This is a genomic window from Prosthecobacter fluviatilis (assembly GCF_055388355.1).
Genome location: NZ_AP043782.1, coordinates 978574 through 1093916, shown reverse-complemented (window position 1 = coordinate 1093916; position 115343 = coordinate 978574). Strand labels below are relative to the sequence as shown.

Annotated in this window: 90 protein-coding genes and 3 tRNA genes (2 of these 93 only partly in view); 50 read left to right on the top strand and 43 right to left on the bottom strand. The window is 60.1% G+C overall.

Going from position 1 to position 115343, the window contains the following annotated elements:
• Window positions 1-579 carry the 3' portion of a fumarylacetoacetate hydrolase family protein gene (locus ACZ5WW_RS04055; protein ID WP_377167563.1) on the top strand. It extends 249 nt beyond the left edge of the window, so only the last 579 of its 828 coding nucleotides appear in the window; the start codon falls outside the window, past its left edge; its stop codon occupies window positions 577-579.
• Between the two features lie 23 nt (window positions 580-602).
• On the opposite strand, the gene ACZ5WW_RS04050 is transcribed toward ACZ5WW_RS04055, so the two are convergent.
• A complete protein-coding gene (locus ACZ5WW_RS04050) occupies window positions 603-851 on the bottom strand; it encodes a hypothetical protein (protein ID WP_377167566.1) in 249 nt (82 codons plus the stop codon).
• A 201-nt stretch (window positions 852-1052) separates the two neighbouring features.
• Between ACZ5WW_RS04050 and ACZ5WW_RS04045 the strand changes: the two genes are divergently transcribed.
• Both ACZ5WW_RS04045 and ACZ5WW_RS04040 read left to right on the top strand, forming a co-directional pair.
• Complete coding sequence (locus ACZ5WW_RS04045) at window positions 1053-1841, top strand: hypothetical protein (RefSeq protein WP_377167569.1); 789 nt, start codon at window positions 1053-1055, stop codon at window positions 1839-1841.
• A gap of 318 nt (window positions 1842-2159) precedes the next feature.
• Window positions 2160-3743, top strand: a complete 1584-nt coding sequence (locus ACZ5WW_RS04040; protein WP_377167572.1) for an aldehyde dehydrogenase (NADP(+)) — start codon at window positions 2160-2162, stop codon at window positions 3741-3743.
• An 86-nt stretch (window positions 3744-3829) separates the two neighbouring features.
• On the opposite strand, the gene ACZ5WW_RS04035 is transcribed toward ACZ5WW_RS04040, so the two are convergent.
• The gene (locus ACZ5WW_RS04035) at window positions 3830-5269 is read right to left on the bottom strand and encodes an AAA family ATPase (protein ID WP_377167575.1); all 1440 of its coding nucleotides are present in this window, start codon (window positions 5267-5269) and stop codon (window positions 3830-3832) included.
• Between the two features lie 196 nt (window positions 5270-5465).
• On the opposite strand from ACZ5WW_RS04035, the gene ACZ5WW_RS04030 reads away from it, so the two are divergent.
• Window positions 5466-6107 (top strand): hypothetical protein, encoded by a 642-nt coding sequence (locus ACZ5WW_RS04030; RefSeq protein WP_377167578.1) that lies wholly within the window; start codon window positions 5466-5468, stop codon window positions 6105-6107.
• Window positions 6108-6203: 96 nt separating this feature from the next.
• Window positions 6204-8207 (top strand): DUF1553 domain-containing protein, encoded by a 2004-nt coding sequence (locus tag ACZ5WW_RS04025; protein WP_377167581.1) that lies wholly within the window; start codon window positions 6204-6206, stop codon window positions 8205-8207.
• A gap of 49 nt (window positions 8208-8256) precedes the next feature.
• Here ACZ5WW_RS04025 and ACZ5WW_RS04020 read toward each other — a convergent pair whose 3' ends face one another.
• Complete coding sequence (locus ACZ5WW_RS04020) at window positions 8257-9801, bottom strand: sialidase family protein (protein WP_377167584.1); 1545 nt, start codon at window positions 9799-9801, stop codon at window positions 8257-8259.
• Window positions 9802-10014: 213 nt separating this feature from the next.
• Here ACZ5WW_RS04020 and ACZ5WW_RS04015 point away from each other — a divergent pair, with 213 nt between their 5' ends.
• From ACZ5WW_RS04015 to ACZ5WW_RS03995, 5 genes are all read left to right on the top strand, one after another.
• Window positions 10015-11394 (top strand): hypothetical protein, encoded by a 1380-nt coding sequence (locus ACZ5WW_RS04015; protein ID WP_377167587.1) that lies wholly within the window; start codon window positions 10015-10017, stop codon window positions 11392-11394.
• Window positions 11395-11604: 210 nt separating this feature from the next.
• Window positions 11605-12324 carry a hypothetical protein gene (locus ACZ5WW_RS04010; RefSeq protein ID WP_377167590.1) on the top strand — a complete coding sequence of 240 codons (720 nt, stop codon included), beginning with the start codon at window positions 11605-11607 and terminating at the stop codon, window positions 12322-12324.
• 156 nt (window positions 12325-12480) lie between these two features.
• Window positions 12481-13152 carry a histidine phosphatase family protein gene (locus ACZ5WW_RS04005; RefSeq protein ID WP_377167593.1) on the top strand — a complete coding sequence of 224 codons (672 nt, stop codon included), beginning with the start codon at window positions 12481-12483 and terminating at the stop codon, window positions 13150-13152.
• Window positions 13153-13224: 72 nt separating this feature from the next.
• Window positions 13225-13917 (top strand): hypothetical protein, encoded by a 693-nt coding sequence (locus tag ACZ5WW_RS04000; protein WP_377167596.1) that lies wholly within the window; start codon window positions 13225-13227, stop codon window positions 13915-13917.
• A 57-nt stretch (window positions 13918-13974) separates the two neighbouring features.
• Window positions 13975-15330, top strand: coding sequence for a DUF1501 domain-containing protein (locus ACZ5WW_RS03995; RefSeq protein WP_377167599.1), 1356 nt, complete (start codon window positions 13975-13977; stop codon window positions 15328-15330).
• A gap of 33 nt (window positions 15331-15363) precedes the next feature.
• On the opposite strand, the gene ACZ5WW_RS03990 is transcribed toward ACZ5WW_RS03995, so the two are convergent.
• From ACZ5WW_RS03990 to ACZ5WW_RS03970, 5 genes are all read right to left on the bottom strand, one after another.
• Window positions 15364-16218 carry a hypothetical protein gene (locus tag ACZ5WW_RS03990; protein WP_377167602.1) on the bottom strand — a complete coding sequence of 285 codons (855 nt, stop codon included), beginning with the start codon at window positions 16216-16218 and terminating at the stop codon, window positions 15364-15366.
• 49 nt (window positions 16219-16267) lie between these two features.
• The gene (locus ACZ5WW_RS03985; RefSeq protein ID WP_377167605.1) at window positions 16268-16804 is read right to left on the bottom strand and encodes a dihydrofolate reductase; all 537 of its coding nucleotides are present in this window, start codon (window positions 16802-16804) and stop codon (window positions 16268-16270) included.
• Window positions 16805-16817: 13 nt separating this feature from the next.
• On the bottom strand, window positions 16818-17792 hold the full coding sequence (locus tag ACZ5WW_RS03980; protein ID WP_377167608.1) for an MBL fold metallo-hydrolase: 975 nt from the start codon (window positions 17790-17792) through the stop codon (window positions 16818-16820).
• A gap of 124 nt (window positions 17793-17916) precedes the next feature.
• Entirely contained in the window at window positions 17917-18774 is an 858-nt protein-coding gene (locus ACZ5WW_RS03975) for a 50S ribosomal protein L11 methyltransferase (RefSeq protein ID WP_377167611.1), read from the bottom strand.
• A 36-nt stretch (window positions 18775-18810) separates the two neighbouring features.
• Window positions 18811-18885 (bottom strand) — tRNA-Gly (locus ACZ5WW_RS03970).
• A 96-nt stretch (window positions 18886-18981) separates the two neighbouring features.
• Here ACZ5WW_RS03970 and ACZ5WW_RS03965 point away from each other — a divergent pair.
• The gene (locus ACZ5WW_RS03965) at window positions 18982-19830 is read left to right on the top strand and encodes an aminotransferase class IV (RefSeq protein ID WP_377167614.1); all 849 of its coding nucleotides are present in this window, start codon (window positions 18982-18984) and stop codon (window positions 19828-19830) included.
• A gap of 211 nt (window positions 19831-20041) precedes the next feature.
• Here ACZ5WW_RS03965 and ACZ5WW_RS03960 read toward each other — a convergent pair whose 3' ends face one another.
• Together ACZ5WW_RS03960 and ACZ5WW_RS03955 are read right to left on the bottom strand one after the other, a co-directional pair.
• A complete protein-coding gene (locus tag ACZ5WW_RS03960; RefSeq protein WP_377167617.1) occupies window positions 20042-20947 on the bottom strand; it encodes a hypothetical protein in 906 nt (301 codons plus the stop codon).
• A gap of 101 nt (window positions 20948-21048) precedes the next feature.
• The gene (locus ACZ5WW_RS03955; RefSeq protein WP_377167620.1) at window positions 21049-23364 is read right to left on the bottom strand and encodes a hypothetical protein; all 2316 of its coding nucleotides are present in this window, start codon (window positions 23362-23364) and stop codon (window positions 21049-21051) included.
• 148 nt (window positions 23365-23512) lie between these two features.
• Here ACZ5WW_RS03955 and ACZ5WW_RS03950 point away from each other — a divergent pair, with 148 nt between their 5' ends.
• The 9 genes from ACZ5WW_RS03950 to ACZ5WW_RS03910 all read left to right on the top strand — a co-directional run bounded on the left by ACZ5WW_RS03950 (window position 23513) and on the right by ACZ5WW_RS03910 (window position 32787).
• Window positions 23513-23779, top strand: coding sequence for a hypothetical protein (locus ACZ5WW_RS03950; RefSeq protein WP_377167623.1), 267 nt, complete (start codon window positions 23513-23515; stop codon window positions 23777-23779).
• 85 nt (window positions 23780-23864) lie between these two features.
• A complete protein-coding gene (gene secA / locus ACZ5WW_RS03945; protein WP_377167626.1) occupies window positions 23865-27080 on the top strand; it encodes a preprotein translocase subunit SecA in 3216 nt (1071 codons plus the stop codon).
• Window positions 27081-27116: 36 nt separating this feature from the next.
• Window positions 27117-28460, top strand: a complete 1344-nt coding sequence (locus tag ACZ5WW_RS03940) for a hypothetical protein (protein ID WP_377167629.1) — start codon at window positions 27117-27119, stop codon at window positions 28458-28460.
• Window positions 28457-29947 carry an NAD(P)/FAD-dependent oxidoreductase gene (locus ACZ5WW_RS03935; RefSeq protein WP_377167632.1) on the top strand — a complete coding sequence of 497 codons (1491 nt, stop codon included), beginning with the start codon at window positions 28457-28459 and terminating at the stop codon, window positions 29945-29947. Before ACZ5WW_RS03940 ends, ACZ5WW_RS03935 begins: the two co-directional genes overlap by 4 nt.
• Before the next feature lie 67 nt (window positions 29948-30014).
• Complete coding sequence (locus tag ACZ5WW_RS03930; RefSeq protein WP_377167635.1) at window positions 30015-30875, top strand: alpha/beta hydrolase; 861 nt, start codon at window positions 30015-30017, stop codon at window positions 30873-30875.
• A gap of 167 nt (window positions 30876-31042) precedes the next feature.
• Window positions 31043-31474 carry a 50S ribosomal protein L13 gene (gene rplM / locus ACZ5WW_RS03925; protein WP_377167638.1) on the top strand — a complete coding sequence of 144 codons (432 nt, stop codon included), beginning with the start codon at window positions 31043-31045 and terminating at the stop codon, window positions 31472-31474.
• A gap of 23 nt (window positions 31475-31497) precedes the next feature.
• Entirely contained in the window at window positions 31498-31890 is a 393-nt protein-coding gene (gene rpsI, locus ACZ5WW_RS03920) for a 30S ribosomal protein S9 (RefSeq protein WP_377167641.1), read from the top strand.
• 101 nt (window positions 31891-31991) lie between these two features.
• Window positions 31992-32255 carry a hypothetical protein gene (locus ACZ5WW_RS03915; protein ID WP_377167644.1) on the top strand — a complete coding sequence of 88 codons (264 nt, stop codon included), beginning with the start codon at window positions 31992-31994 and terminating at the stop codon, window positions 32253-32255.
• A 52-nt stretch (window positions 32256-32307) separates the two neighbouring features.
• Window positions 32308-32787, top strand: coding sequence for a hypothetical protein (locus ACZ5WW_RS03910; protein ID WP_377167647.1), 480 nt, complete (start codon window positions 32308-32310; stop codon window positions 32785-32787).
• A 52-nt stretch (window positions 32788-32839) separates the two neighbouring features.
• Here the strand turns inward: ACZ5WW_RS03910 and ACZ5WW_RS03905 are convergent, their stop codons facing one another.
• Together ACZ5WW_RS03905 and hprK are read right to left on the bottom strand one after the other, a co-directional pair.
• Window positions 32840-33112: an HPr family phosphocarrier protein gene (locus ACZ5WW_RS03905; RefSeq protein ID WP_377167650.1), complete on the bottom strand. Its 273-nt coding sequence runs from the start codon at window positions 33110-33112 to the stop codon at window positions 32840-32842.
• A gap of 22 nt (window positions 33113-33134) precedes the next feature.
• Complete coding sequence (gene hprK / locus ACZ5WW_RS03900) at window positions 33135-34103, bottom strand: HPr(Ser) kinase/phosphatase (RefSeq protein ID WP_377167653.1); 969 nt, start codon at window positions 34101-34103, stop codon at window positions 33135-33137.
• A 133-nt stretch (window positions 34104-34236) separates the two neighbouring features.
• Here hprK and ACZ5WW_RS03895 point away from each other — a divergent pair, with 133 nt between their 5' ends.
• The 8 genes from ACZ5WW_RS03895 to ACZ5WW_RS03860 all read left to right on the top strand — a co-directional run bounded on the left by ACZ5WW_RS03895 (window position 34237) and on the right by ACZ5WW_RS03860 (window position 42732).
• Entirely contained in the window at window positions 34237-35451 is a 1215-nt protein-coding gene (locus tag ACZ5WW_RS03895; protein WP_377167656.1) for a bifunctional 3,4-dihydroxy-2-butanone-4-phosphate synthase/GTP cyclohydrolase II, read from the top strand.
• Window positions 35452-35455: 4 nt separating this feature from the next.
• The gene (gene ribH, locus ACZ5WW_RS03890) at window positions 35456-35959 is read left to right on the top strand and encodes a 6,7-dimethyl-8-ribityllumazine synthase (protein WP_377167659.1); all 504 of its coding nucleotides are present in this window, start codon (window positions 35456-35458) and stop codon (window positions 35957-35959) included.
• A 4-nt stretch (window positions 35960-35963) separates the two neighbouring features.
• Entirely contained in the window at window positions 35964-36404 is a 441-nt protein-coding gene (gene nusB / locus ACZ5WW_RS03885; protein WP_377167662.1) for a transcription antitermination factor NusB, read from the top strand.
• A 9-nt stretch (window positions 36405-36413) separates the two neighbouring features.
• Window positions 36414-37259 (top strand): signal recognition particle-docking protein FtsY, encoded by an 846-nt coding sequence (gene ftsY / locus ACZ5WW_RS03880; protein ID WP_377167665.1) that lies wholly within the window; start codon window positions 36414-36416, stop codon window positions 37257-37259.
• Window positions 37260-37443: 184 nt separating this feature from the next.
• Window positions 37444-38886, top strand: a complete 1443-nt coding sequence (locus ACZ5WW_RS03875) for a MotA/TolQ/ExbB proton channel family protein (protein WP_377167668.1) — start codon at window positions 37444-37446, stop codon at window positions 38884-38886.
• A 29-nt stretch (window positions 38887-38915) separates the two neighbouring features.
• Window positions 38916-39845, top strand: coding sequence for a hypothetical protein (locus ACZ5WW_RS03870; protein ID WP_377167671.1), 930 nt, complete (start codon window positions 38916-38918; stop codon window positions 39843-39845).
• A gap of 6 nt (window positions 39846-39851) precedes the next feature.
• Window positions 39852-41393 (top strand): hypothetical protein, encoded by a 1542-nt coding sequence (locus tag ACZ5WW_RS03865; RefSeq protein ID WP_377167674.1) that lies wholly within the window; start codon window positions 39852-39854, stop codon window positions 41391-41393.
• Window positions 41394-41514: 121 nt separating this feature from the next.
• Window positions 41515-42732: an aminotransferase class I/II-fold pyridoxal phosphate-dependent enzyme gene (locus ACZ5WW_RS03860; RefSeq protein WP_377167677.1), complete on the top strand. Its 1218-nt coding sequence runs from the start codon at window positions 41515-41517 to the stop codon at window positions 42730-42732.
• A 16-nt stretch (window positions 42733-42748) separates the two neighbouring features.
• Here the strand turns inward: ACZ5WW_RS03860 and ACZ5WW_RS03855 are convergent, their stop codons facing one another.
• A complete protein-coding gene (locus ACZ5WW_RS03855; RefSeq protein ID WP_377167680.1) occupies window positions 42749-43615 on the bottom strand; it encodes an SDR family oxidoreductase in 867 nt (288 codons plus the stop codon).
• A 115-nt stretch (window positions 43616-43730) separates the two neighbouring features.
• Between ACZ5WW_RS03855 and ACZ5WW_RS03850 the strand changes: the two genes are divergently transcribed.
• From ACZ5WW_RS03850 to ACZ5WW_RS03825, 6 genes are all read left to right on the top strand, one after another.
• Window positions 43731-44156: a hypothetical protein gene (locus ACZ5WW_RS03850; RefSeq protein WP_377167683.1), complete on the top strand. Its 426-nt coding sequence runs from the start codon at window positions 43731-43733 to the stop codon at window positions 44154-44156.
• Between the two features lie 79 nt (window positions 44157-44235).
• Window positions 44236-45477, top strand: coding sequence for a NupC/NupG family nucleoside CNT transporter (locus tag ACZ5WW_RS03845; protein WP_377167686.1), 1242 nt, complete (start codon window positions 44236-44238; stop codon window positions 45475-45477).
• Window positions 45478-45490: 13 nt separating this feature from the next.
• The gene (locus ACZ5WW_RS03840) at window positions 45491-46162 is read left to right on the top strand and encodes an ATP-binding cassette domain-containing protein (protein ID WP_377167689.1); all 672 of its coding nucleotides are present in this window, start codon (window positions 45491-45493) and stop codon (window positions 46160-46162) included.
• Window positions 46159-47346, top strand: coding sequence for an FtsX-like permease family protein (locus ACZ5WW_RS03835; RefSeq protein WP_377167692.1), 1188 nt, complete (start codon window positions 46159-46161; stop codon window positions 47344-47346). The genes ACZ5WW_RS03840 and ACZ5WW_RS03835 overlap by 4 nt, the downstream gene beginning before the upstream one ends.
• Window positions 47347-47385: 39 nt before the next feature.
• Window positions 47386-48456, top strand: a complete 1071-nt coding sequence (locus ACZ5WW_RS03830; RefSeq protein ID WP_377167695.1) for a class I SAM-dependent methyltransferase — start codon at window positions 47386-47388, stop codon at window positions 48454-48456.
• A gap of 102 nt (window positions 48457-48558) precedes the next feature.
• A tRNA-Tyr gene (locus ACZ5WW_RS03825) sits at window positions 48559-48644 on the top strand.
• 683 nt (window positions 48645-49327) lie between these two features.
• On the opposite strand, the gene ACZ5WW_RS03820 is transcribed toward ACZ5WW_RS03825, so the two are convergent.
• Genes ACZ5WW_RS03820 through ACZ5WW_RS03805 form a run of 4 tightly spaced genes read right to left on the bottom strand, consistent with a single transcriptional unit; the run spans window position 49328 to window position 51771 of the window.
• Complete coding sequence (locus tag ACZ5WW_RS03820) at window positions 49328-49519, bottom strand: hypothetical protein (RefSeq protein ID WP_377167698.1); 192 nt, start codon at window positions 49517-49519, stop codon at window positions 49328-49330.
• Entirely contained in the window at window positions 49516-50391 is an 876-nt protein-coding gene (locus ACZ5WW_RS03815) for an ImmA/IrrE family metallo-endopeptidase (RefSeq protein ID WP_377167701.1), read from the bottom strand. Before ACZ5WW_RS03815 ends, ACZ5WW_RS03820 begins: the two co-directional genes overlap by 4 nt.
• Window positions 50388-50831, bottom strand: a complete 444-nt coding sequence (locus ACZ5WW_RS03810; protein ID WP_377167704.1) for a hypothetical protein — start codon at window positions 50829-50831, stop codon at window positions 50388-50390. The genes ACZ5WW_RS03815 and ACZ5WW_RS03810 overlap by 4 nt, the downstream gene beginning before the upstream one ends.
• Before the next feature lie 7 nt (window positions 50832-50838).
• On the bottom strand, window positions 50839-51771 hold the full coding sequence (locus ACZ5WW_RS03805) for a metallophosphoesterase (RefSeq protein WP_377167707.1): 933 nt from the start codon (window positions 51769-51771) through the stop codon (window positions 50839-50841).
• 76 nt (window positions 51772-51847) lie between these two features.
• On the opposite strand from ACZ5WW_RS03805, the gene ACZ5WW_RS03800 reads away from it, so the two are divergent.
• The 9 genes from ACZ5WW_RS03800 to dnaE all read left to right on the top strand — a co-directional run bounded on the left by ACZ5WW_RS03800 (window position 51848) and on the right by dnaE (window position 69647).
• Window positions 51848-52777, top strand: a complete 930-nt coding sequence (locus ACZ5WW_RS03800; RefSeq protein WP_377167710.1) for a LysR family transcriptional regulator — start codon at window positions 51848-51850, stop codon at window positions 52775-52777.
• A gap of 119 nt (window positions 52778-52896) precedes the next feature.
• Window positions 52897-53628 (top strand): metallophosphoesterase family protein, encoded by a 732-nt coding sequence (locus ACZ5WW_RS03795; RefSeq protein ID WP_377167713.1) that lies wholly within the window; start codon window positions 52897-52899, stop codon window positions 53626-53628.
• A 514-nt stretch (window positions 53629-54142) separates the two neighbouring features.
• Window positions 54143-57022, top strand: coding sequence for an SNF2-related protein (locus ACZ5WW_RS03790; RefSeq protein WP_377167716.1), 2880 nt, complete (start codon window positions 54143-54145; stop codon window positions 57020-57022).
• Window positions 57023-57075: 53 nt separating this feature from the next.
• Window positions 57076-58875: an AIPR family protein gene (locus ACZ5WW_RS03785; RefSeq protein ID WP_377167719.1), complete on the top strand. Its 1800-nt coding sequence runs from the start codon at window positions 57076-57078 to the stop codon at window positions 58873-58875.
• Complete coding sequence (locus tag ACZ5WW_RS03780; RefSeq protein ID WP_377167722.1) at window positions 58872-60599, top strand: site-specific DNA-methyltransferase; 1728 nt, start codon at window positions 58872-58874, stop codon at window positions 60597-60599. The genes ACZ5WW_RS03785 and ACZ5WW_RS03780 overlap by 4 nt, the downstream gene beginning before the upstream one ends.
• The gene (locus ACZ5WW_RS03775; RefSeq protein WP_377167725.1) at window positions 60596-61627 is read left to right on the top strand and encodes a virulence RhuM family protein; all 1032 of its coding nucleotides are present in this window, start codon (window positions 60596-60598) and stop codon (window positions 61625-61627) included. The genes ACZ5WW_RS03780 and ACZ5WW_RS03775 overlap by 4 nt, the downstream gene beginning before the upstream one ends.
• Window positions 61624-64314, top strand: a complete 2691-nt coding sequence (locus tag ACZ5WW_RS03770; RefSeq protein WP_377167728.1) for a DEAD/DEAH box helicase — start codon at window positions 61624-61626, stop codon at window positions 64312-64314. The genes ACZ5WW_RS03775 and ACZ5WW_RS03770 overlap by 4 nt, the downstream gene beginning before the upstream one ends.
• Window positions 64315-64937: 623 nt before the next feature.
• A complete protein-coding gene (locus ACZ5WW_RS03765) occupies window positions 64938-65390 on the top strand; it encodes a LexA family protein (protein ID WP_377167731.1) in 453 nt (150 codons plus the stop codon).
• A gap of 6 nt (window positions 65391-65396) precedes the next feature.
• Entirely contained in the window at window positions 65397-69647 is a 4251-nt protein-coding gene (gene dnaE / locus ACZ5WW_RS03760; RefSeq protein WP_377167734.1) for a DNA polymerase III subunit alpha, read from the top strand.
• Window positions 69648-70425: 778 nt separating this feature from the next.
• On the opposite strand, the gene ACZ5WW_RS03755 is transcribed toward dnaE, so the two are convergent.
• The 8 genes from ACZ5WW_RS03755 to ACZ5WW_RS03720 form a co-directional block, all read right to left on the bottom strand.
• Window positions 70426-71790, bottom strand: a complete 1365-nt coding sequence (locus tag ACZ5WW_RS03755) for a DUF3987 domain-containing protein (RefSeq protein ID WP_377167737.1) — start codon at window positions 71788-71790, stop codon at window positions 70426-70428.
• The gene (locus ACZ5WW_RS03750) at window positions 71787-72788 is read right to left on the bottom strand and encodes a CHC2 zinc finger domain-containing protein (protein WP_377167740.1); all 1002 of its coding nucleotides are present in this window, start codon (window positions 72786-72788) and stop codon (window positions 71787-71789) included. Before ACZ5WW_RS03750 ends, ACZ5WW_RS03755 begins: the two co-directional genes overlap by 4 nt.
• 94 nt (window positions 72789-72882) lie before the next feature.
• The gene (locus tag ACZ5WW_RS03745; RefSeq protein ID WP_377167743.1) at window positions 72883-73077 is read right to left on the bottom strand and encodes a helix-turn-helix domain-containing protein; all 195 of its coding nucleotides are present in this window, start codon (window positions 73075-73077) and stop codon (window positions 72883-72885) included.
• A 77-nt stretch (window positions 73078-73154) separates the two neighbouring features.
• Entirely contained in the window at window positions 73155-74240 is a 1086-nt protein-coding gene (locus ACZ5WW_RS03740) for a hypothetical protein (RefSeq protein ID WP_377167746.1), read from the bottom strand.
• A gap of 180 nt (window positions 74241-74420) precedes the next feature.
• On the bottom strand, window positions 74421-76535 hold the full coding sequence (locus ACZ5WW_RS03735; RefSeq protein ID WP_377167749.1) for a transglycosylase domain-containing protein: 2115 nt from the start codon (window positions 76533-76535) through the stop codon (window positions 74421-74423).
• 151 nt (window positions 76536-76686) lie between these two features.
• Window positions 76687-82521 carry an alpha-2-macroglobulin family protein gene (locus ACZ5WW_RS03730; RefSeq protein ID WP_377167752.1) on the bottom strand — a complete coding sequence of 1945 codons (5835 nt, stop codon included), beginning with the start codon at window positions 82519-82521 and terminating at the stop codon, window positions 76687-76689.
• Window positions 82522-82569: 48 nt separating this feature from the next.
• Complete coding sequence (locus tag ACZ5WW_RS03725; RefSeq protein WP_377167755.1) at window positions 82570-85527, bottom strand: nSTAND1 domain-containing NTPase; 2958 nt, start codon at window positions 85525-85527, stop codon at window positions 82570-82572.
• Window positions 85528-86083: 556 nt separating this feature from the next.
• Window positions 86084-87235 carry a tyrosine-type recombinase/integrase gene (locus ACZ5WW_RS03720; protein ID WP_377167758.1) on the bottom strand — a complete coding sequence of 384 codons (1152 nt, stop codon included), beginning with the start codon at window positions 87233-87235 and terminating at the stop codon, window positions 86084-86086.
• 238 nt (window positions 87236-87473) lie between these two features.
• Here ACZ5WW_RS03720 and ACZ5WW_RS03715 point away from each other — a divergent pair.
• Window positions 87474-87568: transfer RNA gene (locus tag ACZ5WW_RS03715), tRNA-OTHER, on the top strand.
• Window positions 87569-87936: 368 nt separating this feature from the next.
• Here the strand turns inward: ACZ5WW_RS03715 and ACZ5WW_RS03710 are convergent.
• From ACZ5WW_RS03710 to ACZ5WW_RS03680, 7 genes are all read right to left on the bottom strand, one after another.
• Window positions 87937-88545 carry a type II secretion system protein gene (locus ACZ5WW_RS03710; RefSeq protein ID WP_377167761.1) on the bottom strand — a complete coding sequence of 203 codons (609 nt, stop codon included), beginning with the start codon at window positions 88543-88545 and terminating at the stop codon, window positions 87937-87939.
• Window positions 88545-88922: a type II secretion system protein gene (locus ACZ5WW_RS03705; RefSeq protein WP_377167764.1), complete on the bottom strand. Its 378-nt coding sequence runs from the start codon at window positions 88920-88922 to the stop codon at window positions 88545-88547. Before ACZ5WW_RS03705 ends, ACZ5WW_RS03710 begins: the two co-directional genes overlap by 1 nt.
• Window positions 88919-89317, bottom strand: coding sequence for a type II secretion system protein (locus ACZ5WW_RS03700; protein WP_377167767.1), 399 nt, complete (start codon window positions 89315-89317; stop codon window positions 88919-88921). Before ACZ5WW_RS03700 ends, ACZ5WW_RS03705 begins: the two co-directional genes overlap by 4 nt.
• Before the next feature lie 4 nt (window positions 89318-89321).
• Complete coding sequence (gene gspG / locus ACZ5WW_RS03695; protein WP_377167770.1) at window positions 89322-89747, bottom strand: type II secretion system major pseudopilin GspG; 426 nt, start codon at window positions 89745-89747, stop codon at window positions 89322-89324.
• 80 nt (window positions 89748-89827) lie between these two features.
• Window positions 89828-91042, bottom strand: coding sequence for a type II secretion system F family protein (locus ACZ5WW_RS03690; RefSeq protein WP_377167772.1), 1215 nt, complete (start codon window positions 91040-91042; stop codon window positions 89828-89830).
• The gene (locus tag ACZ5WW_RS03685) at window positions 91039-92793 is read right to left on the bottom strand and encodes a GspE/PulE family protein (protein ID WP_377167775.1); all 1755 of its coding nucleotides are present in this window, start codon (window positions 92791-92793) and stop codon (window positions 91039-91041) included. Before ACZ5WW_RS03685 ends, ACZ5WW_RS03690 begins: the two co-directional genes overlap by 4 nt.
• Before the next feature lie 408 nt (window positions 92794-93201).
• Window positions 93202-94137, bottom strand: a complete 936-nt coding sequence (locus ACZ5WW_RS03680) for an IS110 family RNA-guided transposase (protein WP_377172271.1) — start codon at window positions 94135-94137, stop codon at window positions 93202-93204.
• A 445-nt stretch (window positions 94138-94582) separates the two neighbouring features.
• On the opposite strand from ACZ5WW_RS03680, the gene ACZ5WW_RS03675 reads away from it, so the two are divergent.
• The 3 genes from ACZ5WW_RS03675 to ACZ5WW_RS03665 all read left to right on the top strand — a co-directional run bounded on the left by ACZ5WW_RS03675 (window position 94583) and on the right by ACZ5WW_RS03665 (window position 99895).
• Entirely contained in the window at window positions 94583-95065 is a 483-nt protein-coding gene (locus ACZ5WW_RS03675; RefSeq protein ID WP_377170205.1) for a hypothetical protein, read from the top strand.
• 297 nt (window positions 95066-95362) lie between these two features.
• Window positions 95363-97945 carry a TIR domain-containing protein gene (locus tag ACZ5WW_RS03670; RefSeq protein ID WP_377170203.1) on the top strand — a complete coding sequence of 861 codons (2583 nt, stop codon included), beginning with the start codon at window positions 95363-95365 and terminating at the stop codon, window positions 97943-97945.
• Window positions 97946-98053: 108 nt separating this feature from the next.
• The gene (locus ACZ5WW_RS03665) at window positions 98054-99895 is read left to right on the top strand and encodes a DUF4209 domain-containing protein (protein WP_377170201.1); all 1842 of its coding nucleotides are present in this window, start codon (window positions 98054-98056) and stop codon (window positions 99893-99895) included.
• Between the two features lie 74 nt (window positions 99896-99969).
• Here the strand turns inward: ACZ5WW_RS03665 and bcp are convergent, their stop codons facing one another.
• The 4 genes from bcp to ACZ5WW_RS03645 all read right to left on the bottom strand — a co-directional run bounded on the left by bcp (window position 99970) and on the right by ACZ5WW_RS03645 (window position 104817).
• Window positions 99970-100446, bottom strand: a complete 477-nt coding sequence (gene bcp, locus ACZ5WW_RS03660) for a thioredoxin-dependent thiol peroxidase (protein ID WP_377170199.1) — start codon at window positions 100444-100446, stop codon at window positions 99970-99972.
• Between the two features lie 486 nt (window positions 100447-100932).
• Window positions 100933-101514: a DUF4112 domain-containing protein gene (locus ACZ5WW_RS03655; protein ID WP_377170197.1), complete on the bottom strand. Its 582-nt coding sequence runs from the start codon at window positions 101512-101514 to the stop codon at window positions 100933-100935.
• Window positions 101515-102085: 571 nt separating this feature from the next.
• Complete coding sequence (gene rho, locus ACZ5WW_RS03650; protein WP_377170195.1) at window positions 102086-103999, bottom strand: transcription termination factor Rho; 1914 nt, start codon at window positions 103997-103999, stop codon at window positions 102086-102088.
• Between the two features lie 23 nt (window positions 104000-104022).
• Window positions 104023-104817 (bottom strand): YebC/PmpR family DNA-binding transcriptional regulator, encoded by a 795-nt coding sequence (locus tag ACZ5WW_RS03645; protein WP_377170193.1) that lies wholly within the window; start codon window positions 104815-104817, stop codon window positions 104023-104025.
• A 495-nt stretch (window positions 104818-105312) separates the two neighbouring features.
• Here ACZ5WW_RS03645 and thrS point away from each other — a divergent pair, with 495 nt between their 5' ends.
• Together thrS and ACZ5WW_RS03635 are read left to right on the top strand one after the other, a co-directional pair.
• On the top strand, window positions 105313-107274 hold the full coding sequence (gene thrS, locus ACZ5WW_RS03640) for a threonine--tRNA ligase (protein ID WP_377170191.1): 1962 nt from the start codon (window positions 105313-105315) through the stop codon (window positions 107272-107274).
• An 18-nt stretch (window positions 107275-107292) separates the two neighbouring features.
• Complete coding sequence (locus ACZ5WW_RS03635; protein WP_377170189.1) at window positions 107293-107775, top strand: hypothetical protein; 483 nt, start codon at window positions 107293-107295, stop codon at window positions 107773-107775.
• Between the two features lie 65 nt (window positions 107776-107840).
• Here the strand turns inward: ACZ5WW_RS03635 and ACZ5WW_RS03630 are convergent, their stop codons facing one another.
• The 3 genes from ACZ5WW_RS03630 to ACZ5WW_RS03620 all read right to left on the bottom strand — a co-directional run bounded on the left by ACZ5WW_RS03630 (window position 107841) and on the right by ACZ5WW_RS03620 (window position 109456).
• Window positions 107841-108251 carry a PIN domain-containing protein gene (locus tag ACZ5WW_RS03630; protein WP_464694213.1) on the bottom strand — a complete coding sequence of 137 codons (411 nt, stop codon included), beginning with the start codon at window positions 108249-108251 and terminating at the stop codon, window positions 107841-107843.
• A gap of 3 nt (window positions 108252-108254) precedes the next feature.
• Window positions 108255-108509, bottom strand: coding sequence for a hypothetical protein (locus ACZ5WW_RS03625; protein ID WP_377170184.1), 255 nt, complete (start codon window positions 108507-108509; stop codon window positions 108255-108257).
• Window positions 108510-108604: 95 nt separating this feature from the next.
• On the bottom strand, window positions 108605-109456 hold the full coding sequence (locus tag ACZ5WW_RS03620) for an MYG1 family protein (protein ID WP_377170181.1): 852 nt from the start codon (window positions 109454-109456) through the stop codon (window positions 108605-108607).
• Window positions 109457-109656: 200 nt separating this feature from the next.
• Here ACZ5WW_RS03620 and ACZ5WW_RS03615 point away from each other — a divergent pair, with 200 nt between their 5' ends.
• Window positions 109657-111456, top strand: coding sequence for a PP2C family protein-serine/threonine phosphatase (locus ACZ5WW_RS03615; RefSeq protein WP_464694212.1), 1800 nt, complete (start codon window positions 109657-109659; stop codon window positions 111454-111456).
• Between the two features lie 63 nt (window positions 111457-111519).
• Here the strand turns inward: ACZ5WW_RS03615 and ACZ5WW_RS03610 are convergent, their stop codons facing one another.
• The 4 genes from ACZ5WW_RS03610 to ACZ5WW_RS03595 all read right to left on the bottom strand — a co-directional run.
• A complete protein-coding gene (locus ACZ5WW_RS03610) occupies window positions 111520-112584 on the bottom strand; it encodes a hypothetical protein (RefSeq protein WP_377170177.1) in 1065 nt (354 codons plus the stop codon).
• Window positions 112585-112915: 331 nt separating this feature from the next.
• A complete protein-coding gene (locus ACZ5WW_RS03605; protein WP_377170175.1) occupies window positions 112916-114124 on the bottom strand; it encodes a saccharopine dehydrogenase family protein in 1209 nt (402 codons plus the stop codon).
• Window positions 114125-114266: 142 nt separating this feature from the next.
• Entirely contained in the window at window positions 114267-115202 is a 936-nt protein-coding gene (locus tag ACZ5WW_RS03600) for an SPFH domain-containing protein (RefSeq protein WP_377170173.1), read from the bottom strand.
• Window positions 115203-115238: 36 nt separating this feature from the next.
• On the bottom strand, window positions 115239-115343 hold the end of the coding sequence (locus ACZ5WW_RS03595; protein ID WP_377170171.1) for an SPFH domain-containing protein. The gene runs 885 nt beyond the window's last position; the window shows 105 of its 990 coding nt (coding positions 886-990); its start codon lies off the right edge, out of view; it ends in the stop codon at window positions 115239-115241.

Genomic DNA, 115343 nt, shown 5'->3' with positions numbered 1-115343 from the left:
AGCAAAGATGCCGGCGGAGGCAGCTTCTATGACCGCGTGTATGCGGCAGAGCGCCCGGAAATTTTCTTCAAGGCCACGCCGCAGCGGGTGGCTCATCCCGGTCAGGCGATGCACCTTCGCAGTGACTCCAAGTGGATGGTGCCCGAACCCGAGCTCACCCTCTGCATCAATAGCCGTGGCGAGATCATCGGCTACACCGTGGGCAATGACCTCTCCTGCCGTGACATCGAAGGGGAAAATCCGCTCTATCTTCCGCAGGCCAAATGCTTCAAGCTCTGCGCCGCGCTCGGTCCAGCCATCCTCATTCAAAACGAAGCTCCTGCACCCACCACGCGCATCCATCTGCAGATCGACCGCGCCGGAGCCGCCGCCTTTGAGGGGGAGACCACCGTCTCTCAGCTCAAGCGTACTCCCGCCGAGCTCGCGGGCTTCCTCTTTCGTGACAACACCTTTCCCACCGGCACCTTTCTCATGACCGGTACCGGCATTGTCCCTGGCGATGAATTTACCCTGCAAAGCGGCGATGTCATCAGCATCACCATCGACGGCATCGGCACGCTGGTGAACCCGATGGCGTAAAAGCCTGCGATGCCAAGCGCTGGTCACCTGTGGAATTTATCTCGCTCGATCTTCCTGCTCTGCATCTCCAGTCTACCCATTTCCATGGCTGTTGTCTCCCGATCATTAGGGGTTAAGGCATCCAGGTAGCCTCGTGGATTGATGGTGCGCAGATCAGACATGCTCATGGGCTTGGACAGGTAAGTCCCGCTGGAGGAGCAGTGGGTCAATGCGTTTGCGGCAGTGATCAGCAGGAGCATCCTGTGCATGTTTTTGCGGGGCAGGGGCTTCATGGCGGCGGGTGGCGTGTCCCCGGCTGAAACGAGATCAGCCTGACCTTCTTTCTCCTTCCGGCTGCCAAGCTCTCAGGTCCTTGGAATCACAGGCGTTTCTGCGGGGGGAACTGGTGAAGATGGGCTTCTTGGAAGGGGGAGAACTGCGGCTTGAATAAAAAATCTAGGTCTGCGTCTGAGGTTCTGGTGCATCTTCCGACCTTGAAACACGCCGCCCTCGTCCCTGCGTTTGTCCTTGTCCTTCTTTCGGTCGCGCTCGTCAGTTGCCGCTCAGACCCCACTCTTTCAGTCACCAGCAGTCTGCCGAGGCATGGGCTACGTGGAAAGACGCTGGCCATCGGCGGGCTCACGGCTCCGGGCACAAACATCTACCCTGGGCAGGAGGAGGAAAGCATCATCCTCGTGAATGCAGAGCACGAGCTGCGGAAGCACCTGAAGCACTCGCGTGTGCTCAGCATGGCGGCGGTGCAGCAGGCGGTGGGCCATGCGCCCGCCAAGTTCAGCTCAGGAGTCCCCATCATTCTCGGTAGCAAACTCAGCCCTGCCTTTATGCGCAAGGCTCGGGGTCGCGGAATCGACTGCCTTTTGTGGATCGATCTCCGCCTCAACTCGGTCGATGCCGACACCCGTCAAAACACCTTCACCCGTACCTTCAGGAACAGCTGCAGCTGTGGCAAGGTGAATGGCAAATCCTGCGGGGGCGGCTCCTGTGCCAGCGGCTGTAGCAGGTCCTGTGGCAGCTACTCCACCGAGTCGGAAAATGTGGTGAGCAAGATCGCGCGGCGCACGGTGGGTGCCAGCTACTCGCTCTTGGACACCGCCACCGGTCACGTGGTCTGGCAGGCGGAGTCCATGCTGACAAGGGGCAACGTGCGCAGCAACAGATCCACCACAGGCGTGCCGGTGCCACCCACCACGCCGCTGCCGCCCACGGAATCCGCGATCATGCTGCGCATGACCCATGCCGCGCTTGACAGGCTGCCGCAGTGATTTCAACGCCTGCCTGCGGTTGCTGGCCGCACCGGCAAAGGAGCGTAGACCTCCGATTCCGCAGCATTCCTCAATCACTCGCAGCTCCGCTCTTTCCCAAAAAGGAACTTGGTGAGGTTCGTGCGGCGTGCGCGTATCCAGAGCGGGCTGTCCGCAACCCGTGCTGTGGAAATGAGTTTGGCAATCCGCTGCACCTCTCCAAACCCTTCTCTCACTCGAACGACCTGCTGCGGACTCGGAGGTCCGCGCTCCAAGGCGGGTTCTGTTCACGCACGAATGCTGGACTAGCTCGCATTTCTCTTTAGAAACTCCCCAACCATGACACTCACCGGACATCACTTCATCGCAGGCCGCGAGGCGGCTCCCCACGGCCATCTGTTCCACGCTTTCAATCCTACCACCAGCGCCCAGCTTGAGCCCGCCTACGGTGATGCCACCCATGCCGAGGCTGATGAAGCCATGCAGGCGGCGGATGCCGCGTTTGACGCTCTGCGCTTAGCCACACCTGAAACGCGTGCGACGCTGCTCGACACCATCGCCGAAGAAATCACCGCTCTGGGGGATGCGCTTTTGGAGCGTGCGCATGCCGAGTGTGCCCTGCCGATGGCTCGTCTCACCGGAGAGCGCGGTCGTGCGATCGGACAGCTCAAACTCTTTGCCGCCCTGATCCGTGAGGGCTCCTGGGCAAATGCCTGTGTGGATCATGCCATTCCCGACCGCCAGCCGCTGCCAAAGCCGGACGTGCGCCGCGTCATGCTGCCCATCGGGCCCGTGGTCGTCTTCGGGGCGAGCAATTTCCCCTTCGCCATCGGCGTCATCGGCACGGACACGGTCTGCGCACTGGCCGCTGGCTGCCCCGTTGTCGTCAAAGGGCATCCTGCACACCCGGGCACCTGCGAAATGCTCGCCCGTGCGGTTCTGAATGCCCTGCACAAGGTGGGTCTGCCCGCTGGCTGCTTCTCCCTGCTGCATGGAAAGGGCAATGACATCGGCACCACGCTGACGAAGCACCCTCTCACCCAAGCGGTAGCCTTTACCGGCTCCCTGCGCGGTGGCCGTGCTCTGATGGACGTGGCCGCCGCTCGTGCACATCCCATCCCTGTTTACGCCGAAATGGGTTCTGTGAACCCGGTCTTCGTGCTCCCCGGAGCGCTCAAGGAGCGTGCTTCGAAAATCGCCGAGGCCTATGTGGGATCGGTGACGATGGGCGTGGGCCAGTTCTGCACCAATCCCGCCGTCGTTCTCGGCCTGAAGAGCGAGGAGCTGAACCAGTTCATCAGCAACGCCGCAGCCCTCGCGGGCAAAGTGGCCCCCCAGACCATGCTGCATCGTGGTATCTGCGAGGCCTATGATGCCGGCACCGCCGTGTGGCAGACCGTGAAGGGGCTGCAGCTCGTGGGCGAGTCGGAGACTCCTTCCAGCGAAACCGCCTCCCAGGCCGCCTGTCGCATCTTCACCACCACCATCGACGTGCTGGAGTCCAATGCCGAGCTGCGCCGCGAGGTGTTTGGCCCGTGCTCCATCATCACCCAGTGCGCCACGCTCGAAGACCTCCTGCGCTATGCAAACAGCCTCGAAGGCCAGCTCACCGCCACCATCCAGGGGACGGAGCAGGACCTGCGCGACTTCGCCCCGCTTATCCGCGTGCTGGAGCGCAAAGTGGGCCGCATCATCTTCAACGGTTTCCCCACCGGCATCGAAGTCTGCCCCTCCATGCACCACGGCGGCCCGTACCCTGCCGCCAGCCATAGCTTCTTCACCAGCATCGGCACCGGCAGCATCTACCGCTTCGTCCGTCCGGTCTGCTACCAGGGTTTCCCGGAAGAGGCGCTGCCAGAGCTGCTTAAAGACGCCAATCCCCGTGGTGCCATGCGCATCGTGGACGGCGTGATGGCTAGGTAGGGATGGCGGTCTCAGTGGGTCCTATACGTCGTATAGGACCCATTCGTCTTATTTGTCCTGGTCACGTCAGCCTTGGGCGGCTTCTCTTACCGCTCCTTCTTCGTATTCGAGGAAGGTGCGTTGAGGAACTTGCGCATGTCGTTGAAGATGCTGTTGGGGCCCTCCTGGGCCTGCGCGTGGGTGCGAACACCTTCAAACCACTCCTGGGTGCTGGGGGTGTGAGCCTTGGCTACGGCGAGCAGGAGTTCCAGCGTGATCGGCACGGGCTGCCCGGTGTGAATGGCGGCGGAAAGAGCCAGCTCTGCGGCGCGGTCAAAGACCCATTTCAGGTCGGCTCCGGAGAAACCGTTGGTGGCCTCGATCAGTTCGGTGTTGTCGAATTCGGCAATGGGCTTGTCTTTGGCCAGCAGTTCAATGATCTGCGCACGCGCAGGCGCGTCTGGCGGGGCCACGAAGATGGCCTGGTCAAAACGTCCGGGACGGCGGAAGGCGGGATCAAGCGCCCAGGGCTGGTTTGTGGCACCAATGACGAGGATGCGCTGGTTTTCGCTGCGGATGCCGTCCATCTCATGCAGAAACTGGTTCACCAGATTGCGCATCTGGCTTTCACGGATCTGCCGACGGTCCATCGCCAGGGAGTCGATGTCGTCAAACACCAGCACGCACGGGGCGTTGGCCCGTGCGGTTTCAAAGATCTGGTGCAGATTCCGCTCGGTGCTTCCGAAGTAGGGGTCAAAGATCTCGTGCAAGCCCACGGAAAGGTAGTTGCAGGGCACTTCGCCAGCGACGGCGCGGAGGATCAGCGTCTTGCCGCAGCCTGGGGGGCCGTAGATCAGGATGCCACCGCCGGTCTTACGGCCATAGGCTTTGTAGAGATCAGGGAACTGCAGGGGGTAGGTGATCTTGAGGCGTATCTCCTCTTTCAGCTCCTCCATGCCGCCCACATCGGCAAAAGTCACATTGCCGCGCTCGGGATCTCCCGGGGCGTAAAACGTCTCGGGCCTCCAGTCAAACGGAGGGTCATCAAAGGGATCATCGAAAAAATCGTCCTGGTCACCAGCGCCGGACATGGGGGCTTCCTGAGTGGGCGGCTCTGGAGCGGGGGCTGGGGCGGTTTTGCGGGCATCGCGCGCTGTTCGGCCCAGCTCGCGCTCCAGTGCTGGGTCGCTCATGGTGCCGTCGATCTGTGCCGCACGGTCAAAATGCTCAATGGCTTTGGGGCGGTCGCCTTCGCTCAGATACACGCGGCTCAGCAGCAGGTGGGCCTGCGCGTTGGTAGGTTCCAGAAAAATAACCCGCTCGGCACGGACAGCAGCCCCGGAGGTGTCTCCCTCCATGAACAGAACCTTGGCGATGCCCAGCATGGCATCGGTCTGGTCTGGATCCAGCTCCAAGGCGCGGGAAAAGACCTCCCGGGCCTCATCCAGGTGCAGTTCCTCGAGACAGGCACGACCATAGAGCAGCAGCAGCGAAAGGTTGTTCGGTGACTGGGTCAGAGCGTCGCGGAGTGCGGAGGAGGTTGGCATGGGTTTGATAGATAGACCGCCGCAGGCGCAGTCACGCTGAGATTTAAGTCCGCATGAAGCATGCCGCCAATGATTTCTTGAGACAAGCCAGACCCTTCCGAGCTGTCTTCAAGAGGCAGGATGGCAGCTCCATCAGGCATGTTTGAAAGTTGGCTGTAACAGTCTGCGTTGTTTGGGGTTGTTGCCTTGGATGACTATGAAAAGCTGTTTGATGGTTTTGATGTCTCTGGGAGTCACCGTCTCGGGTGTGGCAGAGGATATCAAGGGGGATCCCTTGCAGTCGCCTTCCATCGTTTTGTGTCTAAGACCATTACGGCTGGCGGAGCAGCCCGGATTGCCGGAAGCGGTGGAAACGGTGAGGAGGCTCACAACGGTCGCCCAAAAGCAAGAAGGTCTGCCAAAGCGTGCCGTAGAAGCGCTGGTGCTCATTTTTACCGATCTTTTCTCGCGGGAGCATGAGCTTGCTGCCGCAGAGAAGGCCCTGGCTCTGGCTGAGCGGCAGGCGACGGCCAAGGAGTTGCTGGCCACGCGTACCGAGACCGTCGGCAGCCCGCTCTCCGGGCCGAATCCACGGCTGGCGGCGATGTATCGCAAAGAAGCGGCAGCCACCCGGAGTGCTGCGACCCGGCGGCACGAGGTGGCGCTCAAAGTGCTCAAGGAGAAAATCGTCGCCTACAACGTTTCCGTGGGCTACTTCCAGTCCCAAGGCAGCACCGATGTTGTGATCGCGCTCGCGAGCTCGCTCTTTGCCGTTGTGGACCGCCACCTCCCGGGGTTTGATTTCAAACCCACGGTGTCACGCGAATGGCTTGTCAGGCAGAAGAGCCTGCAGGCTTGAGGTGGCACGGGTGGGGCGTCGTGCGCGCGAAGCCGTGGCTCTCCAGGCAGCTCTCTTTTTTGGAAAGGCCCGAGCCTTGAGCCGTGTACTCTGCCAGTGCGCATCTCCTCCTCAAGACTTGTCTGCCTGGCCGTGCTGCTTCTTGCCGCTGCGGGGAAGGGTATTGCCAAAAAAGATGATGGGCCCAAGCCGGTGCCGTGGTCCTTTGCGCCGCTGAAGCGCACCCCGCTGCCGCAGGTGCAGGACAAGGGCTGGCCGCGCACTCGCATTGACTACTACATCCTCTCCAAGATGGAGGCCGCCGGGCTGAAGCCTGCGCCACGTGCCGACGGGCGCGTACTGCAGCGCAGGCTGTCCTTTGATCTCACGGGGCTGCCGCCAGCGGAGCAGCTTTCCAGCGACGGCTCTAGTGCTTCTGCCCCTGAGCTTTCGGCGGAGCAGGGGATTGCTGGCTGGAGCCGCCGGGTGGATGAAACCCTGCGCAGCCCCCACTACGGCGAGCGCTGGGCACGCCACTGGCTGGACCTCGCCCGCTACGCTGACGAGACGCCGAACTGGCTGGACTCCACGAAGTACTCCTACCTTTACCGCGACTGGGTGGTGCAGGCGCTCAATGAGGACATGCCCTATGACCGCTTTGTGCTGCGTCAGCTTGCGACTGATTTCCTCCCGGACAGCAAGCCGCAGGATCGTGTGGCTTTGGGCTTCATCGGCCTGAGCCCCACGTATTTCAAAGAGCTGCAGCTGCCTCCCGAAATCATCAAGACCACCGTCGCGGATGAATGGGAGGAGCACGTGGACGCCATTGGCCGCACCTTCCTCGGCCTCACGCTGGCCTGCGCCCGCTGCCATGATCACAAGTCTGACCCCATCACTGCGCAGGATTACTACGCGCTGGCGGGCGTCTTTGCCTCGGTGAAGCTCTCCGAGCTGCCGACCATGAAAGACGAATTGTGGAAGCCTGTGGCCAAGGCACGCAGCGAGGTGGCCGCGCTGGAAAAGCAGATTGCCGATCTCAAGAAAAAGAAGCCCGCAGACCTGGCAAAGCAGATGCAGGAGTGCGAGGCCAAAATCACCGCCATCAAGAGCACGACACCCCACTTCAATATGCCCATGGCCAATGCCGTGGAGGAGGCCGCGCTCTACGTCGTGAACAAGGAAAAAGAGCACGGCACCAAGCTGGATTACAAGATGGGCATGGCGCGGGATCTTGAGCTGATGAAGCGCGGGAATCCGAACGACCTTGGCGAGACCGTGCCGCGCCGCTTTCTCTCCGCCTTCCCGTCCAAGACCGGCCTTCCGCGCAAATTTACCACCGGCAGCGGCCGCCTGGAGCTGGCACAGGCCATCACGGAAGATGCCGCCCCGCTGACCGCACGGGTCATCGTGAATCGTGTGTGGAAGCACCATTTTGGGCGCGGTCTGGTCGATACTCCCAGCGAGTTCGGCAATCTTGGTGAAGCCCCCACACACCCTGAACTGCTGGACGATCTCGCAGGCCGCTTCATGGAGCACGGCTGGTCGCTCAAGTGGCTGCATCGTGAGATTCTAAATTCCGCCACCTGGCAGCAGAGCAGTGTGGCTGCCGTCTCTGAGCAGCGCGATCCCGAGAACAGGCTTTACACCCGCATGCTGCGCCGCAGGCTTGACTGGGAATCCTGGCGCGATGCCATCCTCAGCGCTTCAGGTCAGCTCGATCTCACCCTCGGGGGGCCTGCTTCAGCCGTCAGCGCCACGACCAACCTGCGCCGCTCGCTCTACGGAGCCGCAGACCGTCAGGACATGGACCCCATGCTTCGCATCCATGATGTGCCAGATCCTGGCGCGCACAGCCCGTGGCGCACCGAGACCATTACCCCGCTGCAGGGATTGTTTGCTCTGAACTCCCCCTTCATGCAGCAGCAGTCCGCCGTGCTGGGGAAGTGGGCTATGGCACACCGCCTGGAGGATGTCTATGCGCGTCTGTTTGGCCGCAAGCCAAGCGCACACGAGGCCAGTGTGGCGCAGGCATTTGTCAGCGGAAGAGAGAAGGACTCCGCCGTGTGGACGCAGTACGCTCAGGCGCTGCTGGCTGGGAATGAGATGCTGTTTGTGGATTGAGCTCGAGCCCGCTGATCAGCGGTGAGGCTGGTCAGTTTGTGCGCGCCCACTACTTCTTCTCCGCGCCCTCCGGCGCTTTCACAACCGATACCAGCACCGAGGTATTCGGAGCCTTGCCGGAATAGAACGAGAGGTAATGCGTGTTCCCGATTACCGTGGCGTTCACATTGCCCGCATCATATGCGATCTGGCTGCCTGTGGCGATGGCTTCGGATGCGGGCCAGAGCAGCGGATGCTTAAACACTTTGCCCGGCTCCACCACGCGGCGGCGCAGGATGCCCGCGCGTCCCCGCTGGTAGTAGTAGAGGCTCAGCAGTCCGCTCTTCTCATCGAGAATGAGGCTCGGGGTGGAGGCTGCAACATCGCTGATGTTGGTCTGCTTGCGCGTCCACGTTTTGCCGTAGTCGGTGGAGGTTATCTGAAACTGCGAGCGCACGGTGCCCGGCCCGCCCATCTCTGTGCGTGCTATGCAGAGGATCTTGCCGTCTCCGAGGTACACGGCGGCGGGTTCGGTGGGCCACTGATCTTTGGGCAGGCCGGTCTCCACCGGGGTTTGCGTCCAGGTCTTGCCATCGTCCTGGCTGGTTACCATGCCCCAGGCGTTGTCAGAATCTTGGCCATAGTTTCCGGCAAACCACAGCGACATCAGGCCCACGGTGGGGACGGAAAACACGTCCGTGATCTGCACGGGCCGTACGTCGAGCTTGGGCGTGGAGATGAGGGTGAACTTTACCCCGTCCGTGCTGCGGTAGAGATCTTGGTGCCACTCCTTGCCCACACGGCGCACCCACAGCAGCATCGCGCCGGTGGAGTCCAGGCCCTTGCCCACAGGCACATCGCCGTAGCCGGGGGAGTCGGCCACCAGCGTCTCAGCGGTCCACGTTTTGCCGCCATCGCTGGAGGTGCGTGCATAGGTGGCGCGGGCGTCTTCGCCAATGGTGTGGCCTGAGCCCCGTGTGTAAACGCACACCAGCTTGTCGCCCAGTGCCTGGAGCATCGGCCAGGAGTTGTAACCGGGGGCGTCCTGTACCACCAGCGGCTTGGCTGGCGCTTTCAAGGGCGTCACCTTCACCATCGCCAGTCCGGTGGGACGGGTGAAAGTATCTGCGGGGTCGCCGGGCTCGCGCTGAATGCGCACGGTCAGGGGCGCAGCGGGCAACACCTCGTAGTAGGTCTCAAGCACGATGTTACGGGAGTGCAGCGGCTCAGCGGGCAGCGCAGTGCGCACGGGGTCACCTTGCAGATGCCTCGCCGTGAAGGGTGCCCCCTCGATCATCTGGGAAAGGTGGACGCGGTAGACATCTTCAAATGCCGGGCTCGTCTCCGCATCGGTGGAGGTTACGGTGATTTCCACCCGCACACCACCGCAGTCGCGCGGCAGGCCGCTCACCACGCCGCACACGGACTGCCCCTCCGTGCCGCCGGACATGGACCACACCGGGATGTGTGTGGAGCCGCTGGACATGAGCACAAGTGATGGCTTGCCCGTGGCGATGGAAAGCTGGCTGGCGCTCAGACAAATCGGGGCGTCTTCCGCGATGGCGGAGCTGAGCTGGGCTGAAAGGAGCGCGATGGAGAGAAGAGCACGATGCATGCGGAAGGTGTCGGCAGGAGCGGGCCGTGGTCAAGAGAGGCTGAGTGGGTAATGGCTTGGGGAGCGGCACGCATCGCTTTGCCTGCTTCAGCCGGCTCAGAACGCCGCCTCCGTAAACTTCCGGCAGCCTGAAGCTTGAAACGCGGCTTCATCCTTTACACCCGCCCATCTGAGACCATGATGACAGCCCGTTTTTTTCCCCGACCACCTGTAATGACCACGAAGCTCGATCCCAAATTCCTTTCCCTCCTTGCAGACACGGCGCAGAAACTCCAAGCGCTTGAAATCCAGCCCCGTGTGCTCGATGAAGCCGCGCCGGAGCTCACCGCCACAGCGGCGGAGCTGAGTCAAAAATTGATCGACTACACCACGCAGCTCACCGCCGCTATGGAGGCAAAGGTGGCTGCCGACATCGCAGAGCGCGAGGCTGCCAAGGCGCAGGCGCTGGCCGAGAAGGAGGCCGCGCGCCTGGCCGCGCTCGCCGAGAAGGAAGCCGCCCGCATCGCCAAGGAGCAGGCCGCTGCCGCTGCCAAAGCGCAGGCTCAGCTGGAACTGGAGGCCATGCGCGCCGCCGCCGCTGCCATCAAGGCCAAGGAACTGGCAGAAAAGGAGGAAGCCAAAGCCCGTGCCCTGGCTGAAAAAGAGGCCGCTCGTCTGGCCAAGGAACGTGAAGCCGCCGAGAAGATCGCCGCCAAGGAGCGCGCCCAGGCAGAACGCCTGGCCGCCCTGCTCGCTGCTGCCGAAGCCAAGGCACAGGCGCTGGCTGAGAAAGAGGCTGCCAAAGAGGCCGAGCGCCTCGCCAAAGAGCAGGCCGCTCTCGAGAAAGCCGAAGCCAAAGCCCGCGAGCAGGCCGAGAAGGAAGCCGCCAAAGAAGCCGCCCGCCTTGCCAAGGAGCAGGCCGAAGCCGAGAAGGCCGCCGCGAAGGAAGCTGCACGCATTGCCAAAGAACAGGCAGAGGCAGAGAAAGCCGCCGCCAAGGAGGCTGCACGCCTGGCCAAGGAACAGGAAGCCGCCGAGAAAGCCGCGGCCAAGGAGAAGGCCGAGGCCGAGAAACTGGCCGCCATGCTCGCCGCCGCTGAGGCCAAGGCCGCGCTGCTTGCCCAGAAGGAGGCCGAAAAAGCCGCTGCTGCTGCTGCCAAGGAAGCTGCCCGCCTCGCCAAAGAGCAGGCAGATGCTGAAAAAGCCGCCGCCAAGGCCCAGGCTCTCGCGGAAAAGGAAGCCGCCAAAGAGGCCGCACGCCTCGCCAAGGAGCAGGCCGAAGCCGAGAAAGCCGCCATCAAAGCCCAGGCCGAAGCCGAGCGTGAAGCTCTCCGTGTTGCTGCTGCCGAACTGAAAGCCAAGCAGCAGGCTGAAAAAGATGCCATCCGGATTGAGAAAGAAAAACGCGCCGCCGAAGCCGCCGCCGCCAAAGCCGCCCAGGACGCCGAACGTGCCAAGCTCACCCAGGCCGAGGAAGAAGCCAAAGCCAGACGTGCTGAAGCCCGAGCCAAAGCCATCGCTGAGTACGAAGCCAAGCAGAAAGCCCGCCAGGCCGCTGCACTCGCCGCCATGCAGGCAGACAAAGCCGCACTCAAGGCGGAGACGAAGAAGTAGGGGGCTCTGAGGAGTCGGCCATTCCACAAGGACAGCCTTGTGGATTCGGCCTATCCTGTGTGAGACTCTGTGTGCGGGGTGCGGTGGTGGGACTGCAGCGGCTTTTGAATGCCACGCTTTTCATTCCTGAAAGTGTGTTGTAGGCCCGCTTCCAATTCCCGTTTCAGACTGTCATTGCCAAGAACCGGGGGATCCGGTTCACTCGCGTAGATGTTTAGTTATCGGTTTTGTTTTTATGCGATTCACACAGCTCCTTGGGCGCTGATCGGGGGCTGGCTGTTGAACCTGCTGTTTTTGCGGGAGCAGCCTTCTGGCGGTCATGCCCCTCATCTGGTGTGGGTGTGGCTCGGGCTGATGATGATCTATGGGCTGTTGGGGCTGGTGCTGGGAGTAAAGATGATCCGCCGGCGCTTGCTGCTGTATTGTCCGTTTTGCGCCCGCCCGGGACCGGCTTATCTGGACCGCTCTGAAGGGCTGACGATGAACTGTCCCTCTTGCGGCGAAATTCGGGGCGGGGGATTGCTGGGGTGGAAGATCGTCCGTGACAGGGGGGAGCACTGCGGGCCGAAGCCTGCCGTACCTGTTCGGAAGGTGCAGTTTCGCTCGCCATGGTTCTGGGTGTTGTTTGGCATCTCCGTTCTGTCGGCTCTGTGTGGGGTGGCGATCCATGAGTTCAGCTTTCTCACCGTGTTTGGTCCGTTGTGGTGTTTTCTGGTGGCGAGCCATCTGGTGCAGACGCTGAGCACCGGCTGTTTGGATGACAATGCAGGCCCCACCTTCCGCAGCCGTCAGCCGCTAAAGTTCTGGGTCCGAACCACCGTTTGGTTTTTGGCGTACGTGTTTGCCGCTTTTATGCCGGTGGGCCATGCACTGCAGGAAAAAGGGAAGATGGAGGGGCGGGCGGCGGTGAGGCATGAAGGAGTGCGGTAAGCAGTTGCAGTCTCTCCAGCGGCACCTGCCATCCGCCCTGCGAGGGCTGCAGCGGCGTTCGTTCCTGCTTTTCGCAAACGCACTCCCAACAAACATGCACGCGTGATTTTTTTTGCATGCCTTCACCCGCGTTTGCCATCGCTCATCACAGCGCCTATGGCAGACGCCCCCATGAAGAAAAAGATCTGGTTCATCCGTCACGCCGAAAGTCTCAGCAATGCAGGGTTTCCCACGGACACGCCGCATGAGATCGGCCTGAGTGAAAAGGGGCTGGCACAGGCGGAGGCTCTGGGGGCGCAGTGGCACACGGTGCCTGAGCTGATCGTGGTTTCCCGCTATGCACGCACGGGCTTCACCGTGGAGCCGCTGCGCAGACGCATGCCGCAGGTACCGGTGCTCATGCTGCCGCTGCATGAGCTGACCTTTCTGGCCCCCGCCCGCTATGTGGGCACCACCGAGACGCTGCGCCGCGAGCCTGCACGCCAGTACTGGGAGCGCTGCGATCCCGACTACTGCGATGGCGAGGGGGCGGAGAGCTTTCGCGAATTCTACGTCCGCATTGACGAATCCCTGGCCGCACTGCGGCAGCGTACGGAGCAGGGCATCCTCGTGGTCTGCCACGGCTACGTCATCAAGGCGATCCTGTGGAGGCAGATGAATCCCGAAGCGGCGGTGACCGCCGACTACATGCGTGCTTTCTACGACTTCCACCTCCGCTGTGTGGTGCCGAATGTGATGGTGTACCCCTTTGAATGCGAAACTGGCCAGCCGCTCTCCATGCTGACGCCGTTTGAGATTCAGATCCAGGGGCATTCATCGTGGAAATGACGGCCCGGCGGGTTCCACGAACGGTCCGAAAGTGGAATTGCCAGCAAGGCTGAAAACGGATTCTCTGGCCGGATGACTGACCGTTTCTGCTTTGATCTGCTCCAGGAGATGTCCTTGGGAGCAGTCCCCTGCCTGGCACTGGCGTCTGGCGCTGCAGCATCGGAGGAGACGGTGGTCAAGGGGCTGCAAATCATTGCCGTGGCCGGAGTCTTGCTCATGGGCATTCAGATTCAGCGGCGCTGGCAGGCTCTTTGCTGCCCCTTTTGCAAACGCCCGGGCGTCGGACAAAGGCACCGCACACGGGGCGTGGCGGTCCAATGTCCCGGCTGTGGTGAGGTCATCCACCGTGGTTTGTCTGAAGGGGTGTCCCAGCTTGGGCCAGAGCATGGCGGAGTGCTGACGGCTCAGCGGCAAAGTGTGCCGGTGAGGCGGATTGAACTTCGCTCACCTTGGGTCTGGCTGCTTTTTGCGCTTTCGGTTGTGTCTGCGGTTTGCGGTGCGGTCATGCATTCCTTTGGCCTCGTGACGGTGCTGGTGCCGTTGTGGAGCCTTCTGGTGGCGAGCCGTCTGGTGCAGACGCTGCAAACCGGCTGCATGAACGGGTATTGGCGGCTCACGCTGAGGGAGCGGCAGCCGGTGAAGTTCTGGCTGCTCATCGGCGTCTGGTTTCTGGCTTACGGCTTTGCTTTGTATCTGCCCATCGGTTTTGGCCTGCATGCTCGCATGCAGGCCAGCCCCCCTGCACGTGCGGGGGCAAAGCTCTGAGTCGGTTCAGGATGCGATCCCACGCAAGCGTCGGGGTTTTGGCTGCGTACACTCCGCATGTCCGCTCTCTCTGCTCTTTCACGTCGTGCACTGCTCTCCCGCATGGGGGGTGGCCTGGGCACGCTGGGGCTGGCCTCCACCCTGCATGCGGCACCACGCACGAACTTTGTGCCGAAGGCCAAGCGTGTGATCCAGCTCTTCATGAACGGCGGCCCCTTCGGCCCGGACTTCTTTGATCCCAAGCCGGGCCTCACCAAATACTCCGGGCAGAAGCCTCAGGGGGCAGACCTCCGCACCGAGCGCCCCACCGGCGGGCTGCTGGCCTCTCCCTACCAGTACTCCAAACACGGACAGAGCGGACTGGAGATCAGCAAGCTGCTGCCCAATCTGGCCCGGCATGCCGATGACCTCTGCGTCCTGCGCTCCTGCCATACGGACAACCCGAATCACGGCCCGGCACTGCTGCTGATGAACAATGGCACTATGACCGAGCGCGTGCCCAGCATGGGCTCATGGCTCAGCTACGGTCTGGGCAATGAGAATGCCAATCTGCCTTCCTTCGTCGTCCTTTGCCCTGGCAAGCCCGTGCGCTTCTCAGTCCTCTGGACCAGCGCATTTCTACCCGCGCAGCATCAGGGCGTGTATATCAACCACTCCAATCTCGATCCGAAGCAGATGATCCCGTGGCTGACGAATGAGAAGCTGGCGCGGGCGGATCAGCGACGGCAGCTTGATCTTATGCAGGCGCTGAATGCCGAGCATCTGGCCGCACGCGGCGGCGCGGATGTGGCGCTCAATGGCCGCATCCAGGCCATGGAGACCGCCTACCGCATGCAGTCCGCCGCCACCGATGCCTTTGATGTGAATCTGGAGCCCGAACGTGTGCGCGAGATGTATGGCAAGAGCCATTTCTCCAACGGCTGCCTCATGGCCCGCCGTCTGGTGGAGCGCGGGGTGCGCTACGTGCAGCTCTACTACGGCAACGGCCAGCCCTGGGACACGCACTCCAAGCACGATGAACAGACCCGAAAGCTCGCGGCGGATATTGACCGCCCCATCGCGGCGCTGATCGGCGATCTCAAGCAGCGTGGCATGCTGGAGGACACCCTCATCATCTGGGGCGGTGAATTTGGCCGTACGCCCGTGAGCGAAAACGGCAACGGCCGCGACCACAATCCGCATGGCTTCTGCATGTTCTTTGCTGGCGGCGGTGTTCGCGGCGGCACGGCCTATGGGCAGAGCGATGACTTTGGCTTCAAGGCAGCCGTGGACAAGATGCATGTGCACGACGTGCATGCCACCATCCTGCATCTCCTGGGCATGGATCATGAAAAGCTGACCTACCGCTACGCCGGCCGTGACTATCGCCTCACCGACGTGCATGGGCGTGTGCCGCAGGCCATTGTGGGCTGAGTGTTCTGGCAGCCGTTTGCTTGGACCTTCAGCTTACGCGCGGCTTTTGTCCGTCCGAAAACGATTGCTGGAGGTGGGTTTGCTGGGGACGGCTCGGCGGATTTCGACCACCGGTTTCTTGGTTGCCGATGGAGGAGGAGGGGACTTGGGCTTCTCGGTGTCTTTTTCAGGCTGCGCCGGTGCTGGGGGGGCATTCTGGGCGGGACCATACAGTTCGCGAGTTTTCTGGTGCAGCATCTCAGCCTCGGCTGCACGCTGCATGGAGTCGCGAATGCTGGATGGCACGGAACTCTCTGTGAGGGGGGGGAGGAGCGGATTGGGGCCAGCCGCCCAAGTCCCGAGTGTCGGCATCAGCGAAGCAATTTCGGTCTGGTTATTCACCTTGTGCAGACCGATGACACGCAGCGATGTACCAAAAAGATAGAAGATGGTGCTTTCATCCAGCCCTTCGACCATGCTGCCACCACGCTGCAGGATCGGGCTGCCGCGCAGGATGACTTCATCTCCCGTGATGAAGGCTTCCTGGCAGAGAGCCTTGGCCGGTTCGTTGAAATCCATTTCGAGAAAGACTTTGCCCCGCGCCCGCACTTTCACTGGCTTGCCGTCAGGGGAATACTTGAACACCTGAATCGAATCTGCGGCGATCTTGATGTAGGGCGGCATTTCCAACTGCTGAGTGGAGATGCTCTTGGCCTCCACGAAACTCATGCTCAGAAGAAAGCTCAGGTCTGTGGGGGACTTTACGAGGGAGATGTCCTTGGATTCAGGCTGGGCCTTGCCAGGAGTGGCCGCAGTGTTCAGGCTAGTGGTGCACCCAGCACAGAGCAGGATTGCAGCCGCCAGAAATGCGGCTGCAGAGCCCGGGCTGAACTGGTTAGGAAGGGACATCTTCTCTTCTTAGATACACCGAAAGCTGGTTTTGCTCATCTTGAAATTACTATAATGCATTTTCTTGGTGCTGCCTGGGCTGGCAAGAGCGCTCGTAAGTGGCAAGGCTCAGTGCTTGGGCATGGCTGGCATCGGCCGGAAAATCCCGCCGGTATGTCTGCCGCCATTCGTCCGCCTTGATGGCTGGAAAGGCGACGCCAGCTCCAAGATGATCGTGCACATGCGTCAGGATGAGCCTGTCTGCAAAGGGCAGGGCTGCAGCGTAGGCCTCCCCTCCGCCACAGACAAAAAGCTCTTTGGCCCCGCCTGCGGTGGCGGCATGAATGGCCTCGGTCACGCTTGCCACAGACTGGCCCTCACGTGGCAAATACCCTGGGCTGTGCGTGAGCACGAGCGGGTGATGGTCGGTGAACCAGCCATGCATTTCCTCATATGTGCGGCGGCCGATGAGCAGCCAGTGGCCAGCGGTGGTGCGCCTAAAGTGCTCCTTGTCCCGGGGCAACTGCCACGGCACACCTCTTCCCAACGAGATGAAGCCATCGCTGGAGACGGCGGCGATAAGGGTCAGCACAGGGCGCTCACTCACGAGGCGGCAGAGCTTAGTAAATCGCAGATTCACCTTCGCGCAGCAGTCGCACGCGATGCTCCAGACCGCGCTCCAGTGCGGCTTTGGTCAGGCGCTGGGCGGGCTCATGCATGGGCTCGCCACCCAAGGGGAAGGTGTCATGATGCATGGGTATCATCGAGTGTGCACCCATCATCTGAAAGGCGTCCAGCGCCTCTTCGGGGTTCATGTGCACCTGGCGCCCGCTTGGCGCGTCATAGGCGCCGATGGGCATGAGCGCGAGGTCAATGCTGGCACGTTTGCCGATCTCCTGGAAACCGTCGAACATGGCGCTGTCGCCGCAGTGAAAGAGGCAGCGTTCGGGAGATTTGACGAGAAATCCGCCAAACTGTCGGTGTGTGTCATGAATCATTCGCGCTCCCCAGTGCTTTGCTGGCGTCAGGGTGATGCGTAGATCCTGAAAAGTGGCGCTCTGCCAGGTCTTCAATTCGACGATGTGTCCAAAACCGCAGTTTTTCACGACTTTGCCGACTCCCTCTGGCACGATGATGGGTTGTGCGGCGGCGAGCTTGCGCAGACTTGGCAGGTGCAGATGGTCGTAATGCGCGTGGGAGACCAGCACCAGATCAATGTGGGGCAGGTCATGCGCCCAGACACTGGGGTGGCGTACTCGCTTGACGGGGCCGTGCCAGAGCGCCCAGTTGGGGTCTATGGCGATATTTACACCGCCGATCTGGCAAAAAAAGCCGGCATGACCAAGCCACGTCACAGCGATCTCATTCTGTGCGGCCACTGGCAGCCGGCCAAAATCCTCTCCGGGCTTGCGCGGAGAGAGCAGGGTGGGAATGAGCACCTCATTCAGAAACTGCAGGTTGCGTTTGCGCCAGCCTTCCGTTGGCAGGAGGCCAATGCGATTGCCTTCAGTTTGGGCCGTTCTCAGCAGCCCGCGCTTTTTCCGCGGACTGGTGAATCCAGCCCCGCCAGATGTGGACGCGGGATCGAAAAGCATGATTGGCTGCTTGAATCTGCTGACAATAAATCCCCCGGCCTACCAAATTCAAGAATAAAGTGGACGATGTTGTGGTGGCAGGCTGGACATCGTTTTCTGGAAACTATGCAGGTTCTCTGCTATTTCAGCGCTTTTTAACAGTACCCATGGCGGTCACCCACTTGCCTTTGGTCACCACTTTCTCCACCACAAAGCCGGCGCGTTTTCCAGCCGCGAGGCAGGCTTTCGCCTGGGACTTGAGAATGCCTGAGAGCATCAGGACGCCGCCAGGTGCGACGGATCGCACCAGTTGCGGAAATGCCGCCTCCAGGACGTCGAAGAAAATGTTTGCGGCCACAATGTCCCAGGTCTGCTTGGGCTCCCACTTGAGGACATCGACCCGGGTAAAGCGCGTCTTGGGTGTGTCATTGCGCGCAGCGTTTTCTTGGGAGATCTTCACGGCGGCTTGGTCGTAGTCGCAGCCCCAGACACGGGTGGCGCCGAGTTTTTCAGCAGCAATGGCAAGGATGCCGCTGCCACAGCCCAAGTCTGCCATGCTCCATTTCTGGCCCTTGGCTTGGCGTGTCGCTGCGGCATCTACCAGCAGACGCAGCACGGTCGCTGTGGTGGCATGATGGCCAGTGCCAAAGGCCATGTCCGCAGGCACGGCGATGATCTCGCGGCCTGGGAACTTGGCGCGGGCCTTTTTGATTTCATCATCCGTTTTGACTGCGCAGATCACAAACCGGTCACGCACTTTCACGGGGGGTGGCGTTTGCGAAGAGTGCGCCGCCCAGTTTTGCGTCTTCAGATGTTTTACTGTGCCGCCGTATTCCTTCTGGATGGCCTTCGCCGGGCCCTGAGTCTCACAATAAAATTCCAGACGAACCATTTTGCGGCCTGGAAAGCTGCTGATGACGAGGGTGCCACCAGGATGGTTGGCAAAACGTTCTTCCCAAATGTCAGCCGAACGTGAAGCTGTAAGTTTTGACCAGACGAACATGAACGATCTTTTGTGAGGCACCTCTCTTTTGAGAGGTGGAGCGGGTGACGCGATTCGAACGCGCGACATCTTCCTTGGCAAGGAAGTGCTCTACCACTGAGCTACACCCGCTTTTGCGTTGGGATGTTTATATTGGCGCATGATCTGAATCGTGCAAGCGCAAAGTGTGTTTCTTGAGAATGATTTTTTTCAGACCATGCTGCGCATATGAAAGTACCCGCATTCATCTGGATCAACGGACGCATTGTCAGCACCGCCGAGGCGAGCATCTCTCCCTTCGATCATGGCTTTCTGGTAGGAGATGGTGTCTTTGAGACGCTTGTGGCACGAGGTGGCAGGCCCTTCACGCCCACGCGGCACTGGCGGCGGCTGGTGAATTCTTGCACGGCCATGGGCATCGCACCGCCTGCCCAGGAACTGTACGAGAAGGCCATGCTGGAGACGATGCAGGCCAATGGCCTCAGTGATGCACGCATCCGTGTCACGCTGACCAGCGGCGACGGTCCGCTGGGCTCCGACCGTGGAGATGCGCCCGCCACCATGACTGTGGCTGCGACGGTCCTGAAACCCTGGCCACCCACCGAAACAGTCATGACGGTGCCCTGGACGCGCAATGAGCGCAGCGCGCTGGCAGGCATCAAGTCCACCTCGTATGCCGACAATGTGCGCGCGCTGGCTCTGGCGCATGCGCAGGGGGCAGGGGAGGCTGTCTTTGGTAACACGCGCGATGAGCTCTGCGAAGGCACGGGCACGAACATCTTTGTGGTCGTGGCGGGGCGTGTACTGACGCCGCCGCTCAGCTCTGGCTGTCTCGCTGGTGTGACTCGCGCGCTGGTGTTGGAGGCCTGCGCAGCAGCGGATATCCCGGTGGAGGAAATCGCGCAGCCCATCAGCGTACTGCAAAGCTGTGATGAAGCCTTTCTCACCTCCAGCACGCGTGATGTGCATCCGCTGGCGAAGATCGATCAGCGCCCCATGCCTGGTGTGGATGGCGCGGTGACCCAGCGCGTGGCGCAGGCGTTCCGTGATTTCGTGACCGGGCGTGATGATCCGTGAGGATTAATTGGGAGTGCGGTCGCGGAGGGGGAAACGACCGCAGCTATCGCTTTTGAGCGTCTCGTGGCTCACATGGGCTGAGACTGGGAAGCGAGCCCATTCGCTCCCGCCTTCGAAGTGTTTTCGGATTTAGGTTCATTAACCGGCACGGCGAAAGCCGTAGCACCGTTGATTCTTCACTGCGCGACCCCGCTCCCAATGGCTCTGCATGCTATGACTTCGTCTCATACACCGCGCCGAGCTTGAGCAGGAGAGCTTCGAGCTGGGTGTAGTAGTCGTCTTCTTTCATCTTGGCGCGCTCGTCTTTGAGCGCTTTCAGTTCGCGCTCCAGCGCATCGCGGGTGGTGCGCTGGGTGTCGGTGAGCTGCTGCTCCTCCGCGCTGAGGACGAGAACGAGCTGCGCGGCGCGGTCGCCGTCGAGGGCGGTGGCTGTTGCGGGCGGGGTATCGGCGGCGAGGACCTCGCTGCGCGTGCCGATGCCGTCGCCGTTGTCTTCGAGCAGGGCGTGCTCGGTGGCGAGACGGCCTTCGTTCTCATAGAAGAGCGCGACGGTCTTGCTGGCGTGGCGGAAGGCTTCGAGAAGCGAGACCTGCTTGTCCTGATCCAGGTCCGCCTCTGGCAGTCCGCCGATGGCTTCGGCAAAGGATTCGCCAAAGCGGGCGTAGAAGACCTCGTCCGGGCTTTTGGTGGAAGTGATGATAATGCGGTCTTTGCCTGAGAGCGCCTTTAGAAAACCGCCGCTGGAGGAGGCGGTGTGAATGACGGCGACCTCCTGCTTCAGCGGCTTGAGCCATCCGGCGAGCTGCTTCACATCGAGGTCCGGGCCTTCGGCGTTGAACTTGGCATCGCGTCCGTCAAAGGTGCCGTGGCCGATGAGAACGAGCCAGAGCGAGCGCGAGGGCTCGGCGGTGGTGAGGGTTTGTGCGAGGTTTTCGGTGGTTTTTTCTCCGCGGATGACCTTGGCGGAGACGCCAGCCTTGGTACAGGCGGTGGTCCAGGCGGTGGCCTGGGTTTGGAATTTTTTGCCGTATTCCTCCGCGCCGGAGGCACCGACGACGATGACGACCTCCAGCGCACGCGGGGCGGCGTGGAGCAGGGGGGCGAGAAGAAGGATCAAAGTAATTATGAGTTTTAGCTCGTCCTGGAAGCGAAGCTGGGGAAGGCGTGATCTTGTTATCATAACGCGCCAGAGCGGGCTGAAGCCCGCGAGTACTTTGTTCATGCCATGCCTCCTTTTCTACGCAGGCCCCACTCGGCAACGATGAGGAGCAACAGAGCGTGGAAGATCCAGGGAGTATGCCACAGCGGGGTGGAGAGGGTGACCTCGACAGGAACGCGGATGTTTTTGAGGAGGTCCGGTAACTTGGAGACCTCTTCCAGCGCGAGCATCTGTCCGCCGGTTTCTGAGGCGATGCGCTGCATGAAGGCTTTGTCGGGGGCGAGGCGGCTGAATTCCTCGGCCTGGGGGCCGTAGGTCCAGCCGGTGGTCTTGGTGCCGAGCTGGGTGTGCTTTTCCATGTCCTCGACGGTGGCTGTGGCGCGGTAGTTGCCGGAACTGCCGGAGAAGAACTCGGTCTCATAGAGGCCGGGTTCCTTGAGGCTGGGCTCGGCGAAGAGCTGGGATTTTTTGCCGTCGGGCTGGGTGACCTCGATCTTGACCATGGCGTCTCCATGGGGCTTGAAGGCTCGGTCGCGCACGCGGACGGAAAGCCTGACGTGCTCCCTGTCTGCGGGCTCGGTTTCCGCAGCGAGGGTGATGCTGTCCTCCACATCCACGACGAGCCAGCGAATGAGCTGGCGCCAGGCACGCTCCATGTCCTTGCGGGCGTCTGGGTCGTACATGCCCCAGCGCCAGAGGTCACCGACGAGGACGCTGCCGACGCGGCCCTCGCCAAAACGCTGGGAGACGATGGCGGGCACGGTGGTCTGGGAGGCGTCTGAAACGGTGGCGAGGATGTTTGCGCCAGGCTTGATGGCAAAGGTCTGGTTGATGGAATAGAAGGAGGGCATGGCGCTGAGGCGCTTTTCGTCCTCCTCGCGGTCGGTGCGCAGTCGCATCCAGGACTCGAGCCAGCCTTCACGCGTGAGATTGAGGCGGGCGTCGAGCATGGGGCCGGTGGTGTTGGTGCGGTCCAGGTAAACGGGGAGCATGCTGCCGATGGGGGTGTGATCGTAGCCGCCGGCCTGGTAGCACTCCTGGCCGCCGAGCATGAGGAGAGCGCCGCCGCGCTCGCTGACAAAACGCTGGATGAGGTGCATCTGCTCCTGGGTGAAGAAGGCGGCCTCGAGGTCGTCAATGATGATGGCGCGATAGTCGCTGAAGAAGTCCTCCGCCGCCTTGGGGAAGCCGTCGCTCAGCTCCTTCGCATCCCGCGTCCCCAGGCGGATCAGCACCGGCTGGTCGTAGCGCTGCGCCTCCTCCCCCTCCTTGGCACCGAAGCCGCGAAAGAGCGGGTTCGCGCTCTCGCCTGCATGCCCGCGCCATTCAAACTTCGGCTCCCGTTTCGCGATCCGCACCAGGCTCGGCATCTGGATGTCATCATCCCCCGCGATCGCCCGGCGCAGAAATTTGTACTCCCAGTTCGGCCGCCCCGTCACATACAGCACCCGGTAGGGGCCTGCACCGCGATCCGCCTCCAGCAGCCGCGTGTTGTTCGCCAGCGTCGCCTCGCTCACGCCCTCGGCCTTCAGCTCCAGCTTGTGAAACGACACCCCCGGCTTCGCCACCGGCAGCCGCAGGCGCACCGTCTGCGGCGACTCCCCGCTGAAAGCCACCTTCTCCGTCACCACCGCCTTGCCCTGCTCATCCAGCGCGGAGAGCGTCGCCTGCTTGCCCGTCAGACCATGGGCGGAAACACGCGAGGTGATCGTGATCGGCGCATCTTCAAAAGGGCTCGTCGCCACCGTCGCATCCAGGATTGCCAGATCAGGCGTCGGCGCATTTTTACCCGCCAGCACGGTGAAGACCGGCGCGCCCGTCGCCTCCGCCTTCCACGCGCTCGCATCCGTCGCATTGCCATCACTGACCACCACCACCGCCGCCAGGTTGGAGCCCCCGCTGCGCAGCGTCATGATCGAGCGGCACAGGTCCGTGCGGCTGCCGTCAAACTTCAGCGTGCGAAAATGAGGCACGCTCTGCGTCTGCGCGCCCGCCGTCATGAGCCGCAGGCGGAAGTCCTCGCCCAGCTCCTTGATCCATGCCGCGTCCTGCCCGCCATCATTCAGCGCCGCGCCCACCTTCGCCGCGCGCGTGGGCTCGCCCGGCTTTTCGGCCGTGTCCAGAGAGGCGCTGCTGTCCACCAGCACGATCACCTCGTTCTCACCCTTCTTCGGCTGCTGCTTTGTCCACAGGGGATCGAGCAGGCAGAGCGCCAGCAGCGCCAGGGCAGAGAGCTTGCAGGCCATTGCAGCAAGCTTGCGCCAGCCGTGCAGCGGGGAGCGGCGGTATCCCTGCCAAAGCAGCCCGAGGACGACGGCGACCACCACGGCGGCGAGCCAGGTGATGTCCGTGTTTTGCCAGAGAATGCGGGGCATGAGGTGCCAGTTAAACGTGAAGCGCGGCGAAAAGCTACATCTCTCAACTGCTGGTAATTATTTTCGTTGCCAGAAAATTTGAATCGGGAAGCGCTTGTCGGATCACGCATTCTCGATTTGGTCAGCGCCGTTCTCACTGCACATCGCCATGCCCCTCCAAGACCCTTATGCGTTTCAGCTCGCTGGTTTCAGCGAAGGAGATGTCGATGAAATCCTCGCCGACCTTGACTACCTGCATCGCAATTCCCGCTGGACGCACCGGCGCGACCAGATCGAGCGCATGATCGTGGAATCACCGGTGATTTTGCTGGATTTCCTTCGCAGCGTGAGGCCGGAAGTGGTGAAAAGCGCCATGATTCCGCGCCGGGTGAAGGAGCTGGTCTTTCGCTCGACCCCGGCGAGACAGGCTGTTTGAGTCCTTGCGCACTGGCTGACATCCGCCACATTCGGCCTCCCTCCGACCCGGCCGTCACTCGCCGGGCGGCGTATTCCTATTTCCCATGTTCAACTGGATCATCAAAAAAATCATCGGCACCAAGAACCAGCGCACCGTGCGCAAGCTTCAACCTGTGGTGGTCGAGATCAACCGCATCGAAGCCCTCCTGCAAAACGAGCCGGAGGAGGCCCTGCGGGAGCGCACCCAGAAGTGGCAGTCCCAGTTCCGCGCTTTTCACACGCCACCCTTCCTCGGTGGTGTCGGCCTCCGCATCGCCGATGAGGCCGCCGTGGACGCCTGCCTGGAGTCCGTGGAGAACTACTTCGCCGCTCTTAAGCCCCATTTCCCCGCGCTGGAAAACGACTACCTCGCCTCCGCCGCCTGGAAAAACGCCCCCTTGGACGACAAAAAGGCGCGCATCGACCGCTCCCGCGAGGCCTGGAACGCCATCCAGCCCGACTTTGCCGCCATCGAGGCGAAGATGCTCAACGACATCCTCCCCGAAGCCTACGCCGTGGTTAAAAACGCCGCGCGCCGCATGTGCGGGCGCGAGATCATGGTGTGCGACCAGCCGCTCGGCTGGAACATGGTGCACTTTGACGTGCAGCTCATCGGCGGTGTCGCCCTGCATCGCGGCATGATCGCCGAAATGGCCACCGGGGAAGGGAAGACCCTCGTCGGCACCCTGCCCACCTACCTCAACGCACTCACCGGCCGCGGCGTCCACGTCATCACCGTGAACGACTACCTCGCACGTCGTGACAGCGAGTGGATGGGCAGCCTCTACAAATACCTCGGCCTCACCGTCGGCTGCATCCAGAACGACCAGCCCAGCCACATCCGTGCGGAGCAGTACCGCGCCGACATCACCTATGGCACGAACAGCGAGTTCGGTTTTGACTACCTGCGTGACAACGGCATGGCCTCCAGCAAGGAGCAGCAGGTGCAGCGCGGCCACTACTTCGCCATTGTGGACGAAGTGGACTCCGTCCTCATCGACGAAGCCCGCACCCCCCTCATCATCAGCGGCCCCGTCATGGCCGCCGAGAGCAACCACCAGTACGAGCGCTACAAGCCCCTCGTCGAGCAGCTCGTCCGCCGCCAGAACGCCCTCTGCAACCGCCTCATCACCGAGGCCAAGGAAGCCGCCGCCGCAGGTCACCTTGAGCAGGCCGGCCTCAAGCTCTTCCAAGTCCATATGGGACAGCCCAAAAACCGCGCCCTCATGCGCGCCATGGAGGAGCCGGAGCTCCGCCGCGCCATGGAAAAGGCCGAGCTCTCCCTCTACGCCGACACCCAGAAGGTCGAGTTCTTCAAGCTCAAGGAGGAGCTCTACTACTTCATCGAGGAAAAATCCCACGACGCCGACCTCACGGAAATGGGCCGCAACTTCCTCAACCCCGACGAGCCCGACGCCTTCGTCCTTCCGGACATCGCCACCGTTTACTCCGAGATCGACGGCGACATGACGCTCTCCGAAGACGCCCGCACCCGCAAAAAGAGCGAGATGCAGGACCGCCTCTCCCACCAGGGCCAGCGCATCCACCAGATCAGCCAGCTCCTTCGCGCCTTCTGCCTCTATGAAAAGGACGTCGAGTACGTCGTCGAGGAAAACAAGGTCGTCATTGTCGATGCCCAGACGGGCCGCAAGATGGCCGGACGCCGCTGGAGCGACGGTCTGCACCAGGCCGTGGAAGCCAAGGAAGGCGTGCAGATCGACGCCGAGACCCAGACGCTCGCCACCATCACCATTCAGAACTACTTCCGCCTCTATCAAAAGCTCGGCGGCATGACCGGCACCGCTGAAACCGACGCCGCGGAGTTCCACGACATCTACAACCTCGACGTCCTCACCATCCCGACCAACCGTCCGGTGAAGCGCAAGGACCACAACGACAGCATCTACAAGACCCGTCGCGAGAAGTTCACCGCTGTGATCGAGCTCATCCGCGAGCTGCACGCCAAAGGCCAGCCCGTCCTCGTCGGCACCGCCAGCGTGGAGGCCTCGGAAATGGTCTCCCGCATGCTCAAGCTGCAGAAGATCACCCACAACGTCCTCAATGCCAAGTATCACCGCCAGGAGGCCGAGATCGTCGCCCGCGCCGGTCATCGCGGCGCCGTGACCATCTCCACCAACATGGCCGGTCGTGGCACCGACATCAAGCTGGGCGAAGGCGTCGCCGAACTCGGCGGCCTCTACGTCCTGGCCACCGAGCGCCATGAAAGCCGCCGCGTGGACCGCCAGCTCCGCGGACGTTCCGCCCGTCAGGGAGACCCCGGCGAGAGCAAGTTCTTCCTCAGTTTTGAAGACGACCTCATGCGCAACTTCGGCGCCGCCGAACGCATGACCAAGATGATGGAACGCTTTGGCATGAAGGAGGGCGAGGAGCTCCAGCACCCCTGGCTCAACCGCTCCGTCGAAACCGCCCAGAAGCGCGTCGAGCAGCGCAACTACGTCTGGCGCAAGCGCGTCCTCGAATACGATGACGTCATGAACCAGCAGCGCGAAGTCGTCTATGAATGGCGCAACGACGTGCTCAACAGCAACGACACCCGCATCCTCATCAACGAGGCCGTGGAAAAGGGCGTCACCGAACGCCTCGGCGCCTTTGTCTCCAAGGACATCAAGGACGACGAGGCCGACTACGAAGGCCTCCTCGCCTGGGTGAACATGACCTTCCCCATCGGCCTGCGCACCCTCGACGACGAATTCCGCGCGCTCGACTTCGACGCCAAGGCCGCCTACCTGAAGGACAAGATCATGGGGGCCTACGACGTCAAGGTCAGCAACGCCAACCCCACCGCGCTGCAGGAGATCGAGAAGATGATCCTCCTCAACGCCATCGACCGTCTCTGGCAGGAGCACCTCTACGCGCTCGATGCCCTCAAGGAAGGCGTCGGCCTGCGCACCTACGGCCAGAAAGACCCGCTCATCGAGTTCAAGCAGGAGGCCTTCACCATCTTCGCCGAGCTGATGAACAACATCAACGGCGAGGTCCTCGGCAATCTCTTCCGCAGCACCCAGCAGCTCGCCGCCTTTGAGCACTTCCTTGCTCAAATGGCCCTGCAGCAGGGTGGTGAAGCTCCAGCTCCGCAGCGGCGTGAGGAAGAAGAGGAAAAGGAAGAAGCCGCGCCCAACATCGGCCGCGACGGCCCGCGCCTCATCCTCCCCAGCAGCGTTCCCGCCAGACCCAAGCCCGTAGCCAACATCGGCCGCAACGACCCCTGCCCATGCGGCAGCGGCAAGAAATACAAGCAGTGCTGCGGGCGGATCGCGTGATAAGCCGCTAAATTCATCAGCAGACCAGATAGCTGCATGCGTTATCTCCTGACGTTCTTCTATCTGCTGCTGGTCTGCCGCTTGTTCCTGCTGGATTTCGTTCTTGAGCCCACCAATGACGAAGGGATCTGGCAGTGGAATGCGCGCTGTGAGCAGTGGCATCTCCCGGCTCATGGCATTCTCCACAATGCCCTGAGCCCTGTAAATCATTGGATCAACCGCGCGCTATTTGCCATCGTCCCTCCCTCTGTGGTGGCCAAGCGCGTTCTGTGCTCGCTGCTGGTGGCGGTGGCAGCGGGGCTGTCTTGCCTGCGGCTTGTGCGTCGGGGGAATGAATCCGGGGCCGTCTTGCTGTTGGCCTGGCTCTGGCTGGACCCTTATCTGTTCCGCATGGGCAGCTGGGCTATCCTGGAGCCATTGCTGATGTTCGGGGTGGTGGTGTGGTATCAAAACAGCGATCGGGTGGCGGGCGGCATGAAAGGCAGCCTCCTGCTAGGACTGCTTTCTGGGCTGCTGGTGGGGGTGAAGCTCACTGTTATATGGCTTGTCCTGGGCACATGTGCCTGTCTGGCCACGGCGCGCCGGTTCAGGGAGCTTGCTGTGTTTATGTCTGCGGTAGGGGCTGTGGCGGCGGTCTGCTACGCCTCGGTGTACTTTCAGGCGGATCACGCCCGATTTGCTGAAATATGGCGTCAGCACACGACTGCGCGCACCGATGTGGTGTCAAACGTCTGCGGTCTGTTTCAGGGGCTGCCGGATTTGAGAGCGGCCTTCTACACCCTCACGGCACTGCTGGGGTGCGGCTGGTGCGTTTGGCAGCTGGTCTGTGTCCGGAAAAGTCTGGGTGCCGCCCCATGGGCTGTGATGGCTGGTCTGGCGGCACTAGCGACCCAATCATGCCGTCCAGAGCGTTATCTTTTCCCCATGGCATTTCTTGCCCTGCTGGCTGCGCTGGACGCCGGACTTTTTCGTGAGTGCCGGGGTTGGCTGGGGGCAGGCTGCCTGCTGCTGGCACTGGGGACCAACGTGTTGTGGTATCGGAATTTTGTCTTGGCTCCGGCGAATGCCGGCGGGTGGTACATCCATGAACGGCTGGAGGCTGCGGTTGCCAGAGGGGGGCTCATTGCCGCTCCGCCTCATCTGGCCCTGGATCTCAGGTGTCCAGTGCAGCCGGTGTCTGTCGGGCTGCTGTCCCTGCCTCCGAATGAAGATTACATGCCTGACTTCCTCGCTCTTCAAACAGCGGCCGCCGAGCCATCTGGGGGGGATTTGCGCATGAAGGATGAAATGCTCCGCAGGCAGGCGACTGTGGTCACCAAGGGCTTTTATTCCCTTTACCAAACGCTCCAAACTCCACCTGCGCCTTCCGCCCGCCCATGAGAGAGCAAGATCCTGCCGTAGTCATCATAGGAGCGGGCCCCGCAGGACTCACTGCGGCCTACATGCTGGGAAAGGAGGGCGTGCCCGTCGTCGTACTGGAGTCTGATCCCGAACACGTGGGCGGGATTTCGCGCACGGTGAGCTACAAAGGCTGCCTTTTTGACATTGGAGGCCATCGCTTCTTCTCCAAATCCGCCGAAGTGGAAAGTCTCTGGGATGAACTGCTGCCGGAGGGCATGCTGGAGCGCCCCCGCTCGTCCAGGATCTACTACCGCGGAAAGTTCTTTTCCTACCCGCTCGTGGCCATGGATGCGCTGATGAAGCTGGGCCTGTGGGAGTCCTTGCGCTGCGGACTGTCATACCTGAAAGCGCGCCTGATGCCTATCCGCAAGCCGCTGAGTTTTCAGGACTGGGTGAGCAACCGGTTTGGGGCCCGTCTTTTTGAGGTCTTCTTCAAGACCTACACGGAGAAAGTCTGGGGAATGAGTTGCAGGGAGATTTCCGCAGACTGGGCTGCCCAGCGTATCAAGGGGCTGTCCCTTTCCTCAGCCATCTGGAATGCGCTCTTTCCGCGCCGTGCCCAGACCGGCCCGGAGACCATCAAGACCCTCATCAATACCTTCCGCTATCCCCGGCGTGGCCCTGGCATGATGTGGGAGGCCTGTGCCGACAGAGTCAGGTCGCAGGGCGGGCGCATCCTCATGGGCAGCCGTTTCATCGGGGCAGCCTACGATTCAGCCATGCGGCGCTGGACGTTGTCCTACCGGGACAAGGCAGGGGTGGTTCACCACATTCAGGCCCAGCATGTCGTTTCCACGGCACCCATCGCAGAGCTCATACCCAGTCTCAGCCCAGCGCTTCCTCAAGAGGCCCAAGCGGCTGCGAAAGCCCTGCGCTATCGGGATTTTCTCACGGTGGTGCTCATGTACCGCCATGCGGATTCATTTCCCGACAACTGGCTCTATATCCATGATCCCGGGGTCAAGGTTGGCCGCATTCAAAACTTCAAATCGTGGTCTCCTGAGATGGTCGCGGACGCATCCATATCCAGCTACGGGCTGGAGTATTTCTGCTTTGAGGGAGACGGGCTCTGGACCAGTCCTGCTGAAAAGCTTGTCGAACTTGCCAAGATGGAGATGGAAAAGCTGGGGCTGGCCCAGTCTTCAGAGTGGGTTGATGGCTGTGTGGTCCGCCAGGCCAAGGCCTATCCTGTGTATGATGCCGCCTACGCCTCCCATGTGGATGAAATCCGCAGGGCGGTGAAAGAGCACCTGCCCGGACTGCACCTCATCGGGCGCAACGGGATGCACAAATACAACAACCAGGACCACTCCATGATGACGGCCATGCTCTGCGCACGAAACATCATCAAGGGGGAGGAGCTCTACGACCTCTGGCAGGTGAACCAGGACGCCGAATACCACGAAGGGGAATCCCCTGACCGTGGCGGGCGGCTGGTGCCGGAAAGATTGTCGGCTGCTTCTTGAGGAATCGTCCCGGTTTCTGCGTTTTATTCCGTCTGAAATCCAACCTGCACTGACCTTCCCTTCCGCCATGCTCACTCGCTTTTTCAATGTGCTTCTCTGCGCGATCACTGCCTCCGCCTACGCCGCCGATGACTACCAGCTCGGCCCTCTCTCGCAGGAGAAACCGGAGGTGCCGAAAGGGAAGGTGATCCCAATGCCGGTACATGAGTCGAAGATCTATGCGGGTACGAAGCGTGACTGGTGGATCTATGTGCCGGCGCAGTACAAAGCTGAGCAGCCGGCAAACCTGATGGTGTTTCAGGACGGGCATGACTACGTGGGCGTGAAGGGTGCCTGGCGCGTGCCGGTGGTGTTTGACAATCTCATCGCCAGCGGGGACATGCCTCCAACCATCGCCATCTTCATCAATCCCGGCCACAGTGGTGAAACGAAACCGCAAAGCGCTTGGAAGAACAACAACCGCGGCAAGGAGTACAACACACTGGGGGACACCTATGCGCGCTTCCTGCTCGAGGAAATCATCCCGCAGGTGCAGAAGGATTACAAGCTCACGGACAATCCCGAGGGCTGGGCCATTGCAGGCGCCAGCAGCGGGGCCATCTGCGCCTTCACGGTGGCTTGGGAGCGGCCGGACAAATTCCGCAAGGTCTTCTCCACCATCGGCAGCTACGTGGACCTGGCGGGCGGGCACGTGTATCCCTCCATTATCCGGCTGACAGAGCGCAAGCCGCTGCGGGTGTACCTTCAGGACGGGAGCAGCGATCTGGACAATCCTTTTGGCAACTGGCCGCTGGCCAACAAACAGATGGCCGCCGCGTTGGCCTATCAGAAGTATGACTGCACCTTCACGTTTGGTGATGGGGCGCATAACAGCAAACAGGGTGCCAGCATCTTCCCGGAGGCGATGAAGTGGCTGTGGCGGAAGTGAAAAGCATGGGGGCATGGCCTGTCCGGAGTGGGCAAGCTGCCCAAAATGCGTCGCAAACTCATTTTTCATTGTGAATAACTTTGTTTAGGCCTTGACACCCCGGCCAATCCTCCTACCATCGCGGCCCCCCTTCTTCCCAGATTGGAAGTTTTTCGTACACATCATTCATGAAGACGTTTTCAGCAAAAGCCCAGGAGCATAACCCCACATGGTGGGTCATCGACGCCAAGAACCAAATTCTTGGAGACGTCGCAGTCGCCGCCGCCAACCTCCTGCGCGGCAAGACCAAGCCTACTTTCACCCCGCACGTTGACACCGGTGATTTCGTGGTCGTGCTGAACGCCTCCGAAGTCCGCCTCAGCGGCAAGAAAGAGACTCAGAAGATTTACACCTCGAAGGCTGGCTACGTCGGCAATCAGAAGGTCGAAAACGTCGAGCGCGTGCGTGCACGCCGTCCGCAGCTGCTTGTGGAACGCGCAGTCAAGGGCATGGTCCCCCACAACCGTCTTGGCCGTTCCGTCCTCGGCAAGCTCAAGATCTATGCTGGTGCAGAGCATCCGCATGAGGCGCAGAATCCGAAGCCCTTCTCCGTCGCCTAATTTCTCTCACTTTCACCCATCGCATGAGCAAGCCTCTCAAAACCACTACCGGCCGTCGCAAGACTGCCATCGCTCGCGTCTTCATCACCGAAGGTGCTGGCAGCATCACCGTCAACGGCCGCGACTTCGAAGAATACTTCCCGACTGTCGCCCTGCAGAACCAGATTCTCTTCCCTCTGGCTCTCACAAACTCCCGTCAGACCTATGATTTCAAGGTGAACGCAAGCGGCGGTGGTTCCACAGGTCAGGTGGGTGCCGTTCGTCTCGGCATTGCCCGCGCCCTCATCGGTGTGAATCCTGAACTCCGCGGTGTCCTCAAGCAGAACGGTCTGCTGACCCGTGACTCCCGCGCCAAGGAACGTAAGAAGCCCGGCCGCCCAGGCGCCCGCAAACGCTTCCAGTTCTCCAAGCGTTAATTGGTACTCCTGTTACAGCTCGATGTGTGCAAAACCCCGCCCCGTGCGGGGTTTTGTTTTTTCTGTCGCTGGCGGCGGAAACTCGCGCCACAGTCTGCCTCATGTCCTCAGGTCATCTTCTTGTTCTCGGTGCCAGCGTCATCTGGATCTTGTTCTGCATGCGGTTCTGGTACGCCATAGATCAGGAGCACACCTGGCAGCGTCGGTTTATCGCCATCGGGGCCGGTGTCGGAGGTGGGATGATTTACCTGATCGGCATGATGATGCTGCAGATGCTCAAAGAGCCTGACTCTCATCCTGCTGAGGGGGGTAGCAGCGAGATCCGCGTTTCACCTGGAAGACAGTTGGACGAGACGAAACAGTGACCACTGCTGGCTTTCCTGAAATCTGGACAGGCCGGCCGGATTCCCTCTTTGTATGCCATTCAGCTTTCACGGTTTTGGCACGGCTTATTATGGCGAATGCGATTTTCGTCCTGACGGCTCCTATGTGACGACCGAATGGATTTCCGCGTTTCTTCTGCCCGTACTGCCTTTCCGGAGTGTTCGCCTGGTGCGCATGCCAGGTAAAGACTTGAATCTGGTTGTCGTTTCCTCTGAAGGGTTCCTGGTCATAGAGCGCACGACGCTCCACTGGCGGCAGGTCATGAGGACATACGGCTTCATGGCTTGTTACGCAGCCTATCTTGTGGGCTTGAGTACAGCGGTTGACTCACTGGGACTGTCATGGGGGCAGATATCCCCGACATGGGCCATCGTCATTTTCTTGTTCGTGCTGACGCTGCCGCTCTTTTTGCTGCTGTTCCTGCGGCACAAGGCGCGGCGGAGGGCCATTTTTTCCCCGGAAGCCCAAATTGAGACGCTCAAAAAGCTCAGGGCTCATATCTCTCCTAAGTGAGCACGGACTCAGGGGAGAGGATTGAGATCATGCCTTGTCACTGAGGCATTCGTCACTCAGCATCACCAAAACCGGACGTTACCAGTTCTTCCAGGTCGGCCACGGCGGCTTCGGCGTCACTGCCGTCAGCGATGATCTTGATGGTTTCCCCACGGCCTGCTGCCAGCATCATGAGCCCCATGATGCTTTTGCCGTTCACAGGTTCGTCATCTTTCTCCACCCAGACGTCACACTGATACTTGCTGGCACGTTTGACGAACTGCGCCGCCGGACGTGCATGCATGCCCATTTTGTTGCGGATCGTGAGTTCTTTTTGAATGCTCATGGTGTGTAGAAAGCAGCTGGGGCTAACCTAATTGATCATCTGTCATCTTTTTCAACAACCTTTGGTCAAACTCGACGGCACTGTTGTAGCCAAAGGTGCGCAATTTGAAATTGATGGCAGCCAGTTCGATGAGGCCCGCCACATCACGCCCGGGCTCCACCGGCAGCGCCACACGGCCGATTTTCATGCCCATGATCTCCCGCGTGTCGCTGTTCACCCCGACTCGCTCGAGGTCTTCAGTTTTGGTGCCTCGCACCAGTTCCACGATCAAGTCCAGACGCTTGCTCAGGCGCACGGCGCTGACACCAAAGAGGGCTGCCACGTTGAGGATGCCCAGGCCGCGGATTTCGATCATCCCGCGGGTGATGTCTGGCGCAGAGCCGATCACCTCACGCTCCTCGATCAGGCGGAGCCTCACCGCATCATCCGCTACGAGGCTGGCGCCACGCTGCAGCAGTCCGATGACGCTTTCGCTTTTGCCACAGCCGCTTTCTCCCTGGATCAGCACACCGAGACCCTGGACGTCCACGAGGCAGCCATGGACCAGAAGGGTGGGGGCAAAAGCCCACTCCAGCTTGATCGTTGCCGCATTGAGGAACTTCATGGTCATCATGCTCGTCTGGAAAACCGAGATCCCGGCCTCGTTGGCGATCTGCACCAGTTCGTCATCAATGCGGTGTCCGCGCGCGATGACCACACAAGGGATGTCCCATGAGCACAGCTGGCTGAAGCGGGCGGCACGCAGCTTGGGGTCCAGCCCTTCGAGGAAGGAGCACTCCGAATTGCCGATAACCTGCACCCGTTTGTAGGCAAAGTAGGTGAAAAATCCAGAAAGCGCCAGTCCGGGGCGGTTCACAGACGGTTCGGAAATCTTGCGCTTGTAGCCTGCGTCGCTGCCCACCAGCTTCAGTTTGAGCGATTTTTCATTCAAAGTGAAAAACTCCCCCACAGTCACCGAGGAAGGGCGTTTGACTTTGGTTGGGGGCGGCATGGTCAGACATTACGCGAAGCCCCTTGCTGACAGCAACGAAAAACCAACTCGCACTGGAAAACAGTCATCAACCGGCTAAATCATTCGCCCCTGACGCCGCAGCCTGCGGCACTGGCTCTTTCCCACCTCTCTCATGCCCCGCAAAAAGGAATCCGCTTTCGACTCCGTGGAGTCTGTCCTCGCAGACATTCGCGCTGGACGCATGGTCATAGTCACAGACGACGAAGATCGTGAAAACGAGGGGGATCTGATCTGCGCGGCGGAGAAGATCACCCCTGAAATGGTCAACTTCATGGTCAGGCAGGGGGGCGGCATGCTGTGTGTGCCCGTCTCTCTTGAAATCGCCGAACGGCTGAACCTGCCCAGCATGGTGCCTGAGAACCGCGAGGCCTTCCGCACGGACTTCACCGTGACGGTGGATGCCGCCCAGGGCATCACCACAGGCATCAGCGCCGCAGACCGCTGCCGCACCATACGCCTTCTCGCGGATGCCGGCAGCAAGCCTGAAGACCTGGTGCAGCCCGGCCACATCAATCCCCTGGTGGCCAAGCCGGGTGGCGTGCTGCGCCGTGCCGGCCATACTGAGGCCGCTGTGGATCTGGCCCGCCTTGCCGGACTGCGCGAAGCTGGCGTGCTCATCGAGATCATGAATTCAGATGGCACGATGGCCCGGCTGCCCCATCTGAAGAAATTTGCGAAAAAGCATGGCCTGAAGATGTGCAGCATCGCAGACCTCATCGCCCACCGCCGGCTGAGCGAAAAGCTGGTGGAAAAGATCGAGGTCGTGGACATGCCGACGGACTTCGGGGTCTTCAAGCTACACCTCTACAAAAGCAGCCTTGATGGCGTGCACCACGTGGCGCTTGTCATGGGGGACATCACGCCGGATGAACCGGTGCTCGTGCGGGTGCACAGCGAGTGCCTCACGGGCGATGTGTTTGCCTCACGCCGCTGCGACTGCGGCAGCCAGCTCCACGCCGCCATGAAGCAGATCTCCACCAAAGGGAAGGGGATCATCATCTACATGCGCGGCCATGAAGGGCGCGGCATCGGTCTCCACGGCAAGATCATGGCCTACAAGCTCCAGGAGCAGGGCTTTGACACGGTGGAGGCCAATTTGAAGCTCGGCTTCCCCATGGACCTTCGGGACTACGGCATTGGTGCCCAGATCATCTCCGACCTAGGCGTGCGCAAGATCCTGCTCATGACCAACAACCCGCGCAAAGTCGTGGGGCTCGAAGGTCACAAGCTCGAAATCGTCGAGCAAGTCCCCGTCAAATCCACCCCCAAGCCCGAGAACGCCCGCTACCTCGAGACAAAGAAAAAGAAGATGGGCCACAAACTTTAGCCACATGTCCAACTACGCCTCCAGCCGTCCGCGTCCTACCCAGGACCCGATCAACATCGCGATCGTCGCCTCACTCTACAACAACCAGTATGTCCAGGGCCTGCTCGATGCCGCCCGTGAGGAGATCGAGGTCATCGCTCCAAACGCCTCCGTGGATGTCTATCGCGTGCCAGGTGCCTTTGAGATTCCTGTTTGCGTGGAGCATGTGCTGCGCGGCAGCTCTCCGGATGCTGTGATCACGCTGGGGGTCATCATCCGTGGCAGCACCGAGCATGCAGACCTGGTAGGGGCCTCCGTTACGGACGCCCTGCAGCAGATGGCCGTGCGGCACTGCATCCCTGTCATTCACGAAGTGCTGCTCGTCAGCAGCGAGGAGCAGGCTGAGGAGCGCTGCCTTGGCGCCACCATCAATCGTGGTACGGAGGCCGCACAGACCTGCGTCAAAATGATCAACCTGTTTGGCAAGATGAAGGCCTCCTTTGCCGGCGAACCCCTTGACCACGCCTGATACCATGGGAAGACGTCGCGAAGGCCGAGAGGCCGCCATTCAGTTTCTTTTTGCCCGTGATCTCCAGGGGGAGTCCAAGCCCGGTGAGCCAGAGGATTTCTGGTCGCTGCACAGCGCGAAGACCTCCACCCGTGCCTTTGCAGAAAGTCTTATTCAGGGAGTGCTGAAAAACCAGGCGCAGATCGACGCTGGCATCACCAAGCTGCTGGAAAACTTCAGCTTTGAGCGGCTTGCCGCGGTGGACCGCAATGTGCTGCGCGTGGCCTCCTACGAGCTGCTCTACTGTCCGGAGGTGCCAACCCCCGTGATTTTAAACGAGGCCATCGACATCGCCAAAGCTCTCAGCGCCGGAGAGTCCGGCTCCTTCGTCAACGGAGTGCTCGACAAGCTGGCAAAGTCTCTGCGCAAACCGGAGGCCTCATCTCCCGCCCCCCAAGCTTCCTAGTTTTTTCCGATGGCCGGCTTTTTCAAATCCCTCATCCAGCGTTTCACCAAGCCCGACATCGACTGGGATGAGCTGGAGGCATCCCTTATCTCCGGAGACCTGGGCCCGCGCCTGGCGCTGCAGATCGTTGCAGACCTCAAGTCCCGCCAGCGCACGCTGCACGGGGCCGACATCGTGCAGGTGGCGCGTGAGCATGTGCGCAAGATCCTGCCCGAGTCGGTTCCTGCGCTGGAGCCCATCCCCGGCAGGCCCAAGGTGCTGCTGATCGTGGGTGTGAACGGCACAGGCAAGACCACCAGCACCGCAAAGCTGGCGCACCTGCTGCACCGTCGCGGGCACAAGGTGGTGCTGGCGGCGGCAGACACCTTTCGTGCGGCTGCCGTGGAGCAGCTCACCGTCTGGTCTGAGCGCCTGCAGATTCCGCTCGTGAAAGGTCCGCCCAATGGAGACCCGGCCTCGGTGTGTTTTGACGGCTATGAAAAGGCGCTCAAGACCGGTGCTGACTTCCTCATCTGCGACACGGCCGGACGCCTGCACACCAAGCACAACCTCATGGAGGAACTGAAGAAAATTCATCGCATCCTCGGTCGCAAGGACGAGGAGTCGCCGCATGAGGTTCTGCTGGTGTGTGATGCGACCACCGGCTCCAATGCGCTGCAGCAGGCGCGTGAATTCAATAAGGCGATTCCTCTGACCGGTGTCATTGTCACCAAGCTCGATGGTAGCGGCAAAGGCGGTGTGCTTGTGGCGATCCAGCAGGAGCTGTCCGTGCCCACACGGTTCATCGGCCTCGGGGAGAGCGTGGACGACTTCCAGGTGTTTGACTCGAAGCGCTTCGTTGACGAGCTGCTCTGAGCATTCGCAGGGTGGTCAAATTTAGTACCTTTGGCTGGTACTTTGGTATCTTTGTGGCTCTTGTGAGTTTCATCCCAAGAATTATGTTGTCGGGAGAGTATGATCTTAGCTAAGTAGCCGAGATCTTTTTCACACACACACCTGGAGGAAACCACCTGTGACGTTCAAATGCCCCACATGCGACATGCAACTCAAAGCCGAGCCCGAAATGGCCGGAAAAATCGTCCGCTGTCCTGGCTGCAATACCAAGCTGAGCATTCCTGCCCTTGCCCCTTCTTCGCTTCCATCACCTTCGGGCCTGCCGTCACCTTCTGGGCTGCCCTCGCCCAGTGGCGTCACCCCTCCGGTCTCCTCTTCCTCCGCTCCTGCTGAAAACGACGCCTTTGGCGCCGAATACGAACACGGCTCCTCCGCGCCAGACCAGGTGCCCGCCACAGGCACTGCCGAACGCGGCGAGCGCGGTGGTTGGGAGGAGATTGACCCCACCAACCCCAACAGCTTCCTGAGTTTCGGGATCGGTTTCGTGCTCTTCCTCACATGGGTGGGCATTCTGTATCCGTTCAAAGCTCCGGAAAGCGTCCCGCACGCGGAGTACACCACGATGCAATTCGTGGCCTCGCTGTTCTTCAAGCACATGCTCGTGAGCTTCATGAACACGCTGTTCTTCACGTGGTCCATGTCGATCCTGTATCTGAAGATGCAGAAGCTCAACCACCAGCGCAAGGCGTTGCTGCTCGACGTGCTGCCCTGGGAGCTGGGGGCCGAAATCAACCGCGACAACGTGGGCCAGTTCATCGACCACGTTTACAAGCTGCCTCATCGTCTGCGTGACAGCATGATGGTCAACCGCATCCGCAAGGCCTTGGAGCTCTTCGAAGTGAAGCAAAATGTGGGAGACGTGACGAACATGCTCTCCAGCCAGTCCGATATCGACAGCATGCGCATCGGCGGCAGTTACTCTCTGCTGAAGGCGTTCCTCTGGGCCATCCCGATTCTCGGGTTCATCGGCACCGTTATCGGTCTGTCACACGCCATTGGCGGCATGAACTTCGGCAACATGACCGACCTCAAGCAGGTGACTGCCACGCTGGGAGCCGTGACCGGCGGTCTGGGCACCGCGTTCGACGCCACCCTGCTCGGCCTCGTGCTGGCCATGACCCTCAACTTCCCGCTCAACGGCATGATGAAGGCGGAGGATGACTGCCTCAATGACATCGACGCCTTCTGCAATGAAGTGCTTCTGCCACGCCTCAATGACGGCGGTAGCATCGCCGGTGGAGACACTGCTGGCGTGATGGACACGCTCGTCAAAGCCGTGGCCAATGCCCAGAAAGATTTCCTCGTGGATCTCAATGCCCTCTCCAAGCAGATCAAGGAGCAGGCCGACAACCTCGACAAACGCGCCGCCGCGCATCAGCAGCGGGTGGACGCCGAATTTGCCATGACGCTTAACCGCATGCGGGAGGACATGACCAACGCCGTGAAGGACAGCGTCAAGACCACCACCGACTACACGCGTGCGCTGGCCAGCGGCATCCAGTCATTGAACACCCTGCTCACCGAACTCGGCGGCAAGCAGATCATGATTCATCAGGTGAAGAAAAAAGGCTGGTTCAGCAGCAAATAGCCGCATCAACCTCCGCCCACCTATAGATCATGGCAAAGCGCCGACATGCCGCCAAAGACGAGATCCTCCTGGTCCCGTTCTTGGACATTCTGTGCTCACTCATCGGGGTGCTGATTCTCATCATCGTGGTGCTCTGCGTCTCGCAGACCCAGCAGACCGAGGGGCGCACACCGGAGGAGGTGCAGATGGCGCAGGACGCCAAGCGCTTGCGCCAGGAGATCGTGGAGCGCAAAGCCCTGGACGTGGTCCTCAAGGAAAAGCTGGCCTCGCTGGAGGAGTTGAAAAAGCAGACCGAAGAAAAAGAGCAGCGCTTCATCAAGCTGCGAAAGCTCATCAACACCTCCAAGGATCTCCAGCAGGAGAACCTCAAAATCAGCCAGAAGATGCAGAAGGAGCTGGATGACCTCATGCTCGAAATCGAAGGCATGAAGCAGCAGCAGGCCGAGAGCAAAAAAGAGATCGCCACCCTCATGGCCGAGCTCAAGAAGCGCGAAGTGCCGCCGGACAAGAAAGTCCCCCCGGTCATCGTGCAGCCCTCCGGCAGCGGCATGGATCCGGACACGAAAGTCTATTTCGTAGAGGCCGCAGGTGGCGCCTTGAAGATTCTCGGTGCCTGGGGGGAGGACTATCGCCTCAGCGCCACAGCCTCGGTCGTCGTCGCAGACGTCGCCTACAATCACTTCCTCACGGAGATCGCCAAGAACCCCAAGTCGTTGCTGCTCTTTCTCATCCGTGATGACGGGCAGGGCGCCTTCAACAACGGGGCTGGCCGTGCCGAAAACGACTACAAAGTCCGCATCGGCAAGCTTCCCATTCCTGGCAAAGGCATGCTCGATCTCGCCTTGTTCTCCAAATTTCGCGGCACCATCCCGCCGCCCCCCGCCGCCACACCCGCGCCGCCTGCCCCCCCGGCGCCGGCACCTCCCGCTGGAACTCCCCCACCCAAGAAAGCCGCCTGACGCGCCATGGCAAAACGCAAACCCCACGAAGAGCAGGAACTGCCGTTCGTCGCCTTGATGGACACGATGACCAACGTCGTCGGTGTGCTCATCATCGTCCTCGTCATGGTCGGCCTCAGCGTGGCCAGTGCGGTGAAAAAGGTGCTTTCGGACCTGCCGCCCGTCACCAAGGAAGAGCTCCAGAAAATTCAGGAAGATGTGAAGAAGCTTCCGGAAAAAATCGACCCGCAGAAAGTCGAGGAGCAGAAAAAACAGGCGGAGGCCGAACTCAAGCGCGTCCAAGAAGAACTCAAGACCGTCGATACTGCAGACGTGCAGTCGAAGATGAAGTTCATGGACCTCGAAGCCTTTCAGAAGCAGCTTGATGAGCGCAAAAAGGAGCGCGAGCTGAACAAGGCGGCCACGGATAAAATGCTCACCGAAGTGGAGCGCCTCAAGGCGCTGCTCGATCAGACCCCCGTCTTCACCCCGCCACCTCCCTCCTACGTACGTCTGCCCAATCCGCGCCCTTATCCCGAGAAACCCAATGAGACGCGCATTCTCGTCGCCAAGCAGGGCGTCCTCTCCTTCAACCAGGCCAAATTCCTCGGCCCCATCCTCGAAGGCATGGACAAGGTGAAGTCACAGCTTGAATTCCAAAAGGTGGAGTACGCGCCATTTGCCAAGCTGCTTGAAGGCATCCTAGGCAGCCCCGCCAATGCCCAGAAAGCATGGCCTGAAATCGCCCCGTTGGTGGACCGGGTTCAGCTCGAATACGTCGCCCTGGCCTACAAGGCTTTGGTGACCGGCGGCATCCCTGCCACCAAATCATTTCTCACAGACGTTGCGGACATCGCCGTGGCCACCCGCCAGACCATGCCCGTGGTGGCGGAGGCGATCGTCGCAGCAGGCAAAGGAGACGTGGCACCATGGGTCAAGCTCGATCCCGCCCGGCCTCCCGCTCCGCCGGTGATCAAGGCCAGCGTCGGCGGTGGCAAAATCAGCTTTGCCTGGGGCTCCTTTACCAAAGACGTCAAAGCCACCCCAAAAGACGTCGCCGGTTTCTTCCACGACCTCGCCAAGGTCAAAGGCATCGAAAACGCCAGCAAAGCTCGCACCATTTACGATGCCGCCCGCCTCCAAGCTATGCTTCAGCGTGCCGCCTCCAACCCGCTAATCGCTGGCTCGTATGGTTTTGAGCCCAAGATTCTGCCCACCCTGCCGTATGTGCAGCTCGCCCTCACTCCCAAGAGCGGCGGTGGCGAAACCATCGCATCCCTCAAGCAGCCCAACTCCGCCTTCATCCGCCTCATGCGCGACATCAAGGCAGACCCCAATGGCGTGGTCATCTTTCAGGTTATGCCAGACGCCTTTGAAGCCTACCTCGAAGCGCGCAAAGTCGCCGATGAAGTGGGCGTGCCTGCCACCTGGGAATTCCTCGCCAAACTCGACCTCGCCGTCAACATTTCCGGCTACGAGGTCCAGCGCCTCGCACCTGCTCCGCCCCCTCCGGGCAAAGGCGCTCCTGGCGCTGTGACCATCGCTCCGCCAAAACGCTCGCTGGACTGAATTGAAAATAGGCATTTTGCCCATAGATCTTTCGATCTCTTCTGGGGGTGGCTTATCATAATCTAAGGAGTTCTTGGACAGTGGGTTTTCTGGTGCCACTGTCGGTACTCATTAGCGCCCGATGTCCTCACTTTCTCCGACCAGCCCTCTCCCATTGTTCGAAAAGGTCCGCAAATTCCACGCCGCTGGCGATCTGCAGGGGGCACGTGCAGCCGGCATCTATCCTTACTTTCGGGAGATTTCCTCGGCTCAGGACACGGAGGTCATCATCAATGGCCAGCAGGTGCTCATGCTCGGCTCCAACAGCTACCTCGGCCTCACCAATGATCCGCGCATCAAGGAGGCCATCTGCCAGGCGGTGCAGAAATACGGGGCAGGCTGTGCCGGATCACGCTTCCTGAATGGCACGCTCGACATCCATGTGCAGCTGGAAGAGGAGCTGGCGCAGCTGATGAAAAAACCTGCGGTGCTGCTCTACAGCACAGGCTTCCAGGTCAATCTGGGCGTCATCAGCACCATCGTGGGGCGTGAAGACTGCATCCTGGCAGACCGCGCCAATCATGCCAGCCTCGGCGCTGGCTGCCAGATGTCGCCAGGAAAGACCTTTCTCTTCTCGCACAATGACATGACATCCCTGGCGCGTCGGCTGGCTCATCTTCCTCTTGAGGCTCCGAAGATCATCGTGGTGGACGGGGTCTTCAGCATGGAGGGGGACATCATCAAGCTGCCAGAACTCGTGGCTCTGGCAAAGCAGTACAATGCCGCCGTCATGGTGGACGACGCCCACAGCATCGGCGTGCTCGGGGAGCACGGCTCAGGCACCGCCTCCCATTTCGGCCTCGTCGATGACGTGCATCTCATCATGGGCACATTCAGCAAATCGCTCGCCAGTCTGGGCGGCTTCATTGCTGGAGATGCGGACACCATCGACTACCTCCGGCACCATTCACGCCCGCTCGTTTTCAGTGCCAGCATGAGCCCGGCCAATGTGGCCGCCGCACTTGCCGCGCTGCGCATCATGATCGCCGAGCCCGAGCGCATGGTTCAGCTCTGGGCAAATACCGGGCGCATGAAGCAGGGGCTGCTCTCAATGGGCTTTGTTCTCGGTGCCACCGAGACTCCCATCCTGCCAGTCTACGTCCGCGACACGCTCAAGACCTTCTTCTTCTGCAAGCGGCTTCAGGACGAAGGCGTCTTCGTCAATCCGGTGATCCCGCCCGGCGTGCCTCCCGGCGAGGAGCTGCTGCGCGTCAGCCTCATGGCCACCCACACCTTTGCACAGATCGACCGTGCGCTGGAGAAGTTTGAAAAGATCGGCAAAGAGCTGGGCATCATCTGATGCCACCGGACAGTTTTTAAATGCCCATGAATTTCCGGATCAGCCAGTCCCGCAGCCTGTCCGGAATGATGCGCACCAGCACGGAGCCCAGCACAGAGTCCAGCCCCACTGGGTAGCGGGTGCGCGGCCTGCGCGCCTCGAGCGCATGCGTCACCGCCCTGGCCACTCGCTCCGGCGGGATGGCCATGGACGGCACTTTCTCCACCATTTTGCGCAGCGCGCCGATGGGGGCTGCGTAGAGCTTTTCACATTCGGGAGGCATGCCATCAAACAGGCGTTCCGCGGCTTCGCGTGACTTGCTCCAGATCGGTGTCTTGATCGCCCCCGGCTCGATCAGCGCCACCTCGATTCCCCACGGGCGCAGCTCGATGCGCAGTGAATCGGCGATGGCCTCCAGCGCATGCTTGGTCGCGCCATAGCCCGCCAGGAAGGGCTCGCACATGAAGCCCGAATTTGACCCCGTAAGAACGATGCGGCCACGGCTCGCTCGGATCATCGGCAGCACCGCCTGTGTGACGGCGATCAGGCCCAGAACATTGACCTCAAACTGCTTTTCGAAAGCCTCCAGAGGCATGAACTCCAGCGGCCCCGCCAGCGCGATGCCTGCATTGTTGACGACTCCCTGAAGCCCCTCTGCACCACACTGCGCCGCGACCTCCTGCACCACGCTTTTGATCTGTTCTCGGTTCGTCACATCCAGGATGACGGGCACGATCTGGCCCTCGGCACCTTCCTGAAGAGCCCCACCGTCCTGCTCACGGCGCACGCCGGCAAACACCCGCCAGCCGCGTGCCGCCAGCATCCGTGTGCAGGCGGCGCCGATGCCCGTCGAAGCTCCGGTGATGAGGACATTGCGTGGCACGGTGGGGCTGGTGGGCGGCATGGCGTTCGGAAAGCTGGGAGCGGCCTGAGTATTCGATGAGGTGATCTTTTGTCGAGCACGTGTTCCGCCTTTGTTGGAGCATTGCCTCCTGCCGGAAACCCGCTACTCATCCTGCATGCGATCACTTTTCATCATCTGCCACACGCTCACGCTTCTGCTCCTTCTTCCGGCATGCAGCTTCAAGTATGGCCTGCCCACTCCGGGATACGGCTATCCGGGCGGGCTTTCAGTTCTGGCGCCCCGGCTCGGCAACAGCGGCAACTACACCTACTATCCGCGTTACGAAGCCTACTACCACCATGACTCCAAGCAGTTCTACTACCCCAGCGGTAAAAACTGGGTGGTGCAGCCCACCGTGCTGAACAACTCCGCCGAAGAAATCCGTGCCACGCCCGGGGTGCCGTTTCAGCTGGCGGAGCATCCGTCCAAATACCATGGTCAGATCAAGCAGGCCTTTCCCACCGACTGGACTCCCGGCAAAGGCCGTGTGGACGAGCCCTATGAGTTTGGCCGCAGCGGTTGGGATATTGACCAGCGGTAACTTTTGCAGGAGTGGCTCCGGCATGAAACCGGAGGCCCTCTGCCCAGCTTGGCTCTTCTAAATCGAAACTATAAACCGAATGTCCCGCCTCATCTGCCTTCTCGGTCTTTTGGTGTTTGTGGCACTGGCCTGGGTGCTCTCCACAGACAGGCGGCGCTTTCCCTGGCGGGTCGTCATCACCGGTTTGGCGCTGCAGATCGTACTGGGGGTGCTGATCCTGCGCACGCAGGCAGGGCATGGCGCGTTCTCGCTGCTTGAGAAAATGTTCCGCCGCCTGCTCGCGTTTGGAGACGAGGGCGTGGCTCTGGTGTTTGGCCCGCTGGGCACGCCGGAAAAGCTCAGCGCTGCCTTTGGGCCCGGTGGCGGTTTCATCCTGGCGCTCACGGTGACTGGCAGCATCATCCTCATCTCCGCGCTCTCCTCGCTGCTCTATCATCATGGCATTCTCCAGCGCGTGGTCCGTGCCGCCGCTTGGGTGATGCGCCGCCTCATGCGCACCAGCGGCAGCGAAACGCTGGCCGCTGCCGCAAACATCTTCATGGGACAGACGGAAGCGCCGCTGATCATCAAGCCCTACCTTGCGCGCATGACCCGCAGCGAACTGCTCTGCGTGATGGTCGGCGGCATGGCCACCATTGCAGGCGGCGTGCTTGCCGCCTATGTGTCCTTTGGCATCTCCGCCGGGCACCTGCTCACCGCCTCCGTCATCAGCGCGCCCGCAGCACTGATGATGTCGAAAATCCTGATCCCCGAAACCGAGGAGAGCGAGACCGCGCACGGCGCGCAGCAGCTCATTGAACGCGAAACCACCAACAGCATCGACGCGCTCTGCCATGGCGCGAGCGATGGCATGAAGCTGGCCCTCAATGTCATGGCCATGCTCATCGCCTTTGTCGCCGTGGTGGCGCTGTGCAACTACATGCTCTCGCTCGGCCTGCGTGTCTTTGGGCAAAACGTGCCGCAGCCCTTGCAGTTGGTGCTCGGCTGGCTTAATGCCCCCTGCGCCTGGCTGATGGGCGTTCCTTGGGCGGAGTGCGGCCAGGTAGGCGCGCTGCTGGGGGAGCGCGTCGTGCTCAATGAATTCCTCGCCTACCTGCACCTCAGCCAGCAGGGCGGGACGCTTTCGCCACGCAGTGCGGAGATCGCCACCTACGCACTCTGCGGTTTTGCGAATTTTGGCAGCGTCGCCATCCAGATCGGCGGCATCGGCGCGCTGGTGCCGCAGCGTCGTGCAGAACTCGCGCAGCTCGGCATCAAATCCATGATCGGCGGCCTGCTGGCCTGCTATTGCACCGCTTGTGTCGCGGGATTGCTGCTTTAAAGAGTAGGTCTGCATGTCCGCAACCACCGGCCTCCAAGTCTCCGACCTGCGCTTCGCCTATTCCGGCGGGGGCTTTCGTGTCCATGTGCCTCAGCTCGGGCTGGAAGGTGGTAAAACCCTGGCGCTGGCCGGACCCAGCGGGGCAGGGAAGTCCACGCTGCTGCGCCTGCTGACCGGACTGCTCACACCCACGGCAGGCACCGTCAGCCTGGGGACTGCCGATCTGCACGCCATGAGCCCCGAGGCCCGCCGTGCCTTCCGTCTGCGGCAGATCGGTCTCGTGTTTCAGGACTTCGCGCTGCTGGACTACCTCACCGTTGCTGAAAACATCCTGCTGCCGCATCAGTTCCGCAGAGCAGCAGGAGAGGAGGAACGTGCCAGGATGCTCGGCCTCACCCAGCGCCTGCACATCGACCGCTACCTGGACAAGCGCGTCTCGCAGCTCTCGCAGGGGGAGCGTCAGCGTGTGGCCGTGGCACGTGCGCTGGTCCATGAGCCGCAGTTTGTTTTCGCGGACGAGCCCACTGCATCGCTCGATCCCGTGCGCGGACGCATTGTTGTGGACATGCTGCTGGAGGATGCGCGCAGCCGCGGCGCCTGCCTCGTCATGGTCACGCATGATCCCAACCTTCTGCCTCTCTTTGATCAAACCCTGCGCATGGAGGAACTCGCCGCCACCGCATGAGCGCCGCTCTCCACCTCGCCGTACGCTACGTGCTGCGGCATCGCATTCAGAGTGCGCTGCTCGCTGGCGCGCTGGGCCTCGTCTTTGCTCTGCCGCTCTGCCTGCGCGTCCTCATCGAGCATGCGCAGCAGGAGCTTCGCGCCCGCGCCGCCGCCACGCCGCAGATCGTAGGCACGCGAGGCAGCGCGCTCGACCTCATGATGACCGCGCTCTACTTCAAGCGTGAAAATCTCCTGCCGCTGCCCTTTGGCGTGCTCACCCAGCTGCAGCACCACCACTCCGCCAGCGCGGCCACCACCGCCGCTGCCATCCCGCTGCATGTGCGCTATCAGGCGCAGGGCGCGCCCATTGTAGGCACTGAGCTGGAGTACTTCCCCTTTCGCGGACTGCACCTCGCCGCAGGCAGGCAGCTCAGCCGCCTGGGAGATTGTGTCGTCGGAGCCACGCTGGCAAAGCAGCGCGGCCTCCAGCCCGGTGGGCACATCTTTTCCTCGCCCGAGCAGGCCTTTGACATGGCAGGCGTGTATCCGCTGAAGATGCGCGTCACCGGCATTTTGGCCCCGAACGGCACGCCCGATGACGAGGCGCTCTTCGTCGACCTCAAAACCGCCTGGCTTATCGAGGGACGTTCCCACGGCCATGACGACCTGAAAAAAGACCAGTCCGTCATTCTGAAAAAAGAGGAGGACGGCAACATCGTCGGCAACGCCGCCGTGCGCATGTACAATGAAGTCACAGATGCAAACATCGCATCCTTCCACTTTCATGGCGATGTCTCCGCCTACCCCATCAGCGCGATCATTCTTCTGCCCAAAGATGCCAAGGCCGAGGCGCTGCTGGCAGGGCAGTACGCCCGCTCCAAGGAGCAGCAGCTCATCCGCCCGCGCGACGAAATGCAGGCGCTGCTCACCCAGCTCGTACGCCTGGAGGGCTTTGCCGCCAGCGCGTTGCTTCTCACCGCCACCGCCGCTCTGCTCGTCACTGCGCTCGTTTTTGCGCTCTCCTTCCGCCTGCGCCAGCGCGAATTTGCCACGCTGGAAGACGTCGGCGTCTCGCGCCGCTCGCTTCTAAGTGTCAAAGTCCTCGAAGTCCTCATCATCGGCCTCGCAGCAGTCCTTATCGGCCTCGTGCTGCTATCCTTCTCCTCCTACGCCGCACCCCATCTGCTCCGCTGGGCGCTTTGATGGCCCCGCACCTTTTCACTTTCACTTCTACACCGACGCATGTCCTACGCTATCGACGCCCTCATGTACGCCCTGGATGTCAATTCAGACATCAGCACCGAGGGGCGTGTGCTCTTTCTCCGCGCCCAGGAGCATCCCGCCCTGCAGCACTTTGAAGGCCGTCTCGTCTGCCAGCAGACCTGGAAGCCTCGCGCCAGCCTCCTCCAGGCCGCGGGGTACCGTGCCGAGCGCGAGATCAATGGCCTCTTCAATCTCGTCCTCGTCCTGCCAGATCCGCAGCGCGAGCTCATGCTCGCAGATCTCGCCCGCGCGCACGACCACCTCGCCCCTGGCGGTGTCCTCATGGCCGCCGTGCACAACGACGCTGGCAGCAAACGCTGCGAGCAGCACCTCCGGGAAGTCGCCCCCGGTCCCGTGGAGACCCTCTCCAAGCACCACTGCCGCGTCTTCTGGACCACCAAGGAGGACAGCAAGCCATGGAAGTCCGACCTCCTCGAGCGCTGGCGTCAGGGCGCCGTCATGCGCCGCATCTTGGACGGCCGTTTCTGGTCACGCCCAGGGCTCTTTAACTGGGACCGCATCGACGAGGGCTCGGCCCTCCTGGCACAGCATCTCCCTGACACCATCGCCGGAAACGTTGCCGACTTCGGCTGCGGCTGGGGCTTTCTCAGCGACCACCTCCTGCGCCACTGCCATGACATCGACAGCCTCGACATCTACGACGCCGACGGCGACTGCTTTGAATGCGCCCGCCGCAATCTCGGGCTCGTGCCCACCAAGGTCAAAGCCCAGCCGCACTGGCAGGACATCACCGCCGGCTTTGATCGCACGAAGTTTGACGCCGTCATCATGAACCCCCCGTTTCATGAAGGCAAAGAGGCCGATCCCCTCATCGGTCTCAAGTTCATCGCCGCCGCCGCGCAGGCCCTTCGTCCCCAGGGGCAGCTATGGCTCGTCGCCAACCGCCAGCTCCCGTACGAGAACCTGCTGGCAGAGACCTTTGCAGAGACGGAAAAGATCGTGGAAACCGGCGGCTTCAAAGTGCTGCATGCACGAAATCCCATCATCATCAGGCCCACCCACCAGCGCCGTGGCAAGCGCAGGCGTTGAGAGGTTGTCACCGCCCTTCCTACTTTCCATCTTTTAAAGGAACAAAGCGTTTGCAAAGCCCTGCACCTATACCATAATCGCGGCCCACTTCGAAAGGAGAATGGGTAGGTACCCGAGCGGTCAAAGGGGGCAGACTGTAAATCTGCTGGCTTACGCCTACGCTGGTTCGAATCCAGCCCTGCCCACCACCTTCATTCTGAGTGAGTTAAACCTCCCGAAAGGAGGTGATATTAGATAGGACAAAATTTCCGCTGTGCACTTGCTGTGCATTTTTTCGGTTCAAATTCGTTCCTCTCAATACCTGAGACGTCTCTGGGATCCTCAGCTTGCGGAATAGGCGCCCTAGCTTGAAAAAGCCTCGCCTATCGAGTTGATCAAATCATTCAATGTCGAGGCACCCTGCATATCGGCCAGCCTGCAGGCCTCGGCATACGAGTTTGGAAGGTAGTTGATGCAACGGATATCCTTTCTCCAACTGCCAATCACCGGTTTTGCAGCAGGATTATTGATCAGGCGGGGAGGGGGACTTTTGTCACATGGATGAGCTCGGACAGGGTGCTCAATGACCTCGTCAGTGATTTCACAGCAGCAATCACGGGCGAAGGCCCTGGCCGAAAAAGGAACGTACGGGGATCCGGTGATAAAAGGGTCGAGTCCTGACTCCAAGTAGGCATAGTTAAGATCCGCCGCAGTCATTCCGGGTACATGCAGAGCCAGAAGGGAGTTTCGCGTGATTCGCTGGCATTCTGCGACCGCCTCCTCAAGATTGGCCCTGCCGCAGGCATAGCGTCGGCCTCTAGAAGCTGACAAGGACGGGGCGTTGAGGTCAATATAGATCCGGTAAGGCCACGAAGGCGGCTTTGGTTTAGAATCAATCGGCATTGTCGGTTTTCATTTGGCAAATGAACCACGAAAGCGCGACACAGCCCATTTCATCTTGGATTTCTGCCCTGACGGCTGGATCGGTCTCGGCGTGCATGGCAGTTCTCAAAAGATCCATGACGACTAGCGTTTTTCGCGTGTCTTCATCGACCCAGTTCGGTGTATCTGCGGAAAAGCTCATGGTTTGGAGGGGGATTTTGACCGCTGTTTTCTTGCCCTGAGCCGCGCAGGCAGTTGTCCTTTAGCCATTTCTTCGATGGCTCCCGCACCTACCAGAATGGCATCTAGGCTGAACACTGGCAGCTTTGTCCCCTCTTGAAGGTAACCTGACAAGTAACAAGCGGAGGCGGGCATGACGCGAAAGCGCTGGCAGACAAGCCAGGCGACAGCCTCGGCTTCGAGTTCCATCGTTTGTAGGTCAAGATTTGCCGAGCGTTCGGGCCACCACCCATCCTGGCGCCGACCCAGATGCCCGCAGAACAAATGCCCAAGCTCGTGCGCGATTGTTGCGAACTGCTGGGTGCGGGAATGGGTGGCATTGATCCTGATTTCATACCCTGCTTGGGTGGGGCTGATAGCTCCTGCGAGATCGGGGTGAAGCAGGTGGTATTCGATGGCAATGCCTGCCCTGGTGCAAAGCCTGCACAGCCGGGCATATGCCAACTCAGACACTTCTCCTTGAACGTCAAAGCTGCTTTCCATGGCCGCAATGATTTCGAGGGGCAAGTCGCCGCCCTCGGTATCCGTGACATCAAAAACGAACATCACTGGGCGCATGGGGGCAAGAATGACCAAAGGTCGTGCTCCAGGCTTGAGTGTGCGCTTGAGTTTGTGCCATTTCTCGGGAGGAGCTACAAAGCGGGCGTTGGAATTTTGGATGTGCAGCAGCAGGCAGTTGAATGGCGAGTAGGCAGGGAGCTGGCTGGCAAAATCCAGCAACGCCCTCAGCCCCTTTGCCGTGTTATAATTCAGGGCGCTGCGGATGAGCTGGTCGATGGCGGCAACTTTGGAATCCTCATCGGGTGCGCCAAATGGAAGTTCCGTCTGGGTCATGGTTCACTTAGAAGTAGTGCATCAGCGGCCTCTGATGTGCGGTTGAAGGGCTCAAGAATATGGGGGGCCGATTCGACGACCAGCAGCCAACTGCCGAAAAACTGCGTGTCTGCCTCAGAGGCGGTCTGCAATGACTGAACCACCTCATTCATCTCCAGCATGGTTTCCCAGAGCCATTGTGTGATTCTCGCGACCCGCATTTTGATCTCCGCCGTTGGGGTGGAAGATTCTGACGCTTGAGACAGCTCAAATAATTCTGAGATGACATCGTGTTTGGTGGCAGTGAGGCGGTCACACAGCGTGCCCAATTGTTCTCTCATGCCCTCTGGCAGCGTGAGACTGGGCATCTCGGCCTGAATATAAGTGGCGTTGCCCAACATTTGCATGGCGCAACTTTGTGCAGCGTCGACGAAGATCTGAAGCTTGCCGTTTGTTGGCATGGTTGGCTTAGTTCAGATCCGAGATGGCAAATTTCTCCGCGTTGAGCGTCTTTTCCCCGTCCCAGCGATAAGCTACAAGAGGTCCATCGAGGCCGCCGCTGAAGTCCAGGCAGGCAATGTTGGGGGCCTGTGGGGCCTTGGGAGCGTTGGCGGGCAGCCAGTAGTGACCGAAGAACACGGGTGGCTCCTCTGGCTCGTAGTTGGGCAGGCGGTTTAGTACCCATGGATCCACTTTCATGGAGTCCGACATGCTGCCGGGTGGCATGACGAGGTCGCTCACTGTGAGCCCTTTTCGGATGTCCCACCACCGAGCACGGATGGTGTTGCGGAAGGTGCCATCTTTGTCGTGGAAGAGGTTTCCGTCTGTGGCGGGGATTTCCGGGCCTTTGAGCACGTTTTCGATAGCCCGGTGCTCAGGAGTCAGCGAGGTGGCGCTGGTGCGTAAAAAGGCTGGATCTGCAACGCTGTGGCCCATCAGTCGTTTGATCCGACGGGTATCCCAGCAGGCGTGGACGCAGCGCAGTGCGCCAAGGTCGAGAAACATGGGCAGGCGTTTCATCCATTCCAGCCAGTCCGCCCATTCGGTTTCGCGTCCCTCGAAGGCTCGCAGGGTGGCAGTCACCTGACGGTTCTTTTCCTCGCAGTGCTCGCGTAGCCATCCGCCTTTGCCGTCCGGGGTATGGTAGCAGACGGCATTGTATTCGTGGTTGCCCATGATGGCCAGGGCATCGCCGACTTCGACCATGCCCCGAACAGTCAACAGGACCTCTCTCACCTTCGGACCGCGGTCAATGTAGTCCCCCAGGAAGATGACTTTGCGCCCCTCGGGGTGGCGGAAACCGCTGCCGTAGGGCAGGTAGCCCAGCTTTCCCAGCAGGTTGGTGAGTTTGTCGTGTTGTCCGTGGATGTCTCCGATCAGGTCGTAGGGCTGTGTTTTCATTGCATCCCCACCATGACCTGAAAAATGCACATCGACTATGAGGTAAAATAGTGTACATATAACTTTAAAGTAAGTTATGAGTGACGCTCTTCCATCCCTGAATGGTCTCTCCCTGGACCGGCTCCGCAACTTTCTGGCCTTTGCCGAAAAAGGCTCCATCGCCAAGGCGGCTCCAGACAATCTTGCCCGGCAGGCGCTCATCAGCAGGCAGATCGGGGAGCTGGAGCAATACTTCTCCGCCGAACTTACGGTGAGGCGCGGGAAGTCACTGGCGCTTTCGGAGGCCGGGGAAAGTCTGGCGAATCTCGTCAGGTCGCAATTTAAAGATCTGGAGGATTTTCAAAAGAAACTGTGCGGTCGGCGCAGGACGTTCAGCATCGGAGCCGGCGCGAGCGTGCTGGAGTGGCTGGTGGTGCCCTGCGTTTCCAAGATTCGAAGCGTGCTTAAGGACTCCGCCCTGCGACTATCCTCACAACGCAGCCGAGAACTCGTGGAGAGTATCCGAGACGGGCAGCTCGATTTCGCCATCGTTCGCGATGACGCCATCTCCGAGGAGTTGAGGCTCAAGTCGAGTCTGCCACTGCGCAAGCGCGTGGCGTTTTCTCTTTGCGCCTCCCGCAAACTGCTAGGTGGAAAATCCATCGCAGCCCTCAGTGACCCTGCCATGTGGCGATCACTGCCATTCGCGGCGAATGGCGGTGGCGGCCAGTTGGACGCAACCTTTCGAGGTGCCATGACCGCCGCCGTGGGAGAGTTTCACCCCGTGGTCGAATGTGATTCGATGCTGCAGGTGCGAGAACTCATCGTGCAAGGCGTCTGCGCGGGGCTGCTGCCCTCCTTTGGAACTCATGGGCTGGATGGTCACGATGTCGTGATGCGCGAATTTGAGCCCATGAAGGACTTCGGGCGTTCCCTTGTCCTGCACTGGAACGACCGCCAGATGCGGCGGCGCGGAGTGGAGGAATTCACGATCAAGGAAATCGCCAAGGAGCTGGTGAGGTCCTGAACCAATGGATAGTCACTTCAGCCCGGTCCCGCTCCAGAGCTGCTTGATCCCGATGAGTGGATGGCCAAATGAGTTGAATTCCATGGGTTTCTGGAGCTCAATGTTGAGCTTTGATCCTCATGCATGAGCCCGTCGCCATCATCAGTGACATTCACGGAAACCTTCCGGCGCTGAAGGCCGTGATTGAGGACATTGAAAAGCAAGGCATCCGTGAGCGCGTGTGTCTGGGCGACATCGTCGGTTACGGGGCACAACCAGCCGAGTGCTTGGAACTGCTAATTGCGAGTGACTTCCAGGTCATTCTTAGAGGCAACCATGAAGTCTATGTGGCAGCGGACGAGGAGCTGCCAAATGTGAGCGCCGAGACAGCGGAGGTCATTCGGTGGACACGGGGCAGGTTCACGCTGGAACAACGGGCCTGGCTGGGGGCACTGCCTATGACCTGGCAGGGCAGGGACTGCGAAGCGGTTCATGCTTCGCTGCATCAGCCCGAGCAATGGAGCTATGTCCTGGAGCCTGCTGCAGCTGCTCGACATTTTGCCCATCAGTCCAAGCCGCTCTGTTTTATTGGCCATTCCCACCAGCCAAAAATGTTTGTGGAGGGCGAGGATAGGGCCTTGCACATCACCAGCTTGGAATCCGTGCGAGCTAACCGCAAACAAGTGGTCAATGTGGGCGCGGTGGGCCAGCCGCGCGACAAGGATGAGCGGGCCTGCTATGTGGTGTATCGCCGCGCCGAGCAGGACGTGTGGTGGCGAAGAATTCCGTACGACATCGCGGCGGCACAGAAGGCCATTTTGGATGCAGGGTTACCGGGGAAGTATGCCCATCGTCTGGCTGTGGGAAAATAGTTTTAAGTAGCAGAGGGAGCATGCGCTGGCCGACATCATTTCTGCTGAGTTCTCCATATTGATCCAGGTGGGAGCTTGCGTCGGTCTGCTGTCATGATACGGCACTCAGGGGCTGGGAGTGCACGGTATCGTGCAGTGCGAATTCGCCCCCATGGATAACTTTGGGCGCTCGGTCGTCCTGCACAGGAACTCCCGCCAGATGCGTCGGCGAGGGGTGGGGGCATCCACGATCAAGCAGGTGGCCAAGGCTCTTGGTGGAACTTGACCAAGTTGAGAGTTGCCGTCTTGCCAAGCAAGGTGCCTTCAGGGGTCAAGTTCCTCCAGGCAGCGCTAAGGTTAAGCTGGCCTGAGAGTCGAGAACCGGCTGGGCTGGTATACCCAGCGGCACTCACGGGAGAATACCGTGTCCATGTTAGGCGTTTATGCATTATTTGTTGCTTTATTTCCTGTTATTTGTGTTCGTGCAAATCCTTGCCATCAGATTCGTCCCGGGCTTTGATGAGGGAAATCCTGAATGCCCATCACCGACTACCAGGCCAAATACCTCGCCCATGAGTTGAGCCGGCGCTGTCCCTCGGACAGCGTGGAGAAGCTGGCGGCTACCGTGGCAGGGGCCCAGGTGGACTTAAATCCGCATCAGGTCGACGCGGCCCTCTTTGCCTTCCAGTCGCCCTTGTCAAAGGGTGCCATCCTTGCAGACGAGGTCGGTCTCGGGAAAACCATCGAAGCCGGGCTGGTCATTTCCCAAAAATGGGCGGAGCGCAAGCGGCGTATCCTCGTCATCACCCCGGCCAATCTGCGCAAACAATGGCATCAGGAAATGGCCGAAAAGTTCTTTCTCCCTTGCCAGATTCTAGAGGCCAAATCCTACAACGCCGCCATTCGGAAGGGTCACTTCCGCCCCTTCGAGACTCAGGAGCATGCCATTGTCATCTGCTCCTATCAGTTCGCTGCCGCCAAGGCGGCAGACGTCCATCACACGGACTGGGATCTCGTTGTCATCGATGAAGCGCACCGCTTGCGCAACGTCTACAAGCCGAACAACAAGATCGCAAACATGCTCAAAATGGCCCTGCATCAGCGGCACAAGCTGCTGCTCACGGCCACGCCTTTGCAAAACTCCCTTCAGGAGCTCTTTGGCCTCGTCAGCGTCATCGATGACCACACCTTTGGCGACTTGCGCAGTTTCCGGGAGCAGTTCGTCAATCTCAATGCACAGACCTATGACGCCCTGAAGGCACGCCTCAGGCCCATCTGCCACCGCACCCTCCGCAGGCAGGTCACCGCCTACGTGCCTTACACCAAGCGTCACGCCATCATCCAGCCCTTCGATCCCGGCGAGAGCGAAGATGAGCTTTACAATCTCGTCTCTGACTACCTCCAGCGGCCCAATCTGCAGGCCCTGCCCCCGAGTCAGAGAAAGCTCATGACCCTCGTGCTGCGGAAGCTGCTCGCCTCTTCCTCCTTCGCCATCGCCGGAGCACTCACCTCCATGGCCAACCGGATGAAGGCCAGGCTGCAGGCCGATGATGCACTTAGCGTGGACCTGCTGGGCCATCCACTGGTGGAAGATCTCAATGCAGATTACGAGGCTCTCGACGAAACAGCCGAGGAATTGGACGAAGAAGACGAGCTGGAGCCTCTGACCATTGAGGACCGCAAGGCCATGCAGGCAGAAATCGCGGACCTGGAGGAGTTCACCCGCCTCGCCGTCTCCATTGATCACAATGCCAAGGGCCGGTCCCTCCTCGTTGCTCTCCAGATCGCGTTTGAGACAGCCGCAGAGCTCGGCGCTGCCGAAAAGGCCATCATCTTCACGGAGTCCCGCAAGACCCAGAGCTACCTCCTCCGCCTCCTGGCAGACAGTCCCTATGCAGACGGCATCGTCCTCTTCAATGGCACGAATACAGACGACAGCTCCAAGGCCATCTACGCAAAGTGGGCGGAGCGGCACAAGGGCACCGACAAAATCACCGGCTCTCGCACCGCAGACATGCGCAGCGCCCTCGTGGACTACTTCCGCGAGGAAGGCCGCATCATGATCGCCACCGAGGCCGGAGCGGAGGGTATCAATCTCCAGTTCTGCTCTCTCGTCGTCAATTACGACCTGCCCTGGAACCCCCAGCGCATCGAGCAGCGCATCGGCCGCTGCCACCGCTACGGGCAGAAGCATGACGTCGTGGTGGTCAATTTCCTCAACCAGAGGAACGAGGCTGACCTCCGCGTTTACCAGCTCCTGCATGAGAAGTTCACCCTCTTCACCGGCGTCTTTGGCTCCAGTGACGAGGTGCTCGGCTCCATCGAGTCTGGCGTGGACTTTGAAATGCGCATCGCCGCCATTTACCAGAGCTGCCGCAGGCCGGAGCAGATCAAGGCAGCCTTCGACCAGCTCCAGCTCGAGCTGAATTTCGAGATCAATGAGGCCCTCCGCATCACCCGGCAAAAGCTGCTGGAAAATTTCGACGAAGAGGTCCAGGCCAAGCTCAAGCTCCGGGACGACAACTCCCGCACCCTCCTCAAGCACTTTGAGAAGCAGCTCATGGCCCTCACCCGGCATGAGCTGCGGGACCACGCCACCTTTCACAGCGAGTCCGCCTTTGAGCTTCACAGGGTTCCCGCTTCCCTGGGAAGCGAGATTCCCACCGGTCTTTACGTCTTCCCGCGCAGCACCAGCGCGGCGCATGTTTACCGTCTCGGCCATCCGCTCGCGGAGCAGCTCCTGACCAGCGCAAAGCAGCGTGATCTGCCTCCTGCCGAGGTGGAGTTTCATTATGCCGAGCACGGCAGCAAGATCAGCATCCTGGAGCCCCTGCGGGGTCAGTCCGGTGTCTTGACGGTTTCTCTTTTCACGGTGGAGTCCATGGATCAGGCGGAGGATCACCTCATCTACGCCGCCACCACAGACGCCGGTGTGCTGCTGGATCAGGAGCGGGCCCGCCGCCTGCTGGATCTGCCCGCCGTAGTGCGTGCGCAGGCGCCCGGCCTGGCTGTGCCGGAGTCGCTGGCGCAAATCACCTCCCAGCGCCAGGCGGAGCTGCAGCAGATCATCGCCCGGCGCAACGGCCACTACTACGAGGCCGAGGCCCAGAAGCTCGACGGCTGGGCAGATGACCTCAAGCTCGGCCTGGAGCGCGAGATCAAGGAGATGGACCGCCTCATCAAGGAAGCCCGCCGCGCCGCCGCCACCGCCCTGACCTTGGAGGACAAGCTCGCCAGCCAGAGGCAGATCAAAGCCGTCGAGGCTCAGCGCAATGAAAAACGCCGCTCCCTCTTTGAAGCCCAGGATGCCATCGACCAGCAGCGCGAGGACTTGATCGGGAAGATCGAGGGGAAGCTGTCCCAGCAAACAGCTCTCGAATCGCTCTTCATCGTCCATTGGACGTTATGTGCTTGAATCCGTGGTGCACTACGCCAAACAAAATAAATTAATACGCTTCAGATAACATCATGCCTGCCCTTTCCACCGAGCATCTCACGTTGCTGAACTCCAATCTGGAATCTGATTACGTTGCGCATCTGCCAGCGCTATTGCCTAATACTAAACCGCCCGCAGAGCAGGCAACCAAAAATAGGTCACGTGCATTTAGTGCCTTTACGCTACGTCACCAGCTTGGCATTTCCGAGAAGGAAGCCTCAGAGGCCGTGATCGATGACTTCGAAGACGTGGGAATCGATGCTATTTATTTTCATGGGCCATCTCAAACTTTATATCTCGTTCAGACAAAATTAAAGCAAGGAGCTGAGTTTAGGCAGGACGAGGCGTTGGCGTTTTGTCAGGGCGTGAGGAAGTGCCTTGTTCAAGATTTCACCGGCTTTAACTCCCACTTTACTCGCCGTCAGGTCGAGATCGAGAATGCACTTGATGACTGCGTAACGATACAACTTATAGTGGCTCATATTGGAGCTGGCATGAGCCAGCACGCCACTACCGCTTTGACTGAACTGATCAATGATGGCACCCACGGCGACGAACGGCTTGCCTCGTCCGTGCTTGAATTCGATGCTTCGCGCATAGTTCCGGCGTTACAGGAAAGCCGTGCGAATCGTCGTGTTGATGTGGATAAACTGACCATCCACAAATGGGCCACAATGACAGACCCTCGAACAACTTATTTTGGATACATTCGCGTTTCTGACTTGGTAGAACTTTATACCAAGGAGAAGAGTGCTCTCTTTGACAAAAACATCCGCCTGTTCCTAGGGCCAAAGACCGAAGTCAGTCAGTCAATTCAGACAACATTGCGCGATAGACCTGATCACTTCTTCTATCTCAATAATGGTGTCACTGTTCTTTGTGAACGCATCGAAGCGAAAAGCACGAAGAATAGCGGTGGGGGCAAACGTCTGAAAATTGCAGGTTTTTCTGTGATTAACGGAGCTCAAACCATCTCGTCCGCCGCACAGTTCGTTGCAGATAATCCAGCTGCCGACATCTCTTCCGCGCGCGTTACCATCACCCTGATTCAAGCGGATGCAGATGGATCTTTCGGCAAAAGCGTTACCCGGGCTCGGAATCACCAGAATAAAGTAGAGTCAGCCGATTTCCTTGCGCTCGACGATGAACAGGAGCGTCTTCGACGTGAACTGGCTGTGCTCGGTGTTCAATATTCCTACAAAGCCGAGCAAAATGATGGAGTAGTGAGTGATAAAAAAATCAAAGCTTCAGAAGCAATTCATGCTTTAGCTCTTTTCAATAAGGATCCCCGCTATATTCTCTGGCTGAAAAATGAGCCTTCAAGTTTATTGGACATCTTCGCCGAACGTTACAAGAATCTGGTAAACGGTGTAACAACACCGTTCCAAGTGGTGAACGCTGTGCGGTTTGCGCGATATGCGTACAATCGGATGGACATAGAGTCTCAAGGGACTGGTCAAGAAAAACTTACCTACAAACATGGCGCATCAGCATTAGCGTGGATTTTGGCTAAACGGATTGTTCGCGATCAATCGAGCACTCTGTTGTTTCAAACCGAAAAAATTAAGACATCTCTCAGTGTCCCCTTCGATGAATTGCGTCAGGCGCTCTGGGATGAAACTAAAGCCCAGCTTGCCGGAAGAACTCCTCTCGTCATGTATCGCAGTCAAGAGCGCGCGCTGCCCATTGTCGAGAAGGTCATGCTGAAACATTACGGATTGTCCACAGATCCAGTCATCGCTATCAAGCGAGCCAGGCCCAATAAAAATTACCCAGAAGAACTTTTTGATTACATGATTTCGAAAGCTCCGCAGATTGGAGGTTTGGCATGATCAAAAAACAAAAACTCGAACTCACCTGGATCGGCAAGGAGCATCGGCCGAAGCTGGAGCCGCGCATCCTGCTGGAGGAGCCGGACAAGTCCTGCCATGCTGCGCACCGGGTCACGGACCGGGACCTCTTCGACAACCGCCTCATCCACGGAGACAATCTCCTCGCCCTCAAGGCGTTGGAGCAGGACTTCGCAGGGAAGGTGAAATGCATCTACATCGATCCTCCTTTCAATACCCAACAAGCGTTCGAGCACTACGACGATTCAACTGAGCACTCAGATTGGCTTCGACTTATCCGTGATCGTGCAGTCATTCTTCATCGGCTACTTGCAACAGAAGGAACCTTATTTGTCCACATTGATGACAATGAGCTTGGTTATCTTACAGTGCTTTTGGATGAAATTTTCGGACGTGGGAACCGAGTTGCTATCGTCACTTTCAAACAAGGGTCTGCAACGGGACACAAGTCAATCAACCCTGGTTGCGTAAGCACAACCAACTTTATTCTCATCTATGCTAAGAAGAAGGCGAGTTGGACGCCGAACAGAGTGTTCACCGCCCGCGAGCGAGATGACCGGTACGGTCAATTTATCGAGAACATCGAAGCCCCATTCGAGCAGTGGACTTTCACCACTTTGATGAAGGCTTTTGCGGGGCATATGGGACTGAGTGACAAAGATGCTCGTGCTCTTGCGAAATCCGAACCTGAAAAAATTGATGACTTTGTGGTCAAGCATGCGCACCGGGTGATCCGTACAGCGCGCCCCAGCTACGACGGTGTAAGTGCTGAGGCACGAAGGCTCATTGATGAGTCAAAACGTTCAAAGGAACGGATCTTAAAGCTCCAGCGCGATGGTTATTCAGACATCTACCTCAAAGGTGGTGAGCGCTTGTTATTCTACTCAGATAAGCTCAAGAGTATTGATGGAAAATTTGTGGCGGGCGAGCCGCTTACAACGCTTTGGGATGATGTTTTGTCCAATAACTTGCACGCGGAAGGAGCAGTTGAGTTCCCCAAAAGCAAGAAGCCAGAAGCACTTATCAAACGAGTGCTCGATCTCGCCACCAACCCCGGCGACCTCGTGCTCGACTCCTTCCTCGGCTCCGGCACGACGGCGGCGGTGGCGCACAAAATGGGGCGGCGGTGGATCGGGATTGAGCTGGGAGAGCATTGCGAAACGCACTGCCTGCCGCGCTTGAAAAAGGTGGTGGATGGGGCGGACCCCGGAGGCATCACGGAGGCCGTGGGCTGGAAGGGTGGCGGTGGCTTCCGCTACTACCGCCTGGCGCCTTCCCTGCTGCTGCGGGACAAGTGGGACCAACTCGTCATCAACCCGGAATACAATGCGCCCATGCTGGCGGAGGCGGTGTGCAAGCTGGAAGGGTTCACCTATGCGCCCAGCGACACGGTCTACTGGCAGCAGGGACACAGCACGGAGCAGGACTTCATCTACACCACGACCGCGAACCTGAGCCATGCCCAGCTCCAGCAGCTCAGCGATGAGGTGGGGCCGGAGCGCAGCCTGCTGGTGGTCTGCAGCGCCTTCCGCGGCCGGAAGGAGGGCTACAGCAACCTGACGGTGAAGAAGATCCCCAAGGCCGTGCTGACGCGCTGCGAGTGGGGGAAGGACGACTACAGCCTGAAGGTGGAGAACCTCCCCCAGGCCCCGGCCAAGCCCGGCCAGATGAGCCTCTTTGATGATGATGGAGGTGCGGGGAAATGAGCGAGGAAGGCGTGCCCCGCTCAGAATTCATCCTGTACCAGACGGAGGATGGCCGCACCCGCCTGGAGGTGCGGTTTGAGGATGAGACCCTCTGGCTTTCCCAGGCGCTGATGGCGGACCTCTTTCAGACGACGCCGCAGAACATCACCCTGCATCTGAAGGCCCTGTTTGAGGAGGGGGAGATCGACGAAGCCTCAACTTGTAAGGATTACTTACAAGTTCGCCAGGAAGGGGCGCGCACGGTCAGAAGGCAGGTGCGCCACTACAATCTGGAGGCGGTGCTGGCCGTGGGCTACCGCGTGCGCTCCCCCCGGGGCACGCAGTTCCGCCAGTGGGCCACGGCGCGGCTCAGCGAATACCTGGTGAAGGGATTCACCATGGACGATGAGCGGCTGAAGAACCCGCCGGGCCCGGGAGTGCCGGACTATTTTGACGAGCTGCTGGAGCGCATCCGCGACATCCGGGCCAGCGAGCGCCGGATGTACCTGCGGGTGAAGGAGATCTTTGCCCTGGCTGCGGACTACCAGCCGAATGAGGGGGACACGGTGAAGTTTTTCCAGGTCATCCAGAACAAGCTGCACTTTGCCGCCACGGGAAAGACAGCGCCGGAGCTCATCACCGCCCGGGCGGACCACACGCAGCCGAACATGGGCCTGACCACCTGGAAGGGGGACGTGGTGCGCAAGGCGGATGTGACCGTGGCCAAGAACTACCTGAACGAGGCGGAGATCGACGAGCTGAACCGCATCGTGGTCATGTTTCTGGACTATGCGGAAGACCAGGCGAGGAGGCGCAGGCAGGTCTTCATGAAAGACTGGCAGGAGAAGCTGGACAGCTTTCTGGCCTTTAACGAACGCCCCGTGCTGCCGGGCGCGGGCACGCGCTCCCGCCAGCAGGCAGACGCCCACGCGGAGAAAGAGTATGCCCGCTTTGAGGACAGGCGGCGGGCACTGGCAGAGAACGAAGGAGAGAAAGCCGTCCGCGAGCTGGAACAAACCGCCAGAAAACTTCCGAAGAAAAAGAAATGAACCGAAACGTCAATGCCATCTCCGGCCGCCTGAGCCTGCGCAAGCCGCAGCGTGATTCGCTGGAACTGCTGCACCGCCTCACGGAAATTCTTTCCTGGGAAAAGGGCGGCTCCAAGAAGTCGCCCGACCTTGCAGCAGCCCTTTCAGCCATCCGCAGCGAGTTCCCCACGGTGACGGACTTTGAGCGTGAGTTTGCCTCCCTCTGCTTTGCGCTGGCCACCGGCGTGGGCAAGACGCGCCTCATGGGGGCCTTCATCGCCTACCTGCATCTGGAGCACGGCATCAACAACTTCTTCGTCATGGCCCCGAACCTGACGATCTACAACAAGCTGATCACGGACTTCACGCCGAACACGCGGAAGTATGTTTTCAAGGGCATCTCGGAGTTTGCCACGGATGCGCCGGAGATCATTACGGGGGATGATTATGAATCCAAGGCCGGTACGCTCTTTGACCAGCTCCTGCGCTGCAAGATCAACATTTTCAACATCAGCAAGATCAACAGCGAGGTGCGCGGCGGCAAATCCCCCCGCATCAAGCGCCTCAGCGAATACATCGGCGAGAGCTACTTTGAATATCTGGCAAACCTGCCGGACCTTGTCCTGATCATGGACGAAAGCCATCGTTACCGTGCCAGCGCGGGGGTGAGAGCCATCAATGAGCTGAAGCCCATCCTGGGTCTGGAACTGACCGCCACGCCCTTTGTTGAAGGCCCCAAGGGTGCTGTGCCCTTCAAGAACGTCATTCTCGACTACCCCCTGGGCCGGGCGATGAACGATGGCTTTGTCAAAGAGCCCGCCGTGGTGACACGCAAGGACTTCAGCCCCCAGGGGATGTCAGCTGAGGCCATTGAAAAGCTCAAGCTGGAAGACGGTGTGCGGATGCACGAGCAGACCAAGGTCCTGCTGGAAACCTACGCCCGCGAAGCATCCGTGGGCATCGTGAAGCCATTCGTGCTGGTGATCGCTCGGGACACGACGCACGCAAAGAGCCTCGTGGACCTCATCAAGTCCCAGGAATTCTTTGAAGGACGCTACAAAGACAAGGTGATCCAGGTGGACAGCAGCAAAACGGGAGCGGAGGAGGACCAGATGATCCAGGACCTCCTGGCCGTGGAGAACACGGAGTCGCCCACGGAGATCGTGATCCACGTGAACATGCTCAAGGAGGGCTGGGACGTGACGAACCTCTACACCATCGTGCCGCTGCGCGCCGCCAATGCCCGCATCCTCATTGAGCAGTCCATCGGTCGCGGCCTGCGCCTGCCCTACGGCAAACGCACCGGCGTGGCAGCCGTGGACAGGCTGAGCATCATCGCCCATGACAAATTCCAGGAGATCGTCGATGAGGCCAGCAAGCCCGGGTCGGTCATTAAGATGCAGCAGGTGATTCTCTCTGCGGAAGAAGCCGAGGAAAAGACGGCGACGGTGGTCTCTGAATCCAATCTGAAAGCGAAGCTCGGCTTCCAGCCCGAGAACCAGACGCGCAGCACGGAAAATGCAGGCAAGGACACCAAGCCCGCCTTTGACACGCCTGAAAAGCAGCGCGTGGCCCAGATGGCCTATGCAGTGATCAAGCGGCTGGAGGCCAGGCCTGATCAGGCACCGACCATGGAGGCGCTGAAAGCTCCCGAGGTGCAGAGCTTCATCGTGCAGGAGGTGGTGGCTCAGTACCAGCCGCAGCAGCTTGAAATGGAAGGCGTCGCGCCGAAGATCGACGTGGCGGCCATTGTCAGCGAGACCACCAGTCTCGTGGTTAAGGAGATGATCCCCATCCCACGCATTCTCGTAGTGCCGAAGGGCGAGGTGAAGAGCTGGTTTGAACCCTTCACTCTTGAGCTGACCAGCATGAAATTCCCTTTGCCCTCCAAGGACCTGTGGGTGCACAACCTGCACACAAACCAGGGCGAGGCCGTGACCGTGGGCAACGAGGGTGCCCGGGAAAAACGCATGGAGGACTATGTGGTGTCCGGACTGGTGGACTTCGACGATGTCTCCTACGATACGAACGCCGATTTGCTCTACGACCTCGCCACCCAGACCGTGAAGCACTTCCTGAGCTATCTCCCCGAGGAAGAAGTCTGGCAGGTGCTGCACTCCCACCAGAAGGACATCGCCAATGCCATCCACGCCCAGATGCACCAGCATTTCCGGGAGGAAGTGGTGGGCTACGAGGTGGTGATCAGCAGAGGGTTCACCGAACTCAAGGACAGCGCCTACACCGCGAAGCATGGCGAGGCACCCCTCGACTACCGGCAGTCACCCGCAGACAAGAGCAACATGGCGAAGTACCTGTTCGGCGGCTTCAAGAAGTGCCTGTATCCCACACAGAAGTTCCATTCCGATGCCGAGCGCCGCCTTGCCGGAATCCTGGAGCGCGATGCCATCAAATGGTTCAAGCCTGCCAAAGGGCAGTTTCAGATGTTTTACCGGGAAGGCGCCAACCAGCCCGAATATGTCCCCGATTTCGTGGCCGAAACTGAAACGACTATCTACATGCTCGAACCGAAGGCTAAAAACGAAATGGGAGACCCCGTTGTCCAAGCCAAGAAGGAAGTTGCTGAAACATGGTGTGCCAACGCCAGCAAACACGCTCTGGAGCATGGCGGCAAACCTTGGAAGTACGCGCTGATCGCTCACGACGTCATTGCGGACAACATGACTCTAGAGGGCCTGGCAATGGGATAAGTGGAGACAAGTGTCTTCTGCAGGCGTCGAGCGATGTGGGGAGATGGCCCGTGGCTTCCCGCCGGTCCCGCGCGTGATTGATCCCCTGCCAATTCTGAATTCTCTTTATGCCCTCCCGCGGATGAACAGTTCCGCAGCCCGTCTCTCGTCCTTGCCTGTCTCTTCCCCGGCTCCGTCTGTGGTGCCGTAGTCGGCGCAGATGTCGGCTCAGATCGGCCACGGCGAGGGGAACCTCGGCCCTCTCATTAGGAGGTAGCCTCGGAGACTTTGCCCAACTGCTGGCTTGGGCAGGGGAACATGGTAGGCACTCCGCATTCAAATATTTGCAAGTAGTCCGAAAGATCGCGGAATAGACACGCGCGAAAACCTGGCCGGCGGTCGAAATTGACGCCAGAAATGCGTTCTGAAGTGCTGCAACGCCTACTTGAGGGGGAGGGCACTTAGCAGATCCTCCGGACCTACTAAGTGCCCAGGCAGACTTTTCACCGGCGGATGGGATAGTGACGAGACCTTCTGTAGGGAAGGGGGCAAAGTTGAGGAGCCCCCGCATTTGCCGAATGCGGGAGGGGCCGGTGAATTTAACTCGAAGTTGAAAATGTTCAAAAGAACAGTATTTGGCAGGCATGCCCCTGCCACGTCAAACACACGCCCTCGATCTTCTTTGGCTTTCCGATTCCCGCTCGTGGATTCGGCATCAGGTGCCCTTTCTCGGCAGCATCATCGCCGGCAGGCCTGAGCTGGCTGAAGGCCGTGTGGACGGCTGCATCGACATCGACCCCGCCACCCTGCGCCTGCCCAAAAACGCCCGCACCTTCGCCTTGAAAGTGCGAGGCGACTCCATGCGCAATGCCGCCATTCTGGAGGGCGACATCGTCATCATGGAGTTCCGCGAAGCCCGGCATGGAGACATCGTGGCCGCGCTGATCGACGGAGAAACCACCCTCAAGCGCTTCATCGTGCAGGGTGGTGTGCCCTATCTGCGCGCCTCCAATCCCAAATACCCCGACCTCATCCCGGCGCGTGAGCTCGTCATCCAGGGGGTGCTCATCGCCCTGCTGCGCCTTTCTGAAAGGTGACGTGCCATGATCCTGCACTTCGATGCGGATGCATTCTTTGCCTCAGTGGAGCAGGCGGCGGATACCAAGCTGCGCGGGCGTCCCGTCGCCGTCGGTGGTGAGCGACGCGGCATCATCGCCTCCGCCAGCTACGAGGCACGGCGGCTCGGCATCTACACCCCCATGCCCACCGCCCGGGCGCGCAAGCTCTGCCCCAGCCTGATCGTCCTGCCCGGCGATTTTGACAAATATGAGCGCTTCTCGCGCCTCATGTTCTCGTATGCCTATGACTTTTCCCCGCTGGTCGAGCAGGCCTCCATTGATGAGTGCTACCTCGATCTCTACGGGGCCAAGCGCACCCGCCCTGGCGATGCCGCCGCCACCATTCAAAAGGCCATCGCCCAGAGCCTGAAACTCTCCGTTTCCGTCGGCGTGGGTGCCAACAAGCTCGTCTCCCAGATCGCCAGCAAGCTGCGCAAGCCCCATTGCTTCATCGAGGTCGAACCGGGGCATGAACAGGGGTTCCTCTGGCCGCTGGAAAACAAATGGCTGCCTTCCGTCGGCCCTCAGCTTGCTGCCACGCTCAACACCGCCGGACTCCGCCACGTCGAGCACATTGCCCGCACACCCGTCGAGGAGCTGGCTTTGCTGATCGGCAAGGGGGCCCCCGTGCTGCATGACTACGCCATGGGGTACGACACCCGCCCCGTGGTCTGTGACGCCCCCGAGGCCAAAAGCTACGGCGAACAGGAAACTTTCAGCCAGGACACCACGGACACCGCCTTCATCATCGCACGTCTGCGCGCCATGGCAGACACCCTCATGCGCCGCGTGCGGCAGGACGGCAAAAGCATCCGCACCCTCACCTTACGACTGCGCTACAACGACATGGATGAGGTCATACGCTCCACCAGCCTCGATGAACCGACCGATCTGGAGCCCGATGTCTATCCGCTGCTCACCGGCCTGCTCAAGCGCGCCTGGGAGCGCCGCGTGAGCGTGCGGCTCGTCGGCCTGCGCTTCAGCAAGGTGTATGAGACGGGTTTTTCCGCGATGCTCCCACTGGAGCAGTCGGACATCACCCGCGAGCGTCTGGGCAGGCTCGCCACTGTCGTGGATGCCCTGCGGCATGAAAACCGCAGCATCATGCGCGGACATGATCTCTGGCTCTCCCAGCACCGACACTCCCCCCGACAGACTTTGCCAAAGGCCCGGCTGGTCACTGATCCCACCGCCAGCGTGACCAATCGAGTCTTGCGCGAGCGCCCCGGCGCCGGCCCGCAGATCATCACGTGTCATGCGCCTCGTCTCGCCCTGCCCGCATTGAATGTGAAGAGCTGCTACAGCTTCCTCGATTCCACTCTCACCATCCCGGCCATCGTCGATGCGGCAGTCGCCCATGAGATGCCCGCTGTCGCGCTCACTGACCCCAATCTCCACGCCGCCGTGCCGTTTTTTCAGGCCGCCGCCGCCGCGGGGCTCAAGCCCATCATCGGCGCGGAGCTGAGTTGTGAGACGGAGCCGCTGCTCGCCTACGTGCGGAACACCCACGGATACCAAAATCTATGCCAACTGCTTTCAGTGGGTGACGGCAATGGCGTTACAAAACAACAGCTTTACTCTTGTTCTGAAGGCCTGGTCCTAGTACCCGCCACGGGTTTTAATGTAACGACTAAACCGATACGTTACCGCAAGCCCGAGGACCGCGTCTTCTTCGACATCCTGCAGAGCATGAAGACCCTCACCCTTCTGCATGAGACTCATCCTCAAAAGCGCCGGGGCGACTTCGCCTTTGATCCGCCGGCGGGGAGGGGCGAGCAGTCATACGCCGCCGCCGTGCAGGCTGCGCAGGACATTGTCGAGCAGTGCGAGTTCGCCTTTGATCTTAAAACCTTACGGTTTCCTCGTTACATTCCTGCGGATGGCAGCACGCCCTCCGCCATGCTGCACCAGCTCGCTCATGCCGGTCTGCGCCGCCGCTACGGCAGCCGGTCAAAACAACACCTGGCCCAGCTGCGTGAGGAGCTGTCCATCATCGCGGAGGTCGGCTACGAGGAGTACTTTCTCACCGTCTGGCACCTGCTGCAGGAGTGTGCAGGGCAGGGGATAGGCTGGATCACCCGTGGCAGTGCGGCGGACTCTCTCGTCTGCTACGCCCTGGGCATCAGCAATGTCTGCCCCATCCGCTTTGAGCTTTACTTCAAGCGCTTCCTCAACCGCGACCGCATGGCCCTGCAAAAGCTGCCGGACATCGACATCGACTTTGCCCATGACCGCAAAGACGACGTGGTCAGGCTGCTGCTCGACCGCTACGGTCCCGAGCACGCCGCCATCGTGGGCGGGTTCAGCACCTTCCAGGCCCGCTCCGCCTTTGGCGATGTCGCCAAGGTGCTGGGCGTCGCTGAAAACGAAATTCGCCGCCTTACCGAGCACATGCCATGGACTGACGCCCGACACGCGGCCGATGCGCTGGCCGTCTCGCGTGAGAGCGACCACTCCGCGTGGCAGGAGGAGCCGCTGCGCACCGCCCTGCTCATGGCGGGCATGCTCGATGGCCTTCCCCGCTACGCCAAGATGCACCCCTGCGGCGTCGTACTCTCGCGTGACCCCATCCGCACTCAGACGCCCACCTTCACGAGTAGCAAAGGCTGGCCCACCACCCACTTCGACATGGATGCCGTCGAGGCCGTCGGCCTCATCAAGCTCGACATCCTCGCCCAGGGCGGCCTCGCTGTGCTGCGGGACACCCAGATCACTCTTGGCGCCCAAGACCTCAAGCTGGACCTCCCCGCGCTGGAAGTCGGCGCTGCAGGCGGCACCGAGCACCCACCCCGGACAGGCGCAGTGCAGCCGTGGAGCGATCCAGGTGTCTGGCAGATGATCGCCACCGGCAACGCGCGCGGCGTCCATCACATCGAAAGTCCCGCCATGACCAGCCTCGCCTGCATGGCCGATGTGCGGGACATCGACCGCCTGGTCGCTATCGTCTCTGTGATCCGCCCCGGCGCGGCCAATGGCCTCAAAAAGGCGCAATTCGCCCGCCGTGCGCAGGGCCTCGAAAAAGTGGACTATACCCACGAAAGTCTCGCCCCCGTGCTACGCTCGACCTTCGGCGTCGTGGCTTATGAGGAGCACATTCTGCAAATCTGCGAGGCCTTCGCCGGACTCGCACCCGGCCGGGCCGACATCCTGCGGCGTGCGTTGGTCAAACAGGACGCCGCCAAGATCGCCGAGATCAAGACCGAGTTCATCGCCGCCGCCCGCGCTCTGTCGCGGGATGAACCTACCATCACCAAGGTCTGGGAGCTCGTCGCCGGGTTTCAGGGCTACGCCTTCTGCCGCGCTCACAGCACCGCCTACGCCGTCGAGGCCTATCAGGGTGCCTACGCGAAGCACTACCACCCCGCCGAGTTCATGGCCGCCGTGCTCACCAACGGCAAGGGCTTCTACTCCCCACTGGTCTATACCCTGGAATGCCGCCGCTTGGGAATCGGCTTTCTGCATCCCTGCGTCAACGTCCTGAGTGATGCCTTCACCGTCGAGGCCAGCAGCGCTGCACACGGCACTCCTGCGCCCTCCTTGGGCAAAGCCATCCGCATTCCCCTGCGCTGCATCAAAGACCTCAGCACCGCCACCCTCGAACGCTGGCGTATCGAGCTTGCCCGAGCCCCTTTTACAAGCGTGCGTGACTTCTGCCGGCGCGTCCACCCCGAAGGCCCCGATGCACTCAACCTCATCCGCACCGGAGCCTTTGACCGTCTCGGCGACACGCGCACGGCCCACTTCTGGCATTGCCTCCACACCAGCCGCGACCACAGCGCCGGCGCCGACTGGCTCCTGCGCGATGCCCCCGCTGACGAACTGCGCGCCACATTCCGCGCTGAGCCCACGCTCCTGCAGCGGCTCCAAGATGAATCCGCCCTCCTCGGCTACACCGTCACCGCCCACCCGCTCGACTGCTACCCCGAGGTGGACTGGCGCACCTACTGCCCCATTGCCGCACTGCACCGTTACCCCGGCCAGCGTGTCACCATCTGCGGCCTCATTGTTGTCACCCGCTCCCACCTCCAGCAAAACGGCCAGCCCATGAAGTTCATCTCACTCTGCGACCGCACCGGCATCGTCGAATGCGAAATCTTCGCCGCCGCCTACCGCGCCTACGGCCTCAACACCGTGCGCTATCCCGTCGTGCAGGTGACTGGGGACGTGAAGCCTTTTGAGAATGGCCAGGGGTTCACACTGGACGTGCGGCGAGTGGTCCAGGCGCGGGTGCGGTGAATTTGAGTTAATGGAAACTCATCACAGCGGAAGAGTCATGTATTCGAGCGGCATATGGAATGCCTGGCTAAGGTGCTCAAGATGCGCTCAGTTGAAAGCTTTGTAGCGGGGCAAACCGGTGGTTCTTCTTGGCCCAGTCCAGCAGGAAGGCAACGTCTGCGGGACGACCCCCGACTGACGGCCGAGGTTCCCCGGGCTGTGGGAAATTTGCGCGTACATCTGCTCCGGGGTGAAGGCTGGAACGGGCTGCGGAAGCGACTGGGAAGAGGCTGGCGAGGATGTGGGATGGGCTGCGGAGGGCTTCATCTGGGGCCAGCGTATCACTGGCACGCAGGAATGCAAAAGAGTGAGGCTCCATGTCCGTGGCGGCGGGGATCGGGAGAAGCTGCACCTGGCCCTGGCGGTTCGTGAGGAAGCTACTGAGGAGGTCCTGCAACGCCTGTTTGAGGGTAAGGACAGCGGAAATGCCGCCCAAGCCTTCTACGTGCCAGCTAGACGTGTCGTCGGCGGTTGGACAGTGACGAGACCTTTCGCAGGGATGTGATCAAGACCGAGTGGCTGGCGCGTGAGGTCAGGAGGGCTGCGAGACATCGCCGAAAAACCGCCCAAATCTCCTCAAAATACTGAATTTTCCTCGCGTACGCACGCGCGTGCGTGTGTGTGTGCGAGGCAGTGCCGTGAGTTATTGTTCGTGATTGTAATACAGTGTTCGTCCGTGGGTTCTTCGACATGCTACCCCAAGGCCTGTCTTTTCATCGCGGGGAGGGACAAGAATCCATCAAGATTTGCGGCGGATCAGTTTCCCACCCCCGGCACCTCCAGTTTCCACCACGATCTTTGGTGCAAGCTCGGAGAGTGCGGCTTCGATTTCTGGTTTGCTGGCGTTCCTGCCGAAAAGCTCGTGGATCTTGGTCATCGTGAGCGGGCCACTGCCTAGTGCTTCCCAGATTTTTGCCGCTTTTGCATTGGCGAAAGTTTCTGCAAAAATGTGCGCGGCACTGGCGTCGCAGTAACGCCAGAAGGAGAGGGCTGCTTCGAGATGAGGTCTGCAAATGAAGCGGGATTCATCAAGCAATGCCAGAATGAGGGCGATGCGCATGACTTGCGCTTCAGAGCGGGAAAGAATCTCCCCCAGGCGGCCTGGGTGGGGCTCACTGAGGTCTTTGTAAATTTCATGCCACAGAGTGCGTGCCTCTTCATCGCGCTGGATTTCACCACGTGTGGCGGCGGCATTCACGGCGGCGCTAAGTTGCGTGACCAATTCGGATGTGTCGGGTTTGCTGCCACCTTCCGGCAGGAGTTTGGAGCGGTCTGCGTGTATCCAGAGGCAGCGATTGGCAAGACCATTGCTCATTTCCACAGCGGCAAGAAGACGGTGTAGTTCCTGAATGGTGATGTGGCCGATCATGCTGATGTGTGCGCCTTCAACCTCGATTGCATCCTTGCGGCGCAGCACGGCAATTTTCTGGCCATCCCATGCCTGCCTGAGCAGTACAGAAACGGTGTTCCCCTCGCGCTTCATCACCTGCAGCACCTGGGCAAATTCCCCCTCCTGCAGGAGCAGGCGTTTGTCAGTGTCGTCTTCAAAAACCTGGGTGATGCCCTCGCCAGAGACGATGCCTGATTTCACCCGCATGGAGTACCAGATGGTATCGACTTCATCCAAAATGGATTTCACCTGTGCCCAGGATGTGCCCTTCCGGGCCTTTGCAGTGCGTCCGCAGATGATGGTAAACAGGTTCGTGTGGTGGCGAGAGCCATCTGCGAGAAAATAGGGCGAGGGCCCGATGAGATTGCCGAGGCCGGCGAGCAACTGCGCATAAAGTGCAGCCGGGTCAGCCTCTGTGCATGGCAGAATGCGCCGCACGATTTCGCCGGCTGTGCCGTAAAGTGCCGAGTCTGGCAGCACGGGTGGTTTGCTCCCTCCATACGAAAAGCACGAATTGCACGAAAAATCGGCCCGAACCGGGGTGGAGTTTTCGTGCTTTTCGTGCTTTTCGTTTTCAGGAATCAGGTGGGAAGCTTGGGGCAGGGGGGGCTCCGGCGGAGCCCAATCTTCAACCGGGGCGTTGTGCAGGTGGTTCTTGCCATGAAGAACAAGGACGTCCTTCGGATCTTTTGCGATGTTGGGTTTCGATCTCATGCAGTTGGGGTTTGATAGTCGGGTTTATGCTGGCAAATCCGCTTGGCCGTGCCGTGAAGGAGCGTGGCGGTTTCTTCGAAAAAGCGCTGGCCGGCGGGGTCGTTGTCGGGCCAGAAATGGACGTTCAGATCCGTGAACAGCGACACCCAGTCGGGATCGAAGCCATTGGCACCTGAAGTGGCCATGACACAGGTGCCCGCATGAAAGGGTTCGTTGAACCCGGCCTCGATGAGCGCTGCGGCAGTGCTTTCCGACTCTACCAGGTGCACATCGGTGATCGTGGACGCCGCGCGGCACAGCCAGTGACTGCGCCAGGGGCGGCGAAGTGCGCCAACCCGCCAGAATCGAGGCCCTACAGGGCCAAAAGGGGCTCGTATTTTGTATCCTCCATCGCCGATATAGACCAGCCTCGATTTGCTGAGCTTGCACTGGGTGCCATCTGCCTTGGTCAGGGGCAGGCCAGCTGGAACGATTCCCAAGGCGTCCAGGCAGGGCATGGTGAGCCTGCGGAGAGTCTCGGGAGAAAGCTGAAGCTCACGGGCAAAGGCCTCGCGCATCTGGTGGTCTTCGTATAGCCGGATGCGCCAGGGGGCAGTCAGGCGCTCCAACTCGTGGGCGCTGATGGCCTGGGAGGTCTTCGCCGGCTTTGGGGCCGGTTTTTTATGCACTGGTGAGGCTGGTGCTGTGGCGGGATTAAGGCCGGTGAGCACTGCGATTTCCGCACAGATGACTTTGAACTCGGCTTTCACACTTCTGCCTGAGCGTGCCGCGTGAAGGTCAATGACCGTGCCGCCGAATCCGCAGGGGTGGCAGAACCACTGCCAGGTTTCCCTCTTGAGTATGGCGGTGAAGGAAGGCTTGGTGTCTTGGTGTAGAGGGCAGAGTGCCGCAAGGCGGGTGCCGCCTGGGTGGAAGATCGGCGGGTGACCGATGGCGAATAGGTAGTCGGGCAGACGCTGTTTGAGCGTGTCCGCATCGAGGCGGGACGAGTTGTGCATGCGGGCGCAATTGTTCGTTGCGCCGGGGGGCTGATTCGCTTACTCTCCGCGTATCCACACGCGAGGCCGGGCGGGCGAAAGCTCCCCGGCTTTGTTATGCCTGGGCTTCGCGTTCGAAGCGCTCCACCTCGGGAAGGGCGAAGCGGACGCCGCGGCCGAGCATGGATGCTTTGATTTTACCCGCTTTGCGCCAGCGGCGGAGGGTCATCGGCGTGATCTTCCAGCGCGCAGCCAGATCAGCGGGGGTAAGGAAGTGGGCAGGGGTATTGGTGTCCTTTGCAGTGCTCATAGGACTCCTAAAGTTCCATCCTTTTCGTCGCCGTCACCTCAGCGAAATTAGCACCGGCCTAAGTGCTAATATTTTTCTCAGGAGACTTTCTCGCGGGCGCGTTTTTTTGCACGCGAAAGAGATGCTTGGAACGTCGCCATTTTCATAATGCGTCCATTCCCCCGTTGCAGTTCATCGTCCTTAACGATGAGTTTGTGCCCTTTAAACTCGGGGTCATCTTTTCCATCCAGCCACGAGAAGATTTGCGAGGCGGTAAGGCCTTTAAGACATGAATCTTGTAGATCGATAATCCATCTCAGAAACAACGAAGTTTTTTGCCCTGAATTGGCTTGTTGGGCTGCGAATTTGGTGAAACCCGAGCTCGAAATGATTGCCTCTGCCTGCGCAAGCCACCTCCCAATGAGAAACCCCTGGCGTAAGGCGACTTCCAAATCGAGCTCAAGATTGGGCCTGTATTTGAGGAGGGCGATGTTCGAAATCATCGCGAAAATGCGGTTTTTGGAGTCAATTAAAAGCCGTACTGGTAATGTGCCTTCGACCGAATGCGGGTATTTCGACATCTCTTCGAATTCACCTTCAAAGCCCTCAATAAATTTTACCCCGGTGGCGTACACCCTGGCGGCCTCAAAAAGGAGTTTTCTACCGAATAGCACACATCGATCTGCCAATGGTGTCTCGTCTTTGGTTCGCCAAACGAGAGGTGCTTTGTCAGGATCAAAGATCGTATTTTCCAGGGGAATTATCTGAAAACGTCGTCCAGGGGGTGTCTCTTGAGAAAATGTGAGAACCGCACCAACCTCACTAGGCCTCCAACAATGCCAAGCCTCGCCATTGGATACAGCGAGACATCTGACGTACTCAGGGATGAGCTGATTCGCTTTTATCGGCGATTCAGTTTCGAGTTCAGCATTGTCGAGCAAACCCGATTCTTTGACCCACCTCAGGAACATGGCATCACGTTTTGACCGGAGATTCACCTTGTCCGATTTGGACTTAAGCACAGATATATGAACACGCCCCCCTTCCATCCATGCGACTGCTCGTTTGCACGGGACCTGCAGTTGGCGGCATCTGCGTTGCTCGGTGTCGAGATCATATGCAACAGGTAGCTCCGATTCATCAGGAGCATTGCTCGCAAGGTCTGGCTTAATTTTGGGTTTCATAAATATTGTCAATTTAACTAGGTTATTTATTGAGATACTGTAATGTTTAGACCTAACATGAACCTCGCCTGATACTTCAATTGTCGGGTTGGATAAATTGAATGAGGGGGTGATGATGTTCTCCGGAAAACTCGTTGAGCAAGGATCCGAACATTTTGCTGTTATAGTGGCGATGTGTGCTCAGTTCCTTGAAGCAGAAACCGCCGGGGATCTCACTTCAAATACCTGCGATTGGGTCAAGGCACCCGCACGGGCGCGAACCTCATGTTTGCCTGGCGACAGCGGCCACATGAAGCCTGAATCTGAACCAATCACGGGCCGCCCGTCCACTTCCCACTCAAGCGTTACTCCCGGTGGGCTGACGGCCTGGAGCGGAAGGCACTGGCGGGCGGCGGGAATATGTGGGTCCAGTTCAAAAGAGGCACCCGCATGAGGACTGATGATGCGGATGCTTTCGCTGGCCTGCGCCACAGCCCCAAGAGTGTTGCTGGCGGAGCCGCACCAGACAGCAAACTGGCGGGAGGGCAGTACCAAAGCTGGCCCGTCAGTAGTGTCCTGCCACATGGTGTCTGCGCTCACCGTAGGCTCGGAGCCGGGCAGAAACCACTCGGGTGCCGTTTCCATGGTCTGCTTGCCGGGGCACAGTCCGGTGGTCTGGCATACCGGGGCCTGATGCAGCAGGGGGCCTTCATGCGGGGAGGCGATGCCGTGGTCACCGCGCTTGAGCAGTTCGTCCACGATGGCCCTCCAGAGAGGGGCCGAACCCGTGATGGAGGCCACCTCATCCATGCGCGCACCACGGATGTTTCCCACCCACACGGCAACGCTGTGTTCACGTGTGGCACCCACGGTCCAGGCGTCCCGGAAGCCGGAGCTGGTGCCGGTTTTGACAGGGATGCGCAGCCCTTCAAAAGACAGCGGTGAGTTCAGTCCAAAGGTGCGCTTGCGCGCTTGGTTATCACACAGAATATCTGCCAAGATGGTGGCGGCCGGCGGTGGACTTAGGCGGTGTCGTTTGACCGGCTGTGATTCCAGCCACCGTGGCGTCACCGCCATGCCTTCATTGGAAAAGGCAGCGAAGCAGGCCGCCAGTTCCAGAGGCCGCACCTCTACATTGCCGAGGATGAAGCCCGCGCCATAGGCGTCAAAGCCGCGGCGAAACTTCAGACCATACGACTGCAGCTCTGCGAAGACCTCGCGAGGTCCGAGGCGGGCGAGGGTGACGACGGCGGGAACGTTGAGTGAGCACGCCAGCGCTTCGCGCATGCGGACAGGACCCAAGAAGCGCAGGTCATAGTTCCGCGGATCATAGTCCGGGAAGGTGTCGCGGATGGCGTCCTGCGTGTCTGGCAGCAGGGTGGCGGCGGTGAGGCTGCGGGTGTCTACGGCCCTCAGATAAAGGAAGGGTTTGAGCGTGGAGCCTGCGCTGCGAAAGGTCGTTGCGGCATTGATCTGGCCCGCTGGGCCTGCTGGGTCCGCCGAGCCCACCATGGCGCGGATTGCGCCCGTGCGGGAATCCAGCACCACGGCCGCCGCATGGGTGGCACCTAGCGAACGAATGGTGCGAACTTGCGACTGTAGAAACAGGGTGACACTGCGCTGGAGTTCCAGATCCAGCGTGGTGGTGGTGGTGCCGGGGGGCGGCGGGTGGCGCTGGCGCAGGGAGGTGGTGAAATGGAATGCCTCAGCCGCCGGCGCGTGACGCGGCAGCACCGTCGGCGGAAGCACCGAAGCCAGCACCGCAGGAGGAAACACCTTTTGTCCAATGAGCTGATTCAACACCTGCTGAAAACGCAGGCGCGCGGCCTCCGGCCTCGACCAGGGATTGTAACGGGTGGGCGCATGCGGCAAGGCTGCGAGGAGGAGCGCCTCGGGGAAGGTGAGCTTGGCCGGCTTGCGGCCGAAATAGGCTTCAGCCGCAGCCTGTGCTCCCAATCTGCGGTTGCCAAAGTCCACCCGGTTGAGGTAGGCTGTGAGGATCTGCTCTTTCGTCCAGCGGCGCTCGAGTTTCAAGGCAGCCAGGTTTTCATATAGCTTGGCCCACAGGCTGCGCTTCCTGCCGGGCGTGGAGACTTTGATCAGCTGCTGCGTCAGGGTGGAGCCTCCGCGTGCAATGCGGCCTGAGCGAATGTTGGCCCACACTGAGGCGACCAGCGCCTGCCAGTCCACGCCATGGTGCTGGTAAAAGCGGTGATCCTCCAGCGCTACGATGATCACCGGCAAATGCGGGCCCAGCGCGTCCGCGCCACAGGGGTGCTGCACTCGGGCGCTTGTGGACGCCAGTTCCGCAATCACCCGCCCTTAGTGGTCCAGCAGTATGGGCGTGCCTGCCTGTGGCTTCATCAGGTCCTCGGGTAGAGAGACGCACTCACTCGTGGCATACAGGCCAAGCCAGGCCGCCGCCGCAGTGAGAATCAGGCCTGCCAGCCGGCGCATCCAACGCTTTCTACTCCGTTGCATAAGCCATGCTGTCCAGGCCCTCCGTGCGCAGGCTGCCGTCATAGAGGGAGCGAATGAGCGGGGCTGGCCAGTGAAATTCACCGGCGGCGTTTACGCGGGCCAGAACGCAATAGCGGTCTGCTGTGGCGCTGATGCTGTCAAAAACGAGCACCAGTCGATCATCCCGCCGCTCCACGCTGCTGATCTTCATCGCCCGGCGTTTGATGATGTCCGGCACGCGCAGGGTGTCCGCCAGAGTTGCCAAATCCGTGCCCAGAGGTTCCAGGCAGGCGGGTAGTTGATCATCCAGCTGCACAAAACGGCGGGTCTGCCCGGACTTGAACTCATAGGTAATGAGGACACGATCTCCGATGCGAAAAGGCGCGTCCTTGCTGCCCGTGCGGCTGGCCTTGGTCAGATTGATGCGGCTGCTGGCCATGACCAGACCTTGCTCTCCGCTCTTACCGGCTTCGTCTGCAGACCGGGACGATTGTGCCGTGAGGGCAGCCGACTCAGTGCCGCGCACTCGCAGCAGCCAGCTCCCGCTGGTGGTGCCCAGGCCCGGGCTCGTAAAATCCCGCCGCAGGGCATCCGCAGGCCGGTTGAACCAAGCAATAGTGGTGCCGTTTTCAGACACGGCATCAGGTCTGGGGCGGACTTCTGTGGCCGCAAGTTTGGCATGGGGGACAGACTTAATGATCGTGTCCAAGGCCATCAACCACCAGATGGCTTCCTGTGGAGCTATCGTGCCTGCGCTGGTCAGGGCGGCTTCGATCCTGGCCACCTCTTCGAGGCGCTGCTCGGGGCTCCAGGTGGCGCCCCGGGCAGTCGCGCGCGCCAGCAGGCAGACGCCCGCAGTGCGCATCGGCGTGGAATGGTCTGTGTCCCCAGATTCCATCGTGTCCGCTGACGGCGAGGCGGGTTCTTCCAGTTCATCCAGCAGCTCGGAGAGCTCCTCGTCACCCGTTCCAAGCCTCGAGAATGCAAGGACTAAAAATGCACGTCCTTCCAGGCCGATATCCTTTCGGTCGCGATAGAGGTTTGTGCAAATTCGAGCGAGGCTTTGATGATTGATCCAGTTGGGAGTCTTGGCCGACTTGGCAAAGCGTGCAAGCACGCTGCAGGCAAACGCTTTGCCCGCGGCGGTCAACGACGCATTTTTTTTGATCCCATCTTCCTCATCATCCTCATCAATGCTAGTCAGGGCGGTGTCCTCCACCCATGTGGTAATTCCTTCGAAAAGAGTTTGCGGCACCTCATGACCATCCTCAGCAGCGCTCAGCAGTGCCAGTGCGGAGAGCAGTGTTGCAAAGTGATCCGTCTTGCTGCCATCAGGGATGGCAGCAAGGCCGGGAGCCTTCCAGTCCGCCATGCGGAAGGCATCTATGGACTCTTTCACAACCCGTGCAGCATCGGCGTTGTCGGAACCCGGGGAAGGAGGGAGAAATTCTGCGAGACGGGCGGCCGTCAGCACCCGCAACAGGCGGGCTGCGTGCTCCAAGGTCAGGTGTGGCATTTCCTCAAAGCGCACCAGTTTGTCCAGCGTGGGCAACCAAGGGGAGGAGGAGACCAGGAGATCGCAACGCGCCTGTGTTGTCTGCGGCAGGCTGCTGTCAAGCTGGAGGGATTCCAGCGGCCCGGCGACCAGATGCTGGCGGTCCAGCACCGAAGGCCGCACTGGCAGCGTGATGGCGGCGGCATCCTCATGAGATTCCAAACCGAAACTGGCTTTGGCGCTGAAACCGATTTCCAGCGACGCCACACCGGGTTTCACGCGGGCGCGGTAGCTTTGCACGGTGCTGGCGGCGGTGGGGGAAAGAATAGAAGTCGCCTTCAACGGATCGAGTACTTCCATGCCTGTATCGGGAAGAAAGTTCACGCGGACGCCCTGTGCCTCCGGCGCGAAGTCCTGCCGAAGGGCCACGCGGCAGTGCAGCATATCCCCCTCTCTGACAAAGCGGGGCAGCCGCGGCTCCACCTGCAGGTGCTTGTGCTGGCGTAGCATGGTTTTGCCCACACCGGTAGCGGAGTCCTTGGTGGTGGCCACGGCAATGATGCGGAAGGAGGTCAGGTCTTCCGTAGCTTTGAATGAAAAGAAAGCCTGCCCTTTCGCATCCGTGCGCAGGGAGGGCTGCCATGTGGCCACCGGCTGACCCTTCTTGCGCACAACGGTGTTATGACCGCCTGTAACACCATCCCCAAGAATGTACCCCTTCTGCGATTCGGAGAGGTTCTCAAATGCAGAGGGTTCCCAGTCGCCGCCCAGTGCGGGGTAGGTCAGCACCTCGTGAGTGTTTGCCGAGAACCATTTGGAATGAAAGTCCGGGAGTGTCCAGCGGCCCATCTGCAATGTGGCCTCATCCACGGCATAGAGCAGAACTTCGGCGTCTTTCACCGGCTGCCCATCAGCCATGACACGTACATGACCGGTGACCTGCGCGCCTGGGGCCGTGGACCCGCCGGGGAGATCCAGCACCGGCTCCACCTGGAGTTCCAGCTCAGGTTTGGTAAGCCGGAAGGAAGTGAAACCAAAGCGCTCGGCAGGAAGAGTTTGGCCTTGGAATGGCCTGAGCAGGTGCACCGTCAGCCAGGCATTCGGAAACCACTCCGGTTTCATTTTAAGTTTGAAAGTCTCAAGGTTGGAGCGAAGCCGGATGGTCTCCGAGTGGAGTACTTTGTCCGTCTCAACACTGATAGTGGCGGTGCCGGCGTAAGGCGAGTTGATGGTAAACTTACCGGTTTCACCCGCACGGTAGAAGGGCTTGTCTGCCCGAACACCTAGGTCGTAAGGCCCATGAATTGGGGTTTCTGCATCCTCCCCGGTGGAAAACGTTGAAGCGTCACTCACCTGCGGGATGAGGGGATTACGGGGATCGTCAACGCAAGTAACATAATAACCCGAAGTTGGCACGGGCACATCTAGATCTATCGGCGTTTCGAGCTCCTTTTCCCACACTTTGTTGTAGAAGGGGCTGTTCTTGTAGCGAACCAGCCCGGAGGAAAGAGTTTCCTTCAAAGGCTTGTAATCCACCCGGTAGAGCCTGGCCCTGACGCGTTTTCCTGGGAGATGCTGATCGGCGTAATCAAAGCTGGCGATGTCGATGTGGATTCCTTTGGGTGCCTCTGAGGTATGTATGCCGAGGACGTGAGGCGATAATTGCACTCTGGAGGTGGCGCTGCCGTCATGTGCCTGGCCGTCCGTGGACACTACTTCCACGGACCAAGACACCCGGCAGCGGCCGTGAACACGTTCGGGCTTTACGGGCAGGGGTGATGAGATGAGAACCTGCCCTGTTTCGTTCGTTTCAGACTCTCCGCTGACGATGGCAAGAGGGGTGTCGTAATCTGTTCCAGCTCCTCCGTTGTCCAAATAACCCTCCCATCCGGAAAGAAAGTAAGCCTCACCAGGGCTGCGGCTCAACCCTCTGAGTTCCTTGTTGGGAGAGTCTTGGTCGAAAAAAAGATAACCGTTGTAATATCCATTCACATAAGTCGAGGCCTCCTCATCGAACATCCACCACTGGTTCATCCAGACAGCACGCCAGCGGACTTTGGCATGGGCGTTGGGAGCTCCATGGAACAAGGTGGACTGTACCTTGATCTGCGCCTGGCTTCCCGTATTTTCTTGAGGAGTTACGATCACGGAGAAAGCTGGTGGGCGCTCCTCACGCACGGAGATGGAGGTACTGTAGAACCCCCCGTCATCCTTTGGCGCGTCGGCCTCTGTCAGCCGCAGAGTGTAGCCACCCCAGGCTCCTGCTGGAATTTTCCACGAGCCATTAAAGGTGCCCATTTCATCGCTGCTGATTTTGCCTGTTTCTACGATGCCAGCATCATTAATAATCCTCCAGGCATACTCGGCGGGTTCTGGAATCTGCGGCATGACACCACCCTCCACGATGCGCAGGTAGCCCTTGAAATAAACGGTCTCACCCGGGCGGTAAACGGCACGATCTTTTACGACGGTGCAGACAGTGCCCGAGAACTCGTCTGCATCGGTGTCAAAGTGTGACCCAAAAGCTTCTGTCTCCCCGCCAGACCATAGGAGGTACTCGGTCAGTGTTTTGGCATCCAACGGATCGGCTAGAGCGTCCTGGGCGGTGAGTACTACGAAACTGTCATCTGCATCAGCGGCTCCGTCGGCATCGGTGCGCACCAATGTCCAGTCAGACTTAGGCGTGGAGCTCTGGTCGGGTTTGCCATTTTTGTCCTCTGGCAGTACGGTGGCCTCAGGCTCGCTTCTGGGGGTGATGAGCGCCAGGCCTGGAACGGGTTTCCCGGTGATGACATCCAACGCGTGGAAATGATGCGTTTCCGCCTCTTTGTGAACGAGTGTCCAGTCACCAACGGAAATGATGCAGCTGTTCCCCACTCGGCGGCCGCCGAAATCTTGCCCGGTGACTTCCAGCAGAAAGGTTCCTGCCTTCTGCCCCTGCGGCAGTTGCCATGTCACCTGGCGGTCCTTTTCAGCATCCACCTCATTCTCTGTGGAGGGGAAAGTGCCCTGCTGCAACGCCACAAGTCCGAAGTCTGCATGGCCGATTAGCAAATCCGCGTTTTCACCAAATGCCGCAGACCGCACCTTTTCAAACACTGCGAGCGGGATGGGCGCCACGCGCCAGGTGAGCTCTTTGGTATTTACCTGCCGGAGGTCGTAGCGTAGTGTGTCCGCCCGGGGTATGAAGCGCAAGTGGTCCGGCATAATGACGGCCGGGCGCTTACGCACAAATGTGACCGTTGATTTCCAAGCTTCAGTCAGTGGCTGACCGTTCACGGAACACACCGCCTTGCTCACGCTGATCTCATAGCTCTTGCCTTGCTCAAATGAGCCGTACGCCCTCAGACCATAGGTCCACGGTTCGATACGTAGCTTTCCTACGGACGGCGTGACGCTGAAGTTTTCTGGCACGGCTGTGCTGTGATCGAAGTTAAGATTGAACTCCAAATGGATGAAGCCTCCCTCTCCGGGATAATTGTAAGCTTTGGCTTCGGTAACGGCGAAGCTTTCACTCATGCCCAAGGCGATGGCACGCAAGAGCGGCTGTCGTGTCTCTTTTTTCTGTGCGTCCGGCAGGTGCTCGATGGCGAGCAGCCACTTTCTGCCGGGTGGCAGTGCAGTTTTGGGGGTAATGACCCAGCTTGAGCGGTTAGGAGTGATGGGCTGAAAGCTCTCATACACGACATGGACTGGGATGTTCTCTCCCGTCTCAGCATCGCGGAATGAAGTGCGTGCCTGTAAATCCAGTCCGGCGATGTCACGCGTGAACTCAATGCGATAAAAGGGCAGCGCGGGGATGTTGTCTTCACTTTCATCCTCCGAGTTCTGTTTTGAGGCCCGCTTTTCTTCATTGCGGTCGGTGTTCTCGGCGTCCAGCTCCCAAACTGTGTCAACCCATTCCTCTTCACCATCTGCGTTGTCGGCGCTCGAAAGCCGAAGCAAGCGGGTGACATCAAACTTGGCATGGGAAAAGACCACGCCAAAGTGTTCGGCTTTGACCGGCTTGCCCTCGAGATCGCGCAGATCGGCCCGCAAACTCACATGCCGCTGTGTTTTGAGCGAGCGCTGGTCAGATGACTCATAGTCCTCGATAGTGAATTCCCCCGTGCTCTCACTGGTCCAGGCGAATCTTCCTTCAAGCGGTGGATCAAAGACAAGGGGGGGGAGAGCGGCTTCTTTGTTCAGCATGAGTTCGTCCACCATAGGGCTGGGAAAACTGATGCGTAGCACCGTCTCTTCGGTTAGTTCGCCCCCGGGAGGGGTGAGGGTGATTTCCGGCTGGGCCGAAGCGGTACAAGCCAGGCTGGCCAGTCCCAGAAGCATGGATAAGAGCAGGTGTTTCATGCAGGTTTGTGTTTGAGTGTTGCTGGTTCGGATGTCGGTCGGCTGGAATCAGGGCGTCAGCAGTTTTTGGTCTGCCTCACGCCCTTGGCGGGCGCGCGCAGAGGTAGATTTGGTTGAGCGAGGCGGCTCAAAGAGCTGGCGCAGAGCGGAGATGCGCGGCGACTCAGGCCACTGGCGCTGGGCCACCTCCCGGGCCTCCTCTTCAAGTCCCGCATCCAGAAGAGCCAATGCATAGGGAATCGCAATGTTGATGTCTCCCGGGCTGCCAGAGAACTTCTGCCCGAGAGAGATGAGGGCGGGGAGTTGGTGTTCCAAATTCTCAAAGAAGGGCCATCGATCACGGATGCGCGGGTCGGCGCGGTTTTGCCCTCGGGCGGCTTTCATGTCCTCCACAGCGTTTTTGTAGTTCCGTAGATGCAGGGCTGCTTCCGCGCGGCGGCGGCGGGCTTCAGAATTGTCATTGGCAGCCAGCCATGCACTGAGATGCTTAGTTGCCTCTCCCCACTGCTTTTTGGTTTCAGCGGCAAGGGCCAGGCGGCTGGAAATCTCCACGGAGGAGGGGTGAAGCTTGTCCGCTTTCATCCAGGTCTCCTTGGCTTCGGCGGGATTTTTTTGCAGCCACAGTGCGTCGCCTTCCAGCACCAAAGACATCCAGGCGCTGGCGGGATCCTTCACGCGCCAAGCCAGGGCAGCGGCGGGCAGGGGCGCCCAGCTCCTGCCTGCCAGAAGCGCGGTTGTCCGTGCTTCTAGCCCCATGGCATCAGCAGGAGCCATCGTGAGCAGTTCGTCCGCCGCGGTCTTCAGAGTGAGCGAGTCGCTGCTGTCCGCATGGGAAACCTTTTCACCGCGCGCCTCCTGGCCCACGCTGTCCGGCATTTTGCTGAGGAGGATCTGCAGGCGATCTTTGGCGGTCTGAATGATTTCCTGCCGGTGGGTTTCCTCTTTAAGATCTCCGAGGGACGCAAAGTAGGCTGCCGCAGTGAGGACAAGCAGCACAGCGACAATGGCGGCAAGACCTTGGGTCAGCGCACCCGCCTTCTTGGAGCAGGTGGCAAACTCCAGTTCCTCATGACTAAGGATGGCCGAGTGCTGGGTTGCCAGTCGCGATGCATCTCTAAGAGGCTTGCCATACCACCACAGATAGGAGTATTTTTTTCCTTCCTGCCTCCAGATTTTGGCGGCATCTGCCACACGAGTGCGAAGACGGATTGTGGCCCCTTCCTTCCCGATCAAGCTCTTGAGCCGTGGCCACGCCTTAAACAGGGCTTGGTGGGAGACTGCGAGGAGGGCTCTCTTTTCATCCTTGGGATCTCCCGAGACGGTGACCAGACGCTGACGGATAAGGCCAGCGATCAACGCGGGTGCCAGAGGGTGGGCGTCTTCTACCCGGGCACGGTCCACCGTGCGCCGGACTGGCATGCTGTCTTTCTCATCCGGCAGGGCGACGAGGTGCGAAAAAACGGCTTCAAAGGCGGCGTCGATTTCGGGTAGTTTGTCGGCAAGGCGGACTAGGCGTCCGGGCAGATCATATTTCTGCCACAGGTCGTGGGTCAGTACGGTGGAGCCAGTGGCAGTGGCGGTCTGGTAAAGGAAATGAAGCAACTGCTGCAACTGCGGCAGGGCATCGCGGTTGGCTGTCATTTCCAGCAGGAGCGCCTCATTTAAAGGGCCTTTCTGCGGATCGGCGTTTTGTTCGAAAGTAATGCCGGCGAGCTCCGCAGGGCGGCGGATCATGAGGCTGAGCTCTGCATCCGTCGGGGGCCTTAGAGGATATACTGCTGAGCCGGCGAAAAGCGCTGGGGCGGCTTCGCGCAGAGCGTGAACGGCATCACTGCGGGCGGTCGCCACGATCCACACGACGCCGCTGCACGCCAGCATGTGCAGCGCGGCGGTGAAAGACGGCGCATGGGCAGACAAGAGTTCCATCTGGTCAACCGCCAGGACGACGCGGGTTTCCGGCAGTTTGATAAGGCCCTTGCTCTGCTGAATCTGGAAGGCCACGCGAAGCAGGGCGCTGGCGATGATCTTGTCCGGCTGCTCCTTCAAACTTTGGCCGGGCCGACGAAGGAGTTCCGTAAACCTTTCGACGGTGAGTTCGGAAGCTAGCTCCGGCAGGGCTGTGCTGGAGAAGACGGCTTTCGCGAGTGCAAGATAAGGATCCGCGACATCTTCTTTCTTTGTGAATGACAATAGCGCATGTCGCCAGACTGCCACCCCGCGGATGATGCCTGGTCTGACCATCCAGGCCAGAACGCCAGCGTGCAGCAGAGAGGACTTGCCAGTGCCGCTGCCGCCGGTGATGCAGAGGAAAGCCAGCTTGTCCTTCTCCCAGCGCTCCTGAATTTGGTTCAGCACCTCATCAATCGCACGAAGGCGGCCCTGAAAAATCTGGGACTGCTTAATCTCAAAAGGTGCCTCACCGACGTAAGGCCCCTCACCGGTCCACAAGGTGCTGGGAGCGATGACTGGCGCAAGGGGCTGATCTCCGCTCTTCAGCTTGGTCTGAATGTAGCGGATGAGATCGGATTGAAGACGCTCCTCAAACTCATCGAGTGTGTCGTAGGGTTTGAACGCCACTGCCAGCGTCTGGTCCTTGGGGTTTTCAAACCAGTTTTTGACAAAGACGCCCACACGTTCCCACTGCTCTTTGCGCTCCTGATAATCGCTGGCATCCAAAGGGATGAATGGTTTGCTGGTGCGGCGGTAGACCATCAAGTCTGGCCGCAGGTCCAGAATATCTATTAGAGCCTTTTCCTCTGCTTCACGCCGCTTGGCATCTCGGGCTGATTGAGCCTGCTCAAACTCATACTCAGTGCCTGAAAGGTAGCGTGAACCATCTGTTCTTATGTACTTCTCAGGCAGGGGAGTTCCCAGTCGAGACCACAGAAGACAAACTACGAGATCGAAGTCCGCCGGGTTCTTGATGTTGTCCTGAAAATCCCCATGAGCCAACATGGGCTCCAGCTCCCATACGTACTCTTCAAGCTCCGCCTGGTGGCGCATCATGTTACTCACGCGCTTAATGACTTCGCGAGTGAGTTCACGCTCTTTACCTACGTCTCCCGGGGATGAGATGAATATCCTGAATTTCATACGAAGACGAGTCACGCATCCAGCCGAAGCTAGGTGCAGATCCGATGTTTATCCTAAGCTGGTTACATTTCACAATAAAAAAATGCCCAGTTTACCAGCTTTAACCATTTTTAAAGCCGCAATCCGCTCTCCAGAGAGCTGAGCTCTGTCAAAAATTCTGCTCGAAAAGAAAGGGTTGAATTGGATGACAGTGCTTCGAATGCACTTGAACTCGGTGGCCTTGTTTCTGCGGCCCACAGAAAGTCTGAAGAGTCTCGTGTCGGCAGCACTTCGCCGAACCTCACTTTCCTATGTTCGCTGGAACTACACGTCACAATCGGCGCCGCTGAGATCAAAGCGACGCTCGGGCAAGTCTCTTTCGAGTCTGCAGGCATAGCAGGTTCTCAGGTCATTCATTGACCAGAATGTTCGATGAGAATTGGCGTGGTGGTTAAGTTGATTCATTTAATTGATAGTGCGGGCTGATACTTCAGTTTTCCGTCTGAGCTGCTAGCAACCCGGCGAATGCTTTGGGTGTGACAGTTTTTTTCTTGTCCGCGTAGATGGCGCTCGTGATGCGGATGTCCGAATGGCGGAGGTAGCGGCTCGCCTCGAAAATACCGTGTTCACTGGCGATGATGCTTCCAATTTCTTTCCGCATGGTGTGGAGCGGCTTCAGGGTGTCCACACCCTGAACTCTCAGCCACTCATTTACGCGCTCAAAAACTGCATTACAGCGGTAGCATCGGGACTTCCTTTCGGCACGTGGTGCATTTGGGCTCTCGATGACAAAGACTGACTTCGGAGCGCGGGCGCGGTAGTCTTTGAAGAGGGCGGCGGTGTCGGCGTCGAGGTCGATCTCGCCTGCGCTGTCTTCGCTCTTAAGTTGGTGGTATTCGGTGTTCTCAATGTGCAGAAGGCCACGACTGAAATCAAAGGTGCGCCAGAGCAAGTGGTCGATCTCTGAGCGCCGTAGGCCACAGACTAGTGCAAGGATGATTACCTTGAAGGCTTCCGGCTCGGATTCGGCCAGTTCCTCCTTGGCTCGGGCAAGGAGGGCGTATGCGTCCACTTTAGAAACATAGCGCAGGGATGGGCCTTTCTCCATGCCCACGTCATCGAAGGGCAGGGGACGCGGCACGGTGAGCTTCTGCTCCACAAAGGGCAGCACCTTTTTGCCAAACAACGCCTTGGCATTCCGAATGAGGGAATTGACCGTGGTGATGGCCCGGCGCTTGGCCAGCGGATCAGCCTCCGCCGCACGAAGACGGCGGTTTTTCCACGCCTGCACATCGGCAGGCAGCAGATTGGTGAGGGGAACGGCGTCCACGCTTTCACGCCATTCCTTCGTGCCGCCTTTGAAGGCGTCGAACTTCCGCCCGTCCTGAATGCCTGCCACTTCGGACACGACACGACGGAATGCCTTGGAATAGGCTTCCAGGGAGTGCTTGCGGGCGCTGGATGCGGCGCAGGCGGCTTCGATCAATGCGCCGACTGTCGCGGACTTGGGGGCCTTAGGGGCGCTCTGAGGCTTGTATGCCTGGATGGCGGCGTCCCAGCCCTCTGAGACGATCTGCGTCCAGATCTTTGCCGCCAGGACCGCTGCAGCTTCTTTATTCGCAGTGTTTAATGGGAAGCGCATTCGACGGTCATTATGCTTGATCTGAACACCGTAATGCGGCGAATCGCCACCGGTTGAACTGGCCGGTTTCTTCACCTTTTCCATCCAATAGAACTTACTGGTTTTGGGATGGTTCTTGCTCTTGCCGCTGTGCACCTGCTGTGCACTTTTGCGGTTTCGCTGTGCATTTTTATGTTTGCTCATGTTGCCGTCATGTTAAACATAAATGCCTGATATACAAGTAACAAAGTCCAATATGGGGCAACATGTGCAAACATGAGAAAACACCTTTAACGCAGACTGTAAATCTGCTGGCTTACGCCTACGCTGGTTCGAATCCAGCCCTGCCCACCACCTTCGTATTCAAAGTGTTACGAGAAAAAGCCCCGCCCCAAAGGCGGGGCTTCTTTTTTGAAGGTAGCCACTTTTTCAGTCGGCCCTATCTCTGGATTTCATCAGCGTAATCAGTCATGAAATGAACATGGGTTGGAGCCTGCAATTCTCCCTCCTTTTACGTTATAAAAAAAATTGAGAGGGCGGGCTTTATCCCCGGCATTTTCACCACCCCACCATGCCTCGGTGAACCCATTATTCGCCCTGCATCGACCGGGGTATCGTGTGCGTGTTATCAGAAGAGAAGTGTAGAGGGGGGCGTACTAGCACATCCTTTCTCTTGTCGTCTTTTCTTGCTTCAGTTACTGGCTTTGTCGCCCAACTCGCACTCACTGCATTTGTAGAGCTGTAGCCTGCCTTGGGGTGATCCAAAACGCTCTCTCCTGCGTGTCTGCGCCGACCTGCGTCAGGATCAGTTTCATCAGCTTTGGCTTTCCATTGTCTGACTCCGTGGACCAGAACGGCGCCCACTGAAGCGTCGCGGGCTGCAGCACACGCCACTCGCACTGCGCTAGATCCTCAAACAGCACCACGCTGCTTTCTCGTTCCTCAGAGTGGCAGCTGAGTAGCAGCCTGACTCCGCCACCGGGCTGCGCCTGCGTGAACAGGGTCACCGTGCAATCCGGTGTTTCATCAAACGGGGAGTGCACATGCTCCAGTTCCATCCGGCTTAGGTACTCGCCGTGATCTTCCGTTGTGGTCAGGTTCAGCGTCGCAGTGCTGGGCAGTTCGGCCAGCAGATGCTCGCAAAACGTGGCAAAGGCTTGCATCCGTGCATCGCGTCGTTCTGCCCGGCGCACATCGTCCGCCAGCGTCAGCGTGCCTTGGGCAAGGGAATACACCGCCCCCAGCACCAGCGCCGTGATCACTAGCACGATGATCACCTCCAGCAGGGTGAACGCCTGCTTTCTGGCGGCATGGCTGGATGGTGCCTTCATCAGCGGAATAGTGGGGGATAAACCCAGGTGTCGGCACTGGCCTGCTGCGGTGTGCGGCCCTCCAGCCAGTCTGCCGTCACACGCACTTCAAACAACCCCGGCATCGGCTGCCCATCGCGGTCCTTGAGCTCCAGCGGCGTGTGCGTCACCGTGTAGGTCACACCTCCCTCCTGCAGTTTGACTTCCTCCATGGCGTCTGGAATGCGCGTGTGTTCCACCAGCAGCGACCGCATGCGCTCCTGCACCACCGCCTCGTGCCGTCGCAGCAGCGTGTGCTCGCCGAGCTGGTGCACCGCCTCCACCAACGCCACCACGGCCATGCTGAATACCATCAGCGCCAGCAGCGTTTCCAGAAGCGTGAACCCATTCCGTTTCACAGGCTTTCCTCCAGTTCCTGGAACCCGGCGGTCAGCGGGTCCAGCGTAGCGCTGACCCAGTTTGCACCGTTTTGCCAGCGGAGTGTCAGCGGTTCACAAAGACCGCCGGGCCGCAGCCGCAGATGCTGGTTAGTGGCTGTGTCAAAAGTCTTCTTTCCGGCGCGGCGCACGGTGAGCTTGGCCCCCTGGCTCAGCGTGGTCAGGTCGATGACCTGCGGTTGCACGGTGGTGAGTGTGCGTGTCATTGCCTGCATCAAGATGCGCTCGGCATCATGCGCTGCGCGCAGCAGCTCGTGTTCCTCGGTGAGCTTCTGCACGGCTCCGGCTCCTATGCCGATGACGAGGGACGCGATGGCGAGCACCACGATCATCTCCAGCAGCGTGAATGCCTTCATGTTGCTACCAGTTGCCAATATCATCCTCGGTGTTCTCCAATCCATCTGCTCCGAGGGAGAGCACATCGTAGCCGCTGGCATTGTGCTTGCCGGGGTTGCGATACACCATCTTGCGGCCCCAGGGGTCGGTGAGGGCGTCGGGCTTGAGCTGCTGGGTCCAGCGCCTCGGCTTGGGCTCGGCGGTGGGGCGGGTCACCAGGGCGTCGAGACCCTGCTCCTGTGTGGGGTAGGTGAGGTTGTTGATCTTGTAGGAGGTCAGGGCGCTCTCCAGGCCCTTGATCTTGGCCCCGGCAGTGACGTGCTCGGCATCTCCCTGGATGCCCTGCACCATGAAGGCCACGGTTCCGAGAATGAGTGCAATGATGAGCAAAACGACCATCATTTCGAGCAGGGTGAAGCCGTTTTTGGAAGAGGAGCGGAGGTGTTTCATGGGGCGGGCTGGGGTAGAGAAGGGGGGCAGGTCTGGGGGAGCGCTGACCGACAGACAGGAGTGTCTGTCGTACCTATGAGTTAATGACGGAGCTGGCTGAGGGTGGAGAAGACAATGTTGACCATGGTGTAAACGAGAGTGCCGACGAGCGCGGCCATCACGAGAAGGAGGCAGGGCTGGATGAGTGCGGTGACGCGCTCAATGGTGCGCGAAAGCTGCGTGTCCATGCGCGTGGCTGCCTTTCCAAGCACTTCGGCGAGGTGGCCGGTGTCTTCGCCGATGCGGATGACGTCGATGGCTTGCGAGTCGAGAGCCTGCGTTTTTTTCATCGCGCTGCTCAGGGATGCGCCTTCCTGCACCAATGCTTCGGCTTGAGTCAGTGAGTGCTTGAGGTGGAGGTTGGTGACGGCACGGCGCACGAGTTCCAGGGCATGCAGCAAGGGAACACCGCCGCGCAGCAGGCTGCCGAGGGTTTCAAAGAACTGCAGCTCAAAGCGCGTCCGCGTGATGTCGCGGATGCCGGGCATCCTGATAAGGAGGCGGTGCCACCCGGACTGGAAGGCGGGCGTTTTGCGCAGGGCAAAGAGCAGCATGATGATGCAGGCCAGTGCAAGGGCGAGCAGCCACCAGTAGTTTTTGAGAAGATCAGAAAGGGCGAGGCTGACCTTGATCATGAAGGGGGGCTCTTTGCCGGAGCCGGTGAGCAGGGAGGCAAGTTTTGGCAAAAGGTAGGTAACCATGACCAAAGCGAGCGCTCCGCCTGCACTGATGAGAAAGGCTGGGTAAATGAGCGCACCGACGACCTTGGCGTGGACGGATTCCATGAGGCGGAGGTGGCGGGCCAGGCGGTCCATGATGTCATCGAGCGCGCCGCTGTTTTCACCGGCGGCGATCATGTTGCAGTAGAGCTCGTCGAAGGAGGGCGAGGCCTGGCGTAATGCGGCAGATAGTGGCACGCCGTCGCGAACGAAAGCACGGACGCGCGTGGCCAACGTGCCGATTTTGGAGGCGCTGCGGTTCTCCATGGCCTGCAGGGCTTGCTCGACTTGGAGGCCGGAGGCGAGGAGGTCGCCCATGTCTTCGGTAAAACGGATGACGTCGGTCTTGGAAAGGGCGAGGAGATTGTCGGCGCTCCTTGTGTCGGATTTCGCAATTTCGGCGGTTTGGGACTGGATGGAGCGTGCCTGCAGGCCGCGGCGGGCCAATTGGCGCAGGGCATCGCCGCGGTCGGCGGCTTCGATGGAGCCGGATTTGACGGAGCCGTCGGCGGACAGGGCTTGGAAAGCGAAGATCATTCGAGTTCTTCGGAGGTGACTCGGGCGACCTCTTCGAGGGTGGTGATGCCATCGAGGGCTTTTTGGAGGCCGTAGTCGCGCATGGGGACGAAGCCGTCTTTGCGAGCCTGGGCCTGGAGATCGGACTCGGAGGCCTTCTGGGAGACGAGGGCCTGCATGGCGGGGGTCATGAGGGCGATCTCGTAGAGGGCGACTCGACCTGAGTAGCCGGTGCCGCGGCATTGCTGGCAGCCGCCGCGTGTGGCGCGGTAGAGTTTATTGGCTATTTTGACTTCGGGGAAGCCGAGCTTGGTGAGTTCTTCGCGCTGGTAGCTGGCGGGTTCTTTGCAGGAGGAGCAGAGGCAACGGACGAGGCGCTGGGCGATGAAGGCGCGGACGGCGGTGCCGACGAGGAAGGGTTTGACGCCCATCTCGATGAGACGGGTGATGCCGGCGACGGCGTCGTTGGTGTGCAGGGTGGAGAAGACGAGGTGGCCGGTGAGGGAGGCGCGGACGGCGATCTCGGCGGTTTCGAGGTCGCGGATTTCGCCAACCATGACGACATTGGGGTCACCCCGCAAAATACTGCGGAGGCCGCTGGCGAAGGTGAGGCCGATTTCGTTTTTAACGGGGATTTGAACGATGCCGGGGAGTTTGTTTTCGACGGGATCTTCGATGGTGACGATGCGGCGGTGGACGCTGTTGAGCTGAGAGAGGAAGGTGTAGAGCGTGGTGGATTTGCCGGAGCCGGTGGGGCCGGTGACGAGGACGATGCCGTTGGGTTTTCCCAGCAGAAGTTCGATCTTGGCGCGGTGCTCTTCGCTCAGGCCGAGGCGGTCGAGGGTGAAGCGTTCCTGGCCGAGGAGGCGGAGGGAGATGGACTCGCCTTCGACGCTGGGGATGCAGGCGACGCGGACGTCGATGGACTGGCCGTCGGCCTTGAGATTGATGCGGCCGTCCTGTGGCAGGCGCTTCTCGGCGATGTCGAGTTTGCTCATCACCTTGATGCGGGCGATGACGGAGGCCTGGAGGGACTTGATGTTTTCGGGGACGGGGATCTCGTGGAGGAAGCCGTCGATGCGGTAGCGGATGCGGAGAGAGTCGGGTTGGGGCTCGACGTGGATGTCGGTGGCTTTCTGGGCGAGGGCTTCGCGGATGATCTGGTTGACGAATTTGACGACGGAGGCGTCTTCGTCTTCGTCGTCGATGACGTTGGCTTCGTCGCGCAGGTGCTGGTCGTCGGTGCTGCCGCCGCCGGCGGCGATGAGGGCGTCGAAGGTTTCGGCACCGACGCCGTAGAGCTGCTGGATGGAGCTGAGGAGTTCGCTGCGGGGCGTGAGGCACCACTCGACGGGGAGCTCGGACTGGCGTGCGACGGCCTGCCGGGCGAGGAGGTCGCAGGGGTCGTGGCAGGCGAGCTTGAGGGTGCGTTTTTGAGGTGTGGGTGCATCTGCCACGTTCTGGTGTGACGTGGTTGTCACACGACCATGGCCGAAGCCGAGGGGGAAGACCTGGTGGCGCACGGCGAATCGTGCGGGGATGAGGCGCTTGAGCTCGGCGGCGTCGTTGGCCTCGGGGCGCGGGGATTCGAGCCAGGGCCAGCCGAGGGTGTCGGCGAGGTGGCGGGAGAGGAGGCGCTCGTCGGCAGCGCCGCTTTCGATGAGGGCGAGGACGGGGGAGATGCCGCCGGCGGCGGCGGTGTCGAGGGCGGACTGGAGGTCGGGGTCCATCACCCCTGCGGCTCGGGCGCTTGATTGGAGGATGGAGATCATTGGGCGGCGGAGGGGAGGGGATTTATGATTTACGATTTATGACTTATGATTTGCCGAGAGAGCAGACTTCCAGGGTGACGGTTTTGTGACAGAGGGGGCCGGTTGCCGGAGGGAAGCCGCGTCGGGGCATGCGGGGGAGTGGTTCATTGTGAAGATTTTGTTACTTTGGGAGGCGGAGGGGAAGGGGAGCCAGAGACGTGACCGCAAAGAGGCGCAAAAAGGGGATGGCTGATTTCGGAGGGTATGGGGCGAGCGGGAGTCCTTGGTGAATGGGACGGAGTTTTTTTAACCGCTGACAGGACGCTGATGAGACGCTGATCAAGGATCAGGAAATGGGGAGCCGGAGAGGTGGACAGGATTCCGGAATTTCAGGATTGGGGAGCGGAATGGGAGCGGACAGCAACTGTGTTACGACGCAAGTGTGAAGTTGGGTTGGGTGAGGAGTTTGTTGAGCACGCAGAGGATTTTGCGCATGAGAGCTGTGATGGCGACCTTCGCAGGTTTGCCGCGTTGACGTAGACGTTTGTAGTGTTCTTTGAGGATGGGGTTGTGGCTCAGGGAGCAGATGGCCGTCATGTAGAGCACGCGCCTGACTCTCCAGCGACCACCCTGGATGTGGCGCTGGCCCTTCATCGGACCGCTGTCATAGGGATGCGGTGCAAGGCCTGCCAGAGCGCAGATGCGAGCGTCGCTGTGCAGGCCGAGTTCCGGCATCAAGGCCAGCAAGGTGGCGCTGGTGACCGTGCCGACCCCGGGCAGCTGCTGCATGCGCTGAGACCGCTCCCGCAGTTCCGCTGAGTTCACCAGGACGGCCATGTTCTTTTCCAGTGCCTTGATCTGCTGCTCCATGAAGTCCATGAGCTGCCTGGCCTGAGTTTTGAGCGCATCATTTTGCAGCTGCTGGTGCTGGACCTGCTGGGTGGCATGCACGGCGACAAGCTGTTCGCGGCGGCTGACAAGGCTTTGCAGCTCCAGCATCTGTTCCGAAGGCAGCACGTCAGGCTGCGGTGAGAGCCCCTGGCCAAAGAGAACCAGCAGCTGCGCATCCAATGCGTCAGTCTTGGCCAGGCGACCATTGGCCCGTGCGTAGTGGCGCACCTTGGCGGGATTGACACGGCTGACTTTCACGGCGGCTTTGAGCAGAGTGATCCACAGCGCATGCTCGCAGGCACCGCTGGCCTCTACGATGACGTGGGCGTTGGCAGGGAGGCTGTGCAGCAGCCGCTGGTGGCCTGCTGGAGTGTTAGGCACCTGCTTGAGCCGGGATAGTCCGGCGAGATCGAGATGCTTGGCGCTGACATCAACGCCGACGTAGACAACGGACGGGGGATGGACATCATTCATGACGATGGATGGGATGGATGGTTATGAGGACTCTTCCTTGCCAATGCGAGCTTCTCCACGGGACCAAGGTCAAGCGGAGGCTCTTTCAACTGTTCGAGTTACCGTCTGTTCTGGCGTCCCGGGTGCTTTGCTGTCCGACGGCCTCCAAGGGCCTTGAGTGCCCGCAGGCTCCCCGGAACGCTCTGCGGCAGGTTGGTGTAAAGGGCCAGCCTGCCGCAGCATCCAGACTGCGGCCAGCTTAGCCGCAATCACGATTGCAGAACAACCCCATCATACAAGGAGTGTCCGAGCGACTGATCACCGTGGTTTTTGGAGAGGCCGGAGAGGTGGCCGCAAAAGGCGCAAAAAACGGAGGAAAAAGGGATGAGGGGGAAGGGGCTGTTGACGGTGGGTGGGTCGCGATGATGGTGGCATGCGTGCGTGAACCGGTTCTTTTTCTGACTCTATGAACCCAACCCCCCGAGGCTGTCTTATTGCGCTGGTGCTTTTAGGTGCGGTGGTGCTGGCGTTGTTTTGGCCTGCACGCCCTGCGGACTGGAAGGAGATGGCGAGGATGACGGGGGTGAAGGTTCCGGCGGGTGCGGTGATGAGCGCGGTGGAGCATCCGACGGAGGTGGAGTATGCGGGGACGATTGAGTTGAAGTCGGATGCGGATGTGCAGGAGTTCATTCGCGTGAACGGTCTGACGCGGATGATTGAGCATGTGGAGGATGATGGATCGCTGCACCGGGGAACTCTGGCTTATGCGGTGCCTAAGGACCGGTATGCAGACACCTGGGTGCTATGGGCGCACAGCGACTTCAATGCCTGGGAGTTCGTGCTGGATCCGATGACGCGGCGTGTGCACTATGAGGTCCTGGTTCCTGATTATGCGGGGGATCTGCCGTTTGATGCGAGAGGGGAGGGCGGCAACACAGGGAAGAACTGAATTTTCACCGCTGAGTATGGCGGAGGTGGGAGCCGGAGGGAGTGCCTACGGAATGAACGGAAGGCACGATGGACACAGAGGTTTCGTGGAATCGACGGATGTTGAAGGTGATTCTGGATTTGGCCACTCTAGGCGGGGTGGAGGGGGATGATTGGCAATGGAATGGATGAGCTGAATGGCGGAAAGGCAGGATCGCTGCCTTTGGCACAGAACCCCGAAAATTGCCTAGCCAAAAGGCTAGGTGTCGCTTTTGTGGCGGGAGGTGCATGGGCACCGCTTTCGAATAGTCATTCGCTTATGACCGGCACTTCATCCGACAAGGTTCATTTCTTCATCAGTTACACGGGTGTGGACCAAGGCTGGGCGGAATGGATCGCGTGGCAATTGGAGCAGGCGGGGCAGCGGACGTTGATTCAGGCTTGGGACTTTAAGTCGGGAGGGGTGTTTCCGGGAGACATGCACCGTGCGTTGCAGCAGAGCGCGCGTGTGATCGCGGTGCTGAGTCCGGCGTATATGGAGTCGGGCTTCTGCCAGCCGGAGTGGCAGGCGGCTTTTGCGGATGATCCAACGGGAGAGAAGGGTGTGCTTGTTTGCGTGCGGGTGGCGGATTTCAAACCGGATGGGCTGTTGCGGGGGCGTACGTACATTGATCTTGTGGGTCTCACTGAGGAGAAGGCTCGTGCTCGTTTGATGGAGCGGCTGGATCATAAGCGTGCTGTGCCTGCCAGCGCTCCTGGCTTTCCTCCCGCTGCTGTGGCCGCCGCACCCGCTGGCGTGACTGCTGCTCCGCCTGCCTTTCCCGGTTCTCCTCCATTCTCTATTCCTCACAACCTTCCGGCGCTGCAGCCGTTCTTTGGGCGGGAGGAGGAACTGGGGCAGATTGCGGTGGCGCTGGAGCCGGAGTCGCGGACCTGGGGGGCGCTGATTGATGGGCCGGGGGGCATGGGCAAGACGTCGCTGGCGGTGCGTGCGGCCTTCAGCGTGAAGCCGGGGGCGTTTGACCGCATCGTTTTTGTGTCCCTGAAATCGCGTGAGCTGGATGATGAGGGCCTGCGGGATTTAAGCGGCTTCATCCTTAGCGGCCTCACGGAGTTGCTGGGTGAGCTGGCGCGTGAGTTGGGGCGTGATGACATTCTGAAGCAGGCGGAGGAGCAGCGACCGCTCTTGCTGCTGGAGGCGCTACGCGGCAGTCGCGCGCTGCTGATTTTGGACAATTTGGAGAGCCTGCTGAAAAAGGAGCGGGACATTGTCTTTACCTTCGTCAAACGACTGCCTGCTGGCTGCAAGGCCATTCTTACCTGCCGAGGGCGTATCGGCTCTGGTGCGGAGGAGTTGATCTTGGGTAAGCTGAACGAGGATGCTGCTCTGGCGACACTGGCGGAATTGGCTACGCACAACCGCGAGCTAGCGAAGACGAGCGAGGCGGAGCGGCTAGTGCTTTATCGCGAGACGGGTGGTGCACCGCTGCTGCTGCGCTGGACGGCGGGGCAGATTGGGCGTGGGCACTGCCTGACATTTACGGATGCCATCGAGTACCTGCGTTCCTGTCCGAAGGGGAATGATCCGCTAGAGTTTGTGTTTGGTGACCTGGCTGCCGACTTCAGCGTCGCAGAGACGCTGGCGCTTTGTGCGCTTACGTTCTTCACGCTGGCGGTGAGTGTAGAGCACATTGCTGCATTGGTGAATCCCATGCCTGCAGAACGTGAAGAAAGGACTGCTGCGCGTGCCGCTTTCTACCACGCGTTGAAAAAGCCGATGCCCGTAGACACGGACGATGCGATAAAGGGGCAAAGTTTCAGTGAAATTGAAATAGACCGTGCCCTGCGAAGCCTCGCCAACCGCTCACTAGTCATTCCTAGTACGGAGTTACAAAGATTCAGCCTCGTGCCTCTGGTGGCAGATTTCCTGAGGAAACATAAGCCCGAAGTCATCGCCGCTACAGGGAATCGTCTGGAGCAGCGCGCATTGACGCTTATCTTGGAAAACGGCTTTCGAAACCACGGCAACTTTCCCACGCTGGAGACTGCTTGGCCGGGCATTGCCCCGGCCCTGCCGCTTTTCCTAGCTGGACCGAATGATCGGCTACAAAGAGTGTGCCTTGCGCTTGATGACTTCTTAGATTTTACCGGCCGCTGGGATGAATGGCTTGCCCTCGGAACGCAGGCAGAGGCTAGAGCTATTGCAGCGGGTGATTATCAATGGGCTGGTTGGCGGGCGTACCAGGCAGGCTGGGTTCATCGTCTGCACGAGCAGGCGGAGGCAGTCTCAGCTTGCGCGGACCGAGCAGCATCACATTGGCAGAAGGCCTTTCCGACATGCGACGCCAGGCGGGAAGGCATTCGCGTGCGCGCCTTCGCTCTTCGTCTCCGTGGCATTGGACTGGAGTTACAAAAGGATTACATCGCCGCAATCGCCGCCTATCACCAAGTTGTGGAGCTGTTTCGCAGCTTGGCCACCGCTAGCGAGGATGTAGCACTTGCTTTAAATTCTCTGGCAAGTGTCGAGCAACTCTCTGGTGATCTCGAAGCCGCAGAGCGAGATTTTCGAGAAGCTCTACATGTAGCCAATGTGGCTGGCTACGCTGAGGGAGTAGCATATTGCACGGGCAATCTGGCGCTGCTGGCGATGACACGCGAGGACTGGCCGCTGGCTGAGAGGCTTGCTCGTGAGTCTCTGGCTTTATCCGAAAAGGTGGGGCGCCTAGAATTGATTGCCATGGACAGTCGTCGCATCGCCGTGGCCTTGGCACGGCAAGGAAGTAAGGCTGCTGCACTGCCCTACGCACATCGGGCAGTGGAAATCTTCACTCGCCTTGGTTCGCCTGATCTCGCGGGTGCTCAAGCGGCGCTGAAATTGTGCGAAAATGATGTGGTCGACTGAACTCCATTCTAATTGTATAGTAAGTTAGTAAATGTCGAATATTGTATTGCTTCTAAAAAAACTGATGCCGTTAAAAATTTTACGTGAAATGCTAATTGAGGAATTGAAATGAACGCTGAGGTATTCCACGTCACCTTCGATGAAGTTCAAAAGTATGATTGGCAATCGATACTGGATAAAATCGATTCCAATTTGCCAGGTCGGGATACTGCTTCGGGTGTTTTGTATCAAAAGGCATTGGCGTTGCACGACGCAGGCGATAAGCTTGGCGAGCGTGTTTTTTCATTTCTCGCGGCAATTACTTCACTGTCTCCTAACTTCGAATCAACTGAGATTCCATTTAGTCCGCGTTATTCGACCTCGACAAGCCGAAGCGCGGCACTCGAAGACTTTACGAAAGATAGCGCTTTAGTCCTCGCAAAACTTGCAACAGTCGTGGGGAATACCGAAATTAAAGCGCATTTTGCAGATGTTTCTTCCGTTTTAAAGTTTGATCATGTCCAAGTTCAAGTGGCGGCATATGCCTACCTTGATACTGCACGACTTCGCGAGAGCTGCGAAGATTGGTTCTTTTTTATTAGCGACGTCGAACGGGCTGCTCAGCTAGCCTTTAGGCTTGGACGGAAGCAGAAACCGTTTCAAGATGTAATGCAGTATGCAGATGAATTAATAGCCAAGTTTGCGCCAACCGAATCGGGTCTATGCTGTAGCAAGTTGCTGGGGATTTTAAAAAAATATGCTCATGGTGATTCGCTGGCGAATGCGAAAGTTTCTGAATCCATTGCTGAGCGTTTCGAGGCAAATATCTCCTCTGCTTTCTCTCTCTCATACTGGAAGCTTGCGGCAGACCTGTACCGAATTGAAGGAAAAAATATTGAGCATCAGCGATGTGCAATCCGAGCAGCAGAAACACACGTTCTCGATGCGGAGGCGGCGATTAAAAGCGCAAACCCAAGCTTCATGGCATCCTCTTCGCACCTGTCCCATGCAGTTGAGGCGTTGCGTCGAGCCAACGCTCCCAAAGAAAGAATTGATGAAGTTCATCGGATGCTTTTAGAGCATCAAAAGCACGTTCACAAAGAGATGGGGTCATTTGGACCGCAAGTCGAAATCACTCCAATTCAAGAGCAGGCGAGAAAACATGTGGAAGGTCGGTCATTTCCGGAATCGATTCTTCTTATGATTTCCGGTGTGGATGTCATTGATGTTATTTCTCATCGGAAAAGCATCGAAAAGATGGCTAATGAAAATCCCCTTTTAGCGATGATTGGTTCATCGAAAGTCGAAAGAGATGGCCGCGTCGTCGGATGTCGTCCAAGCATGTTTACGAACGATCCTCAGCAGTATCAGTCTGCTGTCTGGACGGAAATGATCCATCAAGCAGCAATGCTTCATTTGCCATTCCGTGTGCAGTCTTACATTGACCCGTGCCGGATGCAGATTTGGCGTGAGCATCACCCTCGAATCGGTGACCTGAGTTTTCTCATTGAGAATCAGCCTTTCATCCCGCATGGCCACGAATTTAGTTTTGCTCGTGGTTTTCATGCAGGATTTGAAGGGGACTGGCATGCAGCAGCCTACTATCTTGTGCCGCAAGTTGAGAATTCTATCCGCTATTTATTGGACAGGCATAACGTGATTACCTCAAAGCTGGATAACAAACTGATTCAGGAGGTTCGAATTCTCGACAAGCTGTTATCCTTGCCGGAAACAACCGAACTGCTTGGCGAAGGACACCTTTTTGAACTACGTTGTATTTTGACTGAAGAATTCGGATCAAACCTGCGCAACCGACTCGCTCATGGCCTATTGGCAGACGGGGACTGTTATTCACCGGCAACACAGCTTTTGTGGTGGCTTCTCCTTCGTCTTTGCGTTATTCCACTAGTTAAGCAGGAGTTCATTGAACCGGCTGGAAATAACTCCAGCAATGAAGACGGGAGTGATTGACCGGAATAATAAGAGCTAAGGATTTGCATTTGTGAAGCCGATTGAAAATCGGCGCTCCCAGTAAAGGCCAAGAGCTATAAAGTGAGTGCGGCGAGGACTTGTTGGAGGTGCTCGGCGGGTTTCACTTTTTCGAGGAGGGTGGTGATGTGGCCGGTCTCGCTGAGGATGAAGGTGGTGCGTTCGGTGCCCATGTATTTTTTGCCGTAGAGGGATTTTTCGACCCAGACGCCGTAGGCGTTGACGATGTGGTGGTCTTCGTCGGCGATGAGGGGAAAGGGGAGGGTGTGTTTTTCGATGAACTTGGCGTGGCGCTTGATGGGGTCGGTGCTGATGCCGAAGAGGTGGGCTTTGTTTTGGATCTGGGACCAGGCGTCGCGGAGGGCGCAGGCCTGGGTGGTGCAGCCGGGGGTGTCGTCTTTGGGGTAGAAGTAGAGGACGATTTTGTGGCCGCGGAGGTGGCTGAGGGTGAGGGTGGTTTCAGTTTTGTAGCTGCCGCCGATGACGGGGGCGGTGAAGTCGGGGGCGAGGGTGTGGAGGGCGGGGCGGGGCATGGGGAGGGAGGGGGGATTTATGATTTACGATTTATGATTTATGATTTGCTGTGGGAGATGGTCAGGAGGGGGGGCATTGGGGCAGACAGGCGGAATAGGAAGGATGTGGTGTGCGGCGGGGATTGGTGATTGTGGGTTGGGTGGAAGTCAATGCGGCGGAGAGGGGCGGCTCTTTCTTTTGCATGCGTGGTGAATGACTGGCGGCAGCGTGGTGAGTGGATGGTATTTTATACTGCTTTATGGTTATTGGGGTGGGCTGCGAAGCTGGCCTGTGGTGCTGAGGGAGCGTGGGGTGGTCTTAGGGCGCTGGGCGACGGGCAGCAACCGGAGCGTGGCGCAGGTGGCCAGCCTGAGGCTGCGCGGAGGGCGAGCGCAGTGAGGCAATGGCCATCGTACTGCGGAGGTTTTGCTGGTGCGTTGGCGTGGGGGATGCGAAAGCGTTGATCGACGGGCATGAGTGCCCATCGTACTTTTCGGGGGCTTGGCTCAGCTGAAGCCGAGGGCGTGGAGGACGGCCTGTGCGGCGGAGTAGAAGAGCCAGGTGTAGACGGCCCAGGCGGTGAGGATGAAGCCGAGGACCATGGCGAGGAGGATGAGGATGCCGGTGTAGTAGTGGAGGGTGCTGCGCCGGACTGTGTGACGATGCCCGGCCTGCCAGGCGAGGAGGAGTTTCAAGTTGCGGGTGTTGGATTTGAAGAAGACGGAGGCGAGGGCTCCGGCGCCGGGGACGAGGCCGATGAGGAAATTGGTGCCCATGTTGAGGGCCATGCGAAGGAAGACGGGAATGGGGATGCCGGAGCGGAGGGCATCGAACAGGATGATGACGCCTGCGCTGGAGGCGACGGTGTCGCCGACGCCGGGGATGAGGGCGAGGATGGGATCGAGCCCAAAGCGGACGTTTGTGCCGGGGACGCGGAGGAGTTCGTCGAGGTATTTGGAGAGGATGCGTGCGGCGGCGTTGCCGGCGGGGTCTTTGCTGGAGGCGAGCTGGGCGGCGATGGGGTTGATCTCTGGCTGCGTGGGCGGGAGGACGGTGTCCACTTTGAGGTCACGGGCGGGAGCTGGCATGGGAGGGGATACGTGGGGGGACGGGCGGGGGCAACGGGGAATGGGGGCTGGATGCGGAAGGGGAGGAGCGGGTCTGGTGGGTGCAAGGACTGTGCCACTGGGATGGGACGGATGCCTTTGCCGTTGAACACAGGTCTGCTGACGGAGGGGGATCGACTTGATCTCTCGGTTTGGGGGCTGGATGGGCGAGTATGCCGGACGATGTGAGAGCGTGAGGGATCGGGACGATCCCTCTCCGCCAGAACGCTGACGCGTTCGCGGTGCGCTGTGGAGGATCGCGCGCGACGGCTTTAAACGTGGATTGGATTTTGTTTCTACTGCGCGTGGCAGGGTAGGCCGGGCAGGTGGGCGGGTGTGTGCGGGCTGCGTTTGAGTGTGAGGTGGTGTGCGTAGGCTGAACCGGCCTGCGGAAGGCGGTAGCTGCGCGACCGCAGTCCCTATGGGGGATGCTGCGAAGCCGCGGAATGAGCGAGGGACTGCGGTGGGGGAAAAGCAGAACGGGCTTTCCGCTTCGCCTGGGTGGCGGATGGGAAAGCCCGGACTGGGGGAGGATGGGTGCTGGACCTGGATGCTACGATTTGCTGGGCAGATCGACGAGCATCTGGGCGTTGCTGGGGTAGCGCTCGAGGAGGGAGATGACGCGCTGGATGGCTTCGACGGGCTTGTGGCCGGCGAGGCCGCGGCGGAGCATGTGGATTTTGTCGAGCTGGAAGGTCTGGAGGAGGAGCTCTTCGCGGCGGGTGCCGGATTTGAAGATGTTGACGGCGGGGAAGACGAACTGCTCGGCGATCTTGCGGTCGAGCACGAGCTCCATGTTGCCGGTGCCTTTGAACTCCTGGAAGATGAGGTCGTCCATGCGGGTGCCGGTTTCGACGAGGGCGGTGCCGAGGATGGTGAGGGAGCCGGCGGTGCGGGTGTTGCGCGCGGCGGCGAAGAGGCGGCGGGGGATTTCGAGGGCGCCGACGCCAACACCGCCGCTCATGACGGCCCCGGATTTGGCGGTGTTGTTGAAGGCACGGGCCATGCGGGTGATGGAGTCCATGAGCATGAAGACGTGCTCTCCGCATTCGACGAGGCGCTTGGCGCGCTCGATGGCGAAGGTGGAGATGCGGGTGTGGCTCTTGACGTCCTGGTCGTTGTTGCTGGCGTAGATTTCGGCCTGGGGGAGGATGCGCTTGAACTCGGTGACTTCCTCGGGGCGCTCATCGACGAGGAGGATCATGAGGTGGGTGCCGGGGTGATTGGTGACGACGGCCTCGGCGATGTGCTGGAGGATGGTGGTCTTGCCGGCACGGGGTGCGGCGACGATGAGGCCGCGCTGGCCGCGGCCGACGGGGGTCATCATGTCGATGACGCGGGTGGTGAGGCGGTCTTTGACGGTTTCGAGCTGGTAGCGCTTGTTGGGGTTGACGGCCTTGAGCTCCTCGAAGAGGGGCATGTCGCGCATGGCGAGGGGATTGCGGCCGTTGACCTCGGTGACTTCGGTGATCTGGGGGCCGCGTGCGCCTTTGCACTGGACGCCGACGATCTGCATGCCTTCACGGAGTCCGTATTTGCGGATGAACTCGGGGGCGATGAAGGCGTCCTGCGGGTGCTGGGCGAAGGAGAGCTCGCGGCGGCGGAGGAAGCCGTAGCCTTTGGGGGACATTTCGAGGATGCCGTTGGCGGGCTCCGGTGGGCCGAGGGGGACGGGGGGCTCGGGCTCGTAGTTGCGGCCGCCCTGGGCGTTTTGCTGGGGGGAGCCGTTGTCGCGGTCGCGATCACGATTGCCGCCGTCGCGGTTGCCATTGGGATTGGGGGTGTAGGGGGCGCCGGAGCGGCGCTGGGCATCGCGCTCGGCGCGACGCTGCTTCCAGCGTTCGAACTTGGCTTTGCGGCGCTCCTTGGCGGTCATGGGGCGCGGCTGGCCGTTTTCACCGATGACGGTGTAGCGGGGTAGGCCATTGGGCTCGGTGGCGGGGCTGCTGCCTTCGGCTTCGTCGTCGCCTTCGGAGTCTTCGGCACTTTCTGGATTGGCGGCAGGTGCCGTGGGCTGGGGTGCGGCTGCTGGAGCGGGGGCTGCGACGGGTGCGGGAGCTTCGGCGACCGGGGCGGGGGCCTCCTGAACGAGGGTGGCGGGGGCTTCTGCGGGGGCGGGAGCCGGGGCTGCGGTGATCTCAAGATTGAGCTCGGGGGCGGCTTCGGCGGAGTCGGCCTTTTTCTTGGCGGTCTTTCGGGCGACTTTGGCCTTGGGCTTGGCGGCGACGGGGGCTTCCTGTTCTGTGATGACGGGGGCGACTTCGACCACGGGTTCGGCTGCGGGGGCGGCTTTGGCCTTAGCTTTAGAGACTTTTTTCGCAGGAGGCGCGGCTTCTTCTGCGGCGGCGATTTCCACGAGGGGCTCGGCTTTGGCTTTGGTGGCGGCTTTTTTGACCGCTGCTTTTTTGGCCGGGGCTTTGCGCTTGGTTTTGGGAGCTTCGAGCTCGGCTGTGGTTTCGTCAGACATAAACGGGAGGAAAGGGGAGGTGATTAATCGAGCTGATCGGCAATGGCGTCGTCGATTTCAAAGTTGGCGTGGATGTTTTGCGAATCGTCGTAGTCGTCGAGGACGTCGTAGAGACGGATGAGTGATTTCGCGGTTTCCACGTCGCTGATGGTGACGGTGGTCTGAGGCTGGTAAATGAGCTTCTGAGAGCGGGAGGCGAGGCCTTTTTCGCGGAGGGCGGAATTGACCTGGAAGAGCTGGTCGGTGGCGGTGTAGACGATCCATTCGTCGCCGTCTTCCTGGATGTCTTCGGCGCCTGCGTCGAGGGCGGTCTCCATGATCTGGTCTTCGGTGGCGGCGGCTTTGTCGAGGCGGATTTCGCCGCGGCGCTGGAACATGTAGGCGACGCTGCCGGAGTCTGCGAGGGTGCCGCTGTTTTTGGAAAGGAGGACGCGGATGTCGTTGAAGCTGCGATTGCGGTTGTCGGTGACGATTTCGATCATCATGGCGACGCCGCCGGGGGCATAGGCTTCGTAGAGGACTTCCTCGATCTGAGCGCCGCCGAGCTCGCCGGTGCCTTTTTTGATGGCGCGGTCGATGTTGTCATTGGGCATGTTGGCGGCGCGTGCCGCGAGGACGGCGCTGCGGAGGCGGGCATTCATGTCGATGTTGCCACCACCGTGCTTGGCTGCGAGGGTGATTTCCTTCGAGAGCTTGCTGAAGGCATTGCCGCGCTTGGCATCCGTGATGGCTTTGCCACGCTTGATTTTGGACCATTTGTTGTGGCCTGCCATGATGAGAGCGATGTCTTGGGGAATGCCGCGAACGGATGCGGCCATGACAATGACGGCGGCCTTCCGTGCGGTGTGGTTTGGGGGAATGTGGGGGAAAGCGGCATTGCCGCGGTGAGCTCTTGCAGGAATGACGGCCACGCAGCGAGTGCGGGGTCGCGTTTCATCAGCACCAAGGCTGGGGAAACTTCGGCAATCCTGCCGGGGACAACACCAAGTGTTCACCAAGTTGAGAGAACTTGGAACGAGATGGAGTGTGCTGGATGGAGGGGCAGGATGCAAGGTTTTTTTTCGGGGCGGGAAAAGTGAGGGGACTGAGTGTTGGCTGTGACACAGCGATGATGATGCCGGGGTGTGGTATGACTGCGGGAGCCGGTGGGGAGCGGACCTGCATGCTGCGAAAAGAAGGCTGCCCGGAGGTGCGCGACCGCACCTGCGAGGAGCTGTGTCTGGGGAGAGGAACGAGCGTGACTGAGCTGCGGATCGTTATCACCTTGAATCTTACTGCGTCCTGAGGCATGGACACGGCCCTACTTTACAACCATGTCCGAAGCCCGAAAGACCCTCGAAGAACGCGCTCAGATGTCTGACATCGACCGCCTGCGCCACTCCTGTGCCCATGTGATGGCCACCGCCATCCTGCGCCTGTGGCCGAACGCCCAGTTTGCCTACGGGCCGCCTGTGGAGAATGGCTTCTACTACGACTTTGACCTGCCGGATCACCGCATCACGCCGGACGACTTTGAGAAGATCGAGGCGGAGATGAAGAAGATCGCCAAGGAGAACCAGAAGTTTGAATGGAAGGGCGTGAGCCGCGAAGAAGCGATCGCGCTGGCGAAGTCCGGCCGTCTGGGCGGCCTGACGGAGCGTCCGGGGAATCCGAGTGTTTTCAAGCTGGACCTGCTGGAAAAGATTCCTGAAGGCGAGCAGATCTCGACCTTCCAGAACGGCGACTTCATCGACCTCTGCGCGGGGCCGCACGTGGGCTATACGTCCAAGTGCAAGAACGTGAAGATCATGTCGGTGGCGAGCGCCTTCTACATGGGCGACGAGACGAAGCCGCAGCTGCAGCGCCTGTATGGCACGGCTTTCCCGAGCAAGGAGGAGCTGGACCAGCACCTGGTGCAACTGGAGGAGGCGAAGAAGCGCGACCACCGCAAGGTGGGGCGTGAGCTGAAGCTCTTCCACATTGATGAAGACGTGGGGCAGGGGCTCATCCTATGGACGCCGAACGGGGCGATCCTGCGCCAGGAGCTGCAAAATTTCATCAGCGAAGAGCTGCGCAAGCAGGGCTACAGCCAGGTCTTCACGCCGCACATCGGCAAGACGGTGCTGTACAAGACGAGCGGCCATTTCCCCTACTACAAGGACAGCCAGTTTGCGCCCGTGATTGAGAATGATGACCTGGCCAAGGTGATCAAGGAAGGCTGTGGCTGCTGCGAGGTGATGGAGCGCCTGGGTGCTGTGTCGTCCCGCCTGCGTCAGCAGCTCAACGAGCGTGCCGGCAAGGAAGTGGTGCCGGAGGATCGCGTGATGCCGGATGACCAGCTGCTCGACGGCTTCCTGCTGAAGCCGATGAACTGCCCGCACCACATCAAGATCTACGCCAGCCAGCCGCGCAGCTACCGAGACCTGCCCGTGCGACTGGCCGAGTTTGGCACGGTGTATCGCTGGGAGCAGAGCGGTGAGCTCAATGGCATGACGCGCGTGCGTGGCTTTACGCAGGATGATGCGCATCTTTTCTGCACGGAAGATCAGGTGGCGAAGGAAGTGCTGGGCTGCCTGAGCCTCGTGAAGATCGTGCTCAACACGCTGGGCATGCACGACTATCGCGTGCGCGTGGGCCTGCGTGATCCTGACAGCAGCAAGTTTACCGGAGATCCTGCCAAGTGGGATGCTGCGGAAGAGGCGTGCCGCACGGCGGCCGCGACGCTGGGCGTGCCCTTCACCGAAGAGCCTGGCGAGGCTGCCTTCTACGGGCCGAAGATCGACTTTGTGATCAAGGACGTGATCGGCCGCGAGTGGCAGCTGGGCACTGTGCAGGTGGACTACGTGCTGCCGGTGCGCTTTGACCTGTCCTACAATGGCGCGGACAACAAACCGCATCGCCCAGTGATGATCCACCGTGCGCCGTTTGGCAGCATGGAGCGCTTCTGCGGCGTGCTGATCGAGCACTTTGCCGGACATTTCCCGACTTGGCTTGCCCCTGAGCAGGTGCGCATCCTCACCATCAGCGAGAAGGTGGACGCTTTTGCCGATGAAGTGTACGCCAAGCTCAAGGACGCCGGCCTGCGTGTGACGCTGAACAACGACGCGGACAAGATCGGCGCCAAGATCCGTCTGGCCCAGCTGGACCGCATTCCCTACATGCTCGTGCTTGGTGAGAAGGAAGCCGCTGCGCAGAGCGTGGCGGTGCGCCACAGCAAGAAGGGTGATCTGGGTGTGAAGGCGATTGATGACTTCATTGCGGAGATCACGAGCGAGGTGAAGGAGCGGAGATTGTAAGTTTAACGAGTAGCTTGTGTGAAGGAGCTTGAAGAACGTCATAATCCTTACGCTCCTCCGCAGGCGAAAGTGCTGGTTGACCAAGCATCAAAGCCTAGTGCCAAACGCCCACCTTCGGTAAGGTGGGCCCTCGCAATGATTCTGGTGTCCACGGTGGTTATCTCGTATCTTGAGGTCCAGATTTTTAGGGAGCAGGGGTGGGCGCTTTGGTTCGGTCAACCCTGGTCGGCAGCACAGGACGTCCTTCGCATAGTGGCTGGTCTTGGTTTGGTGTTTGGTGTGCGCAAAGCGTGGGTGTATTGGGCCACTGTCGTCATACTAGCAGCTCACCTGATCAATATGGGTGAAAGCATTTTGTATGGTTTACCGGGTGCCCCCCCGCGCGATCTAAGCTCCCAGCTGGAAATGGTGATTGCGGGGCTTTTGCTCTGCTTCCATTTCTACCGTTTTGCTTTTTGCAAACCGAGTCGCCGTTACTTTGGCCTTGTAAATGTGGATTGATTTCACCTACACGCTCAAGAAGCTGCGCTCAACGAGCCAAGTCGTAAGCGCTGCTGTTTGATGGTTCATGGAAACTTCACCAAGAACTCGCTCACAGACAACGTCGGAATTGGGGAGTTGATGAAGTGCTTGGTGTTGTTGGTGACAATCACATCAGCTTTGCATCGCAAGGCTGCAGCAACCTGGAGGGCGTCCTCGAAGTCCGGCAAGCCAAGGCTCAGCGCTCGCATGACATCAGTTTCGTCGGTCGCTGAAATGCGGGCCTGCAGCAGCATGTCGCGGAGATGTTGCTCTCGCTGAGAGGTCGTGAGTTTGGCCCGAGCGTGAATGTAATCCACATTCGAGATGGTATGCCATGCGATCCACAGTTCATCGTTCCTTGCGGCACATCCAGTCAGGAATGCCGAGGCATCAGTGAAACCGGCGCGGTTGAGAGTCACATCCAACCAGACGTTGGTGTCCACGAAAATGCGCATGAATCAAAGCTGGTGTTTTTTTTGCAGATGCTGCCAGCGAAGATCGTCGAGGTCTTCATCGCTCAACGTGCTCACCGGCTGTGCAGAGCAGCGTGACAGCCATGCCTTGAGAGCCTCTTGCTTGTCTGGCAAGGTTGTGGCTTGGGCAGGCTCATCGGCGCTGATTTCCAGCGACTGACCATGCCGACGCACACGAGCGGGCAGCCACATTTCTTCTGGCAGTTTGATGTTCGGTGGCAGGACGGCGGTAAAGGTCATGAGCAACGTCTGTTTATACTAAATTACTTGTGACAGGCTTTTGCGTCAATCTTGTCGTGACCGACAGAACGTGGATAGGCCAAACTATCACTCTGCTACACCTTCGCCAGACTCAGCAGCTCCTTCACGCGGTCGAGCTCTACTGCGGAGGTCTTGGCGACGAAGCCGCGTGCGTGGGCGAAGTGGACGTCGGGTTGTGTTTCGATGCGGGTGAAGTCGTAGAGGGGGCTGTCGTTGTGGCGGGAGAGGCCGTAGCCGGTGCCGCGGCGGTCGGGGTAAATCAGAGCGGCGACGGTGGTGTCTTTGCCGAGGCTTTCGATGTAGCGCTCGATGCCGGAGGAGGGTTCGTCGGGGAGGGGTTCTGTGCGAGGGAGGAAGAGGACTTCGTGGTCGCCGAGGTTCCAGATTTTGGCGTGCAGGGCGATGTAGTCGAGGCGGCTGCGGAGGTCGCGGAGGTAGTCGAGGAGATCGCTGCCGATGTAGCTGAGGATTTCCCACAGGGGCTCGCCGGGCTCCAGGCGTTTGGCTTTGGCAAAGCGGCGGAGGATGGTGACGTCGATGGGTGAGGTGAGCTTGGTCATCGACTCGCGGGTGACGCCGAGCCATTTGGCGGTGGTGTTGGGACCACGGGTGTCGAACCACTCGGCGGGCTCCAGCCAGTCGCAGAAGGCGCGGGCGTCTTCATAGAGACCGAGGTGCTGAAGCACGAGGCTGAGGGAGCAGATGGGCGGGGTGTCGGCGGGGAACTGGTGGTGGTCGAAGTTGTGGCGCTCAGGAGCGTGCTCGCCGCCGACATCGACGACGGCGATGGTGGGGTCTGCGAGGTCCTCGGCGGTGGGCTCGCGGCGGACGATGGGCACGCGATGCACGGCGGCGAGGAGGCAGCAGGCGAGGAGCTCGTCTTTATGTGAGCCGCCGGGGTGGGTGAGGATGAGGGAGAGGGGCATGGGGGAAAGGGGGCTGGGGCGTGGTTTGTAGGCGTGGCGGGGGATGGGGGCAATGACGAATGACGAATGGAAGCGGGCACTGGGTGAGGTGGGGGCTGTGTAGCTTTTGCCGGGACACGGGGTTCCGATTGTGTTTTGGCTGAGGGGTGGTTTGGTCCTGGCGCTGGCAACCCAACCACTGCGGGCACCGATGCAGCGTCATGAAGATGATCTATCGCCGAATCAGCTTTGTCTGCGCCTTGATGACGGGCGTGCTGGGGGCGCTGACGCTGATAGGATGGGTTTCGGGGCTGGCGGTGCTGGCGAGCATCCGCCAGAGCTACATCCCGATGGCGCCCAGCACGGCGCTGGCGTTTACACTGCTAAGCCTGGTGCTGCTGCTGCGCGAGCACCCGAAGTTCCGGCGTCCGGTGGCGGAACTGCTGATTGTGGTGGTGTGCCTGGTGGCGGGTGGGAAGCTGTTTGAGTTTTTCAGCGGGATCAGCCTCGGGGTGGAGGAATGGCTGGTGGCGGATCCGGCGATGTTTGGGGCGGTGCGAACGGGCCGGATGTCGCCAATCACGGCGCTGAATTTTCTGCTGATCTCCGTGGCTGTGCTGGCGCTGCTGAAGGTGAGGCTGCGCTTCTGGGCCGGACCGATGACGGCTCTGGTGCTGGCCGTCAGCTGCGTGGTGGTGCTGGGCTACCTGCATGGTACACCGCTGCTGTATGGCGGCACCGTCATTCCGGTTGCGCTGCCCACGGCGGCGGCGTTTATCCTGATGGGAAGCAGCATCATAGCAGCGATCGGGGCGGAGTGCTGGCCGCTGAGGGGCTGGCAGGGAGACAGCACCCGCGCGGTGCTGCTGCGCTGGTTTCTGCCGGCCGTGGTGCTGGTGGCGCTGGCGGAGGGCCTGCTGCGCACGCACTTCCTCACGGGCTGGACGCTGAATCCAGCGCTGGCCTCGGCGCTGTCCACGCTGCTGTACATCCTGATCATCAGCGCTGTGATCTCGCAGGTGGCACGGCTGGTGGGAAGGCGCATTGACCGTGCAGAGAGCGAGCGCAACGCGGCGCAGGCAGCCCTGGAGGCGCTGAACCGCGAGCTGGAGCAGCGGATCGCCGAGCGCACCCGGGAGCTGAGTGCGAAGAACCAGCAGATGGAGGAGGAGCTGACGATGGCGCGGGAGCTGCAACTGGCGCTGCTGCCGGACCATTTTCCAAGCGTGCCGCAGTCGGCGCCTGTCGCGGAAAGCGCCCTGAAGTTCTTTTCCGTGTATCAGCCAGCCGGAAAGGTGAGCGGTGATTTTTTCAGCGTCTTTCCTGTTTCAGAAACCGGCGTGGGAATCTTCATCTGCGATGTGATGGGGCACGGTGTGCGGGCCGCGCTGGTGACGAGCATGATGCGGGCGCTGCTGGAGCAGCACAGCGGCTCCGATATGGACCCTGGCCGCCTGATGACCCAGATCAACCATGGGCTGCATTCCATCCTGAAGCAGGCGGGCACGACGATGTATGCCACGGGGGTGATGGTCATCGCCGATGCGGCGAAGGGGGAGTTTCAGTACGCCATCGCCGGGCATCCCTCGCCGCTGCATCTCAAGCGGCATGAAGGCCGGACGACGTTTCTGGAACTCCACGGCAGAGCAGGCGCTCTGGGGCTTTTCTCCGATGTGGTCTTTACGACCACCCGCGCGACGATGGCTCCCGGAGATCTCCTCATGCTGTACACCGACGGACTGTTTGAGGTCGAGAATGAGGAGGGCAATCTTTTCAGCCAGGAGGACCTCTTCAAAGCTGTGGATGAACGCCTCCATTTCCCAACGGGCGAGCTCTTCCAGTCCGTGCTGGCCGAAGTCCATGGCTACTCCCAGCGCAGTGACTTCGATGATGATGTGTGCATCCTGGGCATCGAAATGGCGTGTGTGCTCGGCGCTGAAAAAAGAGAAAGCGGGCTGGAGGGCGAGAAGCAGAACCAGAAGGCACCGCTGGATGAAGAAGCGGTGCCTGAGCCGGTCTGAGGGGGGGCTCCTGCCGCTGTGTGGCAGCGACGGACGTGAGCTGATGCGAAAATGAGAGCCGGGCTATTTCTTTGGGCCGGACTCTTTCTCCTCTGCAAAGCGCTTCATGTCGATGAGTTCGAAGGTGTTCATCTTGTCGAAGGTGGGGGCGTAGATGCGCCAGAGCTGCTTGCTGGTGCCGGCGATGGTGACCACGGCCATGTCGAGGTCATTGCCCCAGAAGACGGAGTAGAGGATGTGGTGCGGGCCTTCCTCCGTCTGCAGGCACATGCGGGTGAACATGCCCTGGTTCTTTTCTTCGCAGGTTTCGAGCACATGCACGTCCGGGCTGGTTTGCTTGGACTTGATGAAGTCGAGGATGAAATCTTTGGGAGATTGTCCCGTGGCCTCTTTGACGCCGATGAAGGCCTGGATGCGGACGCCTGTGGTGTAGTGGCCTTTTGAGCTGTCCTCACGGGACAGCGTCCACGTGTAGGCGGGGCCTTTTTGGGACTGCGAGTAGAACCAGTCCTTGGGCTTCTGGATCTTGCCGCCCAGGGGCTCCAGAATCTGGGTGACATATTCGGTGGGTGTGGACGGCAGCTTTTCCACGACGGTGCCGGGAGGGTCCGGCCAGACGATGGCAAGGATGCCTTCGGGAACCACGACTCTTTCCTTCGTTTCTTTGATGGCGTCCTTCCATTCCTGAGGGATGGGCATGCCTGCGTTTGCTTCTTCTTTGCTGGCTGGCAGGCCTCCGGCGATCTTGCCACGGATGGCCATGGCAAAGGGGCCGCCATAAACCTCCAGAGCGGGTATGGCCTCCAGCCTCTTTTGGAGCCCGGGGAGGTTCAGTTCCTTGTTCTGGGCCGCACTGGGAATGAACCAAAACCTGCACTGCCCGCCGGGTTTGGCAGCGAGGACGACCACGAGATTGGCGGGTGTGGTGGACTTGGCCAGGAAACTCTGGCATTCGGCGACGATCTTCTTGTAGTAGCTCCCGAGGTCATTCACGGAGGGCACACGCTGCCTGAGGACTTCATCGACTTGATAGAGCACGAGGTTCTCGGGTTCGAAGCCTTCCGCAGGAAATGCGGCGGATTCCAGTGCCATGGCCAGAGAGAGGAGGAGAGGGGCTATGCGGCGCATGCATCAGCATCACTTGGGCGTGTGGCGGGGGCAAGGTTAAAGAGGGGAATTAAGGAAGGTGCTGGGGACGTGGGGGCGGGGCTCGGTGCAGGCGCTGCTGGTACCTGGCGTGGTGTGGCGGGGTGCTGGGTTTGCTTCCACGGCTTTGGCGTGGGGAGCCCAGGGCTTGCTCGTGCCTCACTGCGCCCTGGGCTGGATACGACGCCCCTTTGGGGCTGGAGCGAGTTCCTTTTGAGATGAGGTCTGAGGGAAGCGTGTGATCAGCACATGAAAAATGAGGGCGTGGATGACGCCCCCACTTTGAAACCAAGCCTTGACCTTGCGAGGGCGGTTACTCGCCCGGCATCTTTTCGGTGGGCCAGGTCTCCACCCAGGGCAGGCCGTAGGCGTTGAGGTCCTTCATGAAGGGATCGGGATTGAGCTGCTCGACATTCCAGACGCCGGGCTGGCGGTATTCGGCGGGATTGGTGAGGAGCTGGCGGGCGGCGATCATGGCAGGGACGCCGGTGGTGTAGCTGACGCCCTGGCTGTTGGTCTCCTTGTAGCAGTCCTGGTGGTCGCAGATGTTGTAAACGTAGTAGCGCAGGGGCTTGCCGTCCTTGCCGGTGCCTTCGATCCAGTTGCCGATGCAGGTCTTGCCCTTGGTGTCGGGGCCGAGGGTGCCGGGCTCTGGGAGGAGGGTCTTGAGGAACTCGATGGGGATGATGTCGACGCCCTTGTGCTTGACGGGATGGATGCCGGTCATGCCGACGTTTACGAGCACTTCCATGTGCTTGATGTAGGCGTCGCCAAAGGTCATCCAGAAGCGAGCGCGGCGCATGGGGATGTGTTTGGTGAGGGACTCCAGCTCCTCGTGGTAGAGGCAGTAGATGTTCTTTGGCCCGATGCCGTCGGGGAAGGAGAAGCTGCGCTTGATTTCAAGTGGCTTGGTTTCCACCCACTGGTCGTTTTCCCAGTAGCGGCCGTTGGCGGTGACTTCGCGGAGGTTGATCTCGGGATTGAAATTGGTGGCGAAGGCCTTGCCGTGGTCGCCGGCGTTGCAGTCGATGATGTCGAGGGTGTCGATCTTGGAGAAGTGGTGCTTGAGGGCGTAGGCGGTGTAAACATTGGTCACGCCGGGGTCAAAGCCGCAGCCGAGGAGGGCGGTGAGGCCGGCCTGCTTGAAGCGCTCCTGGTAGGCCCACTGCCAGTGATATTCGAATTTGGCGACGTCGCGCGGCTCGTAGTTGGCGGTGTCGATGTAGTGCACGCCGGCCTCGAGGCAGGCGTCCATGATGGTGAGGTCCTGGTAGGGCAGGGCGACATTGATGACGACCTCGGGCTTGAAGCTTTTGAGCAGCTTGACGAGCTCGGGCACATTGTCGGCGTCCACAGCGGCGGTCTGGATGGGGCGCTTGAGCTCTGCGGCGATGCTGTCGCACTTGGACTTGGTGCGGCTGGCGAGCATGATCTCGCCGAAGACGTCGGGCTGCTGGGCGCATTTATGGACAACAACGCGGCCAACGCCGCCGGCACCGATGATGAGGACTCTGTGGGACATGTGGGGTGGGAAAATGGGGGGAAATGACGAACGAGCGCCAGAAATGGCGGGAGGGCGAGTGTAGCAGGCGTGGGGGGAATGCAAGCGACGGAAATGGCGGGGGATCACATGATCTCCGTGCCTTGCTGAAGCCGAATGCCAATCACAGCTTCACTGGCGGTGTGTCTCCCTCATGCTTCGGGGGCTGAGCTGCCAGAAGATTGGTGAGGAGTGCGCTGGAGGAGGCGGGCATGAGGGTGACGGCGGCTTTGCCAGTGATGATTTTCTGGGCCTCAAGGACATCGAAGACGGCCTGGGAGACGTCGGGGTCTGTGGAGATGTCGCGGAGGGCGTCGCCGACGATCTGGGGACGGACGGCGGCTGCTTTGGCGAGCTCGATGGCGGCGGTTTTTTCGGCGGTGCTGGTGATGATGCTGACCTGGTTGGCGCCATCCTGCTTGATGGCGGAGGTGACCTGACGGAGGCGGTTGACGACCTTGCTTTCGATCTGCTTGATCATCTTGGCATCGCGGAAGTGGACCTTGCGGATGTAAACGCTGCCGAGCTTGAAGCCCCACTCGTGGGACTTTGGGGTGACCTCGCTGCGCACGGTGTCGCTCATCACGTGGCGGTTTACGAGCATGTCTGCGAGCGGCATGTTGCTGAGGCAGCGGACGGTGGAGTTGCTGACGCTGGCGGAGAGGGAGCCGGCGGGGTCGGTGTTTTTGAAGAGGAAGGCGACGGGGTCGCTGACAAACATTTCATACCAGATGCCAATGCCCATGGGGGCGCCCTCCTCGGAGTTGACGGGCTGGCTGCGCAGGTAGGTCTGGTCCAGACGGAGATCGACGACCTGGCACTGGCCGAGCCAGTTGACCAGAAAGGCGGCGGGGCCGAGCCTGGCGGGCAGGAAGTGGAGGCCGGCCTCATCGATGGTGCCGATGACCTTGCCAAAGAGGATGTAAACATTGCTGCGGCGCTCCTGAACGATGGCGTAGAGCCCGGCGATGCGGCCGAGGTAGAGCAGGAGGGGGACGGCGATGCTGCAGCCGATGAAGGTGATGGCTGCGGCGAGGAAGAAGTGGGAGAGTGCGTCCATAAAAAAGTTCCTAGTTCCTGGTTCTTTGTTTCTGGTTCAGTCCTTGTGGGTTTCAAGGAAGACCTGGCCGGCTTTGTCGAAGAGGGCGAGGCGGACATTGCGCACGTAGGAGCGCAGGGCGGCGGTGCCGCGGGATTTAAG

Bases quoted from the DNA above. Each gene is read 5' to 3' on its own strand.
- ACZ5WW_RS04050 (WP_377167566.1), bottom strand. From the start codon at position 851: ATGAAGCCCCTGCCCCGCAAAAACATGCACAGGATGCTCCTGCTGATC.
- ACZ5WW_RS04040 (WP_377167572.1), top strand. From the start codon at position 2,160: ATGACACTCACCGGACATCACTTCATCGCAGGCCGCGAGGCGGCTCCC.
- ACZ5WW_RS04035 (WP_377167575.1), bottom strand. From the start codon at position 5,269: ATGCCAACCTCCTCCGCACTCCGCGACGCTCTGACCCAGTCACCGAAC.
- ACZ5WW_RS04030 (WP_377167578.1), top strand. From the start codon at position 5,466: ATGAAAAGCTGTTTGATGGTTTTGATGTCTCTGGGAGTCACCGTCTCG.
- ACZ5WW_RS04020 (WP_377167584.1), bottom strand. From the start codon at position 9,801: ATGCATCGTGCTCTTCTCTCCATCGCGCTCCTTTCAGCCCAGCTCAGC.
- ACZ5WW_RS04015 (WP_377167587.1), top strand. From the start codon at position 10,015: ATGACCACGAAGCTCGATCCCAAATTCCTTTCCCTCCTTGCAGACACG.
- ACZ5WW_RS04010 (WP_377167590.1), top strand. From the start codon at position 11,605: ATGTTTAGTTATCGGTTTTGTTTTTATGCGATTCACACAGCTCCTTGG.
- ACZ5WW_RS04005 (WP_377167593.1), top strand. From the start codon at position 12,481: ATGGCAGACGCCCCCATGAAGAAAAAGATCTGGTTCATCCGTCACGCC.
- ACZ5WW_RS04000 (WP_377167596.1), top strand. From the start codon at position 13,225: ATGACTGACCGTTTCTGCTTTGATCTGCTCCAGGAGATGTCCTTGGGA.
- ACZ5WW_RS03995 (WP_377167599.1), top strand. From the start codon at position 13,975: ATGTCCGCTCTCTCTGCTCTTTCACGTCGTGCACTGCTCTCCCGCATG.
- ACZ5WW_RS03990 (WP_377167602.1), bottom strand. From the start codon at position 16,218: ATGTCCCTTCCTAACCAGTTCAGCCCGGGCTCTGCAGCCGCATTTCTG.
- ACZ5WW_RS03980 (WP_377167608.1), bottom strand. From the start codon at position 17,792: ATGCTTTTCGATCCCGCGTCCACATCTGGCGGGGCTGGATTCACCAGT.
- ACZ5WW_RS03975 (WP_377167611.1), bottom strand. From the start codon at position 18,774: ATGTTCGTCTGGTCAAAACTTACAGCTTCACGTTCGGCTGACATTTGG.
- ACZ5WW_RS03965 (WP_377167614.1), top strand. From the start codon at position 18,982: ATGAAAGTACCCGCATTCATCTGGATCAACGGACGCATTGTCAGCACC.
- ACZ5WW_RS03955 (WP_377167620.1), bottom strand. From the start codon at position 23,364: ATGCCCCGCATTCTCTGGCAAAACACGGACATCACCTGGCTCGCCGCC.
- ACZ5WW_RS03950 (WP_377167623.1), top strand. From the start codon at position 23,513: ATGCCCCTCCAAGACCCTTATGCGTTTCAGCTCGCTGGTTTCAGCGAA.
- secA (WP_377167626.1), top strand. From the start codon at position 23,865: ATGTTCAACTGGATCATCAAAAAAATCATCGGCACCAAGAACCAGCGC.
- ACZ5WW_RS03940 (WP_377167629.1), top strand. From the start codon at position 27,117: ATGCGTTATCTCCTGACGTTCTTCTATCTGCTGCTGGTCTGCCGCTTG.
- ACZ5WW_RS03935 (WP_377167632.1), top strand. From the start codon at position 28,457: ATGAGAGAGCAAGATCCTGCCGTAGTCATCATAGGAGCGGGCCCCGCA.
- ACZ5WW_RS03930 (WP_377167635.1), top strand. From the start codon at position 30,015: ATGCTCACTCGCTTTTTCAATGTGCTTCTCTGCGCGATCACTGCCTCC.
- rplM (WP_377167638.1), top strand. From the start codon at position 31,043: ATGAAGACGTTTTCAGCAAAAGCCCAGGAGCATAACCCCACATGGTGG.
- rpsI (WP_377167641.1), top strand. From the start codon at position 31,498: ATGAGCAAGCCTCTCAAAACCACTACCGGCCGTCGCAAGACTGCCATC.
- ACZ5WW_RS03915 (WP_377167644.1), top strand. From the start codon at position 31,992: ATGTCCTCAGGTCATCTTCTTGTTCTCGGTGCCAGCGTCATCTGGATC.
- ACZ5WW_RS03910 (WP_377167647.1), top strand. From the start codon at position 32,308: ATGCCATTCAGCTTTCACGGTTTTGGCACGGCTTATTATGGCGAATGC.
- ACZ5WW_RS03905 (WP_377167650.1), bottom strand. From the start codon at position 33,112: ATGAGCATTCAAAAAGAACTCACGATCCGCAACAAAATGGGCATGCAT.
- hprK (WP_377167653.1), bottom strand. From the start codon at position 34,103: ATGCCGCCCCCAACCAAAGTCAAACGCCCTTCCTCGGTGACTGTGGGG.
- ACZ5WW_RS03895 (WP_377167656.1), top strand. From the start codon at position 34,237: ATGCCCCGCAAAAAGGAATCCGCTTTCGACTCCGTGGAGTCTGTCCTC.
- ribH (WP_377167659.1), top strand. From the start codon at position 35,456: ATGTCCAACTACGCCTCCAGCCGTCCGCGTCCTACCCAGGACCCGATC.
- nusB (WP_377167662.1), top strand. From the start codon at position 35,964: ATGGGAAGACGTCGCGAAGGCCGAGAGGCCGCCATTCAGTTTCTTTTT.
- ftsY (WP_377167665.1), top strand. From the start codon at position 36,414: ATGGCCGGCTTTTTCAAATCCCTCATCCAGCGTTTCACCAAGCCCGAC.
- ACZ5WW_RS03875 (WP_377167668.1), top strand. From the start codon at position 37,444: ATGCAACTCAAAGCCGAGCCCGAAATGGCCGGAAAAATCGTCCGCTGT.
- ACZ5WW_RS03870 (WP_377167671.1), top strand. From the start codon at position 38,916: ATGGCAAAGCGCCGACATGCCGCCAAAGACGAGATCCTCCTGGTCCCG.
- ACZ5WW_RS03865 (WP_377167674.1), top strand. From the start codon at position 39,852: ATGGCAAAACGCAAACCCCACGAAGAGCAGGAACTGCCGTTCGTCGCC.
- ACZ5WW_RS03860 (WP_377167677.1), top strand. From the start codon at position 41,515: ATGTCCTCACTTTCTCCGACCAGCCCTCTCCCATTGTTCGAAAAGGTC.
- ACZ5WW_RS03855 (WP_377167680.1), bottom strand. From the start codon at position 43,615: ATGCCGCCCACCAGCCCCACCGTGCCACGCAATGTCCTCATCACCGGA.
- ACZ5WW_RS03850 (WP_377167683.1), top strand. From the start codon at position 43,731: ATGCGATCACTTTTCATCATCTGCCACACGCTCACGCTTCTGCTCCTT.
- ACZ5WW_RS03845 (WP_377167686.1), top strand. From the start codon at position 44,236: ATGTCCCGCCTCATCTGCCTTCTCGGTCTTTTGGTGTTTGTGGCACTG.
- ACZ5WW_RS03840 (WP_377167689.1), top strand. From the start codon at position 45,491: ATGTCCGCAACCACCGGCCTCCAAGTCTCCGACCTGCGCTTCGCCTAT.
- ACZ5WW_RS03835 (WP_377167692.1), top strand. From the start codon at position 46,159: ATGAGCGCCGCTCTCCACCTCGCCGTACGCTACGTGCTGCGGCATCGC.
- ACZ5WW_RS03830 (WP_377167695.1), top strand. From the start codon at position 47,386: ATGTCCTACGCTATCGACGCCCTCATGTACGCCCTGGATGTCAATTCA.
- ACZ5WW_RS03820 (WP_377167698.1), bottom strand. From the start codon at position 49,519: ATGAGCTTTTCCGCAGATACACCGAACTGGGTCGATGAAGACACGCGA.
- ACZ5WW_RS03815 (WP_377167701.1), bottom strand. From the start codon at position 50,391: ATGACCCAGACGGAACTTCCATTTGGCGCACCCGATGAGGATTCCAAA.
- ACZ5WW_RS03810 (WP_377167704.1), bottom strand. From the start codon at position 50,831: ATGCCAACAAACGGCAAGCTTCAGATCTTCGTCGACGCTGCACAAAGT.
- ACZ5WW_RS03805 (WP_377167707.1), bottom strand. From the start codon at position 51,771: ATGAAAACACAGCCCTACGACCTGATCGGAGACATCCACGGACAACAC.
- ACZ5WW_RS03800 (WP_377167710.1), top strand. From the start codon at position 51,848: ATGAGTGACGCTCTTCCATCCCTGAATGGTCTCTCCCTGGACCGGCTC.
- ACZ5WW_RS03795 (WP_377167713.1), top strand. From the start codon at position 52,897: ATGCATGAGCCCGTCGCCATCATCAGTGACATTCACGGAAACCTTCCG.
- ACZ5WW_RS03790 (WP_377167716.1), top strand. From the start codon at position 54,143: ATGCCCATCACCGACTACCAGGCCAAATACCTCGCCCATGAGTTGAGC.
- ACZ5WW_RS03785 (WP_377167719.1), top strand. From the start codon at position 57,076: ATGCCTGCCCTTTCCACCGAGCATCTCACGTTGCTGAACTCCAATCTG.
- ACZ5WW_RS03780 (WP_377167722.1), top strand. From the start codon at position 58,872: ATGATCAAAAAACAAAAACTCGAACTCACCTGGATCGGCAAGGAGCAT.
- ACZ5WW_RS03775 (WP_377167725.1), top strand. From the start codon at position 60,596: ATGAGCGAGGAAGGCGTGCCCCGCTCAGAATTCATCCTGTACCAGACG.
- ACZ5WW_RS03770 (WP_377167728.1), top strand. From the start codon at position 61,624: ATGAACCGAAACGTCAATGCCATCTCCGGCCGCCTGAGCCTGCGCAAG.
- ACZ5WW_RS03765 (WP_377167731.1), top strand. From the start codon at position 64,938: ATGCCCCTGCCACGTCAAACACACGCCCTCGATCTTCTTTGGCTTTCC.
- dnaE (WP_377167734.1), top strand. From the start codon at position 65,397: ATGATCCTGCACTTCGATGCGGATGCATTCTTTGCCTCAGTGGAGCAG.
- ACZ5WW_RS03755 (WP_377167737.1), bottom strand. From the start codon at position 71,790: ATGAGATCGAAACCCAACATCGCAAAAGATCCGAAGGACGTCCTTGTT.
- ACZ5WW_RS03750 (WP_377167740.1), bottom strand. From the start codon at position 72,788: ATGCACAACTCGTCCCGCCTCGATGCGGACACGCTCAAACAGCGTCTG.
- ACZ5WW_RS03745 (WP_377167743.1), bottom strand. From the start codon at position 73,077: ATGAGCACTGCAAAGGACACCAATACCCCTGCCCACTTCCTTACCCCC.
- ACZ5WW_RS03740 (WP_377167746.1), bottom strand. From the start codon at position 74,240: ATGAAACCCAAAATTAAGCCAGACCTTGCGAGCAATGCTCCTGATGAA.
- ACZ5WW_RS03730 (WP_377167752.1), bottom strand. From the start codon at position 82,521: ATGAAACACCTGCTCTTATCCATGCTTCTGGGACTGGCCAGCCTGGCT.
- ACZ5WW_RS03725 (WP_377167755.1), bottom strand. From the start codon at position 85,527: ATGATGCGCCACCAGGCGGAGCTTGAAGAGTACGTATGGGAGCTGGAG.
- ACZ5WW_RS03720 (WP_377167758.1), bottom strand. From the start codon at position 87,235: ATGCGCTTCCCATTAAACACTGCGAATAAAGAAGCTGCAGCGGTCCTG.
- ACZ5WW_RS03710 (WP_377167761.1), bottom strand. From the start codon at position 88,545: ATGAAGGCACCATCCAGCCATGCCGCCAGAAAGCAGGCGTTCACCCTG.
- ACZ5WW_RS03700 (WP_377167767.1), bottom strand. From the start codon at position 89,317: ATGAAGGCATTCACGCTGCTGGAGATGATCGTGGTGCTCGCCATCGCG.
- gspG (WP_377167770.1), bottom strand. From the start codon at position 89,747: ATGAAACACCTCCGCTCCTCTTCCAAAAACGGCTTCACCCTGCTCGAA.
- ACZ5WW_RS03690 (WP_377167772.1), bottom strand. From the start codon at position 91,042: ATGATCTTCGCTTTCCAAGCCCTGTCCGCCGACGGCTCCGTCAAATCC.
- ACZ5WW_RS03685 (WP_377167775.1), bottom strand. From the start codon at position 92,793: ATGATCTCCATCCTCCAATCAAGCGCCCGAGCCGCAGGGGTGATGGAC.
- ACZ5WW_RS03680 (WP_377172271.1), bottom strand. From the start codon at position 94,137: ATGAATGATGTCCATCCCCCGTCCGTTGTCTACGTCGGCGTTGATGTC.
- ACZ5WW_RS03675 (WP_377170205.1), top strand. From the start codon at position 94,583: ATGAACCCAACCCCCCGAGGCTGTCTTATTGCGCTGGTGCTTTTAGGT.
- ACZ5WW_RS03670 (WP_377170203.1), top strand. From the start codon at position 95,363: ATGACCGGCACTTCATCCGACAAGGTTCATTTCTTCATCAGTTACACG.
- ACZ5WW_RS03665 (WP_377170201.1), top strand. From the start codon at position 98,054: ATGAACGCTGAGGTATTCCACGTCACCTTCGATGAAGTTCAAAAGTAT.
- bcp (WP_377170199.1), bottom strand. From the start codon at position 100,446: ATGCCCCGCCCCGCCCTCCACACCCTCGCCCCCGACTTCACCGCCCCC.
- ACZ5WW_RS03655 (WP_377170197.1), bottom strand. From the start codon at position 101,514: ATGCCAGCTCCCGCCCGTGACCTCAAAGTGGACACCGTCCTCCCGCCC.
- rho (WP_377170195.1), bottom strand. From the start codon at position 103,999: ATGTCTGACGAAACCACAGCCGAGCTCGAAGCTCCCAAAACCAAGCGC.
- ACZ5WW_RS03645 (WP_377170193.1), bottom strand. From the start codon at position 104,817: ATGGCCGCATCCGTTCGCGGCATTCCCCAAGACATCGCTCTCATCATG.
- thrS (WP_377170191.1), top strand. From the start codon at position 105,313: ATGTCCGAAGCCCGAAAGACCCTCGAAGAACGCGCTCAGATGTCTGAC.
- ACZ5WW_RS03630 (WP_464694213.1), bottom strand. From the start codon at position 108,251: ATGCGCATTTTCGTGGACACCAACGTCTGGTTGGATGTGACTCTCAAC.
- ACZ5WW_RS03625 (WP_377170184.1), bottom strand. From the start codon at position 108,509: ATGACCTTTACCGCCGTCCTGCCACCGAACATCAAACTGCCAGAAGAA.
- ACZ5WW_RS03620 (WP_377170181.1), bottom strand. From the start codon at position 109,456: ATGCCCCTCTCCCTCATCCTCACCCACCCCGGCGGCTCACATAAAGAC.
- ACZ5WW_RS03615 (WP_464694212.1), top strand. From the start codon at position 109,657: ATGAAGATGATCTATCGCCGAATCAGCTTTGTCTGCGCCTTGATGACG.
- ACZ5WW_RS03610 (WP_377170177.1), bottom strand. From the start codon at position 112,584: ATGCGCCGCATAGCCCCTCTCCTCCTCTCTCTGGCCATGGCACTGGAA.
- ACZ5WW_RS03605 (WP_377170175.1), bottom strand. From the start codon at position 114,124: ATGTCCCACAGAGTCCTCATCATCGGTGCCGGCGGCGTTGGCCGCGTT.
- ACZ5WW_RS03600 (WP_377170173.1), bottom strand. From the start codon at position 115,202: ATGGACGCACTCTCCCACTTCTTCCTCGCCGCAGCCATCACCTTCATC.